99 protein-coding genes, 1 pseudogene and 1 riboswitch (2 of these 101 cut by a window edge) are annotated in these 113,676 nt (G+C 72.1%); of the genes and pseudogenes, 56 read left to right on the plus strand and 44 right to left on the minus strand.

Annotated elements, in window-relative coordinates; genetic code table 11:
• Both ACGFYQ_RS24820 and ACGFYQ_RS24825 read right to left on the minus strand, forming a co-directional pair.
• On the minus strand, positions 1–2,005 hold the 5' portion of the coding sequence (locus tag ACGFYQ_RS24820) for a DEAD/DEAH box helicase (protein ID WP_393747359.1). 884 nt of this gene lie to the left of the window's left edge; the window shows 2,005 of its 2,889 coding nt (coding positions 1–2,005); it begins with the start codon at positions 2,003–2,005; its stop codon lies off the left edge, out of view.
• A gap of 71 nt (positions 2,006–2,076) precedes the next feature.
• The gene (locus ACGFYQ_RS24825) at positions 2,077–3,282 is read right to left on the minus strand and encodes a serine/threonine-protein kinase (RefSeq protein WP_393747361.1); all 1,206 of its coding nucleotides are present in this window, start codon (positions 3,280–3,282) and stop codon (positions 2,077–2,079) included.
• Positions 3,283–3,574: 292 nt separating this feature from the next.
• Here ACGFYQ_RS24825 and ACGFYQ_RS24830 point away from each other — a divergent pair, with 292 nt between their 5' ends.
• Positions 3,575–8,491: a DUF3320 domain-containing protein gene (locus tag ACGFYQ_RS24830; RefSeq protein WP_393747363.1), complete on the plus strand. Its 4,917-nt coding sequence runs from the start codon at positions 3,575–3,577 to the stop codon at positions 8,489–8,491.
• Here ACGFYQ_RS24830 and ACGFYQ_RS24835 read toward each other — a convergent pair.
• Positions 8,460–8,999 carry a hypothetical protein gene (locus ACGFYQ_RS24835; protein ID WP_393747365.1) on the minus strand — a complete coding sequence of 180 codons (540 nt, stop codon included), beginning with the start codon at positions 8,997–8,999 and terminating at the stop codon, positions 8,460–8,462. The genes ACGFYQ_RS24830 and ACGFYQ_RS24835 overlap by 32 nt on opposite strands.
• Positions 9,000–9,126: 127 nt before the next feature.
• Here ACGFYQ_RS24835 and ACGFYQ_RS24840 point away from each other — a divergent pair, with 127 nt between their 5' ends.
• The gene (locus tag ACGFYQ_RS24840; protein ID WP_393747367.1) at positions 9,127–9,810 is read left to right on the plus strand and encodes a chaplin; all 684 of its coding nucleotides are present in this window, start codon (positions 9,127–9,129) and stop codon (positions 9,808–9,810) included.
• Here ACGFYQ_RS24840 and ACGFYQ_RS24845 read toward each other — a convergent pair.
• Complete coding sequence (locus ACGFYQ_RS24845; protein WP_393747369.1) at positions 9,807–10,457, minus strand: DUF2293 domain-containing protein; 651 nt, start codon at positions 10,455–10,457, stop codon at positions 9,807–9,809. The genes ACGFYQ_RS24840 and ACGFYQ_RS24845 overlap by 4 nt on opposite strands.
• Positions 10,458–10,607: 150 nt before the next feature.
• Between ACGFYQ_RS24845 and ACGFYQ_RS24850 the strand changes: the two genes are divergently transcribed.
• Entirely contained in the window at positions 10,608–10,988 is a 381-nt protein-coding gene (locus ACGFYQ_RS24850; protein ID WP_393747639.1) for a cupin domain-containing protein, read from the plus strand.
• Positions 10,989–10,998: 10 nt separating this feature from the next.
• A complete protein-coding gene (locus ACGFYQ_RS24855; protein ID WP_393747371.1) occupies positions 10,999–11,646 on the plus strand; it encodes a uridine kinase in 648 nt (215 codons plus the stop codon).
• Between the two features lie 68 nt (positions 11,647–11,714).
• Here ACGFYQ_RS24855 and ACGFYQ_RS24860 read toward each other — a convergent pair whose 3' ends face one another.
• Both ACGFYQ_RS24860 and ACGFYQ_RS24865 read right to left on the minus strand, forming a co-directional pair.
• Entirely contained in the window at positions 11,715–12,629 is a 915-nt protein-coding gene (locus ACGFYQ_RS24860) for a carbohydrate kinase family protein (protein ID WP_393747373.1), read from the minus strand.
• A complete protein-coding gene (locus ACGFYQ_RS24865) occupies positions 12,626–13,570 on the minus strand; it encodes a pseudouridine-5'-phosphate glycosidase (protein ID WP_393747375.1) in 945 nt (314 codons plus the stop codon). Before ACGFYQ_RS24865 ends, ACGFYQ_RS24860 begins: the two co-directional genes overlap by 4 nt.
• Before the next feature lie 179 nt (positions 13,571–13,749).
• Between ACGFYQ_RS24865 and ACGFYQ_RS24870 the strand changes: the two genes are divergently transcribed.
• Positions 13,750–14,148: a cupin domain-containing protein gene (locus ACGFYQ_RS24870; RefSeq protein ID WP_393747377.1), complete on the plus strand. Its 399-nt coding sequence runs from the start codon at positions 13,750–13,752 to the stop codon at positions 14,146–14,148.
• On the opposite strand, the gene ACGFYQ_RS24875 is transcribed toward ACGFYQ_RS24870, so the two are convergent.
• From ACGFYQ_RS24875 to ACGFYQ_RS24885, 3 genes are all read right to left on the minus strand, one after another.
• On the minus strand, positions 14,138–15,457 hold the full coding sequence (locus ACGFYQ_RS24875) for an MFS transporter (protein WP_393747379.1): 1,320 nt from the start codon (positions 15,455–15,457) through the stop codon (positions 14,138–14,140). The two genes, ACGFYQ_RS24870 and ACGFYQ_RS24875, sit on opposite strands and share 11 nt — an antisense overlap.
• Before the next feature lie 147 nt (positions 15,458–15,604).
• Positions 15,605–16,168 (minus strand): methylated-DNA--[protein]-cysteine S-methyltransferase, encoded by a 564-nt coding sequence (locus tag ACGFYQ_RS24880; protein ID WP_393747381.1) that lies wholly within the window; start codon positions 16,166–16,168, stop codon positions 15,605–15,607.
• A 112-nt stretch (positions 16,169–16,280) separates the two neighbouring features.
• A complete protein-coding gene (locus ACGFYQ_RS24885; RefSeq protein ID WP_393747383.1) occupies positions 16,281–17,186 on the minus strand; it encodes a glycerophosphodiester phosphodiesterase in 906 nt (301 codons plus the stop codon).
• 279 nt (positions 17,187–17,465) lie between these two features.
• Between ACGFYQ_RS24885 and uvrB the strand changes: the two genes are divergently transcribed.
• The 4 genes from uvrB (at position 17,466) to ACGFYQ_RS24905 (ending at position 23,654) form a co-directional block, all read left to right on the plus strand.
• On the plus strand, positions 17,466–19,619 hold the full coding sequence (uvrB, locus tag ACGFYQ_RS24890; RefSeq protein ID WP_393747385.1) for an excinuclease ABC subunit UvrB: 2,154 nt from the start codon (positions 17,466–17,468) through the stop codon (positions 19,617–19,619).
• An 88-nt stretch (positions 19,620–19,707) separates the two neighbouring features.
• Positions 19,708–20,286 (plus strand): TerD family protein, encoded by a 579-nt coding sequence (locus tag ACGFYQ_RS24895; protein WP_393747387.1) that lies wholly within the window; start codon positions 19,708–19,710, stop codon positions 20,284–20,286.
• A gap of 105 nt (positions 20,287–20,391) precedes the next feature.
• Positions 20,392–22,392: a TerD family protein gene (locus ACGFYQ_RS24900; protein WP_393747389.1), complete on the plus strand. Its 2,001-nt coding sequence runs from the start codon at positions 20,392–20,394 to the stop codon at positions 22,390–22,392.
• Positions 22,393–22,661: 269 nt separating this feature from the next.
• Positions 22,662–23,654 carry a TerC family protein gene (locus ACGFYQ_RS24905; RefSeq protein ID WP_393747391.1) on the plus strand — a complete coding sequence of 331 codons (993 nt, stop codon included), beginning with the start codon at positions 22,662–22,664 and terminating at the stop codon, positions 23,652–23,654.
• Between the two features lie 38 nt (positions 23,655–23,692).
• Here ACGFYQ_RS24905 and ACGFYQ_RS24910 read toward each other — a convergent pair whose 3' ends face one another.
• From ACGFYQ_RS24910 to ACGFYQ_RS24920, 3 genes are all read right to left on the minus strand, one after another.
• Positions 23,693–25,006: an MFS transporter gene (locus tag ACGFYQ_RS24910; RefSeq protein ID WP_393747393.1), complete on the minus strand. Its 1,314-nt coding sequence runs from the start codon at positions 25,004–25,006 to the stop codon at positions 23,693–23,695.
• Positions 25,007–25,203: 197 nt separating this feature from the next.
• Positions 25,204–25,860, minus strand: coding sequence for an MBL fold metallo-hydrolase (locus ACGFYQ_RS24915; protein ID WP_393747395.1), 657 nt, complete (start codon positions 25,858–25,860; stop codon positions 25,204–25,206).
• Positions 25,861–25,870: 10 nt separating this feature from the next.
• The gene (locus tag ACGFYQ_RS24920) at positions 25,871–26,560 is read right to left on the minus strand and encodes a maleylpyruvate isomerase family mycothiol-dependent enzyme (protein ID WP_393747397.1); all 690 of its coding nucleotides are present in this window, start codon (positions 26,558–26,560) and stop codon (positions 25,871–25,873) included.
• Positions 26,561–26,750: 190 nt separating this feature from the next.
• On the opposite strand from ACGFYQ_RS24920, the gene uvrA reads away from it, so the two are divergent.
• The gene (gene uvrA / locus ACGFYQ_RS24925) at positions 26,751–29,705 is read left to right on the plus strand and encodes an excinuclease ABC subunit UvrA (protein ID WP_393747399.1); all 2,955 of its coding nucleotides are present in this window, start codon (positions 26,751–26,753) and stop codon (positions 29,703–29,705) included.
• A 470-nt stretch (positions 29,706–30,175) separates the two neighbouring features.
• On the opposite strand, the gene ACGFYQ_RS24930 is transcribed toward uvrA, so the two are convergent.
• Complete coding sequence (locus ACGFYQ_RS24930) at positions 30,176–30,826, minus strand: NAD(P)-dependent oxidoreductase (protein ID WP_393747401.1); 651 nt, start codon at positions 30,824–30,826, stop codon at positions 30,176–30,178.
• Between the two features lie 66 nt (positions 30,827–30,892).
• On the opposite strand from ACGFYQ_RS24930, the gene ACGFYQ_RS24935 reads away from it, so the two are divergent.
• Positions 30,893–31,534 (plus strand): TetR/AcrR family transcriptional regulator, encoded by a 642-nt coding sequence (locus ACGFYQ_RS24935; protein WP_393747403.1) that lies wholly within the window; start codon positions 30,893–30,895, stop codon positions 31,532–31,534.
• A 3-nt stretch (positions 31,535–31,537) separates the two neighbouring features.
• On the opposite strand, the gene ACGFYQ_RS24940 is transcribed toward ACGFYQ_RS24935, so the two are convergent.
• Positions 31,538–32,413, minus strand: a complete 876-nt coding sequence (locus tag ACGFYQ_RS24940; protein WP_393747405.1) for a carbohydrate kinase — start codon at positions 32,411–32,413, stop codon at positions 31,538–31,540.
• A gap of 75 nt (positions 32,414–32,488) precedes the next feature.
• On the opposite strand from ACGFYQ_RS24940, the gene ACGFYQ_RS24945 reads away from it, so the two are divergent.
• Complete coding sequence (locus ACGFYQ_RS24945) at positions 32,489–32,920, plus strand: Rieske (2Fe-2S) protein (protein ID WP_393747407.1); 432 nt, start codon at positions 32,489–32,491, stop codon at positions 32,918–32,920.
• Positions 32,921–33,008: 88 nt separating this feature from the next.
• Here the strand turns inward: ACGFYQ_RS24945 and ACGFYQ_RS24950 are convergent, their stop codons facing one another.
• On the minus strand, positions 33,009–33,950 hold the full coding sequence (locus tag ACGFYQ_RS24950; protein ID WP_393747409.1) for a hypothetical protein: 942 nt from the start codon (positions 33,948–33,950) through the stop codon (positions 33,009–33,011).
• A 229-nt stretch (positions 33,951–34,179) separates the two neighbouring features.
• Here ACGFYQ_RS24950 and ACGFYQ_RS24955 point away from each other — a divergent pair, with 229 nt between their 5' ends.
• The 13 genes from ACGFYQ_RS24955 to pgi all read left to right on the plus strand — a co-directional run bounded on the left by ACGFYQ_RS24955 (position 34,180) and on the right by pgi (position 50,168).
• Entirely contained in the window at positions 34,180–34,785 is a 606-nt protein-coding gene (locus tag ACGFYQ_RS24955) for a papain-like cysteine protease family protein (RefSeq protein ID WP_393747411.1), read from the plus strand.
• A 5-nt stretch (positions 34,786–34,790) separates the two neighbouring features.
• On the plus strand, positions 34,791–35,564 hold the full coding sequence (locus ACGFYQ_RS24960) for a hypothetical protein (RefSeq protein ID WP_393747641.1): 774 nt from the start codon (positions 34,791–34,793) through the stop codon (positions 35,562–35,564).
• A 403-nt stretch (positions 35,565–35,967) separates the two neighbouring features.
• Positions 35,968–37,968: an excinuclease ABC subunit UvrC gene (uvrC, locus tag ACGFYQ_RS24965; RefSeq protein WP_393747413.1), complete on the plus strand. Its 2,001-nt coding sequence runs from the start codon at positions 35,968–35,970 to the stop codon at positions 37,966–37,968.
• A 33-nt stretch (positions 37,969–38,001) separates the two neighbouring features.
• Positions 38,002–38,949 (plus strand): RNase adapter RapZ, encoded by a 948-nt coding sequence (gene rapZ / locus ACGFYQ_RS24970; RefSeq protein ID WP_030720410.1) that lies wholly within the window; start codon positions 38,002–38,004, stop codon positions 38,947–38,949.
• A complete protein-coding gene (yvcK, locus tag ACGFYQ_RS24975) occupies positions 38,946–40,001 on the plus strand; it encodes a uridine diphosphate-N-acetylglucosamine-binding protein YvcK (RefSeq protein ID WP_393747416.1) in 1,056 nt (351 codons plus the stop codon). The genes rapZ and yvcK overlap by 4 nt, the downstream gene beginning before the upstream one ends.
• Positions 39,992–40,987, plus strand: a complete 996-nt coding sequence (gene whiA / locus ACGFYQ_RS24980) for a DNA-binding protein WhiA (RefSeq protein ID WP_030009075.1) — start codon at positions 39,992–39,994, stop codon at positions 40,985–40,987. Before yvcK ends, whiA begins: the two co-directional genes overlap by 10 nt.
• 141 nt (positions 40,988–41,128) lie before the next feature.
• Complete coding sequence (locus ACGFYQ_RS24985; protein ID WP_393747418.1) at positions 41,129–44,092, plus strand: M14 family zinc carboxypeptidase; 2,964 nt, start codon at positions 41,129–41,131, stop codon at positions 44,090–44,092.
• 208 nt (positions 44,093–44,300) lie between these two features.
• Positions 44,301–45,308, plus strand: coding sequence for a type I glyceraldehyde-3-phosphate dehydrogenase (gene gap / locus ACGFYQ_RS24990; RefSeq protein WP_393747420.1), 1,008 nt, complete (start codon positions 44,301–44,303; stop codon positions 45,306–45,308).
• 137 nt (positions 45,309–45,445) lie between these two features.
• Positions 45,446–46,657 (plus strand): phosphoglycerate kinase, encoded by a 1,212-nt coding sequence (locus tag ACGFYQ_RS24995; protein ID WP_393747422.1) that lies wholly within the window; start codon positions 45,446–45,448, stop codon positions 46,655–46,657.
• Positions 46,658–46,663: 6 nt separating this feature from the next.
• The gene (tpiA, locus tag ACGFYQ_RS25000; protein WP_393747424.1) at positions 46,664–47,452 is read left to right on the plus strand and encodes a triose-phosphate isomerase; all 789 of its coding nucleotides are present in this window, start codon (positions 46,664–46,666) and stop codon (positions 47,450–47,452) included.
• A 141-nt stretch (positions 47,453–47,593) separates the two neighbouring features.
• Positions 47,594–47,824 (plus strand): preprotein translocase subunit SecG, encoded by a 231-nt coding sequence (gene secG, locus ACGFYQ_RS25005; RefSeq protein WP_150522109.1) that lies wholly within the window; start codon positions 47,594–47,596, stop codon positions 47,822–47,824.
• Positions 47,825–48,004: 180 nt separating this feature from the next.
• The gene (locus ACGFYQ_RS25010) at positions 48,005–48,340 is read left to right on the plus strand and encodes an RNA polymerase-binding protein RbpA (protein ID WP_007263454.1); all 336 of its coding nucleotides are present in this window, start codon (positions 48,005–48,007) and stop codon (positions 48,338–48,340) included.
• A 172-nt stretch (positions 48,341–48,512) separates the two neighbouring features.
• A complete protein-coding gene (pgi, locus tag ACGFYQ_RS25015; RefSeq protein WP_393747644.1) occupies positions 48,513–50,168 on the plus strand; it encodes a glucose-6-phosphate isomerase in 1,656 nt (551 codons plus the stop codon).
• 59 nt (positions 50,169–50,227) lie between these two features.
• Here the strand turns inward: pgi and pgl are convergent, their stop codons facing one another.
• The 5 genes from pgl to tkt form a co-directional block, all read right to left on the minus strand.
• Complete coding sequence (pgl, locus tag ACGFYQ_RS25020) at positions 50,228–51,007, minus strand: 6-phosphogluconolactonase (RefSeq protein WP_393747426.1); 780 nt, start codon at positions 51,005–51,007, stop codon at positions 50,228–50,230.
• Between the two features lie 252 nt (positions 51,008–51,259).
• Positions 51,260–52,282 (minus strand): glucose-6-phosphate dehydrogenase assembly protein OpcA, encoded by a 1,023-nt coding sequence (opcA, locus tag ACGFYQ_RS25025; RefSeq protein WP_393747428.1) that lies wholly within the window; start codon positions 52,280–52,282, stop codon positions 51,260–51,262.
• Positions 52,279–53,805, minus strand: a complete 1,527-nt coding sequence (gene zwf / locus ACGFYQ_RS25030) for a glucose-6-phosphate dehydrogenase (RefSeq protein ID WP_393747430.1) — start codon at positions 53,803–53,805, stop codon at positions 52,279–52,281. The genes opcA and zwf overlap by 4 nt, the downstream gene beginning before the upstream one ends.
• Before the next feature lie 5 nt (positions 53,806–53,810).
• Positions 53,811–54,929: a transaldolase gene (gene tal, locus ACGFYQ_RS25035; protein ID WP_393747432.1), complete on the minus strand. Its 1,119-nt coding sequence runs from the start codon at positions 54,927–54,929 to the stop codon at positions 53,811–53,813.
• A 34-nt stretch (positions 54,930–54,963) separates the two neighbouring features.
• Entirely contained in the window at positions 54,964–57,084 is a 2,121-nt protein-coding gene (gene tkt / locus ACGFYQ_RS25040) for a transketolase (protein ID WP_393747434.1), read from the minus strand.
• A gap of 298 nt (positions 57,085–57,382) precedes the next feature.
• Between tkt and ACGFYQ_RS25045 the strand changes: the two genes are divergently transcribed.
• From ACGFYQ_RS25045 to ACGFYQ_RS25055, 3 genes are all read left to right on the plus strand, one after another.
• The gene (locus tag ACGFYQ_RS25045; RefSeq protein ID WP_393747436.1) at positions 57,383–58,324 is read left to right on the plus strand and encodes a heme o synthase; all 942 of its coding nucleotides are present in this window, start codon (positions 57,383–57,385) and stop codon (positions 58,322–58,324) included.
• A 24-nt stretch (positions 58,325–58,348) separates the two neighbouring features.
• The gene (locus ACGFYQ_RS25050; protein ID WP_393747438.1) at positions 58,349–58,684 is read left to right on the plus strand and encodes a hypothetical protein; all 336 of its coding nucleotides are present in this window, start codon (positions 58,349–58,351) and stop codon (positions 58,682–58,684) included.
• A gap of 127 nt (positions 58,685–58,811) precedes the next feature.
• Positions 58,812–59,906: an amidohydrolase gene (locus ACGFYQ_RS25055; protein WP_393747440.1), complete on the plus strand. Its 1,095-nt coding sequence runs from the start codon at positions 58,812–58,814 to the stop codon at positions 59,904–59,906.
• A 13-nt stretch (positions 59,907–59,919) separates the two neighbouring features.
• Here ACGFYQ_RS25055 and ACGFYQ_RS25060 read toward each other — a convergent pair whose 3' ends face one another.
• From ACGFYQ_RS25060 to ACGFYQ_RS25075, 4 genes are all read right to left on the minus strand, one after another.
• A complete protein-coding gene (locus ACGFYQ_RS25060; protein ID WP_393747442.1) occupies positions 59,920–60,909 on the minus strand; it encodes a heme A synthase in 990 nt (329 codons plus the stop codon).
• A gap of 4 nt (positions 60,910–60,913) precedes the next feature.
• A complete protein-coding gene (locus tag ACGFYQ_RS25065) occupies positions 60,914–62,047 on the minus strand; it encodes a hypothetical protein (RefSeq protein WP_393747444.1) in 1,134 nt (377 codons plus the stop codon).
• A 68-nt stretch (positions 62,048–62,115) separates the two neighbouring features.
• Positions 62,116–62,883: an ABC transporter permease gene (locus tag ACGFYQ_RS25070; RefSeq protein WP_393747446.1), complete on the minus strand. Its 768-nt coding sequence runs from the start codon at positions 62,881–62,883 to the stop codon at positions 62,116–62,118.
• An 88-nt stretch (positions 62,884–62,971) separates the two neighbouring features.
• A complete protein-coding gene (locus ACGFYQ_RS25075; protein ID WP_393747448.1) occupies positions 62,972–63,898 on the minus strand; it encodes an ABC transporter ATP-binding protein in 927 nt (308 codons plus the stop codon).
• A gap of 369 nt (positions 63,899–64,267) precedes the next feature.
• On the opposite strand from ACGFYQ_RS25075, the gene ACGFYQ_RS25080 reads away from it, so the two are divergent.
• The 9 genes from ACGFYQ_RS25080 (at position 64,268) to ACGFYQ_RS25120 (ending at position 72,468) form a co-directional block, all read left to right on the plus strand.
• Positions 64,268–65,029 carry a helix-turn-helix transcriptional regulator gene (locus tag ACGFYQ_RS25080; protein WP_393747451.1) on the plus strand — a complete coding sequence of 254 codons (762 nt, stop codon included), beginning with the start codon at positions 64,268–64,270 and terminating at the stop codon, positions 65,027–65,029.
• Entirely contained in the window at positions 65,026–66,441 is a 1,416-nt protein-coding gene (gene sufB / locus ACGFYQ_RS25085) for a Fe-S cluster assembly protein SufB (protein WP_214930288.1), read from the plus strand. The genes ACGFYQ_RS25080 and sufB overlap by 4 nt, the downstream gene beginning before the upstream one ends.
• Before the next feature lie 61 nt (positions 66,442–66,502).
• Positions 66,503–67,681 (plus strand): Fe-S cluster assembly protein SufD, encoded by a 1,179-nt coding sequence (sufD, locus tag ACGFYQ_RS25090; protein ID WP_393747453.1) that lies wholly within the window; start codon positions 66,503–66,505, stop codon positions 67,679–67,681.
• Positions 67,681–67,998: a bifunctional 3-phenylpropionate/cinnamic acid dioxygenase ferredoxin subunit gene (locus ACGFYQ_RS25095; RefSeq protein ID WP_362389983.1), complete on the plus strand. Its 318-nt coding sequence runs from the start codon at positions 67,681–67,683 to the stop codon at positions 67,996–67,998. The genes sufD and ACGFYQ_RS25095 overlap by 1 nt, the downstream gene beginning before the upstream one ends.
• Positions 67,999–68,005: 7 nt before the next feature.
• On the plus strand, positions 68,006–68,773 hold the full coding sequence (sufC, locus tag ACGFYQ_RS25100; RefSeq protein WP_266577883.1) for a Fe-S cluster assembly ATPase SufC: 768 nt from the start codon (positions 68,006–68,008) through the stop codon (positions 68,771–68,773).
• On the plus strand, positions 68,770–70,026 hold the full coding sequence (locus ACGFYQ_RS25105) for a cysteine desulfurase (protein WP_393747456.1): 1,257 nt from the start codon (positions 68,770–68,772) through the stop codon (positions 70,024–70,026). Before sufC ends, ACGFYQ_RS25105 begins: the two co-directional genes overlap by 4 nt.
• A gap of 37 nt (positions 70,027–70,063) precedes the next feature.
• Entirely contained in the window at positions 70,064–70,525 is a 462-nt protein-coding gene (gene sufU / locus ACGFYQ_RS25110) for a Fe-S cluster assembly sulfur transfer protein SufU (RefSeq protein ID WP_393747457.1), read from the plus strand.
• A complete protein-coding gene (locus ACGFYQ_RS25115; protein ID WP_030009139.1) occupies positions 70,522–70,866 on the plus strand; it encodes a metal-sulfur cluster assembly factor in 345 nt (114 codons plus the stop codon). The genes sufU and ACGFYQ_RS25115 overlap by 4 nt, the downstream gene beginning before the upstream one ends.
• A gap of 195 nt (positions 70,867–71,061) precedes the next feature.
• Positions 71,062–72,468 carry a DUF3616 domain-containing protein gene (locus ACGFYQ_RS25120; protein ID WP_393747458.1) on the plus strand — a complete coding sequence of 469 codons (1,407 nt, stop codon included), beginning with the start codon at positions 71,062–71,064 and terminating at the stop codon, positions 72,466–72,468.
• Here the strand turns inward: ACGFYQ_RS25120 and ACGFYQ_RS25125 are convergent.
• Positions 72,455–73,264 carry a hypothetical protein gene (locus tag ACGFYQ_RS25125; protein WP_393747460.1) on the minus strand — a complete coding sequence of 270 codons (810 nt, stop codon included), beginning with the start codon at positions 73,262–73,264 and terminating at the stop codon, positions 72,455–72,457. The two genes, ACGFYQ_RS25120 and ACGFYQ_RS25125, sit on opposite strands and share 14 nt — an antisense overlap.
• A gap of 131 nt (positions 73,265–73,395) precedes the next feature.
• Between ACGFYQ_RS25125 and ACGFYQ_RS25130 the strand changes: the two genes are divergently transcribed.
• Both ACGFYQ_RS25130 and ACGFYQ_RS25135 read left to right on the plus strand, forming a co-directional pair.
• Positions 73,396–73,716, plus strand: coding sequence for a multidrug efflux SMR transporter (locus ACGFYQ_RS25130; protein WP_328925061.1), 321 nt, complete (start codon positions 73,396–73,398; stop codon positions 73,714–73,716).
• Positions 73,716–74,252 (plus strand): TetR/AcrR family transcriptional regulator, encoded by a 537-nt coding sequence (locus ACGFYQ_RS25135; RefSeq protein WP_393747463.1) that lies wholly within the window; start codon positions 73,716–73,718, stop codon positions 74,250–74,252. Before ACGFYQ_RS25130 ends, ACGFYQ_RS25135 begins: the two co-directional genes overlap by 1 nt.
• 18 nt (positions 74,253–74,270) lie before the next feature.
• On the opposite strand, the gene ACGFYQ_RS25140 is transcribed toward ACGFYQ_RS25135, so the two are convergent.
• Positions 74,271–75,149 (minus strand): winged helix-turn-helix transcriptional regulator, encoded by an 879-nt coding sequence (locus ACGFYQ_RS25140; RefSeq protein WP_393747465.1) that lies wholly within the window; start codon positions 75,147–75,149, stop codon positions 74,271–74,273.
• A gap of 97 nt (positions 75,150–75,246) precedes the next feature.
• Between ACGFYQ_RS25140 and ACGFYQ_RS25145 the strand changes: the two genes are divergently transcribed.
• Entirely contained in the window at positions 75,247–76,524 is a 1,278-nt protein-coding gene (locus tag ACGFYQ_RS25145) for an MFS transporter (RefSeq protein WP_393747646.1), read from the plus strand.
• A 9-nt stretch (positions 76,525–76,533) separates the two neighbouring features.
• Positions 76,534–77,514 (plus strand): 2,3,4,5-tetrahydropyridine-2,6-dicarboxylate N-succinyltransferase, encoded by a 981-nt coding sequence (gene dapD, locus ACGFYQ_RS25150; protein ID WP_393747467.1) that lies wholly within the window; start codon positions 76,534–76,536, stop codon positions 77,512–77,514.
• Positions 77,515–77,655: 141 nt separating this feature from the next.
• Here dapD and ACGFYQ_RS25155 read toward each other — a convergent pair whose 3' ends face one another.
• The 4 genes from ACGFYQ_RS25155 to ACGFYQ_RS25170 form a co-directional block, all read right to left on the minus strand.
• Entirely contained in the window at positions 77,656–78,039 is a 384-nt protein-coding gene (locus ACGFYQ_RS25155) for a hypothetical protein (protein WP_393747469.1), read from the minus strand.
• 86 nt (positions 78,040–78,125) lie between these two features.
• Positions 78,126–78,380 carry a hypothetical protein gene (locus tag ACGFYQ_RS25160; protein ID WP_393747471.1) on the minus strand — a complete coding sequence of 85 codons (255 nt, stop codon included), beginning with the start codon at positions 78,378–78,380 and terminating at the stop codon, positions 78,126–78,128.
• 156 nt (positions 78,381–78,536) lie between these two features.
• Positions 78,537–78,992, minus strand: a complete 456-nt coding sequence (locus ACGFYQ_RS25165; protein ID WP_393747473.1) for a GNAT family N-acetyltransferase — start codon at positions 78,990–78,992, stop codon at positions 78,537–78,539.
• Between the two features lie 120 nt (positions 78,993–79,112).
• Positions 79,113–80,951, minus strand: a complete 1,839-nt coding sequence (locus ACGFYQ_RS25170; protein ID WP_393747475.1) for an endonuclease/exonuclease/phosphatase family protein — start codon at positions 80,949–80,951, stop codon at positions 79,113–79,115.
• 355 nt (positions 80,952–81,306) lie between these two features.
• On the opposite strand from ACGFYQ_RS25170, the gene ACGFYQ_RS25175 reads away from it, so the two are divergent.
• Entirely contained in the window at positions 81,307–82,860 is a 1,554-nt protein-coding gene (locus ACGFYQ_RS25175; protein ID WP_393747477.1) for a hypothetical protein, read from the plus strand.
• A 239-nt stretch (positions 82,861–83,099) separates the two neighbouring features.
• Entirely contained in the window at positions 83,100–84,539 is a 1,440-nt protein-coding gene (locus tag ACGFYQ_RS25180) for an alkaline phosphatase PhoX (RefSeq protein ID WP_393747479.1), read from the plus strand.
• A 101-nt stretch (positions 84,540–84,640) separates the two neighbouring features.
• On the opposite strand, the gene ACGFYQ_RS25185 is transcribed toward ACGFYQ_RS25180, so the two are convergent.
• The 4 genes from ACGFYQ_RS25185 to ACGFYQ_RS25200 all read right to left on the minus strand — a co-directional run bounded on the left by ACGFYQ_RS25185 (position 84,641) and on the right by ACGFYQ_RS25200 (position 88,102).
• On the minus strand, positions 84,641–84,817 hold the full coding sequence (locus tag ACGFYQ_RS25185; protein WP_393747481.1) for a hypothetical protein: 177 nt from the start codon (positions 84,815–84,817) through the stop codon (positions 84,641–84,643).
• A gap of 104 nt (positions 84,818–84,921) precedes the next feature.
• Complete coding sequence (locus ACGFYQ_RS25190; protein WP_393747483.1) at positions 84,922–86,172, minus strand: TerD family protein; 1,251 nt, start codon at positions 86,170–86,172, stop codon at positions 84,922–84,924.
• A gap of 97 nt (positions 86,173–86,269) precedes the next feature.
• Positions 86,270–86,491 carry a hypothetical protein gene (locus ACGFYQ_RS25195; RefSeq protein WP_393747485.1) on the minus strand — a complete coding sequence of 74 codons (222 nt, stop codon included), beginning with the start codon at positions 86,489–86,491 and terminating at the stop codon, positions 86,270–86,272.
• A gap of 78 nt (positions 86,492–86,569) precedes the next feature.
• The gene (locus tag ACGFYQ_RS25200) at positions 86,570–88,102 is read right to left on the minus strand and encodes an aldehyde dehydrogenase (NADP(+)) (RefSeq protein ID WP_393747487.1); all 1,533 of its coding nucleotides are present in this window, start codon (positions 88,100–88,102) and stop codon (positions 86,570–86,572) included.
• Between the two features lie 127 nt (positions 88,103–88,229).
• On the opposite strand from ACGFYQ_RS25200, the gene ACGFYQ_RS25205 reads away from it, so the two are divergent.
• The 8 genes from ACGFYQ_RS25205 to ACGFYQ_RS25240 all read left to right on the plus strand — a co-directional run bounded on the left by ACGFYQ_RS25205 (position 88,230) and on the right by ACGFYQ_RS25240 (position 96,211).
• Entirely contained in the window at positions 88,230–89,012 is a 783-nt protein-coding gene (locus tag ACGFYQ_RS25205; protein ID WP_393747489.1) for an IclR family transcriptional regulator, read from the plus strand.
• A 200-nt stretch (positions 89,013–89,212) separates the two neighbouring features.
• Positions 89,213–90,223 (plus strand): hypothetical protein, encoded by a 1,011-nt coding sequence (locus ACGFYQ_RS25210; protein WP_393747491.1) that lies wholly within the window; start codon positions 89,213–89,215, stop codon positions 90,221–90,223.
• The gene (locus ACGFYQ_RS25215; RefSeq protein ID WP_393747493.1) at positions 90,223–91,509 is read left to right on the plus strand and encodes a sensor histidine kinase; all 1,287 of its coding nucleotides are present in this window, start codon (positions 90,223–90,225) and stop codon (positions 91,507–91,509) included. Before ACGFYQ_RS25210 ends, ACGFYQ_RS25215 begins: the two co-directional genes overlap by 1 nt.
• Positions 91,506–92,225 (plus strand): response regulator, encoded by a 720-nt coding sequence (locus tag ACGFYQ_RS25220; RefSeq protein WP_393747495.1) that lies wholly within the window; start codon positions 91,506–91,508, stop codon positions 92,223–92,225. Before ACGFYQ_RS25215 ends, ACGFYQ_RS25220 begins: the two co-directional genes overlap by 4 nt.
• 62 nt (positions 92,226–92,287) lie before the next feature.
• Positions 92,288–93,736, plus strand: coding sequence for a peptidoglycan D,D-transpeptidase FtsI family protein (locus ACGFYQ_RS25225; protein ID WP_393747497.1), 1,449 nt, complete (start codon positions 92,288–92,290; stop codon positions 93,734–93,736).
• Between the two features lie 63 nt (positions 93,737–93,799).
• Positions 93,800–94,291, plus strand: coding sequence for a GNAT family N-acetyltransferase (locus ACGFYQ_RS25230; RefSeq protein ID WP_393747499.1), 492 nt, complete (start codon positions 93,800–93,802; stop codon positions 94,289–94,291).
• Positions 94,292–94,381: 90 nt separating this feature from the next.
• Positions 94,382–95,089, plus strand: coding sequence for a DsbA family oxidoreductase (locus ACGFYQ_RS25235; RefSeq protein ID WP_393747501.1), 708 nt, complete (start codon positions 94,382–94,384; stop codon positions 95,087–95,089).
• Positions 95,090–95,158: 69 nt separating this feature from the next.
• Complete coding sequence (locus ACGFYQ_RS25240; protein WP_393747503.1) at positions 95,159–96,211, plus strand: aminotransferase class V-fold PLP-dependent enzyme; 1,053 nt, start codon at positions 95,159–95,161, stop codon at positions 96,209–96,211.
• A 75-nt stretch (positions 96,212–96,286) separates the two neighbouring features.
• Here ACGFYQ_RS25240 and ACGFYQ_RS25245 read toward each other — a convergent pair whose 3' ends face one another.
• Positions 96,287–96,634: a hypothetical protein gene (locus tag ACGFYQ_RS25245; protein WP_393747505.1), complete on the minus strand. Its 348-nt coding sequence runs from the start codon at positions 96,632–96,634 to the stop codon at positions 96,287–96,289.
• A 355-nt stretch (positions 96,635–96,989) separates the two neighbouring features.
• On the opposite strand from ACGFYQ_RS25245, the gene ACGFYQ_RS25250 reads away from it, so the two are divergent.
• Positions 96,990–98,075 (plus strand): amidohydrolase family protein, encoded by a 1,086-nt coding sequence (locus tag ACGFYQ_RS25250; RefSeq protein ID WP_393747507.1) that lies wholly within the window; start codon positions 96,990–96,992, stop codon positions 98,073–98,075.
• Positions 98,076–98,347: 272 nt separating this feature from the next.
• Positions 98,348–99,295, plus strand: a complete 948-nt coding sequence (locus tag ACGFYQ_RS25255; protein WP_393747510.1) for an SCO1860 family LAETG-anchored protein — start codon at positions 98,348–98,350, stop codon at positions 99,293–99,295.
• 54 nt (positions 99,296–99,349) lie between these two features.
• Here the strand turns inward: ACGFYQ_RS25255 and ACGFYQ_RS25260 are convergent, their stop codons facing one another.
• The gene (locus tag ACGFYQ_RS25260; RefSeq protein WP_393747648.1) at positions 99,350–100,573 is read right to left on the minus strand and encodes a CapA family protein; all 1,224 of its coding nucleotides are present in this window, start codon (positions 100,571–100,573) and stop codon (positions 99,350–99,352) included.
• A gap of 214 nt (positions 100,574–100,787) precedes the next feature.
• Positions 100,788–102,209, minus strand: a complete 1,422-nt coding sequence (gene cobC / locus ACGFYQ_RS25265; protein WP_393747512.1) for an Rv2231c family pyridoxal phosphate-dependent protein CobC — start codon at positions 102,207–102,209, stop codon at positions 100,788–100,790.
• A 128-nt stretch (positions 102,210–102,337) separates the two neighbouring features.
• Here cobC and ACGFYQ_RS25270 point away from each other — a divergent pair, with 128 nt between their 5' ends.
• Entirely contained in the window at positions 102,338–103,063 is a 726-nt protein-coding gene (locus tag ACGFYQ_RS25270; RefSeq protein WP_393747514.1) for a ZIP family metal transporter, read from the plus strand.
• A 2-nt stretch (positions 103,064–103,065) separates the two neighbouring features.
• Here the strand turns inward: ACGFYQ_RS25270 and ACGFYQ_RS25275 are convergent, their stop codons facing one another.
• The 7 genes and pseudogenes from ACGFYQ_RS25275 to ACGFYQ_RS25305 all read right to left on the minus strand — a co-directional run bounded on the left by ACGFYQ_RS25275 (position 103,066) and on the right by ACGFYQ_RS25305 (position 111,777).
• A complete protein-coding gene (locus ACGFYQ_RS25275; RefSeq protein ID WP_393747516.1) occupies positions 103,066–104,577 on the minus strand; it encodes a cobyrinate a,c-diamide synthase in 1,512 nt (503 codons plus the stop codon).
• Positions 104,571–105,170, minus strand: a complete 600-nt coding sequence (gene cobO / locus ACGFYQ_RS25280; protein ID WP_385183715.1) for a cob(I)yrinic acid a,c-diamide adenosyltransferase — start codon at positions 105,168–105,170, stop codon at positions 104,571–104,573. The genes ACGFYQ_RS25275 and cobO overlap by 7 nt, the downstream gene beginning before the upstream one ends.
• Positions 105,170–107,293, minus strand: coding sequence for a putative cobaltochelatase (locus ACGFYQ_RS25285; RefSeq protein ID WP_393747518.1), 2,124 nt, complete (start codon positions 107,291–107,293; stop codon positions 105,170–105,172). Before ACGFYQ_RS25285 ends, cobO begins: the two co-directional genes overlap by 1 nt.
• Before the next feature lie 157 nt (positions 107,294–107,450).
• Positions 107,451–108,968, minus strand: a pseudogene (locus ACGFYQ_RS25290) (cobyric acid synthase); the annotation flags it as partial.
• Positions 108,965–109,948, minus strand: a complete 984-nt coding sequence (locus tag ACGFYQ_RS25295; protein ID WP_393747520.1) for a cobalamin biosynthesis protein — start codon at positions 109,946–109,948, stop codon at positions 108,965–108,967. The gene ACGFYQ_RS25295 and the pseudogene ACGFYQ_RS25290, both read right to left, overlap by 4 nt.
• Before the next feature lie 58 nt (positions 109,949–110,006).
• A riboswitch (cobalamin riboswitch) is annotated at positions 110,007–110,090 on the minus strand.
• A 171-nt stretch (positions 110,091–110,261) separates the two neighbouring features.
• Positions 110,262–110,483, minus strand: coding sequence for a hypothetical protein (locus ACGFYQ_RS25300; RefSeq protein WP_385179472.1), 222 nt, complete (start codon positions 110,481–110,483; stop codon positions 110,262–110,264).
• A gap of 25 nt (positions 110,484–110,508) precedes the next feature.
• Positions 110,509–111,777, minus strand: a complete 1,269-nt coding sequence (locus tag ACGFYQ_RS25305; RefSeq protein ID WP_393747523.1) for an anion permease — start codon at positions 111,775–111,777, stop codon at positions 110,509–110,511.
• A 310-nt stretch (positions 111,778–112,087) separates the two neighbouring features.
• On the opposite strand from ACGFYQ_RS25305, the gene ACGFYQ_RS25310 reads away from it, so the two are divergent.
• Positions 112,088–113,218, plus strand: a complete 1,131-nt coding sequence (locus tag ACGFYQ_RS25310; protein ID WP_393747525.1) for an alpha/beta hydrolase family protein — start codon at positions 112,088–112,090, stop codon at positions 113,216–113,218.
• Between the two features lie 161 nt (positions 113,219–113,379).
• Positions 113,380–113,676: the beginning of a hypothetical protein gene (locus tag ACGFYQ_RS25315; protein WP_393747527.1), read on the plus strand. Its footprint extends 1,209 nt past the window's final position; only the first 297 of its 1,506 coding nucleotides appear in the window; the start codon lies at positions 113,380–113,382; its stop codon lies off the right edge, out of view.

Below are 113,676 nucleotides of genomic sequence, written 5' to 3' on the forward strand. Positions count from 1 at the left end.
GCCCGGTCGTGTCGTCGACCTGCGCGAAGAAGTCGGCCAGGAAGTCGTCCGCACCGCCCGCCTCCTCGGCGGTGTGCTGGAGCGACTCGTCGACCGTGCGGCCCTTGAGGAGGTCCTGGATCAGCGACTTCTCCTCGGCCTCCGCGCGGTACAGGCCGGAGACGGCCTCCGCGGTGCCGAGCGAGCAGTGTGCTTCGTGCTCCCGCTCCAGAAGCCGCTCGGCCACCGTGCGGTCGTCCTTCGCGCCGTCCACCTCGCTGGTCAGGATCAGGGCGCGGAACTGCGGCTTGTGGACCTGCCCGTAACGGTCGATACGGCCGTTGCGCTGCTCGATGCGGATCAGCGACCAGGGGACGTCGTAGTGGATGAGCTGGTGGCACTGCCGGTGCAGGTTGACACCCTCGGAGGCCACATCGCCGGTGAAGAGGATGCGTACAGGCGTGTCCGCGAGGCCGAAGTCCTCGACGCACTGCATCTGCTGCTCGTCGGAGAGCCCGCCGTGCATCACCCGGGCCGCTTCCTCCAGCGCCTTGCCCTTGAATCCGAGGGCGGCCGGCACGGCGGACCGCAGCCACTCGAGGGTTTGGACGCGCTCGGAGAAGACCACGACCCGCGTCTCGCTGCGCGGCCCGACCCCGATCGCCTTCAACTGCTCGACGAGAGCCGCGAACTTGGCCGAATCCTGCTCGGTCAGACCGGCCGACAGCTCCCGCAGACGCTGCAGAGCGGCCAGTTCGGCGCCCGTCGCCTCCGGGTCGTCCTTCTTCTCCAGCGTCTTTATGCGGGTGTCGACCGTCGAGTTCAGCGCGGCGTGCGAGGAGAGGAAGGACTTGAGCAGGGTGTACGGGAAGAGAGGCACCTCGCTCACCGAGCCGCCTTCGGCGGGCAGCCAGACCTGGGCCAGCTCCTCGAAGATCTTCTCCTCGGCCGGGGTAGCCGCGCAGTGCACCGACTCGGAAGGACCCCGGTCGGCCCACTGGCCGGACATCTTCTCCCGGACCTCGGCGCTGACCTTGGTACGCCGGATGAACAGGTGCTTGATGTCGTCTGCGGAGTACCGCTCCGGGTCGCGGATCGCCGCCGGGTCGAGCAGCGCGATCAGTTCGGCGAAGGAGCGGGCGTTCCCGTTGTGCGGGGTGGCGCTGGCGAGGATGAGGGCGTCGGTCTGCGGGGCGAGGAGCTGCGCGAGCTGGTTGCGCAGCGAACCGCGGTTGATCAGGTTGTGCGACTCGTCGATGACGACTGCGTCCCACCGGATGTGCTCCAGGTGGTGCTTGTACTGATCGGTGTTCTTGAGGGTGTCGATCGAGACGATCACGCGCTTGAAGAACGTGAAGGGGTTGCGGCCCGCCGGGATCTCTCGCTGGATCCGCTCGATGCCCGCGGAGTCGAGCCGGATCAGCGGGATCGCGAACCGCGTCCACAGCTCGTGCTGGAACTGCTCCAGGACGTGCTGCGGGGTCACGACGAGAATGCGCTCGCCCCGGCCGCGGCGGATCAGCTCCGCGAGGGTGAGCCCGATCTCCAGGGTCTTGCCGAGACCGACGACGTCCGCGATCAGCATCCGGGGGCGCAGGTTCCGGCCGGAGAGCGCGAGCTGCGCAGGCCGCTGCTGGTAGGGGAGCGAGTCGAGCAGGAAGCTGTCGGCGAGGGCCAGGCCGCGCTCGGACTGAGGCAGCGGGGTCTTGCGGAGGATCGCTTCGAGGAAGAGCCGGCTGCGGCGGAAGTTCGGGGAGTCGTCGCTGATCAGGGTGGTCTTGGCGGGGTCCATCAGCTCGATGCCCGGTGCGCCGTCGCGCGTGAGCTCCAGGCCGGTGAAGAACACGGCCTCCTGGTCGCGAACGAACTCGGAGATCCCGACGGCCTCGATGCGGTCGCCGTCGTGGTCGGTCCGGGTGACGTTTTTGACCAGCCACTCCTCGTCGCGTACGACGATCTGGGCACCGGGCGGGAGACTCGTGCCGGCGCCCCGGGCGGGCTGCCGACTGGACTGCTGGGCGGTCACCCGCGGTACCTCCTGCTAGATACTGAACTGTGTTGATCTTGGTGTAGCCCAGGCCTCGCGCCGCGGCCCGCTCAGAAAGGCGATGTCGACGCGTACGTCTCGCGCAGCTGGGTCGCGATGCGGCGCGCGGCGGCGGAGCGGCGCGGGCCGACAGGCGGCGCCGGCGCGGGCTTCGGCTGAGGCGCGGGTACGGCCGCAGGCTCGGTATCCGGGGCGGCCGCCGCGACCGTGGGCGTGTAGCCCGGCAGGTGAGCCGGGACGGACTGCTGCGGCAGCGGGACGGTCGGCGCCACGGTCACCGGATCCGGGGCCAGGAGAGTCGTGGCCCCGGCCGAGGCGGCGGTCTCGGCAGCAGACGGGACGGGGGCCGGCACCCGGGCGGGCTCCGGCGGCTCGTACGCGACCGCGGTGAGGGACGTCAGCCGCCGCCGGGCCTGTGCCACGGTCGACCCGTGCGCCTTGATGACCGCCACGCACTGGGCGACCACCTCGTCCATCGACGGCCGGTCCTGCTGCGCGTACTGGAGCATCGACGACAGGAGCCCGGCCAGTTCCTCCGGAGCCCCTGACAGGTCGGGTGCCTTCTCGGGGTTGACGATGTGGCTGAACAGCACCTGCACGTGGTCGGCCTGGTACGGATAGTGGCCGGTGGTCATGAAGAGCAGCACTGCCCCGAGCGCGTACACATCCACCGGGGCGGTCAGCGGCTTCTGTCCATTCGCCTGTTCCGGGGACATGCAGGCCGGTGTGCCCATCACCATGTTGGGGGCGGTGAGGGAGGCGCTGGACTCGGCGAAGACGGCGAGGCCGAAGTCGATGATCTTGGGACCGTTGGGGCCGAGCAGGATGTTCGCCGGTTTGAGGTCCCTGTGCAGCAGACCCTGGCTGTGGACCCCGGCCAGTGCCTCGGCGAGCGTCGCTCCGAGCGAAGCGGCCGCCAGAGGCGGGAGTACACCCCGAGTCTCGAGGAGCCGCCGAAGATCGGGGCCCTCCACGTACTCCGTGGCCAGCCACGGCTGCTCCGACTCCGTGTCGGCCTTCACGAACGCGGCGACGCGCGGCCCCCAGACCGTCTTGAGGACCTCGATCTCCTGGGCGAACCGCTGCCGGGTCTCGGAATCGACGACCGAGGGCTTGATGACCTTCACGGCGACGGCTTCGCCCGCGGCGGACTCGCCCAGGTAGACCTGGCCCATGCCGCCGTGGCCGATCCGTCCCAGCAGCGTGAACCCGCCCAGCTCGGCCGGATCGTCCGGGCTCAGCGGCGTTGCGTTCACTCTGGTCCTCACCTTGCAGAATGCCGATGGTCGCGCGCGTACGCGTCAAGGGTATCGGCGGCGGCCGGCGTACGGACCGGTCCGGGTGCATGCCTTCGTCGGCTTGGCCGGATGCAGTCCACGGAGGGAAACCCCCGCGCACGTGGGCCGGAGATCACGAATCGTTTGCGATCAGTGCTGCAATCGATCAACCCCTGAGTGCTTCTGATCGGTAGATGGTAGAAGCGTTGGAAGAGGCGACCCTCGTGCCGAGGGCCGCCTCTTTCAACCCTGCGGCGGAAGTAGCCCCCAGATGCACGCCCGGACGGCGAATGCCGACGCCCCCCTCGGAAACACCGACCCCGGCCACGACCGGCTGAGGGCCGTTCTGGGTGGATGGCGGGAGTCCCTCATCGACCTCGGCGGCCGCAATCGGCTGCTGAACTTCAAGCACACGCGATCCCTCACCCTGGAGATCACGGAGCCAGGGTTCGAACCGCTGCTTCGCGGGCTGAGCCGGGGCTGGGACTTCGTGCCGGTCCGGGACGAAGCGGGTGAGGACAAGGGCGACGGGGTCTCCCTCGCCAAGACGCATGGCGGACGGCTGCTCCGGCCCGAGGCGGACGGACTCGTCACGCAGAAGCAGACACAGGCGGCGCTGGACAGCGCCCTGCGGCAGCTGAGACAGAAGTCGAACCAGACGTACAACGACTTCGGACTCTGGGTGCTCTGGCTCGGGGTCGGCATGGTCCAGTGGTGCGAGGAAGGCGCCCACGAGACCAGCTCGGCGCCGCTGGTACTGGTCCCGGTGGAGCTCGTACGCGACCGCACGGGCAGGATCCGACTGCACGAGGCCGAGGAACAGGACGCCCTGCACAACCCCGCGCTCGCGGTGAAACTCGCCCAGCTCGGCGTCGACTGGACGGCCGTGGCGGACACGGACTGCCTGGACCTGGGCCGAGTGCTGGCCAGGGCGCGGGCTGCCGCCGCGGGACTGGCCGGCTGGGAGGTCCGCGACACCGTCGTACTGGCCACCTTCGCCGCGCACAAAGAGGCGATGTACCAAGACCTCAAGGAAAACGAGGCGGCGATCCTCGCGAACCCGCTGATCAGAGCCATCGGACTAGGACCGGAGTCAGGCCTCCCCGACGACGTCATCGGCTTCGAACCGCCCGCGCTGGACCGCATCGACGAGATCCAGCTGCCGGAGCGGACGCCGCTGGTGCTGGACGCGGACGCCTCGCAGCGCCAGTGCATAGCGGCGGCCATGGCACACCGGTCGTTCGTCATGAGCGGCCCGCCCGGCACCGGCAAGAGCCAGACGATCACCAACATGATCGCGGCTCTGATGCACTCCGGCCGCAGCGTTCTGTTCGTCAGCGAGAAGGCCGCCGCGCTGGACGTCGTGCGCAACCGGCTGACGGACGTCGGGCTCGGAGACTTCGTGCTCGCCCTGCACAGCAGCGACACCAGCAAGAAGGCGGTCGCACAGGAACTGGATCGCGCCCTGACCACCGAGGTACGGGCCTCCGGCGCGGCGGAGCACGAACTCGACGAGGCGCGCCGGCTGCGCGAGGAGCTGTCCGCCCACGCGGCGGCCATGAACGAGGAACGGCACCCGCTCGGCCGCTCGCTGCACGGTGTGCTCGGGCGGCTCGCACGCCTCGATCAGGAAGCCGTCCCACACCTGGCACTCACCACGGGCGTTGGCGACCTCACCGGAACGCTCAGTGCCGCCGTCCTCTCGGAGGTGCTGGCGGCCGCGCGGTCGGTGGCCCGGTCGTGGCGGCCGTTGGCGGAGGGTGAAAACTTTGCCTGGCGCGGCCTGCGTGACCCCGCAGGCGAAGGGGGAGTTTCGGCCGCCATTGTGCTGGCCGACGCAGATGACGCACTGCAGTCGCTGCGGGCGGTGGCGGAGCGCAGGCCCCTGACATCGGTCATGCCCGTCGCGCAGACCGTTCGGGAGATCAGGCGGCTTGCGGACGAGCTTCGCAGGGGGCTGCCGGAGCGGACTTCCGGCACGGGGAGTAACACCCAGCTGGAAGACCGGTCCGGCCTCGCCGCGCAGCTTGCCGAGGACTTCGGGCTCGACGAGTCCGGGGACATCGCGGGGGTACTCGCGCTGATCGAGCTCGCCGATCTCACCGAGGCGGCGCGGCGGCCGCCGGCCCACTGGTTCGACGCACAGCGACTGCGGGAGGCCCACGATGCAGTCGAGGAGATCCGGGCTGCCGTCGGGGAGGAGCGAGCCGCACGCGAAGCGGCGCAGGACGTGTACGGGCCCCAGGTCCTGGAATGTGCAGAGCTCCCCGACCTGGTCCGCAGGTTCGAGGAGGACCACCAGAAGCTGACGGCACGACTCAAGGGAAAGTACCGGGCGGACCGGGATGCGGTAGCCGGCCTGACGGTGGCCGGCGAGTGGAACAGGGGCGTGAAGGCGCGTCTCGGCGAGGCGCTCACCTGGCAGCAGACCCATCAGCGCGTGCAGCGGCTCGTTGCGGCACACGGAGCCCTGCTGGGGCCGTACCTACCGAGTCCGGACAGCGAGTTCGAGCCGGTCGACGAGGCCATGGCGAACGCGGTCCGGATCGGCGAACTCACCCGGGGTACCGCGCAGGCGGACCGGCTGCCGGAAATGCTCGCCCATGACGCGGAACCCCACCACTGCGCGCTCCGGGCCAAGGTGGTCAGGGCGGCCATTGCCGACTGGTGCGACGCCGTGGAATCGCGGACCGAGCGGTGGGGCGCGGCCTCGGCAGCCTTTGCCGAGATGTTCGACGACGCACGCCGACTGAAACTGCTTCCCGCACTGATGGGCACACTGGAGGAGTCGGCCGAGGAGCTCGCGGCGCTCGCGGCAGATTCCTCCGGACCGGCGGAGTGGCAGGCGTACCGGAGCGGGCTCGCGAGCCTGGCCACCCGTGGACTCGACGACCTCGTCTCGCGTGCTGCGGAACGGGGAATCCCCGCAGAGGTCTTCCCGGAGGTGGTCGAACGCGCGGTGCTCCAGCTGTGGGCCGACACGCTGCTCGCCACCGATCCGCGACTGCGTACGGCGGGCGCCGCAGAACTTGACGCCCGGGTGCGGACCTTCCGGCAAGCCGACCGGATGCTGGTGGCTGCCGCAAGTGGCGCGGTGGTCGCGGCGTGCAGCAGCCGTAAGCCGAAGGCCTTCGGCGGGGGCGGGGCGGCCCTCATCCGGCGCGAGGCCGAGAAGAAGACCCGGCATCTGTCCGTGCGGGACCTCCTGGGGCGGGCGAGGGAGGTCGTTCAGGCGGTCAAGCCCTGTTTCATGATGAACCCGCTGTCGGTCAGTCAGTACTTGCCGGCCGATTACCGGTTCGATGTGGTGATCTTCGACGAGGCCTCGCAGGTCAGGCCCGGGGACGCAGTCAATTGCGTGTACCGAGGACGCTCGTTGGTCGTCGCGGGCGACGAGAAGCAGCTCCCGCCGACGGCCTTCTTCGACTCTGCCGTCGGGGACGAGGGCGATGAGTACGACGAGGACGTGCCGGACTCTTTCGAATCGCTTCTGCACGCGTGCAAGGCCGGGGCCATGCGGGAGCTGCCGCTGCGCTGGCACTACCGCAGCCGCCACGAGGACCTGATCACCTTCAGCAACCGGGAGTTCTACCGGAACGCCATGGTGACCTTCCCCGGGGCGATGGAGAGCGGCCCGGACATCGGAGTCGAGTTCTTCAAAGCCGATGGCTGCTACGACAAGGGCGGCCGCCGGGACAACCGGCGCGAGGCGGAAGAGGTGGCGCGGCGAGTGCTGCACCATTTCGACACCCGGCCCGGGCGGAGCCTGGGGGTGGTGGCGCTGTCGCAGGCCCAGGCGAGCGCGATCGACGAGTGTGTGCAGCAGGCCAGGCTGGCCCGCCCCGACCTTGACCACTGTTTCACCGAGGACCGGCTCGACGGGTTCTTCGTCAAGAACCTGGAATCGGTCCAGGGCGACGAGCGCGACGTCATGATCATGTCTCTGGGCTACGGCCCGGACGAGCGCGGAATCGTGGGTCTCAACTTCGGTCCGATCAACAGGGAAGGCGGCTGGCGGCGACTGAACGTCGCCGTGACCCGGGCTCGTTACCGGGTCGAACTGGTCGCCTCGTTCCATGCCGGGCAGCTCAAGGACAGTACGAACCCGAGCGTTCAGTACCTCAAGCGCTACCTGGAGTACGCGGAGAACGGGCCGGCGGTGCTGGCCCAGGACGTCGTGGCCGCGGATGCGGAGCCGGACAGCCCGTTCGAGGAGTCGGTGCTGGAGGTGCTGCGCGGGTGGGGCTATGAGGTCCAACCGCAGGTGGGCGTGTCCGGCTACCGCATCGACCTGGGACTTCGGCACCCGGTGGCGCCGGGGTCGTACGCACTCGGCATCGAGTGCGACGGCGCGATGTACCACTCATCGCGCGCGGCGAGGGACCGGGACAGGCTCCGCCAGCAGGTGCTGGAAGGGCTCGGGTGGACGCTTCACCGGATCTGGGGGACCGACTGGTACCGCAATCGTGCTGATTCGGAGACTCGGCTGAGAGCAGCGGTGGAGGCCGCGACCGCGCGCGACCCCTTCTCGAGGCCGACGGCCCCGGTGCAGGCTCCGCTTCAGGTGCCGGCTCCGCGCCCGGAACCGGTCCGGGTGCAGGTCCGGATGGACGAGGTGCCCGAGCGTGCCTGGAGCCGGCCTTACGAGGCGGCTCTCGTGCAGGCGGACACAAGGGCGGAGCTCCATACCCCCGAGGCGCGTTCAGCGCTGCGCAAGGCACTGGCACAGATCGTGGAGGTGGAAGGGCCCATTCATGAGGACCTGTTGGTGCAACGGGCTCGTGAGGTGTGGCAGGTGAAGCGGGCCGGCAGCCGTATTCGGGACAACGTGCTTCTCGTACTGCGAGACCTGGTACGGCAGCGGATCGCGGTGCACACCGACGGATTTGCGGATGTGCACGGCCGGGCTCTCACCGGGGCCCGGACGCCGGTGGACATCTGCAGCCGGAAGGTCAGTCATGTGGCTCCGGGGGAGCGGCAGAGGGTCCTGGCCGAGCTGGCCGCCGAGTGCCCGGGAATGTCCCTCGACGAGCTCCTGAGGCACGGGCGTGAGTTCTTCGGATGGAAGCGGATGGGCGATGACATCCGGAGCGCGTTGGAGTCGGATGTCGACGCACTGGTGTCGGATGGGCGGATGCGGCAGGTCGATGGACGGTTCAGCGCGTCACTTCGCGAGCCCACCGGCTGAGGGTGGTGAAGTCGCGGTCCCGGAGGCCGCGGCGGGGGTGGATGCGCAGGAGGAGGGCCGGGGCCGGGTGGTGGGCGGTGACCCAGGCGCGGTCGCGGGGAGTGATCATGTCGTCGACCCAGGCGAAGGGGCGGCCGGCCGCCCAGTCGAGGAGGGGTCGGGTCTTCCACGAGAGGCCGTCCGGGTCGCGGGCGAAGAGTTCCGGCCATTCGACGACGGGAAGATCATCGGGCAGTCCGATGTGCGGCGCGATCAGCGTGTTGGCCTGGTGCGTCCAGGCGGTGGCCCAGGTGAGTTCGAAGGGCAGCGCCAGCAACCGGGCGCCGTGGGACGGGTGGAGACGGACCCGTGCGCCGCGCCGGGCGCTGCGGGATTCCGGGTCGCGGTAGGCGAGCCAGACGTCGGGTCGCATCCGGTGGCTCCGGTAACCGCGCAGTCCGGCGAGGGGTGACCGGAAGGGGTTGAGCGGGCCGTCCACGTCGAGGAGGAGCAGCGGGCGAGCAGTCATGAAGTAGGGACTACCCAGTACACGATGGAGTGAAATGCCTACCGGCGCTATAACCCGAATGGGTTCAGAGCGTTGTCTCCGGTGCGGGTGCAGCGCCCGTGAACTCCTCCGGAAGGCAGGAAAACTGATGCGTCACAGTCGTCGGAATGGCTTGATCGCGGCGGTGGTTGCGGGAGGTGGGCTGGCGGTCGCGGGTGTGAGCGGATTCGCCTACGCCGATGCGGACGCGAGTGGTCAGGCCGAACGCTCGCCGGGGCTGCTGTCCGGGAACGTGGTACAGCTGCCCGTGCACGTCCCGGTCAACGTGTGCGGGAACACCGTGAGCGTGGTCGGCCTACTCAACCCGGCGGCCGGCAACCGCTGTGCCAACGCGGCACCGGGGGGTGGCGGAGGGAATCCGGACCCAAGGCCCTCGCATCAGGCGAAACCCGGAGCCGGAAACGGCGGCGGTGCCACCGCCGAGGGGCGCGGAAAGGATTCACCGGGGGTGCTGTCCGGCAACGGGCTCCAGCTCCCGGTCGACCTGCCGCTGAACCTCAGCGGCAACTCCGTGAGCGTCGTCGGCGTCGGCAACAGCTCCCACGGCAACATCTCCGTCAACGGCCGGACGCCCGTCGAAAGCGAACCGGCCCAGCCGCCCGCCGCCCAGCCGCCCGCCGCCCCGCGCCCCATGACCCCGCCCGCGCCGCCCCGGCACACCGAGGCGTCGCTCGCCCACACCGGGGCCGACGCCGTCGGCTACCTGCTGCCGGGCGGGGGAGCGCTGCTGCTCGGCGGGGTGCTCCTCTACCGCCGCTTCCGCCTCAACTAGGCCGTACGCCACCCGTCCAGGACGGCGTCGATCCGGGCGGCCAGCCGGGCCCGGGCCGCGAACCGCGGCACCCCCGCCATCAGCAGGGCGTCGTACTCGGTGTCGGTGTGCCGCACGGCCGCCCGTACCGCGTACGACACCGCCAGTTCGTCGAGGGCCCGGCCGGCCGCGCTGCGGCCCACCCGGCCGCTGCCGCGCACCGAGGCGTGGGTGGCGATCGCCACGGCCCGGTCGGCCGGGCAGCCCGGGAACAGCCGTACTATCTCGGCCGCGAAGGCCGCCGTGAACCGGGTGTCCTCCGCGGCGCGACGCAGCCGGTCGCGCTCCCGGCGCCGGGCCCGTGCCTCGGCGTCCGCCAGGCAGGCACGTTCCGCGCCCGCCAGGGCGGCGTCCTCGACGAGGATCCCCTGGCGCTCGTAGCGGCGCCGGCGCCTGTTGAATCGGACGACGACGGCGGAGAGCGAACTCGCCTCGCGGGAGCGGCGGGTGAGCGCCGCGTCCCCGCGCGGGAGGTAGACCAGATGCCCGAGATCGGCGCAGTCCAGGCAGCGCGGTACGCCCGCCTCGCGCACGAGGTGCCGGAGCGGGCCCTGCCGGCACTCGGCGCAGTGGATCTGCTTCGCGGACTCGAAGACGACCAGGCTCATACGGATGTGATACCGCTGCCGGAGCCTCATATCACCTGGTGGAGAGCGGCGGTTGATGTTTGATCATCTCTTCCTCGACGACCTGCCCTCCTTCTACGGTGGGGCCCGAGTGGACGGCGGCAGGTCCACCGGGGAGGGCACGTGCACCACATGCTGGGACAGCGGGCGACGACGATTCGGCCGACGAGGGCACGCACGGCCGCGGCCCCCGCGGCGAGGGAGGTCGTCATACCTCCGGGCGGCTGCACCGGCTGGCACTACCACCGGGTGCGGCTGAACGCCGTCGTGCTCGCGGGGACGCTGACCCGCGTCCTGCACGACCACACGGTCGAGGTGCACCGCGCCGGGACCGCCTTCGTGGAGCCCGCGGGCATCCGGCACATCCACCTGGGCCACAACCTCGGCAGTGAACCGGTCGTGATCCACGTGACCCCGGCGCTGCCCGCGGGGACCGCCTTGACCCCCTTCGCCATACCCGCCCCGGCTCCGGCCGGCACCACCCCGGCCGTGTGCCGGGCGCACGCCGCGTGACAATGGGCCGGTGCAGCTGGAAGCGATCACATGGCAGCGGATGGCCGAGCGGCTCGCCGGTCACCTCGACGACCGCGACACCGCCACCGGGCAGGACAGTTGGCAGCGGGTCGGCGTCGACGGAGCGCCGGCCGCTGGGACGGGCGTACTCGCGGAACACCTCGCCGAGGCGCTGCGGCGGCGCGGTCGGTCGGTCCTGGTGGTACCGGCCGAGGGCTTCCTGCGGCCGGCGTCCCTCCGCTTCGAGTTCGGCCGCCAGGACGTGGACTCCTACCTCGGCGGCTGGTACGACACGGCCGCGCTCTGGCGGGAGGTGTTCGGCCCGACCGACCCCGGTGGCACGGGGCGGGTGCTGCCCGACCTCTGGGACCCGGTGACCGACCGGGCGACGCGCAGCCCGTACGTCGAACTCCCGCCCGGCGGCGTGGTGATCGTGCACGGCCCGCTGCTGCTGGGCCACTGGTTCCCGTTCGACCTGAGCGTCCACATCCGCCTCTCCGCGGGCGCGCTCGCCCGCCGTACCGAGGAATCCGCCCGCTGGACCCTCCCGGCCTTCGCCCGCTACGAGGCCGAGACCGACCCGGCGGCACAGGCCGACGCACTGGTCAGGGCCGATGACCCCCGTCACCCCGCCTGGACGGACATCCGCGGCCGATGAGGGGCCCGGCCCCGGACGAGCCCGCAGCCGACCCCCGGCCGGGGCAACGGCCAGGGCTACGGCCAGGGCTACGGCCTCCCGCCCATCCGGGTGACCGCCAGCGCGGCGGCCCGGCAGCCCGCCCGCGCCGCCTCCACCGGATCCGCCCCCGTCAGCAGCGCCGCCAGGAACCCCCCGGTGAACGCGTCCCCCGCCCCCGTCGAGTCCACCGCCTCGGCCGGTTCCGCCGTGACCTCGGCGGTGATCCGGCCCCGCTCGGCGACCAGCGCCCCGGCCGCCCCCCGGGTCACCACCACCAGCGGCACCCGTCGGCTCAGCTGCGCCGCCGCCCGGGCCACTCCGGCCGGTTCCGGCAGCCCGGCCAGCAGCCGTGCCTCGTCCTCGTTCGGCAGCAGTACGCCGGCTCCGGTCACCGCGTCGAGGAAGCGCCGCGGGCCCAGCCCCGCCAGGAATCCGGCCGAGGCGGGATCCACGCTCACCGGCACCCCCCGGGCCCGGGCCGCCCGCAGCGCGACCAGGGCCAGCTCCCGGCTGCTGTCGGCGAAGAACAGGTACCCGGACAGGTGGAGATGGGCCACCCCGTCCAGCAGGGACGGGGTCCAGTCGGCCGGGCACAGCCGCAGCGCGGCCCCGCTGTCGGTCAGGAAGGTCCGCTCCGCGTCCTTGCCGACCAGCGCGACCACCGTCCCGGTCGGCTCCTCCCGGTCGATCACCAGCCGCGGCCGCACCCCCGCGTCCACCAGCGCCCGCTCGTGCCACCGCGCCGACTCCGCGCCCACCCGCGCCAGGAGCCGTACTTCCACGGCCCCCGTGAGGGCCGCCCAGCAGGCCGCGTTGGCCCCGGCGCCACCCGGCAGGGTCCGGATCCGCGCGGCCGTGTCGGTGGCCGGAGCCAGCGGTTCGGGATGTACCGCCACGACATCGGTCACCACGTCCCCGACGATCAGCAGCGCCCCCGGAACGGCCGGTCCCGCCGCGGTCATGCCCGGGCCGCCCAGGCCCCCGCGATCTTGGCCCCGAGCCGCACGTTGCCCCGTACCGCCGCCAGGTTCGCCTCCAGCGAGGCCCCGCCCGTCGCCCGTACCAGGAACCCCAGCAGGAACGGTGTCACCGCCTGCCCCGTGATCCCGCGCTCCCGGCACTCTGCGAGCGCCTCGGCCAGCACCCGGTCGTGCAGCTCCGGATCCAGCTGTTCCGCCTCGTCCACCGGATTGGCCACCAGCAGCGCCGACTCCGCACCACCCAGCGCGTCCTGAGCGGCCATCACCGCCGCGACCTCCTCCGCACCCTCCACGGTCCAGTCCACCGGTTCGCCGGAATCCGTCAGGTAGAAGCCGGGGAACCGCCGGGTCCGGTAACCGAGCACCCCCACCCCCAGCGTCTCCAGCCGCTGCAGCGTGGCCGGCACGTCCAGGATCGACTTCACCCCCGCGCACACCACCGTGATCCGCGTCCGCGCCAGCAGCGACAGGTCCGCCGATTCGTCCTGCGTCAGCGCCCATTCGCGGTGTACGCCGCCCAGCCCGCCCGTGGCGAAGACCCGCAGGCCCGCCCGGGCCGCCAGGAAGGCGGTCGCGGACACCGTCGTCGCCCCCGTGGCCCCCGCCGCGAGCGCGGGTGCCAGATCCCGGTGGCCGAGCTTGCGTACGCCCTCGCCGCCCGCGATGCGCTCCAGCTGCGCCTTGTCCAGGCCCGCGTGCGCCACCCCGTCCAGGACCGCGATCGTCGCCGGAACCGCGCCCTCCGAGCGGACCAGCGCCTCCAGTTCGAGTCCCACCGCCAGATTGCGGGGACGCGGCAGGCCGTGCGCGATGATCGTCGACTCCAGGGCCACGACGGGCCGGTGCCGGGCGAGCGCCTCGCGTACCTCTTCCGAGAGGACCGGTCCGCCGGACGGGGATGCAGTTGCTGTGTGCTGTGACATGTCCCCATCCATGGCACGGGATCCACGCCCCCAAACGCGCTCCCGCCCCACCCGTCACAACCTGTCCGAGTAGCGTTCCCCCGGCGGCCTGACTGGACAGGGTGCCCCGTCGGCCGGGCGGTTCGTGGACGCTCTGGTCACCGCGCCGCGCGGCGGGGGCCGGATTAGGCTGGCGCGCCATGAGCACCAGCGACCACTCCGCGGCCTCCGCAGGTTCCCCCGCCCCCGGCCCCGCCCCCGCCTCCTTCGCCGTCTTCGTCCCGGACGTCGAACTGGAGGCCGAAGAGCTCGACCCCGGACAGATCGTCTCCGGTGATCCCGTCGTGACGGGCAAGGTGCTCTGGGAGTCGGCGGACGGCAGGCAGCTGCGCGGGATCTGGCAGATCACCCCCGGCGTGGTCACCGACACCGAGGCCGACGAGCTGTTCGTCGTGGTCAGCGGCCGCGCCACCATCGAGGTCGAGGGCGGCGAGACCCTGGAGGTGGGCCCCGGCTCCGCCTGCGTGCTCCGGGAGGGCGACAAGACCACCTGGACCGTGCACGAGACGCTCCGCAAGGCCTACCACATCAGCTGCTGAGGCCCTTCCCGGGAGCGGGGTGGCGGCGCGCGGTGAACAGCGCGAGCGCCGCCATCGGCAGCAGCAGACAGGCGCCGACGGCGTTGAGCCAGCCGTAGCTCGCCTGGGACATGACCAGGCCGGCGGCGGCGCCGCCGACGCCCGCGGCCGTGTTCATCGTCAGGTCGCTCAGGCCCTGTACGGCGGCCCGCGCGGCCTGTGGCACCGAGTCGGTCAGCAGCGCCGAGCCGGACACCATCCCGGCGGACCAGCCGAGGCCGAGCAGGAACAGGCCGGCCGCACTCTGGCCGTGGTGCGGCCCGGCCGTGCCGGCGAGCAGGGCGGCGACCGAGAGCAGCCCGGCCGCCAGGCCGATCACGGACAGCCGGCCGAGCCGGTCGGCGAGTACGCCCATCAGCGGCGAGAAGGCGAACATGCCCGCGATGTGACCGCTGATCACCAGGCCGATGAGCTCCAGCCCGGCCCCGTGGTGGCCCAGGTCCATCGGGGTCATCACCATGATCGAGACCATGGTGGTGTGGGACACGGCGACGGTGACGAGGGCGAGCCGGGCCCGCGGCGAGGCCCTGACGGCGGCGATTCCGGCCCGCAGGGAGCGGCCCTCGCGGGTCTGCTCCGCGGGCGCGGCCAGCGCACGGGCCGTCAGCAGCGGGTCCGGGCGCAGGAGTACGCCGATCAGCGTGCCGGTGAGGAGGAAGACGACGGCGGCCCACACGAAGGGGCCCGCCGTCTCGGGTATGGAGGTCCCCGCGAAGCTGCGGCTGGCCGGGGCGGACAGGTTGGGGCCGAGCACCGCGCCGAGGGTGGACGCCCACACGACGACGGAGATCGCCCGGGCCCGGCGGTCCGGGGCGGCGAGGTCGGCGGCGGCGAACCGGGCCTGCAGGTTGGCGGAGGAGGCGGCGCCGAAGGCGGCCATGCCGAGCATCAGGAGCGGGAAGCTCTTGACGGTGGCGGCGAGCACCACGAGGCCCGCGCCGACAGCACCGATCCCGTAGGCCAGGACCAGCCCGGGCCGGCGGCCGCGGGCGGTCATCAGGGCGGCGAGCGGCAGGGAGACCAGGGCCGTGCCGATCACCGCGGCGGTGGAGGCGAGGCCGGACAGCGCCTCGGTGCCGCTGACCTCGGTCGCGAGTACGGGGGCCAGGGCGATGCTGATGGGCACGCCCAGCCCGCCGAGGATCTGGCTCGCGATGAGCACCCCGGTGGTACGGCGCCGCAGCCGGGCCAGTTCCGGGCCGGCGGCCGCGGCTGCGGGCCGGTCCGTGCCGGGCGAGGCGGTCACGCCGCGCACCCCCTTCGCGGGCATGGGCGCGGGGCGCGGGAGGGCGCGGTGAGACCGGCGGGTGCGGCGGCTGGAGTAGTCACCGCGGCAGTGTGCCACCCCTTACCGCGCGGCGGAACCGGGTACCCGCGGTCCGAAGCCCGGGCCGCCGCCCGTTGTCGCGGTACCCGCTCAGAACAGCGGCTGCGGGAGGACGCCTTCCAGCGCGAGCAGCTGCCGCTTGGTCTCGACTCCGCCGCCGAAGCCGCCGATGCCCCCGTCGTTCTCCACGACCCGGTGGCAGGCCACGACCAGCGGCAGAGGGTTCGACCCCATGGCGTTGCCCACGGCCTGGGCGGCGCCGGGCTGGCCGACGCGGGCGGCCAGTTCCCCGTAGCCGACGACCGCTCCGTACGGCACGGAGCGGTCCAGTTCCTGGAGCACCTGCCGGTTGAAGCCGGAGCTGAGGCGCCAGTCCAGCGGCAGCTCGAAGCGCCGCAGCGAACCGGAGAAGTACGCGGCCAGCTGGCGTATGGGCTCTGCCAGCAGCACCTCCTCGCCCGGCGCGGGCCGCCAGGCGTCGGCGCCGAGCCGGGAGACCAGCGAACCGATCATGGTGTCGATCCGGTCCGGCCCGGCATGGAACTCGACCCGGACCAGACCCTCCGGGGTCGCGGCCAGGAGCAGGGGACCGATATCGCTGGCGACGACGGTCCATTCGAGGTGCGGCCCGCGGGGCCGCTCGATGCTGTCCACGCGTCCACGGTACGGCGCCCCGCTGACAATGCTGTCGGCGCTGTCGGCGCTGCCAGTACTGACAGCGCCGACAGCGGCGCCTACGCCGCAACGCCGCCGGTTCGGGCCCGGCTCAGAAGCCGCCCACCGCCTCCTGCACGACGTCCGGGGCGTTGGTGATGATCCCGTCCACGCCCATCGCCTGGACCTTCCGGGCGGTCACGGCGTCGTCCACGATCCACGTGTCCACCTCCATGGCCTTGCCGTGGGCTCCGAGCAGGCCGTGCACCGCCGAGACCCAGTCGGCCGAGATCGTGGTGTGCCACGGGTTGATCCGGTCGGTGAACTGCGCGTACCGCGGCAGGTCCGCCACCGCCGGGGTGCCCAGGAAGGCCGTCACGAGGTCCGGGCGCAGGCCGTGCACGATGCGGACGCAGTCGGCGCTGAAGCTCTGCACCACCAGCCGGTGCGTCACATGGCGCTCGTCGAGCCAGCCGGCCTCCTCCAGCACCTTCAGGGTCTGCTCCTCGATCCCGGGGTAGAGCTCCGGCTTCTTGATCTCCAGCAGCAGCCGCTGCTGGTTGCGCTCCACCCGGTCGAGGTACTCCCGCAGGGTCGGTACCCGGGCGCCCTCGTACTCCTCCCCGAACCAGCTGCCCGCGTCCAGCCGGGCGATCTCCGCCGCCGTGAAGTCCTTGACCCGCCACGGCTGGCGGTCGGGGAACACCTGCTCGACGTCGGTGGTCCGGGCCAGGGTGTCGTCGTGGATGACCACCAGCTCGCCGTCCCGGGTGCGCTGCACGTCGTTCTCGACCCAGTCGAAGCCCAGCCGCATCGCCAGGTCGATCGCGTCGAGCGTGTTCTCCGGGGCGTACGCCGAAGCCCCCCGGTGGGCGTACACGACGGGTCCCCCCAGCGCCGCCCGGCCGGCCGTGGGGGAGTCGGGGCCGGTGGCGGCGGACGAGGCCGCCCCGCCCAGCAGGGTGAGGGTGAAGCCCAGGAATGCGGCGGCGGCCGCGGCGGCGGGTCGGACGTACATGTGCGTTCTCCTCTGGTCGGGAGCCCTGGTCCTGCGTCAGACGGGTGCGGAGCGGCAGACGTTGTGGCGATGTACTTCACGGCGGGCCTTCACCGCGATCATGGGGTTGAAGATCACCGGGCCGCCACCGAACTACGACAAACGGACCAGAACGTGTGAGAGGGGTCCGGCCGGGCAGACGCGCACGAGGGCGCCGCGGACGCGCGCGTCCCCACGCGGACGCGTGGGGATGCGCCTGCGCGTCACGTGAGTGTCAGTGGGGGGTCGTACGGTGGAGTCATGCGGCCCGTATCGAAGATCGAACGCACGGTGGCGCCTTTCGAGGTCGTCAGCCCGTACCAGCCCAGCGGCGACCAGCCGACGGCCATCGCCGACCTGGAGAAGCGCATCCGCGCAGGTGAGAAGGATGTCGTCCTGCTGGGCGCGACCGGCACCGGCAAGTCGGCGACCACCGCGTGGATGATCGAGAGGCTCCAGCGCCCCACCCTGGTGATGGCGCCGAACAAGACCCTCGCCGCCCAGCTGGCGAACGAGTTCCGAGAGCTCCTGCCGAACAACGCCGTCGAGTACTTCGTGTCGTACTACGACTACTACCAGCCCGAGGCCTACGTTCCGCAGTCGGACACGTACATCGAGAAGGACTCCTCGATCAACGAGGAGGTGGAGCGGCTGCGCCACTCCGCCACCAACTCGCTCCTGACCCGGCGCGACGTCATCGTCGTCGCCTCCGTGTCCTGCATCTACGGCCTCGGCACCCCACAGGAGTACGTCGACCGGATGGTCTCCCTCAAGGTGGGCGAGGAGACCGACCGGGACCAGCTGCTGCGCCGCTTCGTCGACATCCAGTACACCCGCAACGACGTGGCCTTCACCCGCGGCACCTTCCGGGTGCGCGGCGACACCATCGAGATCTTCCCGGTCTACGAGGAACTGGCCGTCCGCATCGAGATGTTCGGCGACGAGATCGAGGCCCTGTCCACCCTGCACCCGCTGACCGGCGAGGTCATCAGCGAGGACCGCGAGCTGTACGTCTTCCCCGCCAGCCACTACGTCGCGGGCCCCGAGCGCATGGAGAAGGCGGTCCGCGGCATCGAGGCCGAGCTGGCCCAGCGCCTCGCCGAGCTGGAGAAGCAGGGCAAGATGCTGGAGGCCCAGCGGCTGCGCATGCGCACCACGTACGACCTGGAGATGATGCGGCAGATCGGGTCCTGCTCCGGCATCGAGAACTACTCGCTGCACATGGACGACCGCGAGCCGGGCTCCGCGCCCAACACCCTCATCGACTACTTCCCGGAGGATTTCCTCCTGGTCATCGACGAGTCGCACGTCACCGTGCCGCAGATCGGCGCCATGTACGAGGGCGACGCCTCGCGCAAGCGGACCCTGGTCGACCACGGATTCCGGCTGCCGTCCGCGCTCGACAACCGGCCGCTCAAGTGGGAGGAGTTCCAGGAGCGCATCGGGCAGACCGTCTACCTGTCGGCGACCCCCGGCAAGTACGAGCTCTCGCGCGGCGACGGCTTCGTCGAGCAGATCATCCGCCCCACCGGCCTCATCGACCCCGAGGTCGTGGTCAAGCCCACCGAGGGTCAGATCGACGACCTGGTGCACGAGATCCGCCAGCGGGTGGAGAAGGACGAGCGGGTCCTGGTCACCACCCTCACCAAGAAGATGGCCGAGGACCTCACGGACTACTTCCTGGAGCTCGGCATCCAGGTCCGCTACCTGCACAGCGACGTGGACACGCTGCGCCGCATCGAGCTGCTGCGCGAGCTCCGGTCCGGCGAGTACGACGTACTGGTCGGCATCAACCTGCTGCGCGAGGGCCTCGACCTGCCCGAGGTGTCGCTGGTGGCGATCCTCGACGCCGACAAGCAGGGCTTCCTGCGCTCCGGGACCTCCCTGATCCAGACGATCGGCCGCGCGGCGCGCAACGTGTCGGGCCAGGTCCACATGTACGCGGACAGCATCACCCCGGCGATGGCGCAGGCGATCGACGAGACCAACCGCCGCCGGGAGAAGCAGGTCGCCTACAACACGGCCAACGGGATCGACCCGCAGCCGCTGCGCAAGAAGATCAACGACATCGTCGCCACCATCGCCCGCGAGGAGCTCGACACCGAGCAGCTCCTCGGCACCGGGTACCGGCAGGCGGCGGACGGCAAGGGGGCCAAGGCTCCGGTGCCGGCGCTCGGCGGCAAGGCGGCCCAGGCCAAGGGCAAGACGGGCGGCAAGGGCGCGAAGGGCGCGGCCAAGGGCGAGGTGCTCACCGACCGGCCCGCCGCGGAACTGGCCTCGCTCATCGAGCAGATGACCGAGCGGATGCGCGGGGCGGCCGCGGAGCTGCAGTTCGAGGTCGCGGCCCGGATCCGGGACGAGGTGAGCGAGCTGAAGAAGGAGCTGCGACAGATGAAGGAAGCGGGCCTCGCCTGACCCGGGCCCTGTCAGTAGGGTTGGGTCACAGCCGCAGGTACACGCGGCGCTCCCGTAATCGGGGCGGGCTATGGAGAGGGGACAGCGCGTGACGGTCAACATGACCAAGGGTCAGGCCATCAGTCTGCAGAAGGCGGACGGGGGGACGCTGACCGCGGTCCGGATGGGCCTCGGCTGGCAGGCCGCCAAGCGCCGCGGACTGTTCGGCTCGCGGACCCGGGAGATCGACCTGGACGCGTCGGCGGTACTCTTCGCCGACAAGCAGCCGGTGGACGTCGTCTTCTTCCGGCACCTGCAGAGCGACGACGGCTCGGTACGGCACACCGGTGACAACCTCGTCGGCGGCGTCGGCCAGGGCGGGGACGACGAGGCGATCCTCGTCGACCTCCAGCGCGTGCCGGTGCACATCGACCAGATCGTCTTCACGGTGAACTCCTTCACCGGCCAGACGTTCCAGGAAGTGCAGAACGCGTTCTGCCGCATCGTCGACGAGACCAACGGCCAGGAGCTGGCCCGCTACACCCTCGACGGCGGCGGCCAGTACACGGCGCAGATCATGGCGAAGGTGTCGCGTTCGGGCGCGGGCTGGCAGATGACGGCCCTCGGCACCGCGGCCAACGGCCGCACGTTCCAGGACCTGATGCCGTCGATCCTGCCGCACCTGTAGCAGGACCGCTTCAGGCGGTACGCGACACGAGCAGTACGCAAGACAAGCAGTACGCAAGACAAGCAGTACGCGACAAGAGAAGAAGGCACGGGGGAGGGCTGCACGATGACGGCCGAACTGGTCCGGGGGCAGAACCACCCCGTGTCCCAGAGCCGGGTGGAGATCAGGGTCTCGGCGGGCACACCCGTGCTTGCCCTGGCCTCGTTCGCCGACGAACAGGGCCGGCTCGAAGGCCCCGGGACACTGGCGCACCCGGGCGCCCGGACCCTCCCGGGGGTCCGCGTGCCGGGGGAGCTCGCCGAACGGCACACCTTCGCCGTCGACCTCGACGCGGTCGCGGCGGAGGTCCACCGCGTCGGCGTCCTGCTCGTCCTGCCGCCCGGCGGCCCGGTGTGCTTCGGCGCGGTCCCGGCCTCCCACGTGGCCGTGGCCGACCCGGAGGGCGCCGAGCTCGCCGGATACACCCTGACCGGGCTGGACGCCGAGACGGCCGTCGTGGCCCTGGAGCTGTACCGCCGCCAGGGCGCCTGGAAGGTCCGGGCCGTGGGCCAGGGATACGCCGACGGCCTCGGCGCCCTGCTGGCCGACGGCGGGCTGGCCGCACCGGAGGCCACCGCGCTCGCCGCCGCCGCACTGGCCACGGTCGCGCAGGCCGAGCAGGCCGAGCGGGCCGGGCAGGCCGACGGCGCGCGCGCCGCCCGGCCGAGCCTCGCCGCCGACCAGCGCGCCCCGCGGACACCGGCCGGGGCCCCCGCCCAGGCCCCCGCGCCCACTCCCGAGCCGACGGACCCGGTCCCCGTCTCCGGGGTCCCGTACGCCGGTACGCCCGGCCCCGCGCCCGGCGGCGACACCGGAGGCTCCCCGCCCACCATCAGCTACGCGCACCCGCGGCGCCGCCGTACCAGCACCGAGCCGCCCGAGCCCGCGCCGCAGGCCGCCCCGCCGACGGAGCCCGGGCAGTACCCGCGGCCCGTCGCCGGGGACGCCAGCGGCTGGTCCATGGAGGAGCGGCTCTACAACCAGGTCTGGGGCATGTTCGAGGACCTGGCCCGCACGGTCGCCGCGTACCGCAGCGCCGTCGACTTCGCCGACTCCCGTATGGACCGCGAGCTCGACGAGGCCCTGTCCGACCCGCGCCACCGCCTCGGTGGCTCCGGGAACGCCGCCCGCGACACCGCCCGGGCGCGCCGCGAGGAGATCGTCACCCAGGCCCAGGCCGTCCTCGACCGGGACCTCGCCCAGCTGATCGCGGAGTCGGAGGTCGTCGAACCCGCGCTGCCGGCCGCGTACGCCCGCTGGGACAACCCGGTCTGGCACGACAGCCGGTCGAACGGGCTGCCCGAGGAGAACCCGCTGGCCCTGCGCCTGGGGGACCTGCACCTGCCCGAGCGGCCCGGTCTGCGCGTCCCGATGCTGATGCGGCTCCCGCTGGAGCGCGGCATCTGGATCGACAACGGCCGCACCGGCTCCGAGTCCGCCATGGCCATGGACACCGACCGGCTGCGCCGGGCCGCCATGGACATGGCCGTCGCGCACGCGGCGCGGCTGCTCGCGGTGCACCCCGGCGACCGGTTCTCCGTCCACGTCATCGACGCGGCCGGGGCCGGAGCCGCCTCGCTGGCGCCGCTCGTCCGCGCCGGGGTGCTCGCGTCCCCGCCCGCCGCCGGGGCCGCCGGGGTCACCGAGACCCTGGCACGGCTGACCCGGCGGGTGGACCTCGTACAGATGGCGGTGCGGGCCGGGGCGCCCGAGGACCTGCCGCCGGATGTGGACACGGCCGACCAGCTGCTCCTCGTGCACGACTTCCCGCACGGTTTCGACGACCGTGCCGTCACGCAGCTGCGCTACCTGGCCGACGAGGGTCCGGCCGTCGGCGTGCACCTGCTGATGGTCGCGGACCGTGACGAGGCCTCGGCCTACGGGCCGCTGCTGGACCCGCTGTGGCGCTCGCTCATGCGGCTCTCGCCGGTGCCGGACAACCATCTCGCGGACCCCTGGGTCCACCACGCCTGGACCTTCGAGCCGGACCTGCCCCCGCAGGGCAGCCGGGTCCTCGAACAGGCACTGGACCGGGTGGCGGAGGCCCGCCGGCGCGCCCGCCCGTGACGGGTCGGCGGCAGGTCGATGACCTGCCGCTGACCAGTTCTTGGGGTTCCCTTTACCTTATCGGCCTCCGGCGGGTACCCTGGTGAGCGCGGAGGGGAGTATTCCTGCTTTCCTGCTACGGCGTGCCCGTCAATACGGACCAGTGGTTACAAGAACGCAGACGGTCCCGGGGCGCCGGCCCACGGCCTCCAGGCCGCCCGGGTGGAAGAGACCTCCGGCAGCGATGACGCTGACGAAGTGCTGAGCCATCCGCCGGAGGCGTGTTTACCGTGGAAGTTTCCTGGACCCTGTGGGCGCTGACCATCCTTGGTCTGTCCCTCCTCATCGGCGCCGATTTCTTCATCGGCCGCAAACCGCACGACGTATCGATCAAGGAAGCGGGCACCTGGACGGTCGTCTGGATCGTCCTCGCGGGGCTCTTCGGACTCGGCCTGTGGTTCTTCGGCAGCGGCCAGGCCTCCCAGGAGTTCTTCGCGGGCTTCATCACCGAGAAGTCCCTGAGCGTGGACAACCTCTTCGTCTTCGTCCTGATCATGGCGAAGTTCGCGGTGCCCTCCCACCTCCAGCAGCGCGTACTGCTCGTGGGCGTGCTGATCGCCCTGGTGCTGCGAGCGATCTTCATCGCCGCCGGCGCGGCGATCATCGCCAGCTTCTCCTGGGTCTTCTACCTCTTCGGCGCGTTCCTGATCTACACCGCGTGGAAGCTGATCCAGGAGGCCCGCAAGGACGAGGGCTCCACCGGCGAGGACGAGTTCGAGGAGAACCGTCTCCTCAAGTCCGTCGAGAAGAAGTTCGGCGTCGCCGACAGGTACCACGGCACCAAGCTCTTCATCCAGAACAACGGCAAGCGCGTCCTGACCCCGCTGATGGTCGTCATGCTCGCCATCGGCACCACCGACGTGCTCTTCGCGCTGGACTCGATCCCCGCGATCTTCGGCCTCACCCAGGACCCGTACATCGTCTTCACCGCCAACGCCTTCGCCCTGATGGGTCTGCGCCAGCTGTACTTCCTCATCGGCGGCCTGCTCAAGAAGCTGGTCCACCTCAGCTACGGTCTGTCGGTCATCCTGGGCTTCATCGGCGTCAAGCTGGTGCTGCACGCGCTGCACGAGTCCGGGGTGCACGTCCCGGTGATCTCGATCCCGGTCTCCCTGGGCGTCATCTGCGGTGTCCTGGTCATCACCACGATCACCAGCCTGATGGCCTCGAAGAAGCAGGCGGCGGCCGAGGCCGCCGCCCGCCCGGAGAGCATCGACGCGTAAGCGGGCGTACGGGCCCACGGGCCTACGGGTCTGCGGAGCTATGCGGGGGCGGCCGCTTCGGCCGCCCCCGTTCCCGTACCCGGGCCCGTCTTCCGGGCCCGCACGACCACCGGGTTCGTCTCGGGCAGCAGTGCGAAGCAGGCCAGCGAGACGAGGGAGATCCCGGTCAGGTACACCGCGACGCCCCACGGCGGACCGGAGCCGTCCGCCAGCGCGGTCGCCACGATCGGGGTCAGCGCCCCGCCCAGCACGCCGCCCAGGTTGTAGCCGACGGCCGCGCCCGTACAGCGGATGCGCGGTGCGTACAGCTCCGGCAGGTACGCGCCCACCACCGCGAACATCGTCACCATGCCGAACAGCGCTCCGACGAAGCCCAGCGTCATCAGCAGCGGATCCGCCGTGCGCAGCAGCGCCACGAACGGGAACATCCACAGCGCGCAGGCCGCGCAGCCGGCCAGGCAGAGGGGACGCCGGCCGTAGCGGTCCCCGAGCAGCGCCACCAGCGGGGTCACCAGGCCCTTGAGCGCGACCGCGGCCATGATGCAGGAGAGCATCACCGTGCGGTGCACCCCGAGGTGCTCGGTGGCGTACGCGAGGGACCAGGTGGTGACCGAGTAGAAGACGGCGTACCCCACCGCGAGCGCTCCGCCGGTGAGCAGGAGCAGTCGCCAGTGGCCCCGTACGACCTCCGCCAGGGGAGCCTCGGCCCGGCGGCCGGTCTCGGCGAGCGCGCGGAACTGCGGGGTCTCCTCCACGGAGCGGCGCAGCCACAGACCGGCCATGGCCAGCAGCCCGGCCGCCCAGAACGGCACCCGCCAGCCCCAGGACCGGAACTGCCCGTCGGTGAGGGCGGCGGACAGGCCCAGCATCAGTCCGTTGGCCAGCAGGAACCCCACGGCCGGGCCGATCTGCGGAAAGCTCGACCACAGGCCGCGCCGCCCCTCGGGGGCGTGCTCGGCGGTCAGCAGGACCGCGCCGCCCCATTCGCCGCCGAGTCCGAGGCCCTGCAGGAAGCGCAGCAGGAGCAGGAGCACCGGGGCGGCCACGCCGATGGTGGAGTACGTCGGCACGCAGCCGACGGCGACGGTGGCGAGGCCGGTGAGCAGCAGCGAGGCGAGGAGCACCGGGCGCCGGCCGTAGCGGTCGCCGATGTGGCCGAACACCGCCGAACCCAGCGGGCGGGCGAGGAAGCCGACGCCGAAGGTGCCGAAGGCGGCGAGGGTCCCGGCGAGCGGGGAGAAGGACGGGAAGAAGAGCGGGCCGAGCACGAGCGCGGCGGCCGTCCCGTAGACGAAGAAGTCGTAGAACTCGATGGCGGTCCCGGCGAGCGAGGCCGAGGCGAGGCGCAGCATCGGGGGAGAGGACCCGGACCCGGAACCGGACGGATCCGGAGACGGCGGTGGGGGCGCGGCAAGAGACGGAGAGAGGGACGGGGAGGGGTCTTGTTGCATGGTGCAGCAAATACCCCCTCCCCGTCCCTCAGGACATGAGTTCGGTCATCATCGACCGGAAGGAGTGCCCCGCGTACCGAAGTTGACGGAATGCGGGTCTACCAGCCGCGCTCGCGCCACTCGGCGAGGTGCGGACGCTCGGCGCCGAGCATGGTGTCGTTGCCGTGCCCCGGGTACACCCAGGCCTCGTCCGGCAGCTGCTCGAAGATCTTGTGCTGGACGTCGTCGATCAGCCGCTCGAACGCCTTCGGGTCGCCCCACGTGTTGCCGACGCCGCCCGGGAAGAGGCAGTCCCCGGTGAAGACGTGCGGGTGCCCGTGCGGGTCGTCGTAGATCAGGGCGATCGAGCCGGGGGTGTGGCCGACGAGGTGGCGCGCGGTGAGCTCGACCCGCCCGACGCGCACGGTGTCCCCGTCCGCCACCGGGACGTCGGTCGCCACCGGGATGCCCTCGGCGTCGTAGGCGCCCGCGTACGTGGTCGCCCCCGTCGCGTCGACCACGGCCTGCAGGGCGCCCCAGTGGTCGCCGTGCTGGTGGGTGGTGACGACGGACGCGATGCCGTCGTCGCCGATCAGGCTCAGCAGCGTGTCCGCGTCCGCGGCCGCGTCGATCAGCAGCTGCTCGTCGGTGGCCCGGCAGCGCAGCAGGTAGGCGTTGTTGTTCATCGGGCCCACCGCGACCTTGGAAATCATCAGGTCCGCGAGCTCGTGCACGTCGGCCGGACCGCCGACCTTGACCTCTCCGGTGTACGTCATGTCTTCGATCCTAGAGCGGGGGGAGCTCGGGGAGGGGGCCACCGGCGGTGGTCAGGGAGGCGCCCTTGTCGCCGCGGCCCGCCAGCCAGGCCAGCAGCCCGGCGGGGGTGCCGGACACGGTGACGGCCGGGTCCCCGGCGGAGCCGGTGCGCCAGCCGCGCCCGTCGTCCGCGGCGAGGGCCGTCGGCGGTACCTCCGGCCGGCCCGACCAGCGGTCGGCGAGGAAGGTGATCTCGCGGTCGGTGAACTCGTCCGGGAGGTCGGAGAGCTCGTAGCCGACGTTCAGGTCGACGTGGTGCAGCTCGACCTCGACCCAGCGGCGGAAGGGCACGTTGGCGGCGAGGTCGGTGATGCCGTTGCGCAGCTCGACGGTGCGGGACCAGTCCTGGTCGGGCTCGGTGGTGGCGAGGAAGCGGGACCCGGAATCACGCAGGTCCGCCAGGTGTTCTTCCAGAGGCCGGCCGGCGTCGCGCTCGATGTCCGCGTCGCGCGCGGCGGCGCTGTCGTACATGGGGCGGCCCTCGAAGACGTTGACGAGGGCGTCCGCATTGCGCGCCAGGTGGGCCAGGATGTGGCCGCGGGTCCAGCCGGGGAGCAGTGACTCCTCGGTCAGGACGGCGTTGTCCAGCTTCGCGACCGCGGCCAGGAGCCGGTCGGTCGCTTCACGTACAGATCGCAGGTCGTGCACATGATCAGTCATGAAGGCGAGCCTAGTGGTCGAGGGCCCGCGGCCACACGATCGGGTGAAGGGGTCTGCGGAGTGCCGTAAATCGAATGTGCGTGCTATACGCTCGGAAGTCCAAGACAGCAAGTCCATCGCAGAGGCGCCCCCCATACCCTGGGACGGGGGCCCCGTGCCCCCCGCTCTCTCAAGAAAGGTGCGGACCGGCGTGACCGACCGTCTCATCGTTCGTGGCGCTCGCGAGCACAACCTCAAGAATGTCTCGCTCGACCTGCCCCGCGACTCACTCATCGTCTTCACCGGACTCTCCGGTTCGGGCAAGTCCTCCCTGGCCTTCGACACGATCTTCGCCGAGGGCCAGCGTCGCTACGTCGAGTCGCTCTCGTCGTACGCCCGCCAGTTCCTCGGGCAGATGGACAAGCCCGACGTCGACTTCATCGAGGGCCTCTCCCCGGCCGTCTCCATCGACCAGAAGTCGACCTCGCGCAACCCGCGCTCGACCGTGGGCACCATCACCGAGGTCTACGACTACCTCCGCCTCCTCTTCGCCCGCATCGGCAAGCCGCACTGCCCCGAGTGCCGCCGCCCGATCTCCCGGCAGTCGCCGCAGGCGATCGTCGACAAGGTGCTCGCGCTCCCCGAGGGAAGCCGCTTCCAGGTGCTCTCGCCGCTGGTGCGCGAGCGCAAGGGCGAGTTCGTCGACCTCTTCTCCGACCTGCAGACCAAGGGCTACAGCCGGGCGCGGGTGGACGGGGAGACCATCCAGCTCTCCGAGCCGCCGACGCTGAAGAAGCAGGAGAAGCACACCATCGAGGTGGTCATCGACCGCCTCACCGTCAAGGACAGCGCCAAGCGCCGGCTCACCGACTCGGTGGAGACCGCGCTGGGCCTCTCCGGCGGCATGGTCATCCTGGACTTCGTCGACCTCGCCGAGGACGACCCCGAGCGTGAGCGGATGTACTCCGAGCACCTCTACTGCCCGTACGACGACCTGTCCTTCGAGGAGCTGGAGCCGCGCTCCTTCTCCTTCAACTCGCCCTTCGGCGCCTGCCCCGAGTGCACCGGCATCGGTACGCGCATGGAGGTGGACCCGGAGCTGATCATTCCGGACGAGGAGAAGTCCCTGGACGAGGGCGCGGTCTCGCCGTGGTCGCTCGGCCACACCAAGGACTACTTCCAGCGGCTGGTCGGCGCGCTCGCCGGGGAGCTGGGTTTCCGGACGGACATCCCGTGGGCCGGTCTGCCGGCGCGCGCGAAGAAGGCCCTGCTCTACGGGCACAAGACGCAGATCGAGGTCCGCTACCGCAACCGGTACGGGCGGGAGCGGGCGTACACCACGGCCTTCGAAGGTGCCGTGCCCTTCGTCAAGCGGCGGCACTCGGAGTCCGAGAGCGACGCCAGCCGTGAGCGCTTCGAGGGCTACATGCGCGAGGTGCCCTGCCCGACCTGTGAGGGCACCCGCCTCAAGCCGATCGTGCTCGCCGTGACGGTGATGGAGAAGTCCATCGCCGAGGTCGCCGCGATGTCGATCAGCGAGTGCGCGGACTTCCTCGGCCGGATGCGGCTCGACGCCCGCGACAAGAAGATCGCCGAGCGGGTCCTGAAGGAGGTCAACGAGCGGCTCCGCTTCCTCGTCGACGTCGGTCTGGACTACCTCTCGCTGAACCGCGCCGCCGGCACCCTGTCGGGCGGCGAGGCCCAGCGCATCCGCCTCGCGACGCAGATCGGCTCCGGCCTGGTCGGCGTGCTCTACGTGCTGGACGAACCTTCCATCGGCCTGCACCAGCGCGACAACCACCGGCTGATCGAGACGCTGGTGCGGCTGCGGGACATGGGCAACACGCTCATCGTGGTCGAGCACGACGAGGACACCATCAAGGTGGCCGACTGGGTCGTGGACATCGGCCCGGGCGCGGGCGAGCACGGCGGCAAGGTGGTGCACAGCGGCTCGCTGAAGGAGCTGCTGAAGAACACCGACTCGATGACCGGGCAGTACCTGTCCGGCAAGCGGTCCATCGCGATCCCGGACGTACGCCGGCCCGTGAACGGCGAGCGGAAGCTGACCGTCCACGGCGCCAAGGAGAACAACCTCCAGGACATCGACGTCGCCTTCCCGCTGGGCGTGCTCACGGCCGTGACCGGTGTGTCGGGCTCGGGCAAGTCGACGCTGGTCAACGACATCCTCTACACGCACCTGGCGCGCGAGCTGAACGGCGCCCGGTCGGTACCGGGACGGCACACCCGGGTGGACGGGGACGACCTCGTCGACAAGGTCGTGCACGTCGACCAGTCGCCGATCGGCCGGACCCCGCGCTCCAACCCGGCGACGTACACGGGTGTCTTCGACCACGTGCGCAAGCTGTTCGCGGAGACGATGGAGGCGAAGGTGCGCGGCTACCTGCCGGGCCGCTTCTCCTTCAACGTGAAGGGCGGCCGGTGCGAGAACTGCTCCGGCGACGGCACGATCAAGATCGAGATGAACTTCCTGCCGGACGTCTACGTCCCGTGCGAGGTCTGCCACGGCGACCGGTACAACCGGGAGACGCTGGAGGTCCACTACAAGGGCAAGTCCATCGCGGAAGTCCTCAACATGCCGATCGAGGAGGCGCTGGACTTCTTCGAGGCGGTGCCGACGATCTCGCGGCACCTGCGGACGCTGAACGAGGTCGGGCTGGGCTACGTCCGCCTCGGCCAGTCCGCGCCGACGCTGTCGGGTGGTGAGGCGCAGCGCGTCAAGCTGGCCTCCGAGCTGCAGAAGCGGTCGACGGGCCGGACGGTGTACGTGCTGGACGAGCCGACGACGGGTCTGCACTTCGAGGACATCTCGAAGCTGATCAAGGTGCTGTCGGGGCTGGTGGACAAGGGGAACTCGGTGATCGTCATCGAGCACAACCTGGACGTCATCAAGACCGCGGACTGGGTCATCGACATGGGCCCGGAGGGCGGTTACGGCGGCGGCCTGGTGGTGGCCGAGGGCACGCCGGAGCAGGTCGCGTCGGTGGGGGCGAGCCACACGGGCAAGTTCCTGCGGGACATCCTGGGGGCGGACCGGGTCTCCGACGCGGTGTCGCCTCCGGCGGCGGTCGCGCCGAAGAAGGCCCCGGCCAGGAAGAAGGCGGCGGCCCCGGCGAAGAAGGCGGCGGTGCGGGCCCGCAAGGCCTAGCCGCTGCGCTGGGCTGTTTTGGCGAAGGGCTCGGCCTGGCGGCCGGGCCCTTCGCCGTCTGCGGCCGCCGGTCCCCTGCGGGGTCGCCCGGCGGGATCCGGCGCGGCGCCGTTGCCGGGGTCGCCGCCCCCGGACCCTCCCCCAGACTCCGTCCGGGGCCCCAGCGCCTCAAACGCCGGGCGGGGCTGGAGTTGGCCCTCCGTGTCGTCCGACCGGAGGGCGTCGAATCGTACGCGCGAGCGCCCCGCCCAGGCAGGGCGCTTGCGCGCAGCGCATCCTTGGCGCCCGGCGGGCTGGGTTGTGCCCGGCAGGGCTGGGATTGCCCTGTGGCAACCAGCCGCGCCAGGCGGACGGCATCGGCCGGAACCAGCCCCGCCGGCGTTTGAGGCGTGGGGGTCCCCCCGGACGGAGTCTGGGGGGAGGGTCCGGGGCGGAGCCCCAGGGCTTTGAGGCGCGCCCGGGGGGTCGGGTCAGGACGCGACGCCTATCGCTTGGCCGGTGGTGGTGGGGTCCGTCAGGGAGGCCAGGAGGGCGTGGGCCACGTCCGCGCGGGGGATGACGCGGCCGGCCGGAACGTTGGCGCCGATCACACGACGGTACGCGCCGGTCCCGGGCCGGTTCAGGAGCCGCGGCGGCCGGATCACCGTCCACTCGGCGCCGCTCGCGCCGATCGCCGCCTCCATGACCGCCAGGTCCGCGTACAGGTCCCGCAGCGCCCGCCGGAGCAGCGGGAGGAACACCATCCGCGTGAAGACCCCGTCGCCCGGCACGTCCGGGCCCACCGGAGCCGCGCTCACCGCCGCCAGGCGGGTCACGCCCGCCCGGTCCATCGCCGACAGGACGGCCCGTACGGCGGGACCCGTGACAGGGGCCGCCTTCGCCTGTTTGTTGCTCGCCGCGCCCAGGGCGGAGACCACCGCGGAGCGGCCCGCCAGGACGGGGACGAGCGCGTCCTCGTCCGTCAGGTCGGGCACGACGGCCACCTGGAGCCGGTCGTGGGGCGGCACGTCCAGGCGGGCCGGGTCGCGGACGACCGCCGTCACCTCGTGGCCCGCGGCCAGCGCCTGCCTGACGACCTCGTGGCCGACGCCGCCCGTGGCTCCGAACACCGTGAGTTTCATAGCCGGCTCCCGCTCTCATGGGGTGGGTGAGTATTTACTCACCCCTGCTTCCCTTAGGGTGAGTGAGTGCCCACTCCAAAGTCAAGCCGTCCCACGCCCGAGCGTCTCCTCGACGCCGCCGAGACCCTGATGCGCACCAGTGGACTGGCGAGCGCCACCACCAAGGCCATCGCCCGCGAGGCGGGCTGCTCGGAGGCCGCGCTCTACAAGCACTTCGCGAACAAGGAAGAGCTGTTCGTGCGGGTGCTGATGGAGCGCACCCCCAACGCGGGCCCGCTCATGGACGCCCTGCGCGCCGAACCGGGGGAGTCCGGGGAGCGGGATGGGGAGCAGGACGGGGAGCAGGACGTCGAGGAGGGGCTCGCCGCCATCGCCCGGCACGCCTCGCTCTTCTACGCCGACGCGATGCCCATGGCCGCCTCGCTCTTCGCCGACCCCGTCCTGCTCACCCGCCACCGCGACGGCGTGCGGAAGATCGGCGCCGGACCGCACGTGGTCCTCGACGCCCTGGCCGGGCGGCTGCGGCGCGAGCTCGACGCCGGGCGGCTGCGCCCCGACGCAGATCCGCGGGCCGCCGCGGCCCTGCTGCTCGGCGCCTGCTTCCAGCGGGCCTTCTTCCTGCACTTCTCCGGTGCGGACGTGGTCCAGCCGGTGGAGGAGTTCGCCCCCGCCGTGGCCCGGACCGTCTGGGCCGCGCTGCGCCCCTGAGGGTCAGAGCTCCGCCGCGTACGGCGGCTCCGCGCCCGCCCGGGTACAGGTCAGGGCCGCCGTATGAGCGGCGTAGGCCAGCACGTCGGGCCAGTCGACCGGCCCGTCCGGCGCACCCGAGAGCCGGTGCAGCAAGGCGGCGTTGACGGTGTCGCCCGCTCCGATCGTGTCCACCACGGCAACCTGGCGGGCCGCCACCGAGTGCTCCGCGCCGTCCCGCGTCCAGACCGTCAGCCCCGCCGCGCCCCGGGTCAGGACCACGGCCGACGGCCCCGCCGCCAGCCAGTCGCGCGGCCGGCCCCCCAGCCAGAACGCGTCCTCCTCCGACAGCTTGAGGACGGACGCGTACGGCAGCAGCCGGGTCAGGAACCGGGCGCGGTAGGCCGCCGGGTCCGCGATCAGCGCAGGCCGGATGTTGGGGTCCAGCAGGGTCAGCAGACCGCGCCGCGACTCCCGGCGCAGCAGGGCCTCGTACGCGCTCGCGCCCGGCTCCAGGACCAGCGAGCAGGTCCCGAGCGCGAGGGCCCGTGCCGCGGCCGGGAGGGTGGGCGGCAGGGTGAACAGCCGGTCCGCGGTGCCCTCCACGTAGAAGCCGTACGAGGCCGAGCCGTCCGGGGCCAGCGAGGGCACGGCGAGGGTGGTCGGCTCCGGCCCGCGCTGTACCAGTGACAGGTCCACGCCGGCCGCCCGCAGCCCGGTCAGCAGGCTCTCGCCGAAGCCGTCGGCCGAGACCCGGGAGCAGAAGGCCACCTCGGCGCCGAGGCGTCCGAGCGCGAGCGCGGTGTTGTACGGTCCGCCGCCCGGCCGGGGCAGCAGGGCGCCCGGCGGCCGCGCCACGGGCACCAGGTCGATGAGGGCTTCTCCGCCGACGACGATCACGCGGGGGAAGGTACCCCATCGGACGCCGGTATCGTCGGGTGCACCGTGCCCCGCCCGCTCGCCCAGGAGACTTCCATGTCCGCGTCACCGTCCCCCGCCCGCCGTACCGTGCTCAGGGGCGCCGCCGCGCTCGCGGGAGCGGCCGGCGCCGGCGCGGCTCTCGCGGCCTGCTCCACCGGGACCAACAGCGGCGGGAACACTCCCGCGACCCCCACCGCCCCGGTGGAACTGGGGGCCGCGGCCGAGGTCCCGGTCGGCGGGGCGAAGCTGTACCGGGAGCGGAAGCTGATCGTCAGCTGTCCGGCGGAGGGCCAGTACAAGGCGTTCAGCGCCCAGTGCACGCACGCCGGCTGCGTACTGGACAAGATCGTCGAGGGCGAGGGCAACTGCCCCTGCCACGGCAGCCGCTTCGACGTGGCGACCGGCAAGGTGCTGCGCGGCCCGGCCACCGACCCGCTGCCCGCGGTCCCCGTCAAGGCGGAGAACGGCAAGCTCGTCGCGGGCTGACCCGGGAGCTGAGGAACGGTCGGCGGGTCGGCCGGTCGGCAAGCCGGTCAGCCGGTCAGCCGGTCGGTCCCGGTCGGTCCCGGTCGGTTCAGTCCCAGTCCCAGTCGATCCCGAGGATCCCGCGCCGTACCGCCTGCTCCACCAGGTGCACCGCCCGGTGGCGACCGCTCGGCGTGAGGTCCGCGAGGCCGGTGCGCGGGGCCTCGGGCCCCGTGCGCGCGAAGCGGCTGCAGCGCACCGGCAGGGCGGACTCGTCGAAGCGGACCTGGAGCATGTACTGCCCGCCCGCGTAGCTGAAGCCGCGCACGTACTCACCGCTGCGGGCGCCGGTGCCGTCCTCGATGCCGTAGCCGAAGACGTACGTGTCCCCGCGCCGCAGCCGGGCGTCGAAGAGCAGCTCCGCGACCACCACCCCGGCCTCCGGGTGGCACCGCACCCGGCCCGTGCGGCAGTTCTCGTACGCCGTCACGCGCATCCGGGACACGTCGCAGCCCGGATCGCCGTGGTGGACGGCGAGGTAGCGGTCGACCCCGTCCCGGTGCGCCCGGACGATCTGCTGCGACTCGCGGGCCAGCATCTCGCCCGCCGGTCCGATGCGGACCCGCTCGTGGTGGGTGAGCGTGTGCAGTCCGCCGTCCGACGGGAGCTCCATCCCGTCCAGCAGCCGCTCCACCGTCCCGCCGACGCTGAACAGGGCCCGGTACGAGCGGGCGGCCGGGCGGGCGGTTCCGGGGCCGGGTTCCGGGGTGAGGAGCAGCCGGACGAGGGCGCCGTCGGGCAGCTCCAGGATCTCCTCCAGGGCGGTCACGGCCCGCAGGGACTCGGCGTGCCGCGGCCGCCGGGCGCCCTGCTGCCAGTAACTGAGGCTGGTGACACCGACCTTGATGCCCCGCGCCGCGAGCCGGTGCTGCACCCGGTGGAGGGGCAGCCCGCGCGCGGCGAGGGCGGCGCGCAGGGCGAGGTGGAAGGGACCGCCGCGCAGCAATTGGCTGAGTTCCGCCGAGTCCGCCGTGTTCCCGGTCGGCCGCATGGCGCCTCCTCTGTGAACATTCACGCGCGCAGCGGCGGGGGATCGCGCCGACGGCTTCGGCGGACCAGGTGAAACGACAGTCACCGTTCACACCGCAGCCCCACCGTTCACACTGCAATGTCACCGCGTATTGAAGCGTGTTGACCTGATCTCGACAACACCCTGATGCTCCTCCACAGCGTCCGGACGCGCTCCTCCACCCCCACATCCCCGCCTCGGGAGGAACGCGATGCGCAACAGAAACCGGCGGCTACCCCTCGCCGCCTTCATCTCCGCCCTGCTTCTCGCCCTGACCCTCGGCGGCGGCACCGCCACCGCCGCCGATGCCGCCGCCGACACCGACAGCGCCGCCCTCGCGTACAAGCGCCTGAACATCACCATGCAGGCGCAGCAGAAGACCAACTGGTGCTGGGCCGCGAGCGGCAACACCATCGCCACCTGGTTCGGCCGCACCTACAGCCAGAACCAGTTCTGCAACGCCGCCTTCAACCGCCAGCAGGGCTACGACTGCCCCAACAACCAGGCCACCCTCGGCAACGTCCAGACCGGCCTGCGCTGGGCGGGCATCAACTCCGGCTCGTACGTGAACGGCTGGCTCCAGTACTCCACCGTCCAGACCGAGATCAACAACAACCGGCCCATCGAGACCCGCATCCAGTGGTCCAACGGCGGCGGCCACATGCACGTGATCTACGGCTACGACACCGCCAACAGCTGGGTCTACTGGGGCGACCCGTGGCCCTCCAGCGACCGCTACAACTGGGCCTCGCACGCCTGGTACGTGGACAACAGCACCTTCTCCTGGACCCACTCCCTCTACCGGATCGGGGCGTGACCGCCATGACCCTGCGCGCCACCGCCGCCGCCGCGGTCCTCGCGGCCACCGCCCTCCTCGGCCTCGCCCCGCAGGCCGTCGCCGCCCCCGTGCCGCAGCCCCAGGCCGCCACGGCCGAGAACCGGGCCGCCGCCGCGCAGGCGGCCGCCGCTCCCGACACCCTGGCCACGCTCTCCCGCTTCTTCGCCCGGGAGGGCAAGGTCTCGGCGACCGCCGCGCAGCCCAGGATCGAGGGGGAGGCGATACCGGTGAGCCACCTCTCCCCGGAGTTCGTCGCGGGCAAGGCGGGGGCGCCGGTCGCCCGCCTGGAGTTCCTCGCCAGCAAGGCGGTCTCCTCCGACGGGCAGCAGGCCGCCCTGTGGACCGCGCGGACGGAGGCCGGCTGGCAGGTCGTGAACATCGCCACCGGCGACGACGAATTCCGCTACGCGCAGCTGGGCGCCGCGAAGCTGCCCGGCGGGACGGTGTTCCGCGAGCCGCAGATCGACGCCTGGTACGTGGCCGGGGGCAGCCGGGTGCTGCCGCTGGACGAGGACGCGGTGCGGGCCGTGGGCGCCGGGGGTACCACGCTGAACGCCTACCGGACCCGGGTCGCGGCGGCGTACGGGGACAAGCTTCCCGGCTCCGCCTATGCCGAAGGGGGCATGGCGGGTGGTTACGCGGAGCCCGGCACGCAGGACTCCGGGGCTCCGGTGGCCCTGCTGGCCGGCGGCGGGGCGCTTGCGCTGAGCGGGGCCGGGGTGCTGGTCCTGCGCCGACGCCGGCCCGCCGTCGCCTAGCCGATCGCCCGCAGGGTCCGGTTCCCGCCCGGGGCCGGGCCCTGCGGGGCATTCCCCTCCCCGCCCCTTCTCCCCCAGCTACCGCTGGGAGGGGCCCCCAGAAACCGGGGCTCCGCCCCGGACCCCTACGGCGCTCCGCGCCCGCGCCTCAAACACCGGCGGGGCTGAAATTCAGCCCCGCCGGCGTTTGCGGCGCGGGGGTCCCCCCGGACGGAGTCTGGGGGAGGGTCCGGGGCGGAGCCCCGGGAAACGGAGAAAGGGCGGGGCGGGGGCCGGCCCCGCGCAGCGGAACGACCGCGGCGGGCGGCCGGGACCTACCCTGGAACGGCGTCGCGCGGGCCGGGCCGCGGCCGCGGCGGAGGCGTACGGCCGGTTGTCAGCCCGCGCAAGTAGGGTGGTTGGCATGGCCGACCCTTCCAGCTACCGCCCCAAGCCGGGACAGATCCCCGACTCCCCGGGGGTGTACAGATTCCGCGACGAGCACCGCCGGGTGATCTACGTCGGGAAGGCCAAGAGCCTGCGCCAGCGCCTGGCCAGTTACTTCCAGGACCTCGCCGGGCTGCACCCCCGTACCGCCACCATGGTGACCACCGCCGCCTCCGTCGAGTGGACCGTCGTCTCCACCGAGGTCGAGGCGCTCCAGCTGGAGTACTCCTGGATCAAGGAGTACGACCCCCGGTTCAACGTCAAGTACCGCGACGACAAGAGCTACCCCTCCCTCGCGGTCACCCTGGGCGAGGAGTACCCGCGGGTCCAGGTCATGCGCGGGCCCAAGAAGAAGGGCGTGCGCTACTTCGGTCCGTACGGGCACGCCTGGGCCATCCGCGAGACCGTCGACCTCATGCTGCGGGTGTTTCCGGTACGGACCTGCTCCGCGGGCGTCTTCAAGCGCTCCGCGCAGATCGGCCGGCCCTGCCTGCTCGGCTACATCGGCAAGTGCTCCGCGCCCTGCGTCGGCCGGGTCACCCCCGAGGAGCACCGCGAACTGGCCGAGGACTTCTGCGACTTCATGGCGGGACGGACCGGGACGTACCTCTCCCGCCTGGAGAAGGAGATGCACGAGGCGGCCGAGGAGATGGAGTACGAGAAGGCCGCCCGGCTGCGCGACGACATAGGGGCGCTGCGCCGCGCCATGGAGAAGAACGCGGTCGTCCTCGCCGACGCCACCGACGCCGACCTCGTCGCGGTCGCCGAGGACGAGCTCGAAGCCGCCGTGCAGATCTTCCACGTACGCGGCGGCCGGGTCCGCGGCCAGCGCGGCTGGGTCACCGACAAGGTCGAGGCCGTCGACACCGCCGGACTCGTCGAGCACGCGCTCCAGCAGCTGTACGGAGAGGAGAAGGGCGAGGCCGTCCCCAAGGAGGTGCTCGTCCCGGCGCTCCCCGAGGACACGCCCGCACTGAGCCAGTGGCTCGCCGAGCGGCGCGGGTCGCAGGTCAGCCTGCGCATCCCGCAGCGCGGCGACAAGAAGGCCCTCATGGAGACCGTCCACCGCAACGCGCAGCAGTCCCTCGCCCTGCACAAGACCAAGCGCGCCAGCGACCTGACCACCCGCTCCCGGGCCCTGGAGGAGATCGCCGAGGCCCTGGAGCTGGACAGCGCGCCGCTGCGCATCGAGTGCTTCGACATCTCGCACCTCCAGGGCGACGACGTCGTCGCCTCCATGGTCGTCTTCGAGGACGGGCTGGCGAGGAAGGGCGAGTACCGGCGCTTCCAGATCAAATCCTTCGAGGGGCAGGACGACGTCCGCTCCATGCACGAGGTGGTCTCCCGCCGCTTCCGCCGCTACCTCCAGGAGAAGCTGAGGACCGGGGAGTGGGAACCGGAGGACGGCGATGGCGAGTCGCCCGAGGACGACGGGCGGCCCAGGCGCTTCGCGTACCCGCCGCAGCTCGTCGTGGTCGACGGCGGGCAGCCGCAGGTCGCCGCCGCCAAGCGGGCCCTGGAGGAGCTCGGGGTCGACGACGTGGCCGTGTGCGGCCTGGCCAAGCGGCTGGAGGAGGTCTGGCTGCCCGGCGAGGACGACCCGGTGGTGCTGCCCCGCACGAGCGAGGGCCTCTACCTGCTCCAGCGGGTCCGTGACGAAGCCCACCGGTTCGCCATCCAGTACCAGCGCAACAAGCGCGGCAAGCGGCTCAAGGCCGGCCCGCTCGACGAGGTGCCCGGGCTGGGCGAGACGCGCAAGCAGGCCCTGGTCAAGCACTTCGGTTCGGTGAAGAAGCTGAGACAGGCGACAATCGACCAGATCTGCGAGGTCCCGGGCATAGGCCGGAAGACGGCCGAGACCGTGGCCGCGGCCCTCGCCGAGGCGGTTCCCGCTGGTCCTGCCGTCAACACGGCCACAGGAGAGATCATTGAGGATGAGAACCCCGCCCCCGCGGGTGGGGGCACCTCCCAGCGGTAGCTGGGGGCCATCGTCCGAACGGGGGACCGAGCAATGACCGAGCACGAGACCACGCACGACCGAGACGGAGCACAGGTGAGTACGGGCACGACAGTGGAGCCCGGCGAGACCGCCGAGGCGGCCATCCCCGAGCTGGTGATCATCTCCGGGATGTCCGGGGCCGGCCGCAGTACGGCGGCCAAGTGTCTGGAGGACCTCGGCTGGTTCGTCGTCGACAACCTCCCGCCGGCGCTGATCCCCACCATGGTGGAGCTCGGCGCCCGCTCCCAGGGCAACGTGGCGCGCATCGCCGTCGTCGTCGACGTCCGCGGCCGCCAGTTCTTCGACGCCCTGCGCGAGTCCCTCGCCGACCTCGACAGCAAGGGCGTCACCCGCCGCATCGTCTTCCTGGAGTCCTCCGACGACGCGCTGGTCCGCCGCTTCGAATCGGTCCGCCGCCCGCACCCCCTCCAGGGCGACGGGCGCATCACCGACGGCATCGCCGCCGAGCGCGACCTGCTGCGCGAGCTGCGCGGCGACGCCGACCTGGTGATCGACACCTCCAGCCTGAACGTGCACGAGCTGCGCGCCAAGATGGACGCCCAGTTCGCCGGGGACGAGGAGCCCGAGCTGCGGGCCACCGTCATGTCCTTCGGCTACAAGTACGGCCTCCCCGTCGACGCCGACCTCGTCGTCGACTGCCGCTTCATCCCCAACCCGCACTGGGTGCCGGAGCTGCGCCCCTTCACGGGGCTCAACGAGGAGGTGTCGGGGTACGTCTTCAGCCAGCCCGGCGCCAAGGAGTTCCTCGACCGCTACACCGAGCTGCTCCAGCTCATCGCCACCGGCTACCGCCGCGAGGGCAAGCGGTACGTGACCATCGCGGTCGGGTGCACGGGCGGCAAGCACCGCAGCGTGGCCATGTCCGAGAAGCTCGCCGCCCGCCTCGCCTCCGAGGGAGTCGAGACCGTCGTAGTCCACCGGGACATGGGGCGCGAGTGACCGCACGGACCCCGCGGCTGAGCCGCCTGCGCCGCCTCGCCCCCTCCCGGGACGAGGACGGCGCACGCCGCTCCGGCCGTCGGCGCGGCACCGCGCCCAAGGTGGTCGCGCTGGGCGGCGGCCAGGGCCTGTCGGCCTCCCTCACCGCCCTGCGCCGGATCACCGGTGACCTCACCGCCGTGGTCACCGTCGCCGACGACGGCGGCTCCAGCGGCCGGCTCCGCGAGGAGCTCGGCGTGCTGCCGCCCGGCGACCTGCGCAAGGCGCTGGCCGCGCTGTGCGGGGACGACGACTGGGGCCAGACCTGGGCCCGCGTCATCCAGCACCGCTTCCAGTCCGAGGGCGACCTGCACGGACACGCCGTCGGCAACCTGCTGATCGTCGCCCTGTGGGAACAGCTCGGCGACCCCGTCCAGGCCCTCGACCTCGTCGGCAGGCTGCTCGGCGCGCAAGGCCGGGTCCTGCCGATGTCGGCCGTGCCGCTGGAGCTCCAGGCCCTGGTCAGGGGCCACGACCCGGCGCGCCCCGAGGAGGTCGACACCGTCCGCGGGCAGGCCACGGTGGCCCTCACCCCGGGCGAGGTGCTCTCCGTACAGGTCGTGCCCGGCGACCCGCCGGCCGTACCGGAGGCCGTCGCGGCGGTCCTGGACGCCGACTGGGTGGTGCTCGGCCCGGGGTCCTGGTTCTCCTCCGTGATCCCCCACCTCCTGGTGCCCGAACTGCTCGACGCGCTGGTCGAGACGAAGGCCCGCCGGGTCCTCTCGCTGAACCTCGCGCCGCAGCCCGGCGAAACAGAGGGCTTCTCTCCGCAGCGTCATTTGGAGGTTTTGGCCCGACACGCCCCTAAACTCGCCCTGGACGTGGTGCTGGCCGACGAGGCCGCCGTGCCCGACCGCGAGTCCCTCGCCGATGCCGCAAAACGGTTCGGCGCCGCGGTCGAGCTGGCGCCGGTGGCCAGGCAAGACGGCTCTCCGAAGCATGATCCGGAGCTGCTCGCCGCCGCGTACGACCGTATTTTTCGGATGCATGGAAGGATCGGCCCATGGCGATGACGCCCGCGGTGAAGGATGAGATCTCCCGCCTCCCCGTCACCCGGACCTGCTGCAGGAAGGCGGAGGTCTCGGCGATTCTTCGGTTCGCGGGCGGGCTGCACCTGGTGAGCGGCCGCATCGTCATCGAAGCGGAGCTGGACACCGGGATCGCGGCCAGACGGCTGCGCAAGGACATCCTGGAGATCTTCGGCCACTCGTCGGACCTGGTGGTCATGGCCCCCGGCGGACTGCGCCGCGGCAGCCGCTACGTGGTCCGGGTCGTGGCCGGCGGCGACCAGCTGGCGCGCCAGACGGGCCTCGTGGACGGCCGCGGACGCCCCATCCGGGGTCTGCCGCCCCAGGTCGTCTCCGGGGCCACCTGTGACGCCGAGGCGGCCTGGCGCGGCGCCTTCCTGGCCCACGGCTCGCTCACCGAGCCGGGCCGGTCCTCCTCCCTGGAGGTCACCTGCCCCGGTCCGGAGGCCGCCCTGGCCCTGGTGGGCGCCGCCCGCAGGCTCTCCATCGCCGCCAAGGCGCGCGAGGTGCGCGGAGTCGACCGGGTCGTGGTCCGCGACGGCGACGCGATCGGCGCGCTGCTGACCCGGCTCGGCGCCCACGAATCGGTGCTGGCCTGGGAGGAGCGGCGGATGCGGCGCGAGGTGCGCGCCACCGCCAACCGCCTCGCCAACTTCGACGACGCCAACCTGCGCCGCTCGGCGCGGGCCGCGGTGGCCGCCGGCGCCCGCGTCCAGCGCGCGCTGGAGATCCTCGGCGAGGAGGTCCCCGAGCACCTCGCCGCGGCCGGCCGGCTGCGCATGGAGCACAAGCAGGCCTCCCTGGAGGAACTCGGCGCGCTCGCCGACCCGCCGCTGACCAAGGACGCCGTCGCGGGCCGGATCCGCCGCCTGCTGGCGATGGCCGACAAGCGGGCCCAGGACCTCGGCATCCCGGGCACGGAGTCCAACCTCGACCTCAGCGAGGAGATGGCCGACAACATGGCCGGCTGACGCTCCGCACATGTACGGCAAAGGGACTCGCGCGATCACTCGCGCGGGTCCCTTTCCCGTAGGCCCCATTGACATGAGCATGGGCCGGTCTTGAGGCTGGCGTCCGAACGCTTTCGTGGCTGACGACGCCCAGGGGGGCACATGAGGCACCGCGCGAGATCGATCCTCGCCGCAAGCGCACTCGTCTTCGGAACCACACTCGCCGTACTGCCCGGCGCGGCCCAGGCCGAACCGGGATCCGGTTCGGCCGCCGCGTCCGACGACGAAGTACGGGTCTACGACGCCCGCATCAGCCGGGAACAAGTCCCGCTCGTCCTCGCCGCCGGCCAGGACGCCCACGAGCTCACCGAGCGCGCCCCGGAGACCGGCACCGCCGAGGTGGAGCTCTTCCTCACCGGCGCCCAGGCCAGGGAGCTCGCCGCCCAGGGCGTCGAGCTCGCCGAGCACAAGGTCCCGGCCGAGGGCCTGGCCCGCGCCAAGGCCGCCGGGGACGGGGTGTTCCGCCCGTACAGCGGCAAGGGCGGCCTCCAGGAGGAGATCCTCCGCACCGCCCAGCAGAACCCGGCGCTCACCAAGGTCGTCTCCATCGGCAAGACCGTCCAGGGCAAGGACATCCTCGCCCTCAAGGTCAGCAAGAACGCCAAGAAGACCAAGGACGGCGACAAGCCGTCCGTGCTCTACATGTCCAACCAGCACGCCCGTGAGTGGATCACCCCCGAGATGACCCGGCGGCTGATGCACCACACCATCGACTCCTACGGCAAGGACCCGCGGATCACCAGCCTGGTGGACTCCACGGAACTGTGGTTCCTGCTCTCCGCCAACCCCGACGGGTACGACTTCACGCACGCGCCCGACGGCGAGCGGCTGTGGCGCAAGAACCTGCGCGACAACAACGGCGACGGCAAGACCACCACCGGCGACGGTGTCGACCTCAACCGGAACTTCGCCTTCAAGTGGGGCTACGACAACGAGGGTTCCTCGCCCAGGCAGGCGAGCGAGACCTACCGCGGCCCCCAGGCCTCCTCCGAGCCCGAGACCGTCGCCCTCGACGCCTTCGAGAAGCGCATCGGCTTCGAGTACGCCATCAACTACCACTCCGCCGCCGAGCTGCTGCTCTACGGCGTGGGCTGGCAGGTGGCCACCCCCACCCCCGACGACATCGCCTACAAGGCGCTCGCCGGCACCCCGGAGAACCCCGCCGTCCCCGGCTACTACCCGCAGGTCTCCTCCGAGCTCTACACCACCAACGGCGAGGCCGACGGCCACGCCTCCAACGTCAACGGCATCATGATGTTCACGCCGGAGATGACCACCTGCCAGACGGCGTCCGCGAGCGACCCGAACGACCGGTGGAAGCCCGAGGACTGCGCCTCCGGCTTCAACTTCCCGGACGACGAGAAGCTCATCCAGGCGGAGTTCGCCAAGAACATCTCCTTCGCCCTCTCGGTCGGCGAGAGCGCCGCGCACCCGGACCGGCCGGCGTCCTCCGTGGGCCTGAACGCCGCCGACTTCACCCTGGACCCCTTCACCACCTCCTACGTCGCCCGCGGCGAGGACCAGACGGTCGCCGTCACGGCCCGCAAGGCGCTGAAGGACAAGGAACTCCAGTACCGGATCAATGGGGGCCGCACGCACGACGAGGACCTCAAGGCCTGGAAGGGCGGCGACGTCTACGGCGGCGACGACAACAACTGGTTCGACGAGTACCGCGGCACGGTGGACGGCGCCAGGACCGGTGACAAGGTCGAGGTCTGGTTCACCGGCCGCGACCGCTCCGGCAAGAAGGTCTCCAGCGAGCACTTCACGTACACGGTGGCCGAGCGGCCGCGCGCGGACGTGCTGGTGATCGCGGAGGAGGGCGCCAAGGCCCAGCACGCCCAGACCTACGTCGACGCCCTGCGCGCCAACGGCAGGTCCGCCGCGGTCTGGGACGTCGCCACCCAGGGCACCCCGCACCACCTCGGCGTGCTCTCCCACTTCCGTACGGCCGTCCACTACACCGGCGCCAAGACCCCGGGCGGCGACACGCAGCTGGCGGTGCGCGACTTCCTGAACGAGGGCGGCAAGCTGATCGAGGCCGGTGAGCTGGCGGGCGGCAACGCCCAGGTCGGCCGCGCCGTGACCAACGACTTCAGCCAGTACTGGCTCGGCGCCTACGGCCGTACCACCACCCCCGGTGCCACCGGCTTCACCGGCGCCGGGTCCCTGAACGGCGCGAAGGGCGGCCTCGGCGACGCCGCGGGCAACCCGCTGAACGCCCCCGGCTCCTACACCGTGACGTCCGAGACCCTGGCTCCCGCGCAGTTCCCGCAGTTCAAGAGCGCGCAGGCGGGCCAGTTCACCGGGGTCGTGAACCCGTACGCCCCCTACGCCGGCACCTCGATGGCCTCGGCCCTCCACGAGGACGACGACTGGAAGCGGCTCGTGCGTACGATCGACCTCACCAAGGTCACCGCCGCCGAGAAGCCGCACCTCAAGCTGGCCCTGAGCTGGAACACCGAGCAGGCCTACGACCACGCCGTGCTGGAGGCGCACACGGCCGGCGCGGACGACTGGACCACCCTGCCGGACGCGGGCGGCCTGACCAGCGCGACCGTTCCCGAGGAGTGCGGGGCCGGGTTCTTCGTGAACGGCCACCCGTTCCTGCGCCACTACCTCACCCTGGACGGCGGCGGCTGCACCCCCAAGGGCACCAGCGGCGCGTGGAACAGCTTCACGGGCTCCTCCGGTGGCTGGAAGCAGGTCTCCTTCGACCTGAGCGCGTACGCGGGCAAGACAGTCGAGGTCTCGCTCTCGTCCATCACCGACGGCGGCTCCGGCGGTCGCGGCGTCTTCGCGGACGAGGCACGTCTGAACATCGGCGGCGCGGACCAGGCCGTTGAGGGGTTCGAGACCTCCCTCGGTGCCTGGACCGCCCAGGGCGCGCCTGTCGGAAGCCCCGAAGTTCCGGGCGACTGGTCCCGGACCGGGGAGCTGTTCAAGTCCTATGCCGCGGTCACTACGGGTGACACCGTGCTCCTCGGCTTCGGCCTGGAACACCTGCCGGCCCCGACGGACCGCGCGCTACTCGTCGGTAAGGCGCTGCGAGCGCTGAACCGCTGATCAGCGGCCCTCCCGGCACTCACCCTGAGTGACGGGGCACAAGGTCCCGAGGTCCCGTACCGGAGCTTCCGGCGCCGGGCCTCGGGGCGTGTCAGGCCCCGGCCGATGTCACTCCGAAGCTCACGGAGAGGTAGGGTCGTAAGCGGTCGGGGACATCCCATACAGCTCGCCGGCGCACTTACCGGCGCACCAACGAGGAGATCGGTTCGTGACGATCCGCGTAGGCATCAACGGTTTTGGCCGAATTGGCCGCAACTACTTCCGGGCGCTCCTTGAGCAGGGAGCGGACATCGAGATCGTCGGTGTCAACGACCTGACTGACAACGCCACTCTGGTGCACCTGCTCAAGTACGACACGATCCTGGGCCGCCTCAAGCACGAGGTCTCCCACACCGCCGACACCATCACGGTCGGCGGCAACACCTTCAAGACCTTCGCCGAGCGTGACCCCGCGAACCTCCCCTGGGGTGAGCTGGGCGCCGACATCGTCATCGAGTCGACCGGCATCTTCACGAAGAAGGCCGACGCCGCCAAGCACATCGCCGCCGGCGCGAAGAAGGTCCTCATCTCGGCTCCGGCCAAGGACGAGGACATCACGATCGTGATGGGCGTCAACCAGGAGAAGTACGACGCGGCCAACCACCACGTCATCTCCAACGCCTCCTGCACCACCAACTGCGTGGCGCCGATGGCCAAGGTCCTCGACGAGAACTTCGGCATCGTCAAGGGCATGATGACGACGGTCCACGCCTACACGAACGACCAGCGCATCCTGGACTTCCCGCACTCGGACCTGCGCCGCGCCCGCGCCGCCGCCGAGAACATCATCCCGACCTCGACCGGTGCCGCCAAGGCCACCGCGCTGGTCCTCCCGCAGCTCAAGGGCAAGCTGGACGGCATCGCCATGCGCGTCCCGGTCCCGACCGGCTCGGTCACGGACCTGGTCCTCGAGCTCTCCCGCGAGACCACCGTGGAAGAGATCAACGCCGCCTTCCAGAAGGCCGCGGAGGGTCAGCTGAAGGGCATCCTCGACTACACCGAGGACGCGATCGTCTCTTCCGACATCGTGAACTGGCCCGCGTCCTGCACCTTCGACTCCTCCCTGACGATGGTCCAGGACGGGACGCAGGTTAAGGTCGTCGGCTGGTACGACAACGAGTGGGGCTACTCCAACCGTCTCGTCGACCTCACGGTCTTCGTCGGTGGCCAGCTCTAGGTCGCCCGGTTCCAGGTAAGGCACCACGGTGTGAGCACAGGGTCCGGCAGCGCGACGAAGCGCCGCACGGGCCCTGTTGCTTGCCTCGTTCTCCCTTCCTCGCCCTTCGAGCGAAGGGCACAAAGGAGTAGAAACACATGAAGACGATCGACGAACTGCTCGCCGAAGGCGTCAAGGGCAAGCGGGTCTTCGTCCGCGCGGACCTCAACGTCCCGCTGGCCGAGGGCACCATCACCGACGACGGCCGCATCCGCGCCGTCCAGCCCACGATCGCGAAGCTCGCCGCCTCCGGCGCCCGCGTCATCGTGGCCTCGCACCTGGGCCGCCCCAAGGGCGCCCCGGACCCGGCCTTCTCGCTGGCCCCGGCCGCCGCGCGGCTCGGCGAACTGCTCGGGGCGGACGTCGCGTTCGCCACCGACACCGTCGGCGACTCCGCCAAGGAGACCGTCGCCGCCCTCACCGACGGCCAGGTCGCCGTCATCGAGAACCTGCGCTTCAACGCCGGTGAGACCGCGAAGGACGACGCCGAGCGCGGCGCCTTCGCGGACCGGCTCGCGGAGCTCGCCGACGTCTACGTCGGCGACGGCTTCGGCGCCGTCCACCGCAAGCACGCCTCGGTCTTCGACCTCCCCGCGCGCCTCCCGCACGCGGCCGGCTACCTCATCGCCACCGAGGTCGGCGTCCTGAAGAAGCTGACCGACGAGGTCAAGCGCCCCTACGTCGTCGTCCTCGGCGGCGCCAAGGTCTCCGACAAGCTCGCCGTCATCGACCAGCTGCTCGGCAAGGCCGACCGCATCCTCATCGGCGGCGGCATGGCGTACACCTTCCTCAAGGCCCTCGGTCACGAGGTCGGCATCTCCCTCCTCCAGGAGGACCAGATCCCGAAGGTCGAGGAGTACATGCAGCGCGCGAAGGCCACCGGCGTCGAGCTGGTGCTCCCGGTCGACGTCCTGGTCTCCAAGGACTTCCCGGACCTCAAGGGCAAGACCCCGGCGGACTTCACGACCGTCGACGTGGACGGCATCCCGTCCGACAAGGAGGGCCTGGACATCGGCCCCAAGACGCGCGAGCTCTACGCGTCCAAGATCGCCGATGCCGAGACCGTCTTCTGGAACGGCCCGGTCGGCGTCTTCGAGCACCCGGACTACGCGGGCGGCACCACCGCCATCGCGCAGGCCCTGGTCGACAGCAACGCCTTCACCGTCGTCGGCGGCGGCGACTCGGCCGCGGCCGTGCGTACGCTCGGCTTCGACGAGAAGGCTTTCGGCCACATTTCCACCGGTGGCGGCGCTTCCCTCGAATACCTCGAGGGCAAGACGCTCCCCGGCCTCGCCGCCCTGGAGGGCTGACCCGTAATGACCGCAGTTGAAAACGGCCGCACCCCGCTGATGGCGGGCAACTGGAAGATGAACCTCAACCACCTCGAGGCCATCGCCCACACCCAGAAGCTCGCCTTCGCGCTCGCCGACAAGGACTACGACGCCGTCGAGGTCGCGGTCCTGCCGCCCTTCGTCGACCTCCGCTCGGTCCAGACCCTGGTCGAGGGCGACAAGCTGAAGATCAAGTACGGCGCCCAGGACATCTCCGCGCACGACTCCGGCGCCTACACCGGCGAGATCTCCGGCGCGATGCTCGCGAAGCTGAAGTGCACGTACGTGGCCGTCGGCCACAGCGAGCGCCGCCAGTACCACGCCGAGACCGACGAGGTCTGCAACGCCAAGGTCAAGGCCGCCTACCGCCACGGGCTCACGCCGATCCTGTGCGTCGGCGAGGGCCTGGACGTCCGCAAGGCCGGCCAGCAGGTCCCGTACACGCTGAACCAGGTCGACGGCGGCCTCAATGACATCCCGGCCGAGCAGGTCGAGTCCATCGTGATCGCGTACGAGCCCGTGTGGGCCATCGGGACCGGCGAGGTCGCCACCCCCGAGGACGCCCAGGAGGTCTGCGGGGCGATCCGCGGCCGTCTCGCGGAGCTGTACTCGCAGGAGCTGGCCGACAAGGTCCGCATCCAGTACGGCGGCTCGGTGAAGTCCGGGAACATCGCGGCGATCATGGCCCAGCCCGACGTCGACGGCGCCCTGATCGGCGGCGCGGCGCTGGACGCGGACGAGTTCGTGAAGATCGTCCGCTTCCGCGACCAGTAGGCAACGCTGTGAGTATGCGGTAGGACGGATCCGTCGTACCCTTGCGGGGGCCAGGAGGCTGAGCACCAGCCACTGGCCCCCGCGCACATCCAGCACAGCCGGAAAGCCAGAAAAGCCAGAAAGTAGGAATCAGCCGTGATTATGGGGTTCTCGATCGCCCTGATCGTCTTCAGCGCCCTGCTGATGCTGCTCGTGCTGATGCACAAGGGCAAGGGCGGCGGCCTTTCCGACATGTTCGGCGGCGGCATGCAGTCGTCCGTCGGCGGCTCCTCCGTCGCGGAGCGCAACCTGGACCGCATCACCGTCGTGGTCGGTCTGCTGTGGTTCGCGTGCATCATGGCGCTCGGCCTCCTGATGAAGTCGAGCAGCTGACCGTTCTGGCCATTCCGGCAGTCCGGTCGGTCCCGCCCGGCCTATCATGAGGTCCGGCGTCCAGGCGCGGAACCAGTAACTCCGCTCACTGGACGTGCGTTGGGCCTTACGTAGACTTGGGCGCCCGCGGCGGAAATTCCACTCACGCTCCGCGGCACCATCACGCAGGGAGTTACGACCGTGGCAAGTGGCAACGCGATCCGTGGTAGCCGGGTCGGCGCGGGGCCGATGGGCGAGGCCGAGCGCGGCGAGTCCGCGCCCCGCCTGCGCATCTCCTTCTGGTGCTCGAACGGGCACGAGACGCAGCCGAGCTTCGCCAGCGACGCGCAGGTGCCGGACACCTGGGACTGCCCGCGCTGCGGGTTCCCTGCCGGCCAGGACCGGGACAACCCGCCGGCACCGCCGCGTACCGAGCCGTACAAGACGCACCTGGCGTACGTACGGGAGCGGCGCACGGACGCCGACGGCGAGGCGATCCTCGCCGAGGCCCTCGCCAAACTCCGCGGCGAGATCTGAACGACCCGCAGACATGCGACATGAGGCCCGGTCACGCAGGAACTTCTCCTGCGTGACCGGGCCTCTTTGCGTGGGCCCGCGCCGAAGGCGTTGTCCGATACGCCGCTTCGGATCCCTTAAGTTGGAGCTCGGCGGGGCACGACAGGACGGAAGAAGTGGGTTGATGTCCGAGATGAACGCAGACAGCCGTACGAAGCTCAACCGGACGCCGGAGTGGCTCGCACTCGGCAAGCACCGGGAGGAGCTCGGGCAGACGCATCTGCGGGAGCTGTTCGAGGAGAATCCGGGCCGCGGCGCCGGCTACACCCTGCGCGTCGGGGACCTGCACATTGACTATTCGAAGCACCTCGTGACCGACGAGACGCTGACGCTGCTGCGCGAACTGGCGGCGGCGACGGGCGTGGCCGAGCTGCGCGAGGCGATGTTCCGCGGCGAGAAGATCAACGTGACCGAGGGCCGGGCGGTCCTGCACACCGCCCTGCGCGCTCCGGCGGACGCCGACGTCGAGGTGGACGGCGAGAACGTCGTCCCCGAGGTGCACGCCGTCCTCGACAAGATGGCCGCCTTCTCCGGCCAGGTCAGGTCGGGGCAGTGGACCGGCTCCACCGGCAAGCGCATCAGGAACGTCGTCAACATCGGCATCGGCGGATCCGACCTGGGTCCCGCGATGGCGTACGAGGCGCTGCGCGCCTTCGCCGACCGCGCCCTGACCGTGCGCTTCGTGTCCAACGTGGACGGCGCGGACCTGCACGAGGCCGTGCGGGACCTGGACCCGGCCGAGACGCTGTTCATCATCGCCTCCAAGACCTTCACCACCATCGAGACCATCACCAACGCCACCTCGGCGCGGGAGTGGCTGCTGGCGGGACTGGGTGGCGACCAGGCCGCCGTGGCACGGCACTTCGTGGCGCTGTCGACCAACGCCGAGAAGGTCACCGGGTTCGGCATCGATCCGGCCAACATGTTCGGCTTCTGGGACTGGGTCGGCGGCCGCTACTCCTTCGACTCGGCCATCGGCCTCTCCCTGATGATCGCGCTCGGCCCGGACGCCTTCCGGGAGCTGCTCGGCGGCTTCCACGCCATGGACGAGCACTTCCGCACGGCCCCGCCGGAGGAGAACGCCCCGCTGCTCCTGGGGCTGTTGGGCATCTGGTACGGCAACTTCTTCGACGCGCAGTCGCACGCGGTGCTCCCGTACAGCCACTACCTCTCCCGCTTCACCGCCTACTTGCAGCAGCTGGACATGGAGTCCAACGGCAAGTCGGTGGACCGCGACGGCAATCCGGTGGAGTGGCAGACGGGTCCGGTGGTGTGGGGCACGCCCGGCACCAACGGGCAGCACGCGTACTACCAGCTGATCCACCAGGGGACGAAGATGATCCCCGCGGACTTCATCGGCTTCGCGCGCCCGGTGGCGGAGCTGGGATCCTCGCTCGCGGCCCAGCACGACCTGCTGATGGCGAACTTCTTCGCGCAGACCCAGGCCCTGGCCTTCGGCAAGACGGCCGACGAGGTACGGGCGGAGGGCGCGCCCGAGTCGCTGGTCCCGCACAAGACCTTCCACGGGAACCACCCGACGACCACCATCCTGGCCACCGAGCTCACCCCGTCGGTGCTGGGGCAGCTGATCGCGCTGTACGAGCACAAGGTGTTCGTCCAGGGCGCGGTGTGGAACATCGACTCCTTCGACCAGTGGGGCGTGGAGCTCGGCAAGGTCCTCGCCAAGCGGGTCGAGCCCGCGCTGACGGAGGGCGCGGACGTACCCGGCCTGGACGCCTCGACGAAGGCCCTGGTGGCCGCCTACCGCGAGCTGCGCGGCCGCGGCTGACGAAGCCGGGAAACGGCGAAGCGCCCCGCACCGGTCGGTGCGGGGCGCTTCGCCGTACGTCAGGAGGCCGGCGGGTACATCCCGGAGGGGAGCTTCGCGGCCGCCGCGCGGTCCAGGAGCCACAGGGTGCGGGAGCGGCCGTGGGCGGCCGCCGCCGGAGCCTGGAAGTCCCCGGCGCCGCCGAGGGCGATGGAGACCGCGCCGGCCTTGTCCTCGCCCGCCGCCAGGAGCCAGACCTCGCGGGCCGCGCGGATCGCCGGGAGCGTCAGGGAGATCCGGGTGGGCGGGGGCTTCGGGGCGCCGTGGACGCCGACCACCGTGCGCTCGGTCTCGCGGGTCGCCGGGTGCTCCGGGAAGAGCGAGGCCACGTGGGTGTCCGGGCCGACGCCCAGCATCAGCACGTCGAAGCCGGGGACCGGGCCGTGGTCCTCCGGGCGGGCCGCCGCCGCCAGTTCGGCCGCGTACGCCTCCGCCGCGGCGTCCACGTCGTCCCCGTACGGGCCGTCCGAGGCCGGCATGACGTGTACCCGGGCGGGATCCACCGGGACGGAGTCCAGGAGGGCCGCACGGGCCTGGGTGTGGTTGCGTTCGGGGTCGTCGGCGGGGACGTAGCGCTCGTCGCCCCACCACAGGTCCAGCCGGGACCAGTCGACCGCGTCGCGGGCCGGGGCGGCGGCGAGCGCCGCGAGGAGGCCGTTGCCGTTGCGGCCGCCGGTGAGGACGACGGACGCGGTGCCGCGGGCCGTCTGTGCGTCCACGATCTTCGTGATGAGCCGGGCCGCCGTGGCCTGGGCCATCAGCTCCTTGTCCCGGTGGACGACGACCTGGGGAGTCGTCATACCCATGTGCTGCCGCCTTGTCGGTAGGTCTGGTGGTGCGGGTGCCGCTGCGCGGAGCCGTTCCCCCACCCCGCCCCTTCCCGAAACCAGGCTCGGCCCGGACCCGCGCCTCAAACGCCGGCAGGGGCTGAAAGATCCAGCCTCGCCGGCGTTTGAGGCGTGGGTGTCCCCCCGGACGGAGTCTGGGGGAGGGTCTGGGGCGGAGCCCCGGTTTCGGGAAGGGGCGGGGTGGGGGAGGCCCCGCAGGGCCCCTTACTTGGCCGCGGCCTTCTTGGCCGGCTTCGGCTTCGGGGCCGCCTCGGCCGGGGCCTCGGACGTGGCCTCGGGCTTCGCCGGGGCGGCGGCATCCGGGGACCGGAGCTTCGACACGCCGAACTTCAGCGACGTCTCGTACGTGTTGTCCGGGTCCAGCCGGCGCAGCTCCTCCGCCAGGAGCTCGGCCGTGTCACGGCGCTTGAGCGCCACCGCACGGTCCGGCTGCCCCGGCATGCACAGCGTGGCCAGAGCCCCGTCCGCCCGGTCCAGGACGATCGCGCCGTCCTTGGTCTCCAGGCGCACGGCCGTCAGGCCGGGGCCCGACGACAGCGTGCGCGTGACGGGGACCTGGAGCCGGTCCGCCAGCCACATGGCCAGCAGCTCGCAACTCGGGTTCTGGGCCTCGCCCTCGACGGTCGCCGAGGTGACCGACAGGTTCTGCTGGTCCAGCGCGGCCGCCAGCATGGAGCGCCACGGGGTGATCCGGGTCCACGACAGGTCCGTGTCCCCGGGCGCGTACGCCGCCGCCCGCGTGCCGAGGGCCCCGATCGGGTCCTCGCAGGCGTACGTGTCCGTGATCCGGCGCTGTCCCAGCGCACCCAGCGGGTCGCCCGCCAGGTCCGTGGGGGCGCCGTCCGGCCACCAGACCACCACGGGGGCGTCCGGCAGCAGAAGAGGGAGAACCACCGACTGGGCGTGGTCGACCAGTTCGCCGTGAAGGCGGAGCACCACCGTCTCGCCGGTGCCGGAGTCCGCCCCGACGCGGACTTCCGCGTCGAGACGGGCGCCCTGGCGGCTGCGCGGCGAACGGCTGACCCGCTTGACGACGACGACGATCCGCGAGGGGTGTTCGTGGGACGCGTCGTTCGCCGACTTGAGCGCGTCGTACGCGTTCTCCTCGTCGGTCACGATCACCAGCGTGAGGACCATGCCGATGGCGGGCGTGCCGATGTCCCGGCGCGCCTTCACCAACGCGGCATTGATCTTGCTGGAGTTGGTCTCCGTCAGGTCGATCTTCATGGCCGGCGCCAGCTCCGTCCGTCTCGTGCGAGCATCTCGTCCGCCTCGACCGGACCCCAGGTGCCCGCCGGGTACTGCGCGGGCTTGCCGTGCTTGTCCCAGTACTCCTCGATCGGGTCGAGGATGTTCCAGGAGAGCTCGACCTCCTGGTGACGCGGGAAGAGGTTCGCGTCGCCGAGGAGCACGTCGAGGATGAGCCGCTCGTACGCCTCGGGGCTCGACTCCGTGAAGGACTCGCCGTAGGCGAAGTCCATCGTGACGTCCCGGACCTCCATGGAGGTGCCCGGAACCTTGGAGCCGAAGCGGACCGTCACGCCCTCGTCCGGCTGGACCCGGATGACCAGGGCGTTCTGCCCCAGCTCCTCGGTCGCGCCCGATTCGAACGGGAGGTACGGGGCCCGCTTGAAGACCACCGCGATCTCGGTCACCCGGCGGCCCAGGCGCTTGCCGGTCCGCAGGTAGAACGGGACGCCCGCCCAGCGGCGGTTGTTGATCTCCAGGCGGATGGCCGCGTAGGTGTCGGTCTTCGACTTGGGGTCGATGCCGTCCTCTTCGAGGTACCCGACGACCTTCTCGCCGCCCTGCCAGGCTGCCGAGTACTGGCCGCGCACGGTGTGCTTGCCCAGGTCCTCGGGCAGCTCCACGGCGGTCAGCACCTTGAGCTTCTCCGCCACCAGCGCCTTGGGGTGGAAGGTGCCGGGCTCCTCCATCGCCGTCAGCGCGAGCAGCTGGAGCAGGTGGTTCTGGATGACGTCACGGGCCGCGCCGATGCCGTCGTAGTAGCCGGCCCGGCCGCCGATGCCGATGTCCTCGGCCATGGTGATCTGCACGTGGTCGACGTACGACCGGTTCCAGATCGGCTCGAACATGGTGTTGGCGAAGCGGAGCGCCAGGATGTTCTGGACGGTCTCCTTGCCGAGGTAGTGGTCGATCCGGAAGACCTCGTCACGTGGGAAGACCTCGTGGACGACCTTGTTGAGTTCCTCGGCGCTCTTCAGGTCGTGGCCGAAGGGCTTCTCGATGACGGCGCGCCGCCAGGAGCCCTCCTTCTGCGCCAGACCGTGGTCCTTGAGCTGCTGGACCACCTTGGGGAAGAACTTCGGCGGGACGGACAGGTAGAAGGCGAAGTTGCCGCCCGTGCCCTGCGCCTTGTCGAGGTCCTCGATCGTCGCCTTCAGGGTCTCGAAGGCCGCGTCGTCGTCGAAGTCGCCCTGCACGAACCGGCAGCCCTGCACCAGCTGCTGCCAGACCTCCTCCCGGAACGGCGTGCGCGAGTGCTCCTTGACGGCCTCGTACACCTCCTGGGCGAAGTCCTCGTGCTCCCACTCGCGGCGGGCGAAGCCGATCAGCGAGAAGCCCGGCGGAAGCAGGCCGCGATTGGCCAGGTCGTAGACGGCAGGCATCAGCTTCTTGCGCGACAGGTCACCCGTAACGCCGAAAATGACCAGGCCGGACGGCCCCGCGATGCGCGGGAGCCGCCGGTCCTGTGCGTCACGAAGCGGGTTCGCTCCGTTTACAGACAAGGTGTTCAGGCCTCCGTGGGGGCGAGGCGCTCAAGCTCCGCCTCGGTCGACTTCAGCAGGTCGTTCCAGGACGCCTCGAACTTCTCGACGCCCTCGTCCTCGAGCAGCTGCACCACATCGTCGTACGAGACGCCCAGCTTCGCGACCGCGTCGAGCTCGGCGCGCGCCTGCTCGTAGCCGCCGCGCACGGTGTCACCGGTGATCCGGCCGTGGTCGGCGGTGGCCTCCAGCGTGGCCTCCGGCATGGTGTTCACCGTGTTCGGGGCGACCAGGTCGTCCACGTACAGGGTGTCCTTGTACGCCGGGTCCTTGACGCCCGTCGAGGCCCACAGCGGCCGCTGCTTGTTGGCGCCGACACGCTCCAGGGCGTTCCACCGGTCGGAGGAGAAGACCTCCTCGTACGCCTCGTAGGCCAGACGGGCGTTGGCGAGCGCCGCCTTGCCCTTGAGGGCCTTGGCCTCGTCGGTGCCGACGGCGTCCAGGCGCTTGTCGATCTCGCTGTCCACGCGGGACACGAAGAAAGAGGCGACCGAGTGGATCAGGGAGAGGTCCAGGCCGGCGGCCTTGGCCTTCTCCAGACCGGCCAGGTACGCGTCCATGACCTCGCGGTAACGCGCCAGCGAGAAGATCAGCGTGACGTTGACGCTGATGCCCTTGCCGATGACCTCGGTGATCGCCGGCAGGCCGGCCTTGGTCGCCGGGATCTTGATGAGCGTGTTCGGGCGGTCCACCAGCCAGGCCAGCTGCTTGGCCTCGGCGATGGTCGCCGGGGTGTTGTGGGCCAGGCGGGGGTCGACCTCGATGGACACGCGGCCGTCCTGGCCGTCGGTGCGGTCGTAGACCGGGCGCAGGATGTCGGCGGCGTCACGGACGTCCGCCGTCGTGATCATGCGCAGGGCCTCGTCCACGGTGACCTTGCGGGTCGCGAGGTCGGTGAGCTGCTGCTCGTAGCCCTCGCCGCCGCTGATGGCCTTCTGGAAGATCGCCGGGTTGGTGGTGACACCGACCACGTGCGACTGGTCGATGAGCTCCGCCAGGTTGCCGGACGTGATGCGCTTGCGGGACAGGTCGTCCAGCCAGATCGCCACGCCCTCGTCGGAGAGGCGCTTGAGTGCGTCTGTCATGGGAATTGCATCTCCTACTGGTCTTGTACCGGTGTCAGCGCGCGGTGGCGGCGAGGCCACGGGTTTCATCGAGAGAAGCCTTGGCGGCGGCGGTCACGGCCTCGGCGGTGAAGCCGAACTCGCGGAACAGCACCTTCGCGTCGGCGGAGGCGCCGAAGTGCTCCAGCGACACGATCCGGCCGGCGTCGCCGACGTAGCGGTGCCAGGTCAGGCCGATGCCGGCCTCGACCGCGACGCGGGCCTTCACCGAGGAGGGCAGGACGCTGTCCTTGTACTCCTGGTCCTGCTCCTCGAACCACTCGACGGACGGCATGGAGACGACCCGGGTGGGGATGCCCTCGGCCTGCAGCTGCTCGCGGGCATCGACGGCCAGGTGCGTCTCGGAGCCGGTGCCGATGAGGACGACCTCGGCGGCTGTGCTCTCCCCCTCGGGGCCCTCGGCCTCGAACATCACGTAACCGCCCTTGGCGGCGTCCTCGTTGCGCTCGTAGGTCGGCACGCCCTGGCGGGTGAGCGCCAGACCGTGCGGGGCGCCCTTGCCGAACACCTTGGTGTGGCGCCGCAGGATCTCGCGCCAGGCGATGGCGGTCTCGTTCGCGTCGGCCGGGCGGACGACGTTCAGGCCCGGGATGGCGCGCAGCGAGGCCAGGTGCTCGACCGGCTGGTGGGTCGGGCCGTCCTCGCCGAGACCGATGGAGTCGTGCGTCCACACGTACGTCACCGGGACGTGCATCAGCGCGGAGAGGCGGACGGCGTTGCGCATGTAGTCGGAGAACACCAGGAAGGTGCCGCCGTAGATGCGGGTGTGGCCGTGCAGGGCGATGCCGTTCATGGCCGCGGCCATGGTGTGCTCGCGGATGCCGAAGTGGATGGTGCGGCCGTACGGGTCGGCCTCCGGCAGCGGGTTGCCCACCGGCAGGAACGAGGAGTTCTTGTCGATGGTGGTGTTGTTGGAGCCGGCCAGGTCGGCCGAGCCGCCCCACAGCTCCGGGATGACCGCGCCGAGCGCGGCGAGCACCTTGCCGGAGGCGGCGCGGGTGGCGACGCCCTTGCCGGCCTCGAAGACGGGGAGCTCGTCCTCCCAGCCCGCGGGCAGCTCGTTGGCGTTGATGCGGTCGAACTCGGCGGCGCGCTCCGGGTTGGCGGTGCGCCAGGCGGAGTAGTCCTTCTCCCACGCGGCCTTGGCCTCGCGGCCGCGGTCGAGCGCCTTGCGGGTGTGGGCGATGACCTCGTCGGAGACCTCGAAGGTCTGCTCCGGGTCGAAGCCGAGGACGCGCTTGGTGGCCGCGACCTCGTCGTCGCCGAGCGCGGAGCCGTGCGAGGCCTCGGTGCCCTGGGCGTGCGGGGCCGGCCAGGCGATGATCGAGCGCATCGCGATGAAGGAGGGGCGCTCGGTCTCGGCCTTGGCGGCCTGGAGGGCGGCGAACAGCGCCTTCGGGTCGAGGTCGCCGTTCTCCTGCTGCGCGACGCGCTGGACGTGCCAGCCGTACGCCTCGTAGCGCCCCAGGGTGTCCTCGGAGACGGCCGTCTCGGTGTCACCCTCGATGGAGATGTGGTTGTCGTCCCACAGCAGCACCAGGTTGCCGAGCTTCTGGTGGCCGGCCAGCGCGGACGCCTCGTGGGAGATGCCCTCCTGGAGGCAGCCGTCGCCCGCGATCGCGTAGATCATGTGGTCGAACGGGGAGGCGCCCTGGGCGGCCTCCGGGTCGAACAGGCCGCGCTCGTAGCGGGCGGCCATGGCCATGCCCACCGCGTTGGCGATGCCCTGGCCCAGCGGGCCGGTGGTGGTCTCGACGGCGGCCGTGTGGCCGTACTCCGGGTGACCGGGGGTCTTGGAGCCCCAGGTGCGGAACGCCTTGAGGTCGTCCAGCTCCAGGCCGAAGCCACCGAGGTAGAGCTGGGTGTAAAGGGTGAGGGACGAGTGCCCCGCGGAGAGCACGAAGCGGTCGCGGCCGACCCACTCATGGTCCGCCGGGTCGTGCCGCATCACCTTCTGGAAGAGGGTGTACGCGGCGGGGGCCAGGCTCATCGCCGTACCGGGGTGGCCGTTTCCGACCTTCTGTACCGCGTCAGCGGCCAGGATGCGGGCGGTGTCGACGGCCCGCTGGTCCAGTTCGGTCCACTCGAGCTCTGTGGTGGTCGGCTTGGTGCTCACCGTGGGTCAGGGCTCCTCTCCACATGTCTGTTCCCGGTGACGAACGGTCGCACCGGCGCGATTCCGAGCCTACCCCCGCGACGGCGTGCAGCTATTCGAGTGCCCACAGTCCGTCACCACGCCGGCAGCCCGTGTTCACCTCCCCGCCCCGTCCGATCAGCCCAACACGAAGCGACCCCCGCGCGGGGCGACGGAAGCGCAACGTCTAGAGTGGCGTGGTACGCGCAAGCCTCAACCACCCCTTCATGTACTGAACGGTGCGAGTCGGGGCTTGCTGGATTCTCTCTCAGGGGTGCGTGTGACGGCCGTCGAATCCCGTCCAGCGGGGGTGCTCGGGACGAGCCCCGTCCACCGGCCGTTCGGGGCCCGGGTCATGGCTTTCGTGGCATTGACCAAGCCGCGGATCATCGAACTTCTGCTGATCACCACAGTGCCGGTGATGTTCCTCGCCGAGCAGGGTGTGCCGTCGTTGTGGCTGGTCCTCGCGACCTGCTTCGGCGGTTACCTGTCCGCGGGCGGCGCCAACGCGCTGAACATGTACATCGACCGCGACATCGACGCGCTGATGGACCGGACCTCGCAGCGCCCGCTGGTGACCGGCATGGTCAGCCCGCGCGAGTGCCTGGTCTTCGGCATCACCCTCGGGGTGGTCTCCACCCTCTTCTTCGGGCTGCTGGTCAACTGGCTGTCGGCCGCCCTCGCGCTCGGCGCGCTCCTCTTCTACGTCGTGGTCTACACGATGCTGCTGAAGCGGCGCACCGCCCAGAACATCGTCTGGGGCGGTATCGCGGGCTGCATGCCGGTGCTCATCGGCTGGTCCGCGGTCAAGGACGAGGTCTCCTGGGCCGCGGTCATCCTCTTCCTCGTCATCTTCTTCTGGACGCCGCCGCACTACTGGCCGCTGTCCATGAAGGTGAAGGACGACTACGCGCGTGTCGGCGTGCCGATGCTCCCCGTCGTGGCGGGCAACAAGGTCGTGGCCCGGCAGATCGTCCTCTACAGCTGGGTGATGGTGGCGGTCTCGCTGCTGCTGACCCCGCTGGGGTACACCGGGTGGTTCTACACGGCGGTCGCGCTGGTGGCGGGCGGCTGGTGGCTGTGGGAGGCGCACGCGCTGCACGCTCGGGCCAAGGCCGGCGTGACGGGCGCGAAGCTCAAGGAGATGCGCCTGTTCCACTGGTCCATCACCTATGTGTCGCTGCTCTTCGTGGCGGTGGCCGTGGATCCCTTCCTCCGCTGATTACTCACCGGTAGCATGCCTTCCATGGCAGACACCACCGCAGACAAGAAGCAGGACCGCACGGCGGCGAAGCTGGCCAGGCAGATCGGCGCGTTCGCCGGGCAGCACGGCGGCGCCGAGGGCCACCTCGCCCACATCGGCCAGGCCGGCACCCGGATCGTGCTCGTGGGCACGGACGGCGAATGGGGCGACCTGGTGGCCCCGACCTTCGCGGCGGCCCAGCTGGCCGTCGAGAAGGCCGGACTGACCCTCCACGAGGAGTTCGACGGGGAGTTCGCCGCTCGCGTGCGCACCGGCCCGTACGAGTGGACGCGGATGGCCGGCATCCAGCTCGGCGGCCGGCAGAACCCGGCGGCCTAGCCTCCCCCGGACGCCGATCGGGGCCCGGAGTGGCCGCTCGGTCAACAGCGCGAGCAACACCTCACACCCCGCTCACCCGTTAGGACGTGTGGAAGCCCCTTCCTCACGTCCGCAACGGGATGCCCGGATGATCGAAACGCCGCCCCTGGTGGACCAGTACTGCCACGGAGTCCTCCGTACGGAGCTGGGCCTGGGCACCTTCGAGGCCCAGCTGATCCGCTCGGCCGGCCCGCCCGCCGCGGGCACCACCTTCTTCGACACGCAGACCGGCTTCGCGGTGCGCCGCTGGTGCCCGCCGCTGCTCGGTCTGGAGCCGCACTGCGCCCCCGCCCGCTATCTGGCCCGGCGGCGCGAGCTGGGCGCGGCCGAGTCCGCGCGGCTGCTGCTGCGGGGCTCGGGGGTCGGCGCCTACCTGGTCGACACCGGCGTGCCCGGGGACCTGACCGGCCCCAAGGAGCTGGCCCTCGCGGGGGACGCCGAGACCTTCGAGGCGGTCCGGCTGGAGCTGCTGGCCGAGCAGGCCGCCGACACCTCCGGGACGGTGGCCGCCTTCCTCGCCAATCTCGCCGAGGCCCTGCACCACGCCGCCGCCGGGGCCGTGGCCTTCACCTGCGGCGCGGCCGCCGATCTCCCGGTCCTCCTGGACCGTGCGCCCGAGCCGCCCGATCCGGGCGAGGTGCGCGGGGCGGCCGGGCGGTGGCTGGCCCGCCGGGCCAGGGGCGAACCCGTACGCGACCCCGTACTCCTGCGGCACCTGGTGTGGAGCGCGGTGGCGTCCGGACTGCCGCTCCAGCTGCACACGGGGGCGGGGGATCCGGTGCGGCTGACGCCGTTCGTACGGGCCACAGCGGGCCTGGGGGCGCGGCTGGTGCTGCTCGGCGGATACCCGTACCACCGGCACACGGCGCAGCTGGCCGCCGCCTTCCCGCACGTCTACGCCGATGCCGGCGCGGCCCTCGGGCAGACCGGGGCGCGGGCCGCGGCGGTCCTGGCCGAGCTGCTGGAGCTCGCCCCGTTCGGGAAGCTGCTGTTCTCCGGCGGCGGGCGGCAGCTGCCCGAGCTGCACGTGGTGGGCGCCCTGGTGTTCCGGGAGGCGCTGGGCCGGGTGCTGGGCGGCTGGGTCGGCGACGGGTCCTGGTCATGGCGGGACGCGGGGCGGGTGGCAGCCATGGTCGCGGCGGGCAATGCCCGCCGCGTCTACCGGCTGGACGAGCGGGCGTGAGCCGGGCCGCGGCTCAGACGGTGGAGAGCTGGGGGTCGCCCTGGGCCGGGATCTCGGCCTGCCCGGCCGGCCGCTCGCGCAGGCTCAGCGCGACCCGGAGCACCGCGATCCACACCAGGCAGGAGCCCAGCATGTGGGCGGCGACGAGGAGCTCGGGCAGCTCGGTGAAGAACTGCACGTAGCCGATGCCGCCCTGCGCGAGCAGCACGAACAGCAGGTCACGGGCGCGGGCCCGGGTGTCCAGGGGGGCGTCGACCACACGCAGCACCAGCCACATCGCCACGGCCAGCGCGCACACCACCCAGGCGGCGACGGCGTGCACATGGGCGGTGGCCGACCAGTCGAACGGCATCCGCCTGATCTCGCTGCGGTCGCCGGCGTGCGGTCCGGAACCGGTGACCACCGTGCCCGCGGCGATCAGTACGAAGGTGGCCGCGAGCATCGCCCACGCCAGCTTGCGCACCGGCCCGGGCACGCGCGGCCGGGGGGCGGAGTCGCCCTCCTGGGTGCGCTGCCAGGTCACCGTCGTCACGGCGATCAGCGCGGTGGCGAGCAGGAAGTGCCCGGCCACGCTGTAGGGGTTGAGACCCGTCATGACGGTGATGCCGCCGAGCACGGCGTTGGCCATCACGATGACGAACTGGACCCAGCCGAGCTTCGTCAGCGCCGTGCGCCAGGGCTTGGCAGAGCGGGCCGCGAGGATGACCCAGCCGACGGCCGCGCTGAGCACGTACGTCAGCATCCGGTTGCCGAACTCGATGGCGCCGTGGAAGCCCTGGGCCGGCGTCGCGACCAGGCTGTCGTCGGTGCACTTGGGCCACGTGTCGCAGCCGAGTCCGGATCCGGTCAGCCGCACCGCGCCGCCGGTGATGACGATGGCCACGCTCATGAGGAGCGCGGCGGCCGCGGCCCGCCGGACGATCCGGGGTGACGGCGTCCAGCGGCTGGCGATGTATGCGAAGGGGTTCAACACGGCCCCTATCGTATGCGGAGCCTTGTGCAAAGTTTCACGAGGGGGTCCCCGTGGGGGCGTCGGGGCCGGCGGCCAGCCGGAACCGCGCTCCGGCCGGGTCGCCCTCCGCGTGCCACCATAGGAGGACGCGCCAGTGGCCGCCGTCGCCGGGGTGGTCCGCCGAGTCCATGAACCCCCGTACCAATTCGGACCCTACGTCCTCGGCTGTCCTGTTTCTTACTTCTGTGGCGCTGTGCCACGGATGCTCCAGTACGTTCCACAGTCCGTCAGGACCGCGTACCTCGACGCGCCACACCGCGAGCCAGGGCGTGACCTCCAGCATCGTGCGCACCTGGTCGGCGCCGAGGCGCAGCCGGTCCGCGATCTCGGACTCCGCGAACCCCTGGACGCGGGCGGCCACCACGGCCTGGGGCAGCAGCCGTTCGGGCAGCAGCCGCTCGGCGCGCAGGCTCACCAGCGAATCGAAGGCCAGGAAGCGCAGCCGCAGTTCGAGCTGTCGCCCGATGTGGTCGAGGGCCGCCTCGGCCTCCTCGGACTCCTCCGAGCCGTGGTCCGCGAGCAGCAGGTGCCGGAAGTCCGACTCGGCGTCCACGGCCCAGGCCACCGCGTCCTCGGTGGAACCCAGCTCCGCGAGGCGGTCCCCGAGGAACACCTTGGCCTGGGCGAGGCCCCGGCGGTTGACCGGGTCCCGCTGGTCCAGGCCCGCCCACACCCCGACCGCGGTCCGGGTCGGGTCGCGGGCGCGCTCACCGGCCGCCCGCTCCATGGCGCTCGCCCCCTCCGTGGCGGCCCGCCCCAGCGGATGCCTCGGCAGCCGGTCCTCGTCGCTCAGCGGCCAGGCCAGCCACACCCCGTGGTTGATCAGCCCGCGGGCGTACCAGCGGGCGAACTCGGGGGAGTACGCGGCCGCGCGCTCGGAGCTGCGCAGCCCCTCCTCGATCATGGCGAGGGCGGACGCGCGGTCCCCGTCGGCGAAGCGCTGGGCGGCGCGGTCGGCGAGGCGCAGTCCCAGCAGCGCGGTGCAGTCGGGGTCGTCGGGACGGGTGCGCAGGGCCCCGATCAGCTCGTCGAGCAGCCGCTCGCGCTCCGCCGGCTCCGCGTGCGCCGCCCCCGACCGCACGCGTGCCCATCGGTCGTCCAGCCGTAGAACGGCCTCCCGCTGCACCATGTCCGCCCCCCGGCTTCATGTGTGGAGGCGCCCATCCTCGCGGCTGCGCCGTCGCGAGGGGAAGGGTTTCATTCCCAGCGGAAGAGCCGCGCCGCGGCGCCCAGACCGAGTACGGCCCAGGCCGCCAGCACGGCCACGTCGCCCCACGGCAGCGCGGCCCCGTGCTGGAGCACCTCGCGCAGTCCGTCGGACAGGGCGGAGATGGGGAGCAGCCCGAGGACGGACTGGACGGCGCCGGGGAACTTCTCCAGCGGCACGATCACCCCGCCGCCGACCAGCAGGAGCAGGAACACCAGGTTGGCGGCGGCCAGGGTCATCTCGGCCTTGAGGGTGCCCGCCATCAGCAGGCCCAGCCCGGAGAACGCGGCGGTGCCGAGCAGGAGCAGCGCCGCCACCGACAGCGGGTTCCCGTGCGGGGACCAGCCCAGCGCGAGGGCGATCACCGTCAGCAGGGCGATCTGGAGCACCTCGGTGACCAGGACGGACAGGGTCTTGGCGGCCATCAGCGCCCAGCGCGGCAGCGGGGAGGCCCCGAGGCGCTTGAGGACCCCGTAGCGGCGGTCGAAGCCGGTGGCGATGGCCTGGCCGGTGAAGGCGGTGGACATCACGGCGAGCGCGAGGACGCCGGGGGCCAGGAAGTCCACGGACTTCTCCGTCCCCGTATCGACGATGTCGACGGCGGAGAAGAGGGTCAGCAGCAGCGCCGGGATGATCACGGTCAGCAGCAGCTGCTCCCCGTTGCGCAGCAGCATCCGGGTCTCCAGTGCCGTCTGCGCGAGGATCATGCGGGAGACGGGGGCCGCCCCCGGGTTGGGGGTGAACGTGCCGGCGCTCATCGGCGCAGCTCCTTACCGGTCAGCTCCAGGCTGTGCCTTCTCGGGGGACAACCCCCGGAGCCCCGGCAGATGTCCATGGTGATCGGCGTCATGAACGCAGCTCCTTGCCCGTGAGCTCCAGAAAAACGTCCTCCAGGGTGTGCCGCTCCACCGAGAGGCTGTCCGGCATGACGCCGTGCTGTGCGCACCAGGAGGCGACGGTGGCGAGCAGCTGGGGGTGGACGTCGCCGGTGACCCGGTAGACGCCGGGGGTGAGCTCGGCGGCCTGGGTGCCGTCGGGCAGCGCCTTCAGCAGCGAGGCGAGGTCCAGGGACGGCCGGCCGGTGAAGCGCAGGGTGTTCTCGGCGCCGCCCCGGCACAGCTGGTCGGGGCTGCCGTGGGCGATGACCTTGCCCGCGTCCACGATGGCGACCTCGTCCGCGAGCTGCTCGGCCTCGTCCATGTGGTGGGTGGTGAGCACGACGGTGACCCCGTCGGCGCGCAGTTCCCGTACGAGGTCCCAGGTCGCCCGGCGGGCCTGCGGGTCCAGGCCGGCGGTGGGCTCGTCCAGGAAGACCAGCTCGGGGCGGCCGACGACGGCCATGGCGAGGGCCAGGCGCTGCTGCTGGCCGCCGGAGAGCCGGCGGTAGGGGGTGCGGCCGCAGCCGCCGAGGCCGAGGCGTTCCACCAGGGGGCCGACGTCGAGCGGGTCGGCGTACAGCGTGGCCATGTGGCGCAGCATCTCGACGGCGCGGGCCCCGGAGTAGACGCCTCCGGACTGGAGCATCACGCCGATCCGCGGGCGCAGCGCCTCGGCCCGGGCGACCGGGTCGAGGCCGAGGACGCGGACGGTTCCGGCGTCGGGGCGGCGGTAGCCCTCGCAGGTTTCGACCGTGGTCGTCTTGCCCGCGCCGTTGGGACCGAGGACCGCGGTGACGGAGGCCCTCCGGACGGTGAGGTCCAGGCCGTCCACCGCTGTCTTGGTCCCGTACCGCTTCACCAGTCCGCGGATCTCCACGGCGGGGTCGTTGCTCATGGGGGTTGAGTCTACGGAGCCGGGGGAGGGGTCCCGGGGCCCGGGGGCGGTGGCCGTTTTCGCCGCCGTCGGATTCGAACACCGCGTAGCAATCATGGTTATTTTCGGCTTGGCGGTCCTGGATGGCCCAGCGTCGTTCAGTGATCTTTTCCGGAATCCGAAGTTCGCCGTTCCGGGAACCGCCGCGGGCGGGGGATTGCTGGTGGGAGCCGTGCAGCGGTTCACCGGAGGCTCCGGGCGAGAATGCGGAGCGTCCCCCTCGGAATAACTCTGCGTCGATAAATTAGGTAACCCTTAGTGATGGAGGCCACCAGGAGTGGCCTCCATCACGGCTTGTCGCCGCTCGGTTAATTACGCAACAATGGCGTTGTGAAATACGGCGAACGGCAGATCGAGACCCCCCAGGGGGAGCTCGCGACCGGGGAGCGGTCCACCCGCAACCGGGTCGCGCGGTCCATCCTGGACCACGGTCCGTCCACCGTCGCCGATCTCGCCCAGCGCCTCGGCCTCACCCAGGCCGCCGTCCGCCGCCATCTCGACGCGCTCGTCGCAGACGACGTGGTCGCACCCCGTGAGCAGCGTGTGTACGGCGCGCGCACCCGGGGCCGGCCCGCCAAGGTCTTCGCACTGACCGACTGCGGCCGCGACGCCTTCGACCAGTCCTACGACACGCTCGCCGCGGACGCCCTGCGCTGGATCGCGCAGTCCGTCGGCGGCGGAGAGCAGGGAGAGGCGGCCGTCGCCGCCTTCGCCCGGTCGCGGATGGAAGAGCAGGCGAAGACCTACCGGGAAGCCGTCGACGCGGCCGCCCCGGAGGAGCGCACGGAGGCCCTTGCCAGGGCGTTGACCGTGGACGGGTACGCTGCTACGGCGAAGAGCGCTCCCGGTCCGCACAGCGGTGAACAGCTCTGCCAGCACCACTGCCCGGTCGCACACGTCGCCGAGCAGTTCCCGCAGCTCTGTGAGGCGGAGACCGAGGTCTTCTCCCGCCTGCTCGGGACACATGTGCAGCGCCTCGCCACGATCGCCCACGGCGACGGGGTGTGCACGACGTTCATTCCGCGTAGCGCGAGCACCACACAGACCGACACATCAGTATCTGCAAGTACGGCCGGGAGGAACCCCGCATGACCACGGAGACTGCTCACCCTGAGCTCGATGGCCTGGGCACCTACGAATACGGCTGGGCCGACTCCGACGCGGCCGGCGCCGCTGCCAAGCGGGGTCTGTCCGAGGATGTCGTCCGCGACATCTCGGCGAAGAAGTCCGAGCCCGAGTGGATGCTGAAGCTCCGCCTCAAGGGTCTCAAGCTGTTCGACAAGAAGCCCATGCCGAACTGGGGTTCCGACCTCTCGGGCATCGACTTCGACAACATCAAGTACTTCGTGCGTTCCACCGAGAAGCAGGCCGCTTCGTGGGAGGACCTGCCGGAGGACATCAAGAACACGTACGACAAGCTCGGCATCCCGGAGGCGGAGAAGCAGCGCCTCGTCGCCGGTGTCGCGGCCCAGTACGAGTCCGAGGTCGTCTACCACCAGATCCGTGAGGACCTGGAGGAGCAGGGCGTCATCTTCCTCGACACGGACACCGCGCTGAAGGAGCACCCGGAGCTCTTCCAGGAGTACTTCGGCACGGTCATCCCGGTCGGCGACAACAAGTTCGCGTCGCTGAACACCGCGGTGTGGTCCGGTGGATCGTTCATCTACGTGCCCAAGGGCGTCAAGGTCGACATCCCGCTCCAGGCCTACTTCCGTATCAACACGGAGAACATGGGCCAGTTCGAGCGGACGCTGATCATCGTCGACGAGGACGCCTACGTCCACTACGTCGAGGGCTGCACCGCCCCGATCTACTCCTCGGACTCGCTGCACAGCGCCGTGGTCGAGATCATCGTGAAGAAGGGCGGCCGCTGCCGCTACACGACGATCCAGAACTGGTCGAACAACGTCTACAACCTGGTCACCAAGCGCGCCGTGGCGTACGAGGGCGCGACCATGGAGTGGATCGACGGCAACATCGGTTCCAAGGTCACCATGAAGTACCCGGCCGTCTACCTGATGGGCGAGCACGCCAAGGGCGAGACGCTGTCGATCGCCTTCGCGGGCGAGGGCCAGCACCAGGACGCCGGCTCCAAGATGGTCCACATGGCGCCGAACACCTCCTCGAACATCGTCTCGAAGTCGGTGGCCCGAGGCGGCGGCCGTACCTCGTACCGAGGCCTGGTCGAGATCGGCGAGGGCGCCCACGGCTCGAAGTCCAACGTGCTGTGCGACGCGCTCCTGGTCGACACGATCTCCCGCTCGGACACGTACCCGTACGTGGACGTCCGTGAGGACGACGTCTCCATGGGCCACGAGGCCACCGTCTCCAAGGTCTCCGACGACCAGCTCTTCTACCTGATGAGCCGCGGTCTGACGGAGTTCGAGGCGATGGCCATGATCGTGCGCGGCTTCGTCGAGCCCATCGCGCGCGAGCTGCCCATGGAGTACGCCCTGGAGCTGAACCGGCTGATCGAGCTGCAGATGGAGGGTTCGGTCGGTTAGTCCCGACCGCCCGAGTCCCGCAGACATTCTTTTGACGTAGGAAGAGAGCACGAAGACAGCCATGGCTGAGGCTCAGAACATTCCGGCGGGGTCGACCACCGCCGGCGCGATCGCGGTGGCCGCCGAGTCGACCGTCGCCACCCGGATGAGTGCGCCCCCGTCCTTCGACGTGGCGGACTTCCCCGTGCCCCACGGCCGCGAGGAGGAGTGGCGGTTCACCCCGCTCGCCCGCCTGCGTGGTCTGCACGACGGCACCGCGGTCGCCAACGGCACCATGAAGGCCCAGATCGACGCGCCCGAGGGCGTCACGGTCGAGTCGGTGGAGCGCGGCGACGCGCGCATCGGCAAGGCCGGCACCCCGGTGGACCGGATCGCCGCCCAGGCGTTCTCGTCCTTCGCCAAGGCCACGGTCGTCACCGTGCCCAAGGAGGCCGTCCTGACCGAGCCGGTGCGCGTGACGCTGCACGGCGAGGGCGGTACGACCTTCGGCCACACCGTCTTCGACGTGCAGGCCTTCGCCGAGGCCGTCATCGTCATCGACCACACCGGTGACGGCGTGCGCGCCGCCAACGTCGACTTCCTGATCGGCGACGGCGCCAAGCTCACCGTCGTGTCCGTGCAGGACTGGGACGACACCGCCGTCCACGTCTCCCAGCACAACGCGCTGGTCGGCCGCGACGCGACCTTCAAGTCGATCGTGGTCACCTTCGGCGGCGACGTCGTACGCCTGCACCCGCGGGTCAGCTACGCCGGCCCCGGCGGCGAGGCCGAGCTCTTCGGCCTGTACTTCACGGACGCCGGCCAGCACCAGGAGCACCGCCTCCTGGTCACGCACGACGCCCCGCACTGCAAGTCGAACGTGGTCTACAAGGGCGCGCTCCAGGGCCAGGACGCCCACGCCGTCTGGATCGGTGACGTGCTCATCGAGAAGACCGCCGAGGGCACCGACACCTACGAGATGAACCGCAACCTCGTCCTCACGGACGGCGCGCGGGTCGACTCGGTGCCGAACCTGGAGATCGAGACCGGCGAGATCGTCGGCGCCGGCCACGCCTCCGCGACCGGCCGTTTCGACGACGAGCAGCTCTTCTACCTGCAGGCCCGCGGCATCACGGCCGACGATGCCCGCCGCCTGGTCGTGCGCGGCTTCTTCGCCGAGCTCGTCCAGCAGATCGGTGTCGACGACATCGAGGAGCGCCTGCTCGCCAAGATCGAGACCGAGCTCCAGGGCTCCGTCTGATGAACTACGTCAAGGCCTGTGCGCTGAGCGAGCTGGAGGAGAACTCCCCCAAGCGGGTGGAGCTCGACGGCACGCCGGTGTCCATCGTCTCCACCGAGGGCGAGGTGTTCGCGATCAACGACATCTGCTCGCACGCGAACGTCTCGCTCTCGGAGGGCGAGGTCGAGGACTGCATGATCGAGTGCTGGCTGCACGGGTCTTCCTTCGACCTGCGCACCGGCAAGCCCTCGGGCCTGCCCGCGACGCGCCCCGTACCCGTATACCCCGTAAAGATCGAAGGGGACGACGTGCTCGTCTCCCTCACCCAGGAGTCCTGAGGTATCCATGGCAACGCTTGAAATCCACGACCTGCACGTCTCCGTCGAGGCCGAGAACGGCGCCCGCGAGATCCTCAAGGGCGTCGACCTCACCGTCAAGCAGGGTGAGACGCACGCCATCATGGGTCCGAACGGCTCCGGCAAGTCCACCCTGGCGTACTCGCTCGCCGGTCACCCGAAGTACACCATCACCGGTGGCACCGTGACCCTCGACGGCGAGGACGTCCTGGAGATGACCGTCGACGAGCGCGCCCGCGCCGGCGTCTTCCTCGCCATGCAGTACCCGGTCGAGGTCCCCGGCGTCTCGGTCTCCAACTTCCTGCGCACCTCGGCCACCGCCATCCGCGGCGAGGCCCCGAAGCTGCGTACCTGGGTGAAGGAGGTCAAGTCCGCGATGGAGCAGCTCCAGATGGACCCGGCCTTCGCCGAGCGCAACGTCAACGAGGGCTTCTCCGGCGGTGAGAAGAAGCGCCACGAGATCCTGCAGCTGGAGCTCCTGAAGCCGAAGATCGCGATCCTCGACGAGACCGACTCCGGCCTCGACGTCGACGCGCTGCGCCAGGTCTCCGAGGGCGTCAACCGCGTCCGCGCGACCGGTGAGGTCGGCACGCTGCTGATCACGCACTACACGCGGATCCTCCGCTACATCAAGCCCGACTTCGTCCACGTCTTCTCGGAAGGCCGCATCGTCGAGTCCGGCGGTGCCGAGCTCGCCGACAAGCTGGAGGCGGAAGGCTACGAGGCGTACAGCACGAAGGGTGGCGCGACCGCGTGACACAGCTGCCTGGCCTCCTCGACATCGAGGCGATCCGCAAGGACTTCCCCCTGCTGGATCGTGTGGTCCACGACGGGAAGAAGATCGTTTACCTGGACAACGCGGCGACTTCGCAGAAGCCGCGCCAGGTGCTCGACGCGCTGAACGAGTACTACGAGCAGCACAACGCCAACGTCCACCGCGGCGTGCACGTGCTCGCCGAGGAGGCCACGGCGCTGTACGAGGGCGCTCGCGACAAGGTCGCCGCCTTCATCAACGCGCCGAGCCGCGACGAGGTGATCTTCACCAAGAACGCCTCGGAGTCGCTCAACCTGGTCGCGAACATGCTCGGCTGGGCGGACGAGCCCTACCGGGTCGACCGCGAGACCGAGATCGCCATCACGGAGATGGAGCACCACTCCAACATCGTCCCGTGGCAGCTGCTCTCGCAGCGCACCGGCGCGAAGCTGAAGTGGTTCGGCCTCACCGACGACGGCCGGCTCGACCTGTCCAACATCGAAGAGGTCATCACGGAGAAGACGAAGATCGTCTCCTTCACGCTGGTCTCCAACATCATGGGCACGATCAACCCGGTCGAGGCGATCGTCCGGCGCGCCCAGGACGTCGGCGCCCTGGTGCTGATCGACGCCTCCCAGGCCGCCCCGCACATGCCGCTGGACGTGCAGGCGCTCGGCGCCGACTTCGTGGCCTTCACCGGCCACAAGATGTGCGGCCCGACCGGCATCGGCGTCCTCTGGGGCCGCCAGGAGCTGCTGGAGGACCTGCCTCCGTTCCTCGGCGGCGGCGAGATGATCGAGACCGTGTCGATGCACGCCTCGACCTACGCTCCGGCGCCCCACAAGTTCGAGGCGGGTACGCCCCCGATCGCCCAGGCCGTCGGCCTCGGCGCGGCCGTGGACTACCTGACCGCGATCGGCATGGACAAGATCGCCGCGCATGAGCACGCGATCACCGAGTATGCGATCAAGCGCCTCGCCGAGGTGCCCGACCTGCGGATCATCGGCCCCACCACGGCCGAGGACCGCGGCGCCGCGATCTCCTTCGTGCTCGGCGACATCCACCCGCACGACGTCGGCCAGGTGCTGGACGAGCAGGGCATCGCGGTCCGCGTGGGACACCACTGCGCGCGCCCGGTCTGCCTGCGCTACGGAATTCCGGCGACGACTCGAGCGTCTTTCTACCTGTACTCCTCTCCGTCCGATGTCGACGCGCTGATCGACGGGCTGGAGCACGTACGGAACTTCTTCGGATGACCGGCGAGTCGACGACGATGAGGCTGACGAGGACGCTGTGAAGCTGGATTCGATGTACCAGGAACTGATCCTGGACCACTACAAGCACCCGCACGGACGTGGCCTGCGCGACGGCGACGCCGAGGTGCACCACGTCAACCCGACGTGCGGTGACGAGATCACGCTGCGCGTGAAGTACGACGGCGAGACGCTGACCGATGTCTCGTACGAGGGCCAGGGCTGCTCCATCAGCCAGGCCAGCGCGTCCGTATTGAACGAGCTGCTCGTCGGCAAGCAGCTGGCCGAGGCGCAGAAGATCCAGGGCGTGTTCCTGGAGATGATGCAGTCCAAGGGCAAGCTGGAGCCGACGGAGGAGATGGAGGAGGTGCTGGAGGACGCGGTCGCGTTCGTCGGCGTCTCCAAGTATCCGGCGCGTGTGAAGTGTGCTCTGCTGAGCTGGATGGCGTGGAAGGACGCGACCGCCCAGGCACTGGGCGACGCGGAGAGGAAGACGGCATGACCGAGAACGCGACGCCCGAGGCGTCGATCAAGCCGGCCACCGAGGAAGAGGTCCGCGAGGCCCTCTACGACGTGGTCGACCCCGAGCTGGGCATCGACGTCGTCAACCTGGGCCTGATCTACGGCATCCACATCGACGACGCGAACATCGCCACCCTCGACATGACCCTGACCTCGGCGGCCTGCCCGCTGACGGACGTCATCGAGGACCAGGCGAAGTCGGCGACGGACGGCATCGTCAGCGAACTTCGCATCAACTGGGTCTGGATGCCCCCGTGGGGCCCGGACAAGATCACGGACGATGGTCGTGAGCAGCTCCGCGCGCTCGGCTTCAACGTCTGATCACACGCATGTGAGGGCCCCCGGCACGGTCGTGCCGGGGGCCCTCCCTGTTTTCCGCCGGGCTCTCCTCCGGTCCGCTGTTTTCCGGTCCGCTGTTCTCCGGGTGGACGGATGACGTGCACGCGGAGTTGGCCATGGTGGCGGAATCTTCTCGACGGCCGTCACGACGTGACGCAGACCACGAGAGGACCTTCCGTGACCGTTGGCCTTTCACCGGCGCGCCGCTGGGGCGCCGCGGGCGCCGCAGGGGCCGCGGCCCTGCTCCTCGCGGGGCTGACCGCTCCCGCGGCGGCGGGAGCCGTGCTCCCGGAGGCCGCCGCCGTGACCGTCTCGCTGTCCGCCACGCACCTGAGCGGTGCGGTGGGCGCGTACGGGGACCCGGCCGTGACGGCGGACGTCGAGCAGGCCGGTGTGCCGGCCGGATTTCTGCGGCTCAGGGTGGTGTCCTCCAGTAATCCGGCCGTCGCGGGCGTGGGCGACGTACGGCAGGAGCGCACCCGCGAGGGCGACCGGCGCCTGACGGTGCAGGCCCGCGGGCAGGGCTACACCGACCTCACCCTGGAGGTCACCGGGCGCGGCGGGAGGACCGCCACGGCCACCCTCTCCTACGCGGCCTCCGCGCGCGTGGGCAGCGGCCTGGGCACGCGCTACCTGACCGGTTCCTCGGACGCCTCGGCCGCCGTGGACGTGGGCGGCGGATACGTGATCGTCGCCGACGACGAGTCCAACGTGCTGCGCCTGTACGACCGCTCCCGCTCGGGCGCCCCGGTGAAGACCTGGGACCTCGGTGCCCCGCTGGGCCTGAAGAAGGAGGCCGACATCGAGGCCGCCGCCCGGGTCGGTGACACCGTCTACTGGACGGGCTCGCTGGGCAACAACAAGGACGGCAAGTACAAGGCCGAGCGGAACACCGTCTTCACGACGAGGATCACCGGCTCCGGCGCCGGGACCGAGGTCGTCTTCGGCAGCGCCTACAAGGGCCTGCGCGAGGACCTGGTGGCCTGGGACGCGGCGCACGGGAACCGCTACGGCTTCGCGGCCGGTACCGCGGCGGGCGAAGTTCCCAAGCAGATCGACGGGTTCAACGTGGAGGGGCTGGAGTTCGCGCCCGGCTCCACGACCACCGCGTACCTGGGCTTCCGGGCCCCGCTGGCGCCGGTCGTCCCCGGCGGCAAGGCGCTGATCGTTCCCGTCACCAACATCGACCGGGTCCTGGAGAGCGGTGCCGAGCCCGTCTTCGGCGAAGCGATCGAGATGAACCTCGGCGGACTCGCCGTCCGTGACATCCGGAAGAACGCCGCCGACCAGTACCTGATCCTGGCCGGCTCCTTCGCCGCCGACGACAACAGTGACCCGTACGCGCTCTACCAGTGGGACGGCGTACCCGGCCACGCCCCGGTCAAGCGGGCCGACCTGCCGACCACCGACCCCGGCGGCTGGGAGGCCGTGGTCGACGTGCCCGACCTATTGGCGCCGGGCGCGCGGGTGCAGCTGATCACCGACAGCGGGTCCGCGGACCTGTACGGGGACGGTGTCGAGGCCAAGGACCTGACGCACCCGGAGTGGAAGAAGGCCCGCGCGGCCTGGTTCACCCTGGGGTGATCCCCGGTTCGCGGCGCAGCAGCCGGTCCATGTAGAGCAGGCCGCAAGCCGGCTGCGGGACGGTCAGCAGGGCCGGGGCGAGCAGGGCGCCGAGGACGCCGAACCGCAACGGGACGGCGTACGCGGCGCCCAGCGCGAGCGCCCCGGCCGGGACCGTGATGGCGAAGGTCCGCCACCAGGCCCCCCGCACCAGGCGGGCCGAGCGGCGCAGGGCCGCCACCGGGCCGAGCCCCTCGTACCCGGCGGCCGTGGGCGCCAGGGCGAGCAGGACCCCGAGCCACAGGGCGACGGGGGCGAGGGGGAGCAGCGCGAGCGGCGGGAGGCCCGCGGCGAGGGCGGCCGCGCCGGGGCCCGCGGCGGCGAGCAGGACCAGCAGCCGGGACCCGAACACGGCCGGGATCCGGGGCGCGGCGGCCCGTAACAGCCCGAGCGTGGTGACGGGCCGGCCGAGCACGGCCGGCCGGAGCAGCGCAGCGGTCAGGGCGGTGGCCAGCGCCCAGCAGAACAGCAGGAACAGGGCGAGGGCGGGGACGAGCGTGTAGACGAACACCCGGCTGCCGGCGGTGCGGCTGAGGGAGGCGAGGGTGGCCGCCCCGGCTACGGCGGCGAGCGGGAGCAGCCCGGCCAGCTGGCCCAGCAGCAGCGCGCCGAGCAGCCGGCCGCCGTACCGGCCCAGGGTGGTGAGGGTCCCGTCGAGGATGTCCCGCGGTCCCAGTGGGCGCAGGGGTATCACCCCGGGCCGTGGAGAACGCGGGGCCAGCCAGCCGCCGCCCCGATGGGTCCAGTGCTGCGCCATGCGCGGGCCCTCCGTCTGCCGGGAGCTCCGGGGACGCGTCCCAGGAGGCGGACAGGGTAGCGCCGGAGGGCGCAGGAGTCCCGGGTGCTGCGTGTGTACGGCTGTACACATCGTTGTGTACCCTTGTACACATGCCTTACGCACTGCTTGCCGCGGCCATCGCCGCCGAGGTCGCCGGGACCACCGCCATGAAGTACAGCGACGGCTTCACGAAGCTGTGGCCCTCGCTGGGCACGCTGCTGGGCTACGTCATCGCCTTCACCCTGCTCGCGCAGACGCTGAAGACGATGTCGGTGGGCACGGCGTACGCGATATGGGCCGGGGTCGGGACGGCCGCGATCGCCGCCATAGGGATGGTGTTCATGGGGGAGGCGGCCACCGCCGCGAAGATCGCCGGGATCGCGCTGGTGATCGGCGGCGTGGTGCTGCTGAATCTGGGCGGCGCGCACTGATGGCCCCCGGCGTGCGCAGGTACGACCCCGAGCGGCGGCAGCGGATCATCGACGCGGCGATCCGGGTGGTGGCCGCCAAGGGCATCGCGGGGCTGAGCCACCGCAGCGCGGCGGCGGAGGCCGACGTACCGCTCGGGTCGACCACGTACCACTTCAAGACCCTGGACGACCTGCTGATGGCGGCCCTGCGGCAGGCCGGCGAGGCTTTCGCCCCGGCCCTGGCCGTGCGGGAGGGCGAGGACCTCGCGGGTGCGCTGGCGCGGCTGCTGGGGGAGACCCTGTCGGCCGACCGGGGCCGGGCCGAGCTGGAGTACGAGCTCTACCTGGCGGCCCTGCGCCGCCCGGCGCTGCGGCCGGTGGCGGCGGAGTGGTGCGAGTCCGTCGCGGCGGCCCTGGCACCGTGGACCGACCCGGTGACGGCCCGCGCCCTGGTCGCCCTCATGGACGGCATCAGCCTCCAGGTCCTCCTGACGGACGCCGAGTACGACGAGCCGTACGCCCGCGAGATCCTGAGCCGCGTCCTGCCTCCGGCCTAGCAGCGGCGAGCCGACCGGCTACGGCTTGCCCGCGCGGACCGCCGCCAACGCTGCCTGGACGCTCGCTTCGATGTCCTGGATCGGGTAGAAGACCTCGCGCACGGTGCGGTCGCGGTCCAGGACCAGGGTCAGCCGCTTGATCCGGGTCACGCCCGCCGCGCGGAACGTCGGCAGCCGCAGCGCCGCCGTCAGGGCGAGATCCGCGTCCGAGAGGAGCGGGAAGCGCAGCCGCTCCCGCTCCGCGAACTCCCGCTGCTCGTCCGGGCGCTGGGTCGACACCCCGTGCACGGTGGCGCCGGCCGCGGTGAACTCCGCGAGCTGGTCGCGGTAGGTGCACGACTCGAACGTGCAGCCCTTGGCACCCGGGATCCCGGCCCAGCCGGGCGGATAGGACTCGGCGCGCGCGTACGCGCCCGGGAAGCAGTACAGGACCGTGAACGCGCTGTCCGCGACCGGGTCGCGGAGCTCGCCGAAACGGTCCGGCAGGACCAGCTCCGGCAGCCGGGTGCCGCGCAGCGCGTGCACCCGTTCCGCCTCCCGTGAGGCCTCCCCGGTCGTCGCCGTCATCTCTCCCTCTCCCAGGATCCAGCTGTCCCCCCAGTCCTGGAGGGCCACCAGCACCGGCAGCAGCCCCCGCCCGCGCGGGGTCAGCCGGTACTCGTGCCGCACCGGACGTTCCTGGTACGGCTCGCGCGTCAGCACCCCGGCCTCGACCAGCAGCTTCAGCCGCTCGGCCAGGACCTTCCGGGACATCCCCAGCTCGCGCTGGAGCTCGTCGAAGCGGTGCAGACCGCGCGCGGTGTCGCGCACGATCAGCAGCGTCCACCAGTCGCCCACCACGTCGAGGGCCTGGGCGATGGAGCAGTCCGCGTCGCCGAGGTGCGTGCGCTGGGCCATGGGCACTCCTTTGTCCGTTGACCCAAGGCTGTCATGCTGACATAGTCCGTTCCCAAAAGGAACTTACTCGCTTCGCGATACGGGGGACACGGGTGTGCTGCAGGGGTTCAAGGACGTACCGAGGACTGTGTGGCTGCTGGCTGCGGGGGTCTTCGTCAACGCCGTCGTCAGCTTCACGTTCGTCTTCGTCTTCCTCTACCTGACCGGCCCGCGCGGCCTCGGCACCGCCCAGGCGGGCCTGGTCACCGGCATCGGCGGAATCGGCCTGGTCGCGGGCAACTTCACCGGCGGGTGGTACGGCGACCGCTTCGGCCACCGCCGGGTGCTGCTCGCCGCGTCCACCCTGGGCGGACTCGCCCTGATGGCGTTCCCGCTGCTGCCCACCCCACTGCTGTACGCGGCCCTGCCGCTCGCCCAGTACGCCTCCGGGGTGGTGCGGGCCGCCAACTCCGCGCTGGTCGCCGTCACCGTCCCGGAGGGGGCTCGCCGCCAGGCCTTCGCCGTCGTACGCTGCGTCTCCAACGGCGGGTTCACCCTCGGCCCGCCGCTGGGCGCCCTGGTCGCGACCGGACTCTCGTACGACTGGCTCTTCGTCGGCGACGGCCTCGGCACCCTCTTCTTCGCCCTCTGGACCGCCCGCGTCGTCCCGGCGCGCGGCGCCTCCCGCACCCCCGCCGCCGCCGCCGACGGGGGCCGGGACCGGGACCGGGGCCGGGGGCTGTGGGGCGAACTGCGGGCCCGGCCCGCCGTGTTGGTGCTGCTCGGCGCGATCCTGGTCACCGACCTCGTCTACCGCCAGCAGTACTCGGCCTTCCCCGTCTTCCTCGCCGACCACGGCCTGGACGCGCGAGCCTTCGGCCTCGTCATCGCCCTCAACGGCGGGGTGATCCTGCTGCTGGAGCTGCCCGCCGCCGTCGCGCTGCGCGAGCGGCCGGCGCTGCCCGTCATCGGCACCGGGCTGGTGCTGGTCGGAGCCGGGTACGCGGCGCTGCTGCTCGGCGCCGGGATCGCGAGCGCCGTGGCGATGATGGTCCTGCTGAGCCTCGGGGAGATCCTGTACAAGACCACCGCCACCGCCTACGTGGCCGACCAGGCGCCCGAGCACGCCATCGGCCGGTTCCAGAGCCTGTACGCGGGGGTCTCGGTCAGCGGGGTCGTCCTCGGCCCGCCGCTGGGCGGAGCCCTGTACGCCGCCGCGCCCGGGCTGCTGTGGCCGCTGTGCGCGGGGCTCGCGGCGGGGGCGGGCGGGGCGCTGTTCTGGGTGTGGGCCCGGCAGGCGCGACAAGCGGCGCGAGGGGATGTGCGAGGGGATGCGCGACACGCTGCGCGACCGGCACATGAGACCGGTTCGCGACCGCGGGCCGTCGCCGGTTAGGTTTCTGGCATGACTGCTACGCGTACCACCGGCGCCGTCGCCGCCGGACTTGCCACCATCACCGCCGACGGCACCGTCCTCGACACCTGGTTCCCCGCTCCCGAGCTGGTCGCCGAGCCCGGCCCGGCCGGCACCGAGCGCCTCACCGCCGAGCAGGCCGTGGAGCTGCTGGGCGCCGCCGCGTCGAAGGCGATCCGCCAGGACGCGGTCCGGGGCGTCGAGGTCGTGGCCGTCCGTACGGTGATCTCCTCCCTGGAGGACAAGCCGCTGGACGCGCACGACGCGTACCTGCGTCTGCACCTGCTCAGCCACCGCCTGGTCAAGCCGCACGGCCAGAACCTCGACGGCGTCTTCGGCCTGCTGACGAACGTGGCCTGGACCTCGCTGGGCCCGGTCGCGGTCGACCAGGTCGAGACCGTCCGCCTCAACGCGCGCGCCGAGGGCCTGCACCTCCAGGTCACCTCGATCGACAAGTTCCCCCGGATGACGGACTACGTCGCCCCCAAGGGCGTGCGCATCGCCGACGCGGACCGCGTCCGCCTCGGCGCGCACCTCGCCGAGGGCACCACCGTCATGCACGAGGGCTTCGTCAACTTCAACGCCGGCACCCTGGGCACCTCCATGGTCGAGGGCCGCATCTCCGCGGGTGTCGTGGTCGGCGACGGCTCCGACATCGGCGGCGGCGCCTCCACCATGGGCACCCTCTCGGGCGGCGGCAAGCAGATCATCTCGATCGGCAAGCGCACCCTGATCGGCGCCGAGGCGGGCGTCGGCATCGCGCTCGGCGACGAGTGCGTCGTCGAGGCCGGCCTCTACGTGACCGCGGGCACCCGCGTCACCCTCCCGGACGGCCAGATCGTCAAGGCCCTGGAGCTCTCGGGCGCCAACAACATCCTCTTCCGCCGCAACTCGGTCACCGGCGCCGTCGAGGCCCGCCCGTACAAGGCGACCTGGGGCGGCCTGAACGAGGTCCTGCACAGCCACAACTGACGCCCGGCCGCCCTGACCTGCGGCTGAGCAACCGACCAACGCGCTGACCTGCGGCTGGGCTGTCGCCAGTCGTCGGCATTGGCCACCACTGAGCGCCCTCCCACGGCCCCGCGAAGGCCCGGGGAGGGCGCTCAGCTGTGGTCAGGGCCGGCTTTGCAACGCCGCGTATGCTCGCTCGACCTCGCCCAGGTACTGCCCCAGGCGGAAGTGAACCTCCTCGATGGCCCCGCCATCGGGGCCCGGGCACATCACGTCGGACCAGATGACCGTCTCGCCCCGGAGCCGGACCCGGATGGCCAGCCTGCCCGGCCCTGGCTCGGGCTGCTCCTCGGCTGCCAGGTCCACCGTGCGCGGCATATCCGTCGGATAGAGCGGTCCGCCTGGGCGGAGGAGTTGCCTCGGGTCGAGGCCGGCCATCCTGCTATCGCTGCGCGCCACCACGTCGAGGCCGTCGACGAAGAGGTATGTGTGCACGGCAGTACATGCCGGCGGCCCAGGACACGCGCTGATGAGCAGCGTGCTCACCGCATGGCTTTGGCTTTCGGGCACGGTGACCCTCAGCTCGCGCGGGGATCTACGAGGCATCCGCTTGATGTGGCGTCATGGGCCGGTCAGCGCGGCGGGAGCGTGCGGATCAGACCCGCGAAGGCCTGCCGTTCCGCCTCGGTCAGCTCCACCGACTCCATCGGGTGCGCGGCCGCGGTGCGCTGGGCGGGAATCACCGGCAGGCCCTCGTACGCGGCCGGCTCCGGGTGGTGGAAGCGGTTGTCCCACAGCATCTGGCCGAGGCCGGCGACCCAGACGAGAGCGGCCACGAACAGGACGGCGAGGCCGATTTCCTGGGCGAGCGGGATGGAGGGGAACACGCGGTCCTCCGGCGAGTGCGGGGTACAAGGCGGCACAAGATCGGGCGTGCAGACACTCAACACCACAAGAGGTCGATTCGGTAGAGATGTGTCGAGCGTCACGCCAGGGTCGAAAGTCCCCACCTTGTCCGGGAACGACCCCGCGCTGCGAAGCCCCTACGACTCCAGGTGCAGCTTGAAGCCCTCGTGGCTGCGCGCGAAGCCCAGCCGCTCGTAGAACCGGTGCGCCGCCGTGCGCCGCTTGTTGCTCGTCAGCTGGACCAGGCCGCAGCCGCGCTCGCGGGCCCGGTCCGCGGCCAGCTTCATCAGCTCCGCCCCCAGTCCCCCGCCCCGCCGGTCCGCGCGGATCCGTACCGCCTCCACCAGCGCCCGGTCCCGGCCGTTCTGGCCCAGGCCCGGGATGTACGTCAACTGGAGGCAGCCCAGTACCGCCGCGCCGTCGTCGTCCGTCAGGACCAGCATCTCGTTGCGCGCGTCCGCCCCGATGGCGGCGAAGGCCCGCTCCTGCGCCTCGTCGACGACGATCGAAGCCGGGTCCACGACCCGGTCCTCGTCGGCCAGCAGGGCGAGTACGGCGGGCAGGTCCTCGCGCGTGGCCATACGGAAGATCATGGCCAGGAGTGTGGCAGAGGACCCGGACGGGACGGCGTCCGGGCCCTCTGCGGTCTCAGGAGGTACGTACGGCCACCACGACGGCGACCGGTACGGCCATGACTACCGCTACCGCTACCGCTACGGCTTGAAGCGCAGCACCTGCGGGTCGTGGTCGCTGTTCTGGTCCGCGAACTCGGCGTTGATGTGCACGCTGTCGTACGTGAAGTGCTTGATCGCCGGGCTGGTCAGGATCTGGTCCAGCACCTGCGCGTTGCCCTGGAAGACGTACGAGTACCGCTCCGCCTTCGGCAGCGACTTGATCGCCGGGTACAGCGCCCCGCCGTCGGCCAGCGCGTCCGTCGTCGCCGAGAACTCGAAGTCGTTGATGTCACCGAGGACGAGGACGTTCGCGTTCTTCTCCGCCGCCAGGATCTCCTTCACGAAGCCGTTCACGGCCTGCGCCTGGAGCAGCCGCTTGGCCTCCGAGGAGCGCACCGGCGGCTGGTGGTGCGAGGTCAGGCCCTCGTCGCCGCCCTTGGAGCCGAAGTGGTTGGCGATCACGAAGACCGTCTTGCCGCGGAAGACGAACTCGCCGGCGAGGGGCTTGCGGCTGTCGGCCCACGCCGGGTTCGCGGGGTCGATCCGGCCGGGGGAGTGGGTCAGGGCGGCCTTGCCGTTGTCCTTGACCACGCCGGTCGCCGTCACCGCGTCGCCCGGGGCGCGCTCGGTGAAGGAGACCCGCTCCGGGTTGAAGAGGAAGACCTGGCGGATGTTGCCGCCGGGCTCGCCGCCGTCCTTCTTGTCCTCCGGGTTGACGGTCCGCCACTGGTAGGCCGGGCCGCCCGCCGCCGCGATCGCCGCGGTGAACTTGGTCAGCGTCTGCTCGGCCGAGACCGTGCCGTCGTTCTTGGCGCCGTTGTCGTCCTGGATCTCCTCCAGGGCGAGGATGTCGGGGGAGGCCAGGTTCTCGACGACCGCCTTCGCCAGCGCGTCGAACTTCGTCTGCGGGTCGGTGGGGTCGAGGTTCTCGACGTTGTACGTGGCCACCGCGAGCTCCTGCGCGGCCTGCGCCTTGGTCTTCTCGGGGGCGAGGGTGCCCGCCTTGACGGTGCCGAGGGTGCGGGCCACCAGGGTGTAGCCGCCGAACTGGTTGAAGTCCAGCGGGCCCTCGGTGACGCCCGTCAGCTTGTCGCCGACGTTGGCCACCGGGAAGGGCTGCTGCGCGAGGGGCGCGAGCTGCTGGATCTGGAGGCGGCCCGTGTTCTGGGACTCGTAGGAGCCGTAGATCGTCCCGCCGCGCTTGGCGGTGTTCTCCCAGCCCTTCACGGTGACCCACAGCTCCGAGTACGGGTCGGTGGCGCCGACCACGCGCGAGGTGCCGATCTTGACGTTCATGCCCTCGAGGGACTCGTAGAAGTCCAGGGCGTAGCGCGAGGGGTCCAGGGCCAGGCCGTTGATGCTGCCGCCGGCGGCCGGGTCGCCGGCCGGGGCGTACTCGGCGGGCACCGTGTACTCGTTGATCGCGGCGGCCTCGGGCAGCGCGTTGCCCGAGGAGACCACCGTGACGACCGGCTTGGATATCTGGGTCACCGACTGGTTGCCCGAGTTGAGGCCGCCCGGGACGTACTCGCCGACCGTGCCGGAGACCTTGACCGCGTCGCCCACGGCGACGGTCGGGACCGAGCTGGTGAAGACGAACACGCCCTCGCTGGTGGCGGCGTTGTCGTCGGCGTCGGGGTCCTGGATCCAGAAGCCGCGCGAGCCGTACGTCCGCACGCCCGTCACGATGCCCTCGACATCGGTGACCTGCTTGCCGACGAGCGGGGATATCCGGGTGGTGCCCTGGATGTCGTGGACGCGTACCTGGCCGGCGGCGGAGCCTTCGGCCGCGTCGGCGGAGCCCGCCAGCAGGCCGGTGGCCAGCGCGGTGGCGACGAGGGCCGAGACGGCGGCGGAACGGGGATGCGAGGAACGCATGAGCGGGAACTCCGGTGTGGGATGAGGGAGACGGCGGTGTTGCGGCAGGAGATCTGCGGGAGGGTTGAGGCTCCCGAAACATCTACGCGCGTCAATTTCCTGTGTGGCCGCCAAAGTTGTCAAGGCCTCCAGGGAATACGGCAGCTGACTGTGGGATGAACCAAAGGGGATGACCCGCCGGACCCGCCCGAAATGCGTCTACGCTGGGTCGCCTGGCAAGGTCGGCCGTCAGTCCTTCGGTCCGTCAGTCTGTCCGTCTGTCGTCCGACCGACGGCGACCGACCACCGACCGACCGACAGGCCGTCACGGTCCCGTGCCACCCCGCCCCACCGCGTCCGCGAGGAGAACCGCCCCATGTCCGCAGAGCCGCACCCCACGCTGCCGCCGGTACGGCTGCACTCCGATGCGGAACTGGCCCGCGACGCCCTCGTCGCCCCGCTGTTCGCCCGCGCCGTACGGCTGGCCCGCTGGGCCGGACCCGACACCCGCGTCGACATCGGCGGCGAACTCGTCGCCGCCCAGCTCCCCGAGGCCGCCACGGTGCTCGGCCTCGACGCCGCCGACCCGGACTCCGCGGTGTACGCGAGCCAGGCCTGGCGCGTGGCCGTGGACACCGGGCTCGTCGACGTCACCGAGCCGGAGGAGGAGGAGCGTGGCGAGGGCGGCGCAGGAGCCGCGGGCGGAGAGTCCGGCGAGGAAGGCGCGGGCGGTGAGGAAGGCGAGGCCGGCGAGGAGCTGTCCGGTACCGCCGTGCCCGGCGAGGACCTGGCGCTGGTGACGAGCGGCGCGCCCGGCGACGTACTCGACCTGTGGCTGGCCGCGCTGGACGCCGTACTGGCCGACGCGGCCGTGCCCGATCTGGACGACCTGGTCGACGCACTGGACGCGGGCGGCGAGATCGACTTCGACCAGCTGGACTGGAACCCGCGGCGCGAGGCGGACTTCCTCGACGCGGTCCTCGCCAACCTCTACCTGCTCACCGTCTCCGAGGGCGGGGCGGCGGACCGCCCGGTTCCGCTGCCCGTGCTCGCCGCGTCCATGGTGGTGCCCGACGGCATGGGCGACCCCACCGACGCCGTGCTCGAGCAGGTCTCCGACACGATGATGCGCCTCGACGACCAGTTCCGGCAGCTGGAGCCCATCGGGCTGGTCGAGTTCCGGCCCGTCGACGAGGAGCTGATGACGGAGGCGGACGACGAGCAGATCGCCTCCGGCGCCGCCGCCGGCCGGGACGACACCGACGAGGACGTCTCCCGCTACGGGATGGTCCGTCTGACCCCGCTCGGGCTGTACGGGGTCCGCGCCCGGATGCTGGAGGCCGGGGTCGAGGCCCCAGCCGTCGGCGAAATGGCCGGCAAGGGCGCGGACGCGCTGCTCGACGCCGTCTCCTACTACCCCGAGAGCGCCGCCGAGGCCGAGATCGAGGCGTGGCTGGCCGGCCGCGACCTGCCCGCGGCCGTCGCCGAACTGCTGGACGCCGCGCGCGGTGACGACGAGGGTGCCCCGCTGCGCCGGCTTCGCTGCCAGCAGGCCCTCGCACCCGCCGGGCCGGAGGCCGAGCCCGCGGTCCGCGCCGTGCTGGGCGACCCGGAGCTGGGCGGGCTCGCCCGGGTCTGGCTGGCCGAGCGCGGGGCGGCCGACGTACCGGCCCCGGACGGGACGATGGTGTTCTGGCTGACGGTCGACACGATCGCCGCGCAGCTGGCCGCCGACGGGGAGACCGAGGAGCTGCCGCTGCTGATGGAGACCCTGACCGCCCATCACACGGGGTTCTTCGAGCAGGTGTGGCGGGTGGAGCACCCGGCGACGGCGTACGTCCTGGAGGCGATGGGGCGGCTGCACCCGGACAAGAAGGCGGCGAAGGAGGCCCGCAAGGCCGCGTTCAAGGCGCGCTCCCGGCGGCCGTGAGGGGGCGGGGCCGCAAGACGGTGACGGGGCGGGCGGGAAGGCGGTGGCAGGGCGGTGGCAGAGCGGCGGCCGGGCGGATCGGAACGAGCCGTTCCTGGGCCGGAGTTGGCCATTCCGCCCACCGGCAAGGGGTCCGATCGTATTCGTGGGTAGTTCAGCCGCCGTTCACGTGCGGGCGGGAGCGTGTGCGCCGACGACCGCACGACAGGCGCACCCACCTCCCCACCCCTGGAGACCCGATGCCGCTCAGCCGTAGAGACTTCACCGCCCGCACCGTCATCGCCGGCGCGGGAGTCGCGCTCACCGGGACGGTCGGCGCCCTGGCCACCGCCCCGGGCGCGCTGGCGGCCGACGACAGCACCCGCCGCGACGAGCACGGACGGCCCTGCGAGCCCGGCTACGGTCCGCTCGTCGCCGATCCGGCCGGCCTCCTCGCCCTCCCCGCCGGATTCACGTACCGCGTGATCACGCACAGCGGGGTCACCAAGCTGGAGTCCGGCGAGATCACCCCGTCCAACCACGACGGGACCGCCGCCTTCGAGGGCCACCGCAGGGTCACCCTCCTCGTCAACAACCACGAGCTCAAGGGCAAGCGTGCGGACTGGGCCCACCCCGTCCCGCTCACCGAGGGCCTCGTCTACGACCCGGCCGCGGCCGGCGGCTGCACGGTCGTCGAGGTCCGCCGCGGCGGCGAGATCGCCGAGTGGGTGGGCGTCGCCGGTACGTCGACGAACTGCGCGGGCGGTTCCACCCCCTGGGACACCTGGCTCACCTGCGAGGAGACCGAGGACCTGGCCGGCAAGAACGGCATGACCAAGGACCACGGCTACGTCTTCGAGGTCGACCCGCACGACCGCCGCGCCAACCGTGACCCGCGGCCGGTCAAGGCCTTCGGGCGGTACGCGCACGAGGCCGTGGTCATCGACCCGCGCCAGGGCCACGCCTACCTGACCGAGGACGCCTCCGGCCCCAACGGGCTGCTCTACCGCTGGACCCCGCCGGCCGGCTTCCGCCACGGGCGCGGCAAGCTCCGTACCCTCTCCGCCGACGCCGGCGTGCTCCAGGCCGCCAAGTGCATCGACAGCTCGGGCCGGTTCGTCGACGACCTCTCGCGCGCCACGAAGATCGGCACCGTCTACGGGGTCGACTGGGTGAACGTGGCGGACCGCGACGCGCGGACCGTGCCGGTGCGCAAGCAGTTCGCGGACGGTGCCGTGACGCGGGCGCGCAAGCTGGAGGGCATGTGGTGGGCCGACGGCGGCGCGTACTTCGTCTCCTCCTACGCCCGTGAGGAGAGCCCGGGCGCGGCGCACGACGGCCAGGTGTGGTTCTACGACCCCAAGCGGCGCACGATCCGGCTGAACGTCCTGATCGGGGTCAACGCGGACCCGGCGGCGGACGGCGGCTACGACGGCCCCGACAACATCACCGTGTCGCCGTACGGAGGCCTGGTCATCGCCGAGGACGGCTCCGGCCTGCAGCACCTGTTCGGCGCGACCGAATCGGGCCGCACCTACCCGCTGGCGCGCAACGAGCTGAACATCGGGACCGCCGAGGAGCCGGAGTACTCCGAGTTCACCGGTGTCTGCTTCTCCCCGGACGGGCGCACGCTGTACGCCAACATCCAGGACCCGGGCATCATGCTGGCCATCACCGGGCCGTGGCGGCGCGCGCACTGACGCCTGCGCACGCGACCGGCGGGGCCAGGACCGGCGGGGCCAGGACCGGCAGTGCCGGTACCGGCGGGGCTCCGGGGCCGTCGCCGGCTCCGGAGTCGGGCCTACTGGGCCGCGGAAACCTCCGCGCGGGAGGCCGCGGCCCATTCGAGGAGAAGGAACTCATACGCCTCCGAGGGCCACTCGCCGTCCAGCCGGGTCTCGACAAGGTGCCGTATCGCCTCGTTCGCCTCGGCGGCGGACGGGCGGGCGGGCCCCGCGGGGGTGAGTGACTGATGCATGAGTTCAAGGCTACGGGCGGGCACTGACAGCCACCTCCGGATTACGCGTGGCATCCATCACCCGCGATCCGGCCCCATGGCCGCCTCTGTGCCCGCCCACCTGCTCAGAGTGCCTGCGAGGCGGGCTTGACCATGCCGCGCACTGTGCGTGACTTCACAAAGTCGCCCATGGCCGTCATCTCCCACTCGCCGGTGAACTGTTTGATCAGCTTCGCCATCATGACCCCGGTCTGCGGCTCGGCGCCGGTGAGGTCGAAACGCACCAGCTCCTCGCCGCTCGCCGCGTCGATCAAACGGCAGTAGGCCTTGGCCACTTCGGTGAACTTCTGGCCGGAGAAGGAGTTGACCGTGAAGACCAGCCCCGTCGCGTCGGCGGGGAGCCGGCCCAGGTCCACGACGATCACCTCGTCGTCGCCCGCGCCCTCGCCCGTCAGGTTGTCGCCCGAGTGCTTGATCGCGCCGCCGAGGATCGACAGCTTGCCGAAGTAGCAGCTGTCGATGTGGTTGCGCTGGGGGCCGTACGCGATGACGGAGGCGTCGAGGTCGATGTCCCGGCCGCGGAACGCGGGCTCCCAGCCGAGACCCATCTTGACCTGGGAGAGCAGCGGGCGGCCGCCCTTGACCAGGGAGACCGTCTGGTTCTTCTGGAGGCTGACCCGGCCCTTGTCGAGGTTGATCTTCCCGCCGGCGGGCGGGGCGGCGGCCGGCGCCGGAGCGGGGGCCGCGGGGACCGGCGGGGCGGCAGGTGTCGTGCCGCCGCCGAGCCAGGGGGAGGCCGGGTAGGAGGCGGGCGGGGCGGGCGGTGCCGGAGGCGCGGGCGGGGCGACGGGCGCGGGCGCGGCGGCGGGTGCTGCGGCCGGCTCGTCGTCCACGGAGACCCCGAAGTCGGTGGCGATCCCGGCGAGGCCGTTCGCATACCCCTGGCCGACCGCGCGCACCTTCCACACGCCGCCGCGCTGGTAGATCTCGACGACGACGAGCGCGGTCTCGGCCCCCAGCTGCGGCGGGGTGAAGGTGGCGATCACCGCGCCGCCGTCCGCGTTGCGCACGGTGGCGGTGGGCTCGACGCCCTGGAAGGTCTGCCCGGCCGCGTCGGGGCTGGCCGTGACCACGATCCGCTCGATGCCCGGGGGCAGCGCGCCGGTGTCCACGGTGATCGAGTCCGGTGCCGAACCGCCGCCGGACCGGTAACCGATGCCGGGCCCGGTGGGCTGGTTGTAGAAGATGAAGTCGGCGTCGGAGCGCACCTTGCCGTCCGCCGTGAGGAGGAGTCCCGACACGTCGAGCCGCACCGGGGCAGCCACGTCCACCGTCACACGGACGGCATTGAGCGGCAGGTTGGATCCAGGGGTCATAGCGGTCATGCCCTGGAGAACGACCGGAGGGGCTTTGCCGTTCCCTTACTTTCGCGCGAGATTTCCGGCGAGGTCCCGGCCGGCCGTTCAGCCGCGGTCAGTGCCGGTTGCGGGGGTGGTTCCTGGCCGTGCGCTCGTTGCCGAACTTGTAGGCGCCGGTCCAGCGGGCCATCACGAGCTGCGCGTCGCCGGACCCGACCTCGGCCAGGAACTTGCCGGCCCGGCCCCCGCGCAGGGTCGCCGCGGTGCGGCCCTGGTGGGTGATGACGACGGAGTCGTCCTGCTGCTGTCGGTACGAGAACCCGTGCGGCTTCGGCATGAGCCGCAGCCTGCCCCGCCGCGGGCGGGGCGGGCAACGGATTTACCGGCTTGCCCGGCAGCCCCCCCGGCGGCCTCCTCAGGCCCCCGTCACCCGGCGCGGCAGCCCCAGCGGGTTGGCCTCGCGCAGCTCGGGCGGAAGGAGCGCGTCCGGCACCGACTGGTACGCCACCGGCCGCAGCCAGCGCTCGATGGCCGTCCCGCCGACGGAGGTGGAGTGCGAGGTGGCCGCCGGGTACGGACCGCCGTGGTGCTGGGCCGGGGCCACCGCGACCCCGGTCGGCCAGCCGTTCACCACGATCCGGCCCGCCAGCCCCGTGACCTGCCCGATCAGCTCGGAGGCCGGGCCCGGCTCCCCCTCGGTCTCGGCCTGCGACAGCTGGAGGGTGGCGCTCAGGTTCCCGGCGAGCCGCCCGAGCACCGCGCCGGCCTCGCGCTGGTCGGCGTACCGCACGACGACGGTCACCGGACCGAAGCACTCCTCCAGCAGCACCTCGTACCCCGCGTCCGGGGCGCTGTCGAGGAGGCGGGCGGCCCGCACGGTCAGGTAGCCCGCGCCGACCGTGTGCTCCCCGCCGGAGCCCGGGGTGACGGGCGCGTCGACGCCGGGCAGCGCCGCCCGCTCGCGGACCCCGGTGACGAAGTTCTCCCGCATCCGGTGGTCGAGCAGCACCCCCGGCTCGGTCTCCCCGAGCGCCTTCGTGAGCGCGCCGGTCAGACGGTCGCCGGCCGCGCCCTCGGGGACCAGGACCAGGCCGGGCTTCACGCAGAACTGGCCGACGCCGAGGGTGACCGAGCCCGCGAGCCCGCTGCCGATCTCCTCGGCGCGCTCGGTGGCCGCGGCCGGGGTGACCACGACGGGGTTGAGGGAGCCGAGTTCGCCGTGGAAGGGGATGGGCACGGGCCGGGCGGCGGCCGCGTCGAACAGGGCCCGCCCGCCCCGGATGGAACCGGTGAATCCGGCCGCGGCCACCAGCGGGTGGCGGATCAGCTCCAGGCCGGCGTCGAACCCGTGGACCAGGGTGACCACGTCGGCCGGGAGCCCGGCGACGACGGCCGCCCGGCGCAGCAGCGAGGCGCACAGCTCGGAGGTGGCCGGGTGGTCGGGATGCGCCTTGACGACCACGGGGCAGCCGGCGGCCAGCGCGCTCGCGGTGTCCCCGCCGGGGACGGAGAAGGCGAGCGGGAAGTTGGAGGCGGCGTAGACCGCGACCACGCCCAGCGGCACCTTGTAGCGGCGCAGTTCGGGGCGCGGAGGGCTGAGGGCGGGGTCGGCGCGGTCGATCCGGATGTCGAGGTAGGCACCCTCGTCCACGGCGTCGGCGAAGGCGCGCAGCTGGCCGGTGGTGCGGGCCAGTTCGCCGGTGAGCCGGCCCGGGCCGAGCGCGGTCTCGGCGTCGGCGGCCTCGATGACGTGTGCGGCGGCCTCGTCGAGCAGCGCGGCGGCCGTGCGCAGGAAGGCGGCGCGGGCGGCCGCGTCGGCGAGCGCGCCCCGGGCCGCGTGGGCGGCCCGTACGGCTTCGTCCACCTCCCGGGATGTGGCCTCCACCGCAACCTGCTCGCGCTGCTTCCCGGTGCGGGGGTCCACACTCCAGACTGGTGTCGTTGTCATGGCCCACTGCCTCCTGGATCGTTCAGTATTCTGAACGCCGTTCCGGTGGATGAATGATCACATCTGCTGCGGACTCTATTTCCGCGTCCTCCGCGTGACAAGAGGCGACCAGAGGGGAAGCAGGCGTATGACGACGACCGAGTCGGGAAGTGCGGCCCCGGCATCGCCGGTCAAATCAGCGGTGCGGACGGTCCTGTTGCTGGAGCACTTCGCGGCGAGGCCGGGGCTGCACAGCCTCGCCGACATACAGAACGACCTCTCCCTGCCCAAGTCCAGCCTGTACATGCTGCTGCGCACCCTGGTGAACCTGGGGTGGGTGGAGACGGACGCGACGGGCACGCGGTACGGCATCGGCGTCCGGGCGCTGCTGGTCGGCAGCTCGTACATCGACGGCGACGAGGTGGTCGCGGCCGCCCGGCCGACCCTGGACCGGCTCTCCGACGACACGACGGAGACCATCCACCTGGCCCGAATGGACGGGACGAGCGTGGTGTACCTCGCGACCCGCCAGTCCCAGCACTACCTGCGGCCCTTCACGCGGGTCGGGCGGCGGCTGCCCGTCCACTCGACCGCGCTCGGCAAGGCGCTGCTGGCCACGCACACGGACGAGGAGGTACGGGCCCTGCTGCCGCGGCGGCTGGAGGCGGTCACCGAGCACACCCTCACCGACCGGGAGCGGCTCATCGAGGAGCTGGCGCTGGTGCGGGAGCAGGGGTACGCGGTGGACCGGGAGGAGAACACGCTCGGGCTGCGCTGCTTCGGGGTGGCGGTGCCGTACCGGACCCCGGCGCGGGACGCGGTGAGCTGCTCGGTACCGGTGGCCCGGCTGACGGAGGGGCACGAGCAGGCCATCAAGGCGGCGCTGTTCGAGGCGCGGGACCGGCTGTCGGTGGTGACGCGGCGCATGTGAGGCGGCGGTTGGGGGGCTCATGTGGGGCGGCGGTCGTGTGGCGGCGGTCGTGGGGCGGCGCGGATGGGTGGAGGCGTGGGGCGGCGCTTGTGGGGCGGCTCGTGTGGGGCGGCGGAGGGGGTGGCTCCTCCCCCGCCCGGGGGAGGCGGTTCCCCTTCGAGGGGGAGGTGGCGGGGCGGCGCGCGCGGGACCGTTGAGTCATGACCACACGAGCCGTTCCCACGCCGTACGCGGCGCAGCCGTCGGCCCCCGCCCTGGGGACCGCGCGGCGCGTCCTGCGGGCGGTGGCCCTGGCCGCCACCGTTCCGTACCTCACGCTCAAGACCGCCTGGCTGGCCGGGAGCCAGGTCGGGATACCGGACGGCAGTGTGCTCAGTGAGCCCGGGATGTTCTTCATCGTGGCGAACTCCGTCACGCTGGCCATGGACGCCTGCGTGATCCTGCTCGTGCTGGTGCTCACCCGGCCCTGGGGCGTACGGGTCCCGGCCTGGCTGCTGACCGTCCCGGTCTTCGTCGCCACCGGACTGCTGACCCCGATCCTCCTCGGGTTCCCGGGCCAACTGCTCGTGCGGGCGCTGGGCTTCGGTGTGGACGAGGCTACGAAGGCGGCCCAGGAGCCCTTCCTGGACCCGTGGGTGTTCAACGTCGTCTACGCCGGGTTCACGATCCAAGGACTCGCCCTGGCCGGGCTGTTCGTGCCCTATGCGCGGGAGCGCTGGGGCCGGCTCTGGCGGGGCGTGCCGGGACTGGGGGTAGCCCCGGACGGAGTCTGGGGGAGGCTCCCGTCATCCACGGGGGTGGTGGCGGGAGCCGCGGCCGCGGCTGGTGTGGCGGTCGCGGCCGTGTACGCGTACTGGGCCTTCGGCGGTACGGCCTGGCTGGACGCCGAGCGGGCGGCCGCGCACTCCGCGGAGACAGCCGTGGTGTCCGCGGCCCACGGGGTGTGCGCGCTCGCCGCCGGAGCCGGGGCACTGCTCCTGGCCCGCGGCGGGGGGTTCCGGGCGCGGTGGCCGCTCGGCCTCGCCTGGATCGGCGCGGGGGCGACGCTGAGCTGGGGGACATGGATGCTGATCGCCTCGCTGGGACCGCAGTTGGACGGCGGCGAAGGGCCGGCAGCCGCGATCCTGTTGACCTACGCTGGCCAGATGATCACCGGATCGCTCGCCGCCATCGTCCTCACCCGATTTCTCATATCCCGCCGCGAGGCGTGATGCGCGACGCTCTGAGCCGGCTGTTGGGGGCGCGGGCCCGGCTGCGCTGGGTGCACCTGATCCTCGGCGGGGCGCTGCTGATGCCGTACTTCCTGCTCAGCCAGGTGGGGGTCGGCATGGCGGCCGGCGGGGTCAATGCCCTCAGCTCCTTCCCACTGACCCTCGCCGCCTACGCGGCGGCCCTGCCACTGGCCGCGGTGACCGCGGTGTTCGGGCTGGTCCGGCCACTGTCCGTGGTCGCGGTCCGGGCCATGTGCGCGGTGCCGGGGGAGCGGCTGGCCGAGGGGGCCGCGCAGTCCTGGGCCGCGCGGGGGAGGACCTCGGCCTGGTGGACCCTGCACCTGGGGGTCGGCGCGGTGATCAGCGGGATGACCCTCGCCGTCCCGCCCATGGCGGTGGTGCTGATCACGCTGCCGTTCGTGAGCGGACTGCGGGACACCCGGCTCGGACTGGGCTGGTTCAGCACCGAGGCCGATCCGTACGTCGCCCCCCTGCTCGGGACGGGCCTGCTGGCCGGGCTGGCCCTGTGCGCGGCCGGGGCCGGGGCGCTGCTGGCCCGGCTGGCGCCCGTACTGCTCGGGCCGACCGGGGCGGACCGGCTGGCCGCGGCCGAGGAGCGGGCCGCCGACCTGGCCGTGCGCAACCGGCTGGCCCGGGAGCTGCACGACGCGGTCGGGCACGCGCTGAGCGCCGTCACCCTCCAGGCGAGCGCCGCCCGGCGGGTGCTGGAGCGCGACCCCGACTTCGTACGGGAGGCGCTGGCCGCGATCGAGGACACCACCCGGCGGACGGTGGGCGAGCTGGACGCCGTCCTGGGCCTGCTGCGGGACGGCGACGCGGCCCGGCCGGACGCCGCGCCCGCCCCCACGCTGGCCGCCGACCTCGACGGGCTGCTGGCCCGCACCCGGGCAGCGGGCACCACCGTCACCGCCCGCCAGGACCCCGGCCCCGTAGGGGACTGGGCACGGCTTCCGGCGATCGCCTCCCGGGAGGCGTACCGGATCGTGCAGGAGGGCCTCAGCAACGCGCTGCGCCACGGCGCGGGCCCCGTCGAACTGCGGATACGCGTCCACGACGGGGCAGGGACCGGACACCGTGAACTGGAGATCACCATGACCAATCCGCCCGCCGCGCCGGAAGGCCGGGAGCCCCGCACCACCGGCGGCCGCGGCCTGCACGGCGCCGGCGAACGGGCCGCGCTGCTCGGCGGCCGGGTCGAGGCCGGCCCGCATGAGGACCTGTGGCGGCTGCGGGCCGTACTCCCGCTCGCCGGAGGCGACCGATGACCGAACCGACCCCGACCGTGTCCCCGACCCCGACCCCGACCGAGCCCCCGGCTCCGGCGGGCCGCCCGCCGCTGCGCATCGTGCTCTGCGACGACGAGCGGATGGTCCGTACCGCGCTGCGGGTCATCCTCGAAGCCGAACCCGACCTGGAGGTCGTCGGCGAGGCGGCCACCGGGGCGGAGGCCGTCCCGCTGGTCCGCTCCCTCGCCCCCGACGTGGTGCTGATGGACGTCCGGATGCCCGAGATCGACGGGATCCGGGCCACCGAGCAGATCCTCGCCACCATGGCCGAGCCGCCCCGCATCGTGGTCGTCACCACCTTCGAGAACGACTCCTACGTCTACGGGGCGCTGCGCGCGGGAGCCGCCGGGTTCCTGCTCAAGCGGGCCGACCCCGACGAACTGATCGGCGCGGTCCGCCTCGTCGCCCGCGGCGACTCGCTGCTCTTCCCGGCCGCCGTCCGCTCCCTCGCCGCGGCGCACACGGCCGGCTCCGCGCCCGCCGCGCCCTGGGTCGCCCGGCTCACCGACCGCGAGGCCGACGTCCTGCGTCTGATGGCCACCGGACTGTCCAACCACGAGATGAGCGAGCGCCTCGGGGTCGGTCCGCAGACGGTCAAGACCCACGTCGCGTCCGTCCTCGCCAAGACCGGGGCCCGCGACCGCACCCAGGCGGTCATCGCGGCCTACGAGGGCGGCTTCATGAAGAAAAGCTGAGAACCCCGCCACAATCGGGGCAGAGCGGAACGCCTGGGACCGCTGGTGCGTCCTTCTGGGGGATGAACAAGACGATCAGGCGCGCGTCGGTCTTCTGTCTGCTTCTGGTGCTGGCCCTGCTGGTCCGCGTCACCTGGGTGCAGGCATACCAAGGCCAGGCCCTCGCAGACGACAAGCACAACCGGCGGAACCTCATCGGGCAGTACGAGAACCCGCTGGGCAACATCATCGTGGGCGGGGAGGCGATCACCGGCTCGGTGAAGACGGGCGGCAAGGACTTCGGCTACAAGCGGACGTACGTCGACGGTCCGCTCTACGCGCCGATCACCGGCTACAGCTCCCAGGCCTACGGCACGACCATGCTGGAGGGCATCTACAAGAACGTCCTCAACGGCTCCGACAGCCGCCTGAAGACCATGATGGACATGCTCACCAACAAGCGCGCCGCCCCGGGCGACGTCCTGACCACCATCGACAAGGACGTGCAGAAGGCCGGCTACGACGCGCTCCAGGGCAAGCAGGGCGCCGCCGTGGCCATCGACCCCGCGACCGGCCAGATCCTCGGTGTGGTGAACAACCCCTCCTTCGACCCGGGCCGCATCACCGGCGCCAACGACGAGCAGGCCTGGACGGAGCTCTCCGCCGACAAGGGCAAGGCCATGGAGAACGTGGCCCTGCGCAAGCCCCAGGCACCCGGCTCCACCTTCAAGCTCGTCACCCTCGCCGCGGCGATCGAGAACGGCCTCGTCACCGGCATCGACCAGCAGACCGGCATCCCCGACCCGTACACCATCCCCGGCACCCGCACCCTGCTGCCCAGCGAGGCGGGTTCCGCGGCCTGCAACAACGTCTCGGTGCGCACCGCCCTGCGGCTGTCCTGCAACAACGTCTTCGCGGAGCTCGCGTCCAAGCTCGGCCAGGACAAGATGCGCGCGACGGCGGAGAAGCTCGGGTTCAACGTGCAGATCGACACCCCGGTCCGTACCAACCCGCCGAGCAAGTACCCGTCGAAGAAGATGTCGGTCGACCAGGTCGCGCAGACGGGTATCGGCCAGTTCGACGTCCAGGCCACCCCGCTCCAGATGGCGATGGTCACGGCAGCGATCGAGAACGGCGGCAAGCTCGTCGCCCCGCACATGGTCTCCGAGGTCACCGACGCCAACGGCAATGTGCTGGAAAGCTTCAAGGACCCCAAGTCCCAGCAGGTCATGGGCGAGAAGACGGCCTCGATGATCCGGGACGCCATGCGGACGGTCGCCACCGAGGGCGGCGGCAAGCCGGCCCAGGTGACGGGCGCCGAGGTGGGCGGCAAGACGGGTACCGCCCAGCGCGGCGTCAACAACAGCCTCGCGCCGCTGGCCTGGTTCACCTCGTACGGCAAGATGAACGGCAAGCAGATCGCCGTCGCCGTGGTGATCGAGAACTCGGACACCGACCGCTCCGAGATCGGTGGTGGCAAGCTGGCCGCCCCCATCGCCCAGAAGATCATGGAGGCGTGGCTGAAGAAGTAGCCACGCCGACCGCGCACGGGGCGCGCCGGGAACCGCCACGGTTCCCGGCGCGTTCCCTTTCTCATGATCAGAATCGCGCGCCCCGCCGACCTCGACGCCATTGCCGCCCTCCACACCCGGGCCCGCGCCACCTACTACCGGGGCCGCATCCCCGAGGAGGCCTACGGCGGCGAGGCCGAACTCGCCCGCACCCGCGAGGGCTGGTCCCGGGCCGTCGACCGTGCCGCCGCCGACGGCGGTGTCCTGTGCGCCGAACAGGACGGCGAGCTCACCGGGGTCGCCGCCTTCCGCACCACGGACGGCGAGACCACCCTCACCCAGCTCCACGTCGACCCGGTCCACTGGCGCCGGGGCACCGGGGCCGCCCTGCACGCGGCCTGCCTCGACGCGTGGCGCCGCGCCGGCATACGCCGGGTCCGCCTGGAGGTCTACGAGCACAACCTCCGCGCCCAGGCCTTCTACGCCACCCACGGCTGGCTCCCGGAGCCGCAGCCCACCGGCGCCGGCTCCCACCTCGTCCTCTGGCTCACGGTGGCCCCGCAGTCCGGGGAATGAGACGCGCCCCCGGTTCGTTGAAGCTAGAACTGTTTCATTCACCTTGATTCATGTCAGTCACGTCATTACGAACCGGAGAGAAGAAGGATCATGCGCGTCGAGATCTGGAGCGACATCGCCTGCCCCTGGTGCTACATCGGCAAGGCCCGTTTCACCAAGGGGCTGGCCGAGTTCGCGCACCGTGACGAGGTGGAGGTCGTCTTCCGGTCCTTCGAGCTCGACCCGAACGGTGCCAAGGGCGTCACCGCGCCGGTCGTGGAGATGCTCGCCAAGAAGTACGGCCGCACCCTCGAGGAGGCGCGCGCCATGGAGGAGCACGTCGCGGCCAGCGCCCGCGCCGAGGGGCTGACGTACCGCACCGAGGGGCGCGACCACGGCAACACCTTCGACATCCACCGGCTGCTGCACCTGGCTGCCGCCCGCGGCCGCCAGGAGGAGCTGCTCGACCTCGCCTACCGGGCCAACTTCGGTGAGGAGCGGTCCGTCTTCGACCCCGAGGTGCTGGTCGCGCTCGCCGTCGAGGCCGGGCTGGACGAGGCCGAGGCCCGCGCCGTCCTCGCCGACGGCTCCGCCTACGCCGACGAGGTCCGCGCCGACGAGCGCGAGGCCGCGGAACTGGGCGCGAACGCCGTGCCGTTCTTCGTCCTCGACCGCCGCTACGGGATCTCCGGCGGCCAGCCGGCCGAGGTGTTCACCCGCGCCCTGGAGCAGGCCTGGGCCGGGCGTGAGGTCGAGGAGCCGTCCGCCGGGGCGGATGCGTGTGAGCCCGACGGGGCGTGCGCCGCCCCGCAGGTATAAGGATCCCTTGAGGCTGACACATAAAAATAGGTAATGGACTTTGGGTCGGGCTCGGCGCAGAGTGGTCGCATGGATCTTCTCGCCGAAGTGGCCCGTGCCGAGTTCGCCCATTCCACCGCCTACCTCAACACCGCCAACTACGGGGTGCTCCCCCGTTCCGCCGTCATGGCCGTACGGGAGCTGGCCGAGGCGGCGGGGGCCGGGATCCCCGCCGGATTCGGCGACTTCGACCGGGTGAACCGGGTCCGGGCGGCCTTCGCCCGGCTGGTCGGAGTCGGTGTCGACAGGGTCGCCGTCGGCTCGGGCGTGGCCACCCACGTCGGCCTGGTCTCGGCCTCCCTCCCGGCCGGGGCCGAAGTGCTCTGCCCGGAGGGCGACTTCGCCTCCGTGATCAACCCCTTCGTGGTGCGGGGCGACCTCAAGGTCCGCTTCGCGCCGCTGGAATCCCTCGCCGAAGCCGTCGGCCCGGACACCGCGCTGGTCTCGCTGAGCGCCGTACAGTCCGCGGACGGGCGGGCGGCCGACCTGGCCGCGGTGCGTGCGGCGACGACCGCGCACGGGGCCCGCATGCTGGTGGACGCGACCCAGGCGGCGGGCTGGCTGCCCTTCGACGCGTCACCGTACGAGTACACGGTGACCGGCGGCTACAAGTGGCTGCTCGGCGCCCGCGGAGCCTCGTACCTGACCGTGTCGGAGGAGGCCCAGCACACCTTGACCCCGCTGCACGCCGGATGGGTGGCGGCGGAGTCCATGTGGGACGCCACCTACGGGCCCATGCCGCAACTGGCCGACGGGGCCCGCCGGTTCGACGAGTCCCCCGCGTTCCTCGCCTATCACGCGGCCGAGGCCTCGCTGGCCCTGCTGGACCGGATCGGCATCGACGCCGTCCACGCCCACGACACCGCTCTGGCCGCCCGCTACCGGGCCGGCCTCGCCCGCCTCGGTCACGAGCCGGTCCCCGGCGAGGCGGCCATCGTCTCGGTGCCGGGCCTCGCCCACCGGCAGCAGGCGCTCCTGGCCGCCGGCATCGTCACCTCCGCCCGCGCGGGCGCCCTGCGGGCCTCGTTCCACCTCTATGCCACCGAGGCGGACGTGGACCGGCTGCTGAACGCCCTCGACTGACGCGTCTGCGCAGGGCCGCCGCCCAGGCGGATTCCGCCGCGGCGAGAGCCGCGGTGGAACCGGCTCCCAGCTGACCTATTCATCCTTAACCGGAACGATGATGTCGAGATTTCGGATGACAACGGTGTCCACCTCCGGTTTGACCATGAAGTCATCATCATCGGACGACACTTCGGTTTCGGTCAGAACCGGTGGCACCACGCCGTCCGGCTTCTTCTCGACTATCTTGAGTACGAGCTCGTTCGGCTGCGGGTTGACCCCCGGATTGCCGTAATCCAGACGCAACTTGAAGCCTGTGCTCGGGCAGGACAGTCGCCCCTTGACAGTAACCTTCCGCCTGCCGTCGCTGAGCAAGGTTGCCACAGCCGTGAAGTTCTCGGCTGTCAGCTCGCATTGAAGCGAATTCTCTTCTGTGGCGCTCATGGGCGCTCCCTAAGCGGGCTGGGTGCTGGACTCATTCCGTTCGCGGCAACCATTCGAGCCTCCCAGCGCCAGTCGATCGCTGTGATGGCAGACGGGATGTAATGGAGTGGCTTTCGTGGGAAGTTTACCGATCAACCTCGAAATGGCGTCGCCTGAGCGGTCATGGACGAGGGGCCGTTCAAAGGCCGATTGCCCGAAGTGCTTCCAGTGTGTGCCGGTGTCCCACTCATTGCCACACGTGGTCGTGGCGGCCGTCCGCGCGGGCGAATGCGACCTCGGAGCCTGACCGGGTAGGCGCGCGGTGGAGTCCGGGGCTACCGCATGAGCCTGCCGAGGGCGCCGTTACAGTGCCGACATGAGCGATGTGCTGCACGTGAAGGGGCGGGTGCTGGTCGGGCCCCACGAGGTCCGCGACGAGCTCTGGGTGGTCGGGGGCCGGATCTCCTACGAGCGTCCGGGTTCCGCCCGGGAGGTCACCACGGTGACCGGCTGGGCCCTGCCGGGACTGGTCGACGCGCACTGCCACGTGGGGCTGGACGCCCACGGCCCGGTCGACGCCGCGACCTCCGAGCGGCAGGCGCTCACCGACCGCGATGCGGGCACCCTGCTGATCCGCGACGCCGGGTCGCCCTCCGACACCCGCTGGATCGACGGCCGCGAGGACCTGCCGAAGATCATCCGGGCGGGCCGGCACATCGCGCGCACCCGCCGCTACATCCGCAACTACGCCCATGAGATCGAGCCGGCGGACCTCGTCGAGTACGTGGGCCGCGAGGCGGTGCGCGGCGACGGCTGGGTGAAGCTGGTCGGCGACTGGATCGAACGCGAGGCCGGGGACCTGACGGCCTGCTGGCCGCGCGCCGAGGTGGAGGCGGCCATCGCCGAGGCGCACCGGCTGGGCGCCCGGGTCACGGCGCACTGCTTCGCCGAGGACTCGCTGCGCGACCTGGTCGAGGCGGGCATCGACTGCATCGAACACGCCACCGGCCTCACCGAGGACACCATCCCGCTGTTCGCGGAGCGGGGGGTCGCGATCGTCCCGACCCTCGTGAACATCGCGACGTTCCCGAAGCTGGCGGCGGGCGGCGAGGCGAAGTTCCCGAAGTGGTCGGCGCACATGCGCCGGCTCCACGAGCGGCGCTACGACACCGTGCGGGCCGCCTACGACGCGGGCATCGCGGTGTACGTCGGCACCGACGCGGGGGGTTCCCTGCCGCACGGCCTGGTCGCGGCGGAGGTCGAGGAGCTGGTGAAGGCCGGGATCCCGCCGCTGGACGCCCTCTCGGCGACGGCCTGGGCGGCCCGCGAGTGGCTCGGCAGGCCGGGTCTTACCGAGGGGGCGCCGGCGGACCTCGTGGTCTACGCCGCCGACCCGCGGGCCGACGTACGCGCGCTCGCGCGGCCGCTGCGGGTCGTCGTGAACGGCAAGGTCCGGGCCTGAGCGGCGTGTTGACGCCGCGTGACGTCGCGGGCCCGGCGGTCGTTAAGAACAGCCGTGTTCGCCGCATGTCTGTGAAAGGGGAGAACTCGCGTTCTTCCTGAGGCGCAGTTATTCGAATGTATGCATGGAAACCACCCTTTGGGGTGAACTCACGTCAGGTGGCTGCCCGTTCACTCACAGTGCGTAAAGATTCCGGGGTCGAGGCCGTCGGCGCGCGCAATGTCCCCCATTGGCGGCGCGACGGCTCCCATCTCCCCGGGGGTTCCACCACCTTGAACAGCAACACCTTCCGCATGCCCGCGGCCGTCCTGCTCGCCACGGGAGCGGTGGCCCTGCTCGCCGCTCCGCCCGCCTCCGCCACGGGAGGCGGCGGCGCCGGGGGCGAGGGCAAGGCCGGCGCCGTCGTCCTGCGCACCACCCTGGACGTGGGCCTGCTCAACAAGTCCGTGCACCTCCCGCTCAAGACCTCCCTCAACGAGGTCAGCGCCCCGGCGGCGGCCGAGAAGACGGCGCTGACGGTCACCCTGGACGGCGTCGAGGGCGGTGCGCCGGTCAGCGTGCTCCGCGCCGACGTGGCCACCTCCAAGGCGACCGCGGACAAGAGCCGGGCCGAGGCGGAGGCCAACCTCGCCAAGGCCCGCGTGCACGTGCCCGGGCTGCCGGCGCTCTCGCTCATCGAGGTGGAGAAGGTCACCTCCAAGGCCGTCTGCGAGGCGGGCAAGCAGCCGGTGGCCAGCGCGAACGTGCTCGGGACGGTGACCGCGCTCGGCAAGCGCGTCACCCTGTCGGCCGGCGGCCCCACCAAGCTGGAGGTGCCGGGGGTGGGCCTGGTCAGCCTGGAACTGTCCGGTACGCAGACCACCTCCACCACGGCCGCCGCGGCCGCGCTCCGCCTCAAGGTGTCGGTGAACCCGCTGAACCTGAACGTGGCGCAGGTGGAGGGCGAGGTCGTGCTCGCCGAGGCGCACTGCGAGTCCCCGACGGCCCCCACGCCGACCCCGTCCGCGAAGTCGGACGTCAAGCCGGACGCCAAGTCGGACGTCAAGCCCCAGACCGGGACGGCGAAGGGCGCCGGCAGCGGGTCCGCCGTCACCACCGACGCCAACCTGGCCGAGACCGGCGGCGGTTCATTGACCCCCTACGTCGCGGGCGGCGCGCTGGTCCTGCTCGCGATCGGCGGGGGCGCTCTCCTCGTGACCCGGCGGGGCAGGGCCTCGTAGCGCCGTCGGGGACGCGGGAGCGACGCCGCCCGAGGAGCACACGGAGGGGAGTGCTCAGCGGGTGGCGTGCTCCAGGCCCTGTCCGCCCGCGCCGCGTGACAGCACGGCCTCGGTGACCTGCTCGTCGATCCGGGCGTACTCGCTCCGCTTGGCGGCCGGGACCGTGTCGTCGGAGGCCGCGCACGAGGCGCAGACCACGCGGAACGGCGGCCCCATGTCCGAGTACTGCGTGAGGAATTCGGCCTTCACCACCTCCCAGCGGCCCGTGTGGGCCGCCGCCGGGGCGAAGGTGAACCGGGGGACCGACGACTGGTTGCCGCGCAGCTTGTCGGCCGGTACGAAGCTGGCGACCTGGTCGCCCATGCCGAAGACCACCCAGGTGCCGTTGATCTTCTCGTAGGGCTGCGGCACGTGGTTGTGCGTGCCGATGACGAGATCGATGTCCGCGAGGCCGTCGGCCCCGCGGGAGGCGGTCAGCGCCTGCGCCAGCTCGCGCTGCTGCTCATCGGGCGCGGTCTGCCACTCGGTGCCCCAGTGGACGCTGAGCACCACCACGTTCGCGCCGCCGGCCCGGGCGGCGCGGGCGTCGGCGATGATCCGGTCCTTGTCGATCAGGTTGACGGCCCACGGCTTGCCCTCGGGGAGCGGGATGCCGTTCGTGCCGTACGTGTAGTCCAGCTGGGCGACCTTCGCGCCACCGGCCGAGAGCAGGGCCGGGGCCTTGGCCTCCTCCGCGCTGCGGGCCGAGCCGACGTGCGGGATGCCGACCCGGTCGAGGTGTTCGAGGGTGCGGGCGAGGCCGTCGTACCCGTCGTCCAGGGTGTGGTTCGAGGCGGTGGAACAGCTGTCGTACCCGGCGTCCTTGAGCGCGTCGGCCAGCTGGTGCGGGGCTTTGAAGGTCGGGTACCCGGTGTAGGGGCCGCCGGGCCGCCCGTACGGTATCTCGTGGTGGCATATCGCCAGGTCGGCGGCGGAGACCAGGGGTTTGACCCCGGCGAGTATCTTCCGGAAGTCGTGCTCCCCGGCCTTGTCGGCGTCGTCCGCGGACCGCTGGATGATCGACGGGTACGGGATGATGTCGCCCGTCGCCACCAGGGTGAACGGCCGCCCGGCCGGGGCCGCGCTCGGCTGGGCGGGCCCGGTGTCGGGCTTGCCCTGGAGCCGCTGTTCCGTCGTCGGTGCGGAACCCTTGCCGAGCAGTCCCGGTACGACGAGGATCCCGCCGCCCACGACGGCCAGCCCGGCCACGGCCGCGCCTATCCGCGCGGATGCCTTCATCATGTCCCCCTGTGGTCACACCCCGTTGATGCGGGTGGTTTCGCGTACGCCGCCCGCAGGCGCCATCGTAGGCGCGCTGCCCCGGGCGAGCCGTCCGGGACGAGCCGTCCGCGTCGGGCCGTCCGCGTCGGGTCGTCGGGCAGCGGCGGCACTCCGAGCCCGCGGCGGCTGCGCCGGCGGTCATCCCCCGTCCGTACAGGCCCGGTTCCCCACCTCAGCGCGCGGCCAGCGCAAGGGCGTGGTCCAGGGCCTGGAGGAGCCGGCCAGTCGTGACGCGGTCGCGGACCGCCAGCCGCAGCCAGGAGCGGTCCAGCCCCGGGAAGGTGTCCCCCCGGCGGACGGCGAAGCCGAGGGCGCGCAGCCGGGTGCGTACCTGCGCGCCGTCCGCCACCTGGATCAGGACGAACGGCCCCTGCGCCACCCCCGCGACCGTGACCTCGTCGAACTCCGCCAGTCCGGCCAGCAGATGGGCCCGGTCGACCGCGATCCGCCGCGCCGCCTCCTCCGCCTCGGCCAGCGCCGCCGGACTCACACAGGCCTCGGCCGCCACCAGCGCCGGGGTCGACACCGGCCACAGCGGCTGGGCGGCCGCCAGCTTCGCGATCACCTGCGGCTCGGCCAGTACGTAGCCGATCCGCAGCCCCGCCAGCCCCCAGGTCTTCGTCAGGCTCCGCAGCACCACCAGCCCGGGGACGTCCATCCGCCCGGCCAGGGCCTCCCGTTCGCCCGGGACGGCGTCCATGAACGCCTCGTCCACCACCAGGATCCGGCCCGGCCGGGCCAGCGCGGCCAGCGTCGCCGCCGGGTGCAGGACCGACGTCGGGTTGGTCGGGTTGCCGATCACCACCAGGTCCGCGTCCTCGGGCACCGCCGCCGGGTCCAGCCGGAACCCGTCCTCCGGCCGCAGCACCACCCGCTCCACCCGGTGCCCCGCGTCCCGCAGGGCCGCCTCCGGCTCGGTGAACTGCGGATGCACCACGACCGGCCGTACGGCGCCCAGCGCCCGGGCGATCAGCACGAAGGCCTCCGCCGCCCCGGCCGTCAGGAGCACCCGCTCGACGGGCAGCCCGTGCCGGTCCGCCACCGCCGCGCGGGCGGCCCGGCCGTCCGGGTACGCGGCGAGATCCCCGAGGGAGGCGGCGATCCGCTGCTTGAGCCACTCCGGGGGCGTGCCCGCCCGTACGTTGACCGCGAGGTCCACCAGGGCGGAGCCCGCGTCCATCACCTCCGCGTCGCCGTGGTGGCGCAGGTCGTGCGCCTGCGCCGTCGCCACCGCGCAGGTCGCGGCCACCGACCGCCGCTTCGGCACGAGGAGTTCACCGCCGCCCGCGAGCGCCGCGGCCTCAGCCACCGACGGCGTCCCGGCGGCGGTGCGCGCCGCCTCCGAGGGGTGCGGCACGGCGATCTCGGCCAGCCGTGCGGCGGGGTAGGCGATGAGGGGCACGCCGAAACGTTCCGCCGCGCCCGCTATCCCCGCCTCGCCCGCCTTCGAGTCCACCGTGGCCAGCGCCGTCACCGCCGCCGAGGCCAGCCCGGCCCCCCGCAGCGTCTCCTCGACCAGGGCACAGACCTCCGCCACGGAAACCCCCGCGCGTCCGCCGACCCCGACCACCAGCTGCGTCGCGTACTCGCCCACCGGGGGTCCTCCCTCCGTAGTCACCGTCACCGGTACGTCCACCGCCACCGGTCAGTCGTCAACAGTCCGCCGCCCGCCACCCGCGCGCGGAAGTGCGCGCGGGGCGGGGAATCGGTATTCAGGGGCACATGGCCGTGATCGTGGCGCTGGGCGCGTTCCTGATGACCCTGGCGGGCGGATGGACGGCGCAACGCGTCACCGACCGCCGCCACCTCGTGCTGGGCCTGGCGGGCGGGCTGATGCTCGGCGTCGTCGGCCTCGACCTGCTTCCGGAGGCGCTGCACGCGGCGGGTAACGAGGTGTTCGGCGTCCCGCTCGCCCTGCTGCTCTTCGTGGGCGGATTCCTCGTCGCGCACGTCGTGGAACGGGTCCTCGCCGTACGCCAGGCCGCGCACGGCGCGGAGGACGGCGGCCGCGCCCCTCAGGTCGGGCTCACCGCGGCCGCCGCGATGGTCGGCCACAGCCTCGCCGACGGCGTGGCCCTGGGAGCGGCCTTCCAGGTCGGCGGGGGGATGGGGGTGGCCGTGGCACTGGCCGTCATCACCCACGACTTCGCCGACGGGTTCAACACGTACACGCTCACCAGCCTCTACGGGAACGACCGCCGCAAGGCCCTGATGATGCTCTTCGCGGACGCCGCCGCCCCCGTCGTGGGCGCGGCGTCCACTCTGCTGTTCACCCTTCCGGAGGAACCGCTCGGCGCCTACCTCGGCTTCTTCGGCGGGGTGCTGCTGTACCTGGCGGCCGCCGAGATCCTGCCCGAGGCGCACCACCGACACCCCGCCCTGTCCACGCTGATGTGCACGGTGGGCGGGGTGGCCGGGATCTGGCTCGTGGTGGGGATCGCGGACTGAGTTCACCGCCCGGCGGCCGCGGCTTCCGTGAACCGGAGCGCCACGGACGGCTCCGCCGCCCAGTGCGTGTGCAGGTAGCTGGCGTGCACGCCCTGCTGTACGAAGCCCTCGACGCGGCGTTCCGGGTGCGTGAACCCCCACGCCGGCGCGGCTCCGGCGCCCGGCTCGATCACCGTCCGGTGGAACTCGTGGCCGCGCAGCCGGGTGCCGGCGGGCGCGAGCGCGCTGTCGGACACCGCGACCGCCTCGCGGTAGCCCAGCGTGAGGCGCTCCGACATCCGCGCGTCGGCGTCGAGCACCCCGCACATGGGCTTCCCGTCCAGCGACCGCGCGAGGTACAGCAGCCCGGCGCACTCGGCGGCCACCGGGCCGCCGGCCGCGGCGAAGGCGGCGACGGCCTTGCGGAGCGGTTCGTTGGCGGACAGCTCGGGCGCGTACACCTCGGGGAACCCGCCGCCGATCACCAGGCCGGTGGCCCCCTCGGGCAGCGCCTCGTCCCTGAGCGGGTCGAAGGTGACGACGTCGGCCCCGGCCGCGGTGAGCAGCTCCGCGTGCTCGGCGTAGGAGAACGTGAACGCCGCCCCGCCCGCGACGGCGACGACGGGCCGCCGCCTGCCGAGGTCCGCGGGTGCGGCGCCGTCGCTGGGGCTCCGCCCCGGACCCCGCGCCTCAAACTCCCCCAGACTTCGTCCGGGGGGACCCCCAGGCGAGGCTGGATCTGGCTGCTGCTGTCGAGGCGCGGGGTTCGGGGCGGAGCCCCGAGTGCCCGTCAGGGCACCTTCCGGCGACCACGGCTCGCAGTGCAGGGCCGGGGCCGTGCGGGCCAGGGCCAGCAGGGCGTCCAGGTCGCAGCCGGCCCGGACCTGGGCGGCCAGCGCCGCCACCGCGGCCAGGGCGTCGGCGCGGCGCTCCGCGACCGGGACCAGCCCCAGGTGCCGCGACGGCGCGGCCACCTGAGGCACCCGCCGCAGGGCGCCGAGCACCGGCATCCCCGCCTCCTCCAGCGCCTCCCGCAGCATCACCTCGTGCCGGTCGGAGCCGACCTTGTTCAGGATCACGCCCCCCAGCCGCACCTGCGGGTCGAAGGAGGCGAAGCCGTGCACCAGCGCCGCCACCGACCGCGACTGCGACGAGGCGTCGACCACCAGCACCACCGGCGCCCGCAGCAGCTTCGCGACCTGCGCCGTCGACGCCAGTTCCCCCCGGCCCGCGGCCCCGTCGTACAGGCCCATCACGCCCTCGACCACGGCGAGGTCGCACCCCGCCGCCCCGTGCGCGAACAGCGGAGCGACCAGTTCCGGCCCGCACATGAAGGCGTCCAGGTTGCGCCCCGGGCGGCCCGTGGCCAGCGCGTGGTAGCCGGGGTCGATGTAGTCGGGCCCGGCCTTGTGCGGGGACACGGCGAGGCCGCGCTCCGAGAAGGCCGCCATCAGGCCCGTGGCGACGGTGGTCTTGCCGCTGCCGGACGACGGCGCGGCGACGACCAGCCGGGGAACGTTGAACGAAGTCACCACTCGATGCCTCTCTGGCCCTTCTGGCCGGCGTCCATCGGGTGCTTGACCTTGGTCATCTCGGTGACGAGATCCGCGAACTCCACCAGCTTCTCCGGCGCGTTGCGCCCCGTGATCACCACGTGCTGGGTCCCGGGACGGTTGCGCAGCACCTCGATGACCTCGTCGACGTCGATCCAGCCCCAGTGCATGGGGTACGCGAACTCGTCGAGAACGTACAGCTTGTGCGTCTCGGCGGCCAGATCGCGCTTGACCTGTTCCCAGCCCTCCTTGGCCGCCTGCTCGTTGTCGAGCTGCGCGTCCCGCTGCACCCAGGACCAGCCCTCGCCCATCTTGTGCCAGACGACGGAGCCGCCCTCGCCGGAGGCGCCGAGGACCTTGAGCGCGTTCTCCTCGCCGACCTTCCACTTCGCCGACTTGACGAACTGGAACACCCCGATCGGCCAGCCCTGGTTCCAGGCGCGCAGCGCCAGCCCGAAGGCCGCCGTGGACTTGCCCTTGCCGGGCCCGGTGTGGACGAAGACGAGCGGGCGGTTGCGGCGCTGGCGCGTCGTGAGCCCGTCGTCCGGAACGACGGTCGGCTGTCCCTGAGGCATTACGCGGCCCTCCTGTGGGTTTCGGATGTCCCTGCGGTACGTACGTTCTTCACGAGCCCGGCCAGCGAATCGGCCCGCAGCCCGTCGAGCGTGACGGCGGGCCCGCCGAGGTCGGTGGCCAGGACGCCGGCCAGCCCCAGCCGGACCGGCCCCGACTCGCAGTCCACGACCACGGACGCGACGCCCCCGGCCTGCAGCAGCCGGGCGCTGCGCCCGGCGAGCTCCCTCGGGTCGCCGACCACGCCGCCGGCCGAGGTGGCCCGCCCGTCGGTGACGACCACCAGCAGCGGGCGCCGGCTCGGATCCCGCAGCCGCTCGATCCGCAGCACCTCGTGGGCCTTCAGCAGCCCGGCGGCCAGCGGGGTGCGGCCACCGGTCGGCAGCCGCTCCAGCCGGGCCGCGGCCGCGTCCACCGAGGAGGTGGGGGGCAGCGCCAGTTCGGCGGTCGCCCCCCGGAAGGTGATCAGACCGACCTTGTCCCGGCGCTGGTAGGCGTCCAGGAGCAGCGACAGCACGGCGCCCTTGACCGCGCTCATGCGCTGCCGGGCGGCCATCGAGCCGGAGGCGTCGACGACGAAGAGGACGAGGTTGCCCTCGCGGCCCTCCCGCGTGGCCTGGCGCAGGTCGTCCTTGCGGATCACCAGGCCGGGCCCGCTGCGCCCGCGCGCCTTCTGGTGCGGGGCGGCAGCGTGCACGGTGGCCGCCAGGTGCAGCTTCGTCAGCTGGCCCCGGGGCCGCTGGGCCCCGGTGGTCCGGCCGTGGGCGGTGCGGGCGCGCGAACGCCGCCCGGCAGCGCCCTCGCCGAGCCCCGGCACGCTCAGCATCTTGGTACGGAACGGCTCGGCGGCCCGTACGGCCGCCTGCTCGGGCCCGCCGGCTCCGCCGTCGCCCTGGGCGGGCTGCGGCTCGGGGGCCTCAGGGGCCTCGGAGGTCTCGGAGGTCTCGGAGGCTTCCGAAGGGGCTTCCGGCGATGCCTCAGGGGTCTCGGGTCCCTCGGGCCCGTCACCCTGCGGGGGCACTCCGCCGCCCCCGCCGTCGGGGCCGCCGTCGTCCGGACCTTCGGGCCCGGGCTCCGGGTCGGGTTCGTTCTCCGGCTCCGGTTCCGGGTCCTCGTCCTCGAACCGGTCCAGGATCTCGTCCAGCTTGTCCTCGTCCAGGCCCGGCGCGTCGAACGGACTGCGCCGCCGCCGGTGGGGGAGGGCCAGCAGCGCGGCCTGCCGTACGTCCTCCTTCAGCACGGTGGTCCGCCCCGCCCAGGCGGCCAGCGCCGTCGCGGTCCGGGCCATCACGATGTCGGCCCGCATCCCGTCGACCTCGAAGGCGGCGCAGGCCGCGGCGATCTGGAGCAGCGCGTTGTCTCCGAGCGCCACCTTCGGCAGCAGGGCCCGCGCGGCCACCACCCGGGCCCGTACGTCCCGTTCGTCATCGGCCCAGCGCGTCGCGAAACCGGCCGGGTCGTCCTCGTAGGCGAGTCGGCGGCGTACGACCTCCACCCGCTGGGCGGGCTCGCGGGAGGCGGCGACCTCGACGGTCAGCCCGAACCGGTCGAGGAGCTGCGGCCGCAGCTCGCCCTCCTCGGGGTTCATCGTGCCGACGAGCAGGAAGCGGGCGGCGTGGCGGACGGAGACGCCCTCGCGCTCGACGTACGAGGCGCCCATCGCGGCGGCGTCCAGCAGCAGGTCGATCAGGTGGTCGTGGAGCAGGTTGACCTCGTCGACGTACAGGATCCCGCGGTGCGCGTCGGCGAGCAGGCCGGGCTCGAAGGCCTTCACGCCTTCCGCCAGGGCCCGTTCGATGTCGAGGGCGCCGACGAGGCGGTCCTCGGAGGCGCCGACGGGCAGCTCCACCATGCGGGCGGGCCGGGGGCTGCCCGGGCCGGGCTCGTGCGGGCCGTCCGGGCAGGCCGGGTCCGGCGCGGTCGGCGCGCACGAGAACCGGCAGCCGGGGACCACGTCGACCTGCGGCAGCAGCGCGGACAGCGCGCGCACGGCGGTGGACTTGGCGGTCCCCTTCTCGCCGCGCACCAGCACACCACCGACCGCCGGGCTCACGGCGTTGAGCAGGAGCGCCAGCCGCAGGTCGGTCTGGCCGACCACTGCGGTGAACGGATAGGGCGTGCTCATGCGTTGCTCACTCCTTCGAAGGTGCGGGCCCCTGCCGGGGGCTCCGCCGAGGTCTGCGGGCGCGGCGCCGTTGCTGGGGCTCCGCCCCGGGTCCGGGCAGAGCCCGGTTTCGGGAAGGGGCGGGGTGGGGGAGAGCCCCGCAGGGCCCGGCCCGTCACGGCGCGCCCGGCGGGAGGAACGGGAGGCCCGCCGGTGCGCCGGCCTCGATCAGGCGCAGCAGCGCATCCGTATCGGCGTGCTCCGCGATCAGGTCGCCCAGCAGGTCCAGCTGCTCCTCCCGGAGGGAGGAGAACGACGTGTCCGGCGCCGGCACGAACCGGCGCCCCGCGGCCGAGGCCACCTCCCGCAGGAACGCCCGCCGGAAGCCGTCCGACTCCAGCGAACCGTGCCAGTGCGTCCCCCACACCGATCCGACCCGGCATCCGTCCAGGAACGGCTCCCCGCCCAGGACCTCGGCCACGCCGTGGTGGATCTCGTATCCCTCGACCGGCTCGCCCAGCGCCGAACCCACCGGCCGCGCCAGGGTCTTCTCCCGTTCGAAGCGGACGCGCACGGGCAGCAGCCCGAGGCCGTCCACCGCCCCCGCCCGCGACTCGACCTCGTCCTCGATGTGCTCGCCCAGCACCTGGAACCCGCCGCAGATCCCGAGGACGGGCCGCCCCTCGGCGGCCCGCCGGACCAGGGCGTCGGCCAGGCCGCGCTCCCGCAGCCAGGCGAGGGCCTTCACCGTGCCGCGCGTTCCGGGTACGACGACCAGGTCCGCGTCGGCCAGTTCCTCGGCCCGGTCCACGAACCGCACCACGACCCCCGGCTCCGCCGCGAGCGCGTCGACGTCCGTGAAGTTCGACATCAGCGGCACCGCGCACACGGCGACCCGCAGCACGTCCTCGCCGACCGGCGGCGCCACCACGGACTCCCGTACCGCGCCCCGCAGCGAGACCCGCAGCCCGTCCTCCTCGTCGATGCCGAGCCCGTGCTGGAAGGGCAGCACCCCGTACGTGGCACGGCCGGTCAGACCGCGCAGCATCTCCATGCCGGGCTCCAGCAGCGTGACGTCCCCGCGGAACTTGTTGACCAGGTACCCCGCGATCAGCGACTGGTCCTCGGGCGACAGCAGCGCCGTCGTGCCGAAGAAGGACGCGAAGACCCCGCCCCGGTCGATGTCCCCGACCACGACCACCGGGAACCGCGCGGCCCGCGCGATGCCCATGTTCACGATGTCGGTCCGGCGCAGGTTGATCTCGGCCGGACTCCCCGCCCCCTCGCAGATCACGGCGTCATACGTGCCCCGCAGCTGCTCCAGGCAGTCCGTGACGATGCCGAGGAGCTGCTCCTGCCTCCCGCCGTGGTAGCCGCGGGCGCTCATCTCGCCCACCGGCTTGCCCAGCAGCACGACCTGGCTGCTGCGGTCGCCGCCCGGCTTGAGGAGCACCGGGTTCATCAGCGCGGTCGGCTCCACACCGGCCGCCTGGGCCTGCATGGCCTGGGCGCGCCCGATCTCGGCGCCCTCCCGCGTGACGAAGGAGTTCAGCGACATGTTCTGCGCCTTGAAGGGCGCCACCTTCACGCCCTGGCGGGACAGCCACCGGCAGATGCCCGCCGTGACCACGCTCTTGCCGGCGTCCGACGTGGTGCCCGCGACGAGCAGTCCGCCGCCGCGCTTCGCGCCGCTCATGCGCGCCCCCTCCGTGATGTACGCGGTGATGTACGCGGTGATGTACGAGAGACCAGCAGCCGGGCCGCGACACAGGCGCCCAGGGCCAGCCAGGTGACCTGCCGCGACAGCCGGACCGCCCGCTCGATGTCCGAGACCTCCACCGGCCGCCCCGCCTCGCCGTTCAGCACCGCCCGGTGCTCGACCCGGCCGCCGTACGCGAGGGTCCCGCCCAGCCGTACGCCGAGCGCCCCCGCGAAGGAGGCCTCCACGGGTCCGGCGTTCGGGCTCGGGTGCTCGGCGGCGTCCGCGCGCCAGGCCCGGGCCGCCCCCCGGCGGTCCGGGCCCGCGACCACGGCCGCCAGCGCGGTCAAGCGGGCCCCGGGCCAGCCCGCCACGTCGTCGAGCCGGGCGGAGGCCCAGCCGTAGCGCAGGTAGCGGGGCGACTTGTGGCCGACCATCGCGTCCAGGGTGTTCACGGCGCGGAAGGCCAGCAGTCCGGGGACCCCGGCGACGGCGCCCCAGACCAGGGCGCCGACCACCGCATCGGAGGTGTTCTCCGCGACCGACTCCACGACGGCGCGGGCCATCTGCTGCTCGTCCAGGGAGTGCGGGTCGCGTCCGCAGAGGTGCGGCAGCCGCTCGCGGGCCACTTCGGCGTCCCCGGCGGCGAGGGCGCCGCCGATGGCGCGGGCCTCCCGGCCCAGCGAGGTGCCGCCGACGACGGCCCAGGTGGCGGCGGCGGTCAGGGCGATACGGGCGGCCGCGGGCCGGGAGCGCACGGCGCGGGCGCCCAGCGCTCCGACGGCGGCCGCGCCCCCGGCGCACACCAGGGTGTGCAGGATGCCCCGGGCGCGGTCGTCGCGCCACAGGGCGCGCTCGACAGCGGCGGCGGCTCGTCCGAAGGCGGCCACGGGGTGCCCTCGGCGCGGATCCCCGAGGATCCGGTCGCCGATCAGGCCCGCCGTGACGCCGTACGCGAAGACGCGATCGGCACGCATGGTGGCAGGTATGTCCTCACTCAGGGTCCGCGCCCTGGTTCGACGTGTCCGGCGGCGAGAGTTCCTGGCTCCCGGGTCGCACTCGGCCGAGTGCCCCGGTGACAGTGGCGGGACCGCGCCGGATTCGCACCGGACTTCCTCTCCATGCCGCCGTATTGGCTCGGGCAGTCCACCACGCACCGAGAACGCCCGTCAACTCGCCGTTGACCTGCACCGGGGGCCGCGCCGAGACTGCCCGGGGACTGCGCCGGGGCATACGAAAGCTCCCCCCGGGGGTAACCCGGAGGGAGCCTTCACACGTCTGTCCCGCGCCTCAGGCGACGATCAGGTAGATCCCGTACCCCACGGCCGCCGCGACGAGCGCGAAGCAGGCGTACGCACCGCTGCGGGCCAGGGTGGCGGTGCCGCCCTGCTCGGTGGCGGCCTCGTGCTTGGACAGGCCCACCAGGCCCAGGGTGAAGAGGGCCACGAGGGCGACGGTGGCGGAGAGGCTGACCCCGAAGACGGAGCCGAGTGCTTCCCAGTCGATCTTCATACTGCGGTTCCTCTGTGTGTCTCGGTCAGACCGCGGCGGCCGGGGCCGCCGGGGTCGTCGTCGCGGCCGGGATGGTCGCCTTCAGGTCGTCGTCCGTGACCGCGGCGGTCGTACCGGCCGCGGCGGCGGTCGGCGGGACGGTGACGGCGGCCATGGCCGTGGTGACGACACCCGGCTCCTCGGCGCCGGCCGGCTGCACGTCGTTGACGTTGTGGTGGTCGACGACCTGGCGGCGCGAGATGAACCAGATGGCGAAGCAGGCGGCGACCAGGAAGACCGCGACGGCGGCGACGCCGACGTCACCGGAGCGCATGACCAGCTCGGCGCCCGCGGAGACCAGGGCGGCCGCCGGCAGGGTCAGGCCCCAGGCGATGAACATGCGGGTGGCGGTGGACCAGCGGACCACGCCGCCCTTGCGTCCCAGGCCCGCACCCATGACGGCGCCGGAGCACGCGTGGGTGGTGGAGAGGGAGAAGCCGAGGGAGGAGGAGGCCAGGATGACGCTGGCGGCCGAGGTCTGGGCGGCGAAGCCCTGCTGCGGCTGCAGGTCGGTCAGGCCCTTGCCCATGGTGCGGATGATGCGCCAGCCGCCCAGGTAGGTGCCCATCGCGATCGCCATGCCGGCGGAGACGATGACCCAGACCGGCGGGTTGGCGCCCGACTCCAGGGCGCCGCCCGCGATGAGCGCCAGGGTGATGATGCCCATCGTCTTCTGCGCGTCGTTGGTGCCGTGCGCGAGGGAGACGAGGCTCGCCGAGGCGATCTGACCGGCGCGGTAACCCTTGGCGGAGGTCTTCTCGCCGACCTTGTTGCCGAGCTTGTACGTGACCTTGGCGGCCAGCATCGCGGCCGCACCGGCCACGATCGGAGCGGCGATCGCGGGGATCAGCACCTTGGTGACGACGACGCTGCCGTTGACCGCGCCGATGCCGGCGGAGGCGACCGCGGCACCGATCAGGCCGCCCATCAGGGCGTGGGAGGAGCTGGAGGGGAGGCCGACCAGCCAGGTGACGAGGTTCCAGAGGATCGCGCCGACCAGGGCGGCGAAGATCACTTCTGGCTGGATGCCCTCCTCGTTGATCAGGCCCTTGGAGATCGTCTTGGCGACCTCCACGGACATGAACGCGCCGACGAGGTTGAGCACGGCGGACATGGCCACCGCCGTCTTGGGCTTGAGGGCGCCGGTCGAGATGGTGGTGGCCATCGCGTTGGCCGTGTCGTGGAAACCGTTCGTGAAGTCGAACACGAGAGCGGTGATGATCACGATCCCGAGGAGAAGCGTTATGTGCTCCATTTACCCAGGCTTCTGTTTGACGTCAGTGGCTCGGCGACCGTAGGCAACCTGGATGAACGGAAGGTGAACTGACTTGGGCGAAGGAGTGTCCTGGCGCGGCATGCGATCAGGCCATTCGTCCCGATTCTGGCGCAGATACATCGATTAATGCACGTCAAAGCCGGGTGAACGGACCACTCCGCCAGGGACTTCCGGTGCGCCGGCCCACTCCTCCGCGGCCCCGAAAGAGACCTAGATCACCCCCTCCGCGCGGCGGGTGGAACGATCTGCTCCGGTGGCCCGCCGGAGCCCGCGCCCCGACACTGGAGCGGTGCGTACCGCGACAGCGACGGCAGCGGCCGTCACCACGACCCTCCTGGGAGTCGGCGCGGCCGCGGTCGCGGCCGGCAGGTACGCCGCCGACGCGGCCCTGCGGCCCCGGCCCGGGCGCCCGCTGCCCGGCGGACCGCGTCTCAGCGTCCACTCCGCCGCCGACGGCCGGGTCACACTGACCCGCTCCCTCGGCTCCCTGCGCCCCGGTACGTACGGACTCGACGCCCCGGGGGTGCACGCGGTCGTCGGCCCCGTCCTCCCCGACGTCGCGCACGACCCGGACACGGTCGTGCGCCGGCTGCTCGCAGTCACCCACGGCAGCCTCGACCCCGGCACCCGGGTCACCCTCACCCCCCAGGTCCACCTCGGGAACCCGCGCACCGCCCTCGGGCTCGACCACGCCGACGTGGACGTCCCCGGCGAGCTCGGCCCCCTGCCGGCCTGGTTCGTGCCCGCGGCCCGCGACACCTGGGTGATCACCGTGCACGGGCTCGGCGGCAGCCGGGAGCACCCGATGGCCGTCATGCCCTTCCTGCACCGGCACCGGCTGCCCGTCCTGGACCTCGCCTACCGCGGCGACCTCGGCGCCCCCGCCTCCCCGGACGGCCTCGGCCACCTCGGCGAATCGGAGTGGCGCGACCTGGACGCCGCCATCCGCTACGCCCTGCGCTACGGCGCCCGGCGCGTGGTCCTGCACGGCTGGTCCACCGGCGCCACCATGGCCCTGCGCGCCGCCGAGCGCTCGGCGCTCGCCGACCGGATCTCCGGGCTGGTGCTGGACTCGCCCGTGCTCGACTGGCACACCACCCTGCGCGCGCTCGCCGCCGCGCGCCGTACCCCGGCCGTGGTGCTCCCGCTCGCGGTCCGGGCCGCCGAGGGCCGCGCGGGACTGCGCGCCGACCACCGGGCGCCCGGCTCGGACCCGGGCGCGCTGCGCGTCCCCGTACTGATCTTCCACGGCCCGGACGACACGCTCGCCCCCTGGGCGCCCTCCCGCCGGCTCGCCGCCGCCCGCCCCGACCTCGTCACCCTGCACACCGTGCGCGAGGCCGGCCACGGGGCGATGTGGAACGCCGACCCGGCCGGGTACGAGGAAACCCTGCGCCGTTTCCTCACCCCCCTCATGTGACCTGAGGCGACCTGAAATGACCTGAGGTGAGGTCCTGTCACGGGAAAGGGATGGGGCGGCGCGAGTCCTCCGGGTGACTTGCCCTGGTCTGCACCCCGGCGCGCCGTGGTAACGGACGGTTCCGTTTGGGCTTTCGGCCAGTGACGGGCGAGACTGCTTCCGTGACGTCCCGAAAGCCTGATGAGCAGTTGGCTCGCGACTCCAGACTCCGACTCGTCTCCCCGCGTTCCGTGGCCACGGCCCGCAAAGCGGTGACGGACCGGCGCACCCGGCCCGCCGCGAGGCCTCCGGCGGGCACCCCCGCCACGGCCGACCTCGCGAACCGGGCCCGGGCCTCGCTCGCCGACGCCGTACGCCTGACCCGCTGGGCCGAACTCCACCTCGGTGCCGGGGACGGGGGCCGGCCCGCCCCTGCGGGCGCCCTGCCCGCCGCCGACGTCGAACGCGCGGCCGCGGAG

The sequence above is a fragment of the Streptomyces sp. NPDC048258 genome (assembly GCF_043201995.1).
Classification (GTDB): Bacteria; Actinomycetota; Actinomycetes; order Streptomycetales; family Streptomycetaceae; genus Streptomyces.

Excerpts from the sequence above, each read along its gene's own strand:
- ACGFYQ_RS24955 (WP_393747411.1), top strand. The coding sequence starts at position 34,180 with ATGCGCAACAGAAACCGGCGGCTACCCCTCGCCGCCTTCATCTCCGCC.
- ACGFYQ_RS25300 (WP_385179472.1), bottom strand. The coding sequence starts at position 110,483 with ATGAAGATCGACTGGGAAGCACTCGGCTCCGTCTTCGGGGTCAGCCTC.
- ACGFYQ_RS25250 (WP_393747507.1), top strand. The coding sequence starts at position 96,990 with ATGAGCGATGTGCTGCACGTGAAGGGGCGGGTGCTGGTCGGGCCCCAC.
- pgl (WP_393747426.1), bottom strand. The coding sequence starts at position 51,007 with ATGACGACTCCCCAGGTCGTCGTCCACCGGGACAAGGAGCTGATGGCC.
- ACGFYQ_RS25185 (WP_393747481.1), bottom strand. The coding sequence starts at position 84,817 with ATGCATCAGTCACTCACCCCCGCGGGGCCCGCCCGCCCGTCCGCCGCC.
- uvrC (WP_393747413.1), top strand. The coding sequence starts at position 35,968 with ATGGCCGACCCTTCCAGCTACCGCCCCAAGCCGGGACAGATCCCCGAC.
- ACGFYQ_RS24920 (WP_393747397.1), bottom strand. The coding sequence starts at position 26,560 with ATGACTGATCATGTGCACGACCTGCGATCTGTACGTGAAGCGACCGAC.
- sufB (WP_214930288.1), top strand. The coding sequence starts at position 65,026 with ATGACCACGGAGACTGCTCACCCTGAGCTCGATGGCCTGGGCACCTAC.
- ACGFYQ_RS24875 (WP_393747379.1), bottom strand. The coding sequence starts at position 15,457 with ATGCCCGCGAAGGGGGTGCGCGGCGTGACCGCCTCGCCCGGCACGGAC.
- ACGFYQ_RS25070 (WP_393747446.1), bottom strand. The coding sequence starts at position 62,883 with ATGAGCGCCGGCACGTTCACCCCCAACCCGGGGGCGGCCCCCGTCTCC.
- ACGFYQ_RS24870 (WP_393747377.1), top strand. The coding sequence starts at position 13,750 with ATGAGCACCAGCGACCACTCCGCGGCCTCCGCAGGTTCCCCCGCCCCC.
- ACGFYQ_RS24945 (WP_393747407.1), top strand. The coding sequence starts at position 32,489 with ATGTCCGCGTCACCGTCCCCCGCCCGCCGTACCGTGCTCAGGGGCGCC.
- tpiA (WP_393747424.1), top strand. The coding sequence starts at position 46,664 with ATGACCGCAGTTGAAAACGGCCGCACCCCGCTGATGGCGGGCAACTGG.
- ACGFYQ_RS25050 (WP_393747438.1), top strand. The coding sequence starts at position 58,349 with ATGGCAGACACCACCGCAGACAAGAAGCAGGACCGCACGGCGGCGAAG.
- ACGFYQ_RS25195 (WP_393747485.1), bottom strand. The coding sequence starts at position 86,491 with ATGCCGAAGCCGCACGGGTTCTCGTACCGACAGCAGCAGGACGACTCC.
- dapD (WP_393747467.1), top strand. The coding sequence starts at position 76,534 with ATGACTGCTACGCGTACCACCGGCGCCGTCGCCGCCGGACTTGCCACC.
- secG (WP_150522109.1), top strand. The coding sequence starts at position 47,594 with ATGGGGTTCTCGATCGCCCTGATCGTCTTCAGCGCCCTGCTGATGCTG.
- rapZ (WP_030720410.1), top strand. The coding sequence starts at position 38,002 with ATGACCGAGCACGAGACCACGCACGACCGAGACGGAGCACAGGTGAGT.
- uvrB (WP_393747385.1), top strand. The coding sequence starts at position 17,466 with ATGCGGCCCGTATCGAAGATCGAACGCACGGTGGCGCCTTTCGAGGTC.
- ACGFYQ_RS25115 (WP_030009139.1), top strand. The coding sequence starts at position 70,522 with ATGACCGAGAACGCGACGCCCGAGGCGTCGATCAAGCCGGCCACCGAG.
- opcA (WP_393747428.1), bottom strand. The coding sequence starts at position 52,282 with ATGAAGATCGACCTGACGGAGACCAACTCCAGCAAGATCAATGCCGCG.
- ACGFYQ_RS25270 (WP_393747514.1), top strand. The coding sequence starts at position 102,338 with ATGGCCGTGATCGTGGCGCTGGGCGCGTTCCTGATGACCCTGGCGGGC.
- ACGFYQ_RS24915 (WP_393747395.1), bottom strand. The coding sequence starts at position 25,860 with ATGACGTACACCGGAGAGGTCAAGGTCGGCGGTCCGGCCGACGTGCAC.
- ACGFYQ_RS24850 (WP_393747639.1), top strand. The coding sequence starts at position 10,608 with ATGCTGGGACAGCGGGCGACGACGATTCGGCCGACGAGGGCACGCACG.
- ACGFYQ_RS24860 (WP_393747373.1), bottom strand. The coding sequence starts at position 12,629 with ATGACCGCGGCGGGACCGGCCGTTCCGGGGGCGCTGCTGATCGTCGGG.
- ACGFYQ_RS25205 (WP_393747489.1), top strand. The coding sequence starts at position 88,230 with ATGACGACGACCGAGTCGGGAAGTGCGGCCCCGGCATCGCCGGTCAAA.
- ACGFYQ_RS24950 (WP_393747409.1), bottom strand. The coding sequence starts at position 33,950 with ATGCGGCCGACCGGGAACACGGCGGACTCGGCGGAACTCAGCCAATTG.
- ACGFYQ_RS25285 (WP_393747518.1), bottom strand. The coding sequence starts at position 107,293 with ATGAGCACGCCCTATCCGTTCACCGCAGTGGTCGGCCAGACCGACCTG.
- ACGFYQ_RS24930 (WP_393747401.1), bottom strand. The coding sequence starts at position 30,826 with ATGAAACTCACGGTGTTCGGAGCCACGGGCGGCGTCGGCCACGAGGTC.
- tal (WP_393747432.1), bottom strand. The coding sequence starts at position 54,929 with ATGACAGACGCACTCAAGCGCCTCTCCGACGAGGGCGTGGCGATCTGG.
- ACGFYQ_RS25170 (WP_393747475.1), bottom strand. The coding sequence starts at position 80,951 with ATGCGTTCCTCGCATCCCCGTTCCGCCGCCGTCTCGGCCCTCGTCGCC.
- sufC (WP_266577883.1), top strand. The coding sequence starts at position 68,006 with ATGGCAACGCTTGAAATCCACGACCTGCACGTCTCCGTCGAGGCCGAG.
- ACGFYQ_RS25075 (WP_393747448.1), bottom strand. The coding sequence starts at position 63,898 with ATGAGCAACGACCCCGCCGTGGAGATCCGCGGACTGGTGAAGCGGTAC.
- ACGFYQ_RS25055 (WP_393747440.1), top strand. The coding sequence starts at position 58,812 with ATGATCGAAACGCCGCCCCTGGTGGACCAGTACTGCCACGGAGTCCTC.
- ACGFYQ_RS25235 (WP_393747501.1), top strand. The coding sequence starts at position 94,382 with ATGCGCGTCGAGATCTGGAGCGACATCGCCTGCCCCTGGTGCTACATC.
- ACGFYQ_RS25245 (WP_393747505.1), bottom strand. The coding sequence starts at position 96,634 with ATGAGCGCCACAGAAGAGAATTCGCTTCAATGCGAGCTGACAGCCGAG.
- ACGFYQ_RS25095 (WP_362389983.1), top strand. The coding sequence starts at position 67,681 with ATGAACTACGTCAAGGCCTGTGCGCTGAGCGAGCTGGAGGAGAACTCC.
- ACGFYQ_RS25065 (WP_393747444.1), bottom strand. The coding sequence starts at position 62,047 with ATGGTGCAGCGGGAGGCCGTTCTACGGCTGGACGACCGATGGGCACGC.
- ACGFYQ_RS25230 (WP_393747499.1), top strand. The coding sequence starts at position 93,800 with ATGATCAGAATCGCGCGCCCCGCCGACCTCGACGCCATTGCCGCCCTC.
- ACGFYQ_RS24960 (WP_393747641.1), top strand. The coding sequence starts at position 34,791 with ATGACCCTGCGCGCCACCGCCGCCGCCGCGGTCCTCGCGGCCACCGCC.
- ACGFYQ_RS25295 (WP_393747520.1), bottom strand. The coding sequence starts at position 109,948 with ATGCGTGCCGATCGCGTCTTCGCGTACGGCGTCACGGCGGGCCTGATC.
- ACGFYQ_RS24985 (WP_393747418.1), top strand. The coding sequence starts at position 41,129 with ATGAGGCACCGCGCGAGATCGATCCTCGCCGCAAGCGCACTCGTCTTC.
- ACGFYQ_RS25215 (WP_393747493.1), top strand. The coding sequence starts at position 90,223 with ATGCGCGACGCTCTGAGCCGGCTGTTGGGGGCGCGGGCCCGGCTGCGC.
- ACGFYQ_RS25140 (WP_393747465.1), bottom strand. The coding sequence starts at position 75,149 with ATGGCCCAGCGCACGCACCTCGGCGACGCGGACTGCTCCATCGCCCAG.
- ACGFYQ_RS24845 (WP_393747369.1), bottom strand. The coding sequence starts at position 10,457 with ATGAGCCTGGTCGTCTTCGAGTCCGCGAAGCAGATCCACTGCGCCGAG.
- ACGFYQ_RS24910 (WP_393747393.1), bottom strand. The coding sequence starts at position 25,006 with ATGCTGCGCCTCGCCTCGGCCTCGCTCGCCGGGACCGCCATCGAGTTC.
- ACGFYQ_RS24900 (WP_393747389.1), top strand. The coding sequence starts at position 20,392 with ATGACGGCCGAACTGGTCCGGGGGCAGAACCACCCCGTGTCCCAGAGC.
- ACGFYQ_RS25220 (WP_393747495.1), top strand. The coding sequence starts at position 91,506 with ATGACCGAACCGACCCCGACCGTGTCCCCGACCCCGACCCCGACCGAG.
- ACGFYQ_RS25175 (WP_393747477.1), top strand. The coding sequence starts at position 81,307 with ATGTCCGCAGAGCCGCACCCCACGCTGCCGCCGGTACGGCTGCACTCC.
- ACGFYQ_RS25135 (WP_393747463.1), top strand. The coding sequence starts at position 73,716 with ATGGCCCCCGGCGTGCGCAGGTACGACCCCGAGCGGCGGCAGCGGATC.
- ACGFYQ_RS24835 (WP_393747365.1), bottom strand. The coding sequence starts at position 8,999 with ATGACTGCTCGCCCGCTGCTCCTCCTCGACGTGGACGGCCCGCTCAAC.
- ACGFYQ_RS25305 (WP_393747523.1), bottom strand. The coding sequence starts at position 111,777 with ATGGAGCACATAACGCTTCTCCTCGGGATCGTGATCATCACCGCTCTC.
- sufD (WP_393747453.1), top strand. The coding sequence starts at position 66,503 with ATGGCTGAGGCTCAGAACATTCCGGCGGGGTCGACCACCGCCGGCGCG.
- ACGFYQ_RS25180 (WP_393747479.1), top strand. The coding sequence starts at position 83,100 with ATGCCGCTCAGCCGTAGAGACTTCACCGCCCGCACCGTCATCGCCGGC.
- ACGFYQ_RS24995 (WP_393747422.1), top strand. The coding sequence starts at position 45,446 with ATGAAGACGATCGACGAACTGCTCGCCGAAGGCGTCAAGGGCAAGCGG.
- ACGFYQ_RS25260 (WP_393747648.1), bottom strand. The coding sequence starts at position 100,573 with ATGAAGGCATCCGCGCGGATAGGCGCGGCCGTGGCCGGGCTGGCCGTC.
- ACGFYQ_RS25225 (WP_393747497.1), top strand. The coding sequence starts at position 92,288 with ATGAACAAGACGATCAGGCGCGCGTCGGTCTTCTGTCTGCTTCTGGTG.
- ACGFYQ_RS25165 (WP_393747473.1), bottom strand. The coding sequence starts at position 78,992 with ATGATCTTCCGTATGGCCACGCGCGAGGACCTGCCCGCCGTACTCGCC.
- ACGFYQ_RS25240 (WP_393747503.1), top strand. The coding sequence starts at position 95,159 with ATGGATCTTCTCGCCGAAGTGGCCCGTGCCGAGTTCGCCCATTCCACC.
- whiA (WP_030009075.1), top strand. The coding sequence starts at position 39,992 with ATGGCGATGACGCCCGCGGTGAAGGATGAGATCTCCCGCCTCCCCGTC.
- ACGFYQ_RS24885 (WP_393747383.1), bottom strand. The coding sequence starts at position 17,186 with ATGTACGTCCGACCCGCCGCCGCGGCCGCCGCCGCATTCCTGGGCTTC.
- ACGFYQ_RS25190 (WP_393747483.1), bottom strand. The coding sequence starts at position 86,172 with ATGACCCCTGGATCCAACCTGCCGCTCAATGCCGTCCGTGTGACGGTG.
- ACGFYQ_RS25130 (WP_328925061.1), top strand. The coding sequence starts at position 73,396 with ATGCCTTACGCACTGCTTGCCGCGGCCATCGCCGCCGAGGTCGCCGGG.
- ACGFYQ_RS25210 (WP_393747491.1), top strand. The coding sequence starts at position 89,213 with ATGACCACACGAGCCGTTCCCACGCCGTACGCGGCGCAGCCGTCGGCC.
- pgi (WP_393747644.1), top strand. The coding sequence starts at position 48,513 with ATGAACGCAGACAGCCGTACGAAGCTCAACCGGACGCCGGAGTGGCTC.
- ACGFYQ_RS25200 (WP_393747487.1), bottom strand. The coding sequence starts at position 88,102 with ATGACAACGACACCAGTCTGGAGTGTGGACCCCCGCACCGGGAAGCAG.
- ACGFYQ_RS25125 (WP_393747460.1), bottom strand. The coding sequence starts at position 73,264 with ATGGCGCAGCACTGGACCCATCGGGGCGGCGGCTGGCTGGCCCCGCGT.
- ACGFYQ_RS24840 (WP_393747367.1), top strand. The coding sequence starts at position 9,127 with ATGCGTCACAGTCGTCGGAATGGCTTGATCGCGGCGGTGGTTGCGGGA.
- cobO (WP_385183715.1), bottom strand. The coding sequence starts at position 105,170 with ATGCCTCAGGGACAGCCGACCGTCGTTCCGGACGACGGGCTCACGACG.
- ACGFYQ_RS24865 (WP_393747375.1), bottom strand. The coding sequence starts at position 13,570 with ATGTCACAGCACACAGCAACTGCATCCCCGTCCGGCGGACCGGTCCTC.
- ACGFYQ_RS24830 (WP_393747363.1), top strand. The coding sequence starts at position 3,575 with ATGCACGCCCGGACGGCGAATGCCGACGCCCCCCTCGGAAACACCGAC.